At 55.8% G+C, this 88,862-nt stretch carries 77 protein-coding genes, 1 pseudogene and 1 riboswitch; of the genes and pseudogenes, 35 read left to right on the top strand and 43 right to left on the bottom strand.

What is annotated here, in order from left to right:
• Positions 1 to 244 precede the first annotated feature (244 nt).
• Both HEP82_RS15575 and HEP82_RS15570 read right to left on the bottom strand, forming a co-directional pair.
• Complete coding sequence (locus HEP82_RS15575) at positions 245 to 1,159, bottom strand: DMT family transporter (RefSeq protein ID WP_192458924.1); 915 nt, start codon at positions 1,157 to 1,159, stop codon at positions 245 to 247.
• Between the two features lies 1 nt (position 1,160).
• Positions 1,161 to 2,303, bottom strand: a complete 1,143-nt coding sequence (locus tag HEP82_RS15570; protein ID WP_192458923.1) for a cysteine desulfurase family protein — start codon at positions 2,301 to 2,303, stop codon at positions 1,161 to 1,163.
• Positions 2,304 to 2,691: 388 nt separating this feature from the next.
• On the opposite strand from HEP82_RS15570, the pseudogene HEP82_RS15565 reads away from it, so the two are divergent.
• Both HEP82_RS15565 and HEP82_RS15560 read left to right on the top strand, forming a co-directional pair.
• A pseudogene (locus HEP82_RS15565) lies at positions 2,692 to 2,802 on the top strand (IS3 family transposase); the annotation flags it as partial.
• Between the two features lie 97 nt (positions 2,803 to 2,899).
• The gene (locus tag HEP82_RS15560; RefSeq protein ID WP_192458926.1) at positions 2,900 to 3,484 is read left to right on the top strand and encodes an RpoE-regulated lipoprotein; all 585 of its coding nucleotides are present in this window, start codon (positions 2,900 to 2,902) and stop codon (positions 3,482 to 3,484) included.
• Between the two features lie 199 nt (positions 3,485 to 3,683).
• Here HEP82_RS15560 and HEP82_RS15555 read toward each other — a convergent pair whose 3' ends face one another.
• On the bottom strand, positions 3,684 to 3,971 hold the full coding sequence (locus HEP82_RS15555) for a helix-turn-helix domain-containing protein (protein ID WP_192458922.1): 288 nt from the start codon (positions 3,969 to 3,971) through the stop codon (positions 3,684 to 3,686).
• A 366-nt stretch (positions 3,972 to 4,337) separates the two neighbouring features.
• On the opposite strand from HEP82_RS15555, the gene HEP82_RS15550 reads away from it, so the two are divergent.
• From HEP82_RS15550 to cysM, 5 genes are all read left to right on the top strand, one after another.
• Entirely contained in the window at positions 4,338 to 4,751 is a 414-nt protein-coding gene (locus HEP82_RS15550) for a GNAT family N-acetyltransferase (protein WP_192458921.1), read from the top strand.
• 35 nt (positions 4,752 to 4,786) lie between these two features.
• Positions 4,787 to 5,476 (top strand): helix-turn-helix transcriptional regulator, encoded by a 690-nt coding sequence (locus HEP82_RS15545; RefSeq protein WP_192458920.1) that lies wholly within the window; start codon positions 4,787 to 4,789, stop codon positions 5,474 to 5,476.
• Between the two features lie 14 nt (positions 5,477 to 5,490).
• A complete protein-coding gene (locus tag HEP82_RS15540; protein WP_192458919.1) occupies positions 5,491 to 6,786 on the top strand; it encodes a cytosine permease in 1,296 nt (431 codons plus the stop codon).
• A gap of 222 nt (positions 6,787 to 7,008) precedes the next feature.
• Positions 7,009 to 7,908 carry a Dyp-type peroxidase gene (locus tag HEP82_RS15535; protein WP_192458918.1) on the top strand — a complete coding sequence of 300 codons (900 nt, stop codon included), beginning with the start codon at positions 7,009 to 7,011 and terminating at the stop codon, positions 7,906 to 7,908.
• 95 nt (positions 7,909 to 8,003) lie between these two features.
• Entirely contained in the window at positions 8,004 to 8,885 is an 882-nt protein-coding gene (gene cysM, locus HEP82_RS15530; protein ID WP_192458917.1) for a cysteine synthase CysM, read from the top strand.
• Between the two features lie 42 nt (positions 8,886 to 8,927).
• Here the strand turns inward: cysM and HEP82_RS15525 are convergent, their stop codons facing one another.
• Both HEP82_RS15525 and HEP82_RS15520 read right to left on the bottom strand, forming a co-directional pair.
• Entirely contained in the window at positions 8,928 to 10,871 is a 1,944-nt protein-coding gene (locus HEP82_RS15525; protein ID WP_192458916.1) for a MacB family efflux pump subunit, read from the bottom strand.
• A gap of 3 nt (positions 10,872 to 10,874) precedes the next feature.
• Complete coding sequence (locus tag HEP82_RS15520) at positions 10,875 to 12,038, bottom strand: efflux RND transporter periplasmic adaptor subunit (RefSeq protein WP_192458925.1); 1,164 nt, start codon at positions 12,036 to 12,038, stop codon at positions 10,875 to 10,877.
• Between the two features lie 233 nt (positions 12,039 to 12,271).
• Here HEP82_RS15520 and HEP82_RS15515 point away from each other — a divergent pair, with 233 nt between their 5' ends.
• Positions 12,272 to 12,952 carry a response regulator transcription factor gene (locus tag HEP82_RS15515; RefSeq protein WP_192458915.1) on the top strand — a complete coding sequence of 227 codons (681 nt, stop codon included), beginning with the start codon at positions 12,272 to 12,274 and terminating at the stop codon, positions 12,950 to 12,952.
• Positions 12,953 to 12,954: 2 nt separating this feature from the next.
• The gene (locus tag HEP82_RS15510) at positions 12,955 to 14,397 is read left to right on the top strand and encodes an ATP-binding protein (protein ID WP_192458914.1); all 1,443 of its coding nucleotides are present in this window, start codon (positions 12,955 to 12,957) and stop codon (positions 14,395 to 14,397) included.
• A gap of 345 nt (positions 14,398 to 14,742) precedes the next feature.
• On the opposite strand, the gene crr is transcribed toward HEP82_RS15510, so the two are convergent.
• The 5 genes from crr to cysZ all read right to left on the bottom strand — a co-directional run bounded on the left by crr (position 14,743) and on the right by cysZ (position 19,624).
• A complete protein-coding gene (crr, locus tag HEP82_RS15505) occupies positions 14,743 to 15,252 on the bottom strand; it encodes a PTS glucose transporter subunit IIA (RefSeq protein ID WP_015854857.1) in 510 nt (169 codons plus the stop codon).
• Between the two features lie 41 nt (positions 15,253 to 15,293).
• Positions 15,294 to 17,021, bottom strand: coding sequence for a phosphoenolpyruvate-protein phosphotransferase PtsI (ptsI, locus tag HEP82_RS15500; RefSeq protein ID WP_192458913.1), 1,728 nt, complete (start codon positions 17,019 to 17,021; stop codon positions 15,294 to 15,296).
• 48 nt (positions 17,022 to 17,069) lie between these two features.
• On the bottom strand, positions 17,070 to 17,327 hold the full coding sequence (gene ptsH, locus HEP82_RS15495) for a phosphocarrier protein Hpr (RefSeq protein WP_015854855.1): 258 nt from the start codon (positions 17,325 to 17,327) through the stop codon (positions 17,070 to 17,072).
• A gap of 414 nt (positions 17,328 to 17,741) precedes the next feature.
• The gene (gene cysK / locus HEP82_RS15490) at positions 17,742 to 18,710 is read right to left on the bottom strand and encodes a cysteine synthase A (protein WP_192458912.1); all 969 of its coding nucleotides are present in this window, start codon (positions 18,708 to 18,710) and stop codon (positions 17,742 to 17,744) included.
• Positions 18,711 to 18,853: 143 nt separating this feature from the next.
• Positions 18,854 to 19,624: a sulfate transporter CysZ gene (gene cysZ / locus HEP82_RS15485; protein ID WP_192458911.1), complete on the bottom strand. Its 771-nt coding sequence runs from the start codon at positions 19,622 to 19,624 to the stop codon at positions 18,854 to 18,856.
• Positions 19,625 to 19,844: 220 nt separating this feature from the next.
• Here cysZ and zipA point away from each other — a divergent pair, with 220 nt between their 5' ends.
• The gene (gene zipA, locus HEP82_RS15480) at positions 19,845 to 20,801 is read left to right on the top strand and encodes a cell division protein ZipA (RefSeq protein ID WP_192458910.1); all 957 of its coding nucleotides are present in this window, start codon (positions 19,845 to 19,847) and stop codon (positions 20,799 to 20,801) included.
• Positions 20,802 to 21,133: 332 nt separating this feature from the next.
• Complete coding sequence (gene yjeH, locus HEP82_RS15475) at positions 21,134 to 22,402, top strand: L-methionine/branched-chain amino acid transporter (protein ID WP_192458909.1); 1,269 nt, start codon at positions 21,134 to 21,136, stop codon at positions 22,400 to 22,402.
• Between the two features lie 40 nt (positions 22,403 to 22,442).
• Here yjeH and ubiK read toward each other — a convergent pair whose 3' ends face one another.
• Positions 22,443 to 22,727 (bottom strand): ubiquinone biosynthesis accessory factor UbiK, encoded by a 285-nt coding sequence (gene ubiK, locus HEP82_RS15470; RefSeq protein ID WP_192458908.1) that lies wholly within the window; start codon positions 22,725 to 22,727, stop codon positions 22,443 to 22,445.
• Between the two features lie 158 nt (positions 22,728 to 22,885).
• Positions 22,886 to 23,048, top strand: a riboswitch (FMN riboswitch).
• Positions 23,049 to 23,170: 122 nt separating this feature from the next.
• Between ubiK and ribB the strand changes: the two genes are divergently transcribed.
• Positions 23,171 to 23,824 (top strand): 3,4-dihydroxy-2-butanone-4-phosphate synthase, encoded by a 654-nt coding sequence (ribB, locus tag HEP82_RS15465; protein WP_192458907.1) that lies wholly within the window; start codon positions 23,171 to 23,173, stop codon positions 23,822 to 23,824.
• Between the two features lie 348 nt (positions 23,825 to 24,172).
• Here the strand turns inward: ribB and fumA are convergent, their stop codons facing one another.
• The gene (fumA, locus tag HEP82_RS15460) at positions 24,173 to 25,822 is read right to left on the bottom strand and encodes a class I fumarate hydratase FumA (RefSeq protein WP_192458906.1); all 1,650 of its coding nucleotides are present in this window, start codon (positions 25,820 to 25,822) and stop codon (positions 24,173 to 24,175) included.
• Between the two features lie 710 nt (positions 25,823 to 26,532).
• Positions 26,533 to 27,210 (bottom strand): DNA-3-methyladenine glycosylase family protein, encoded by a 678-nt coding sequence (locus tag HEP82_RS15455; RefSeq protein WP_192458905.1) that lies wholly within the window; start codon positions 27,208 to 27,210, stop codon positions 26,533 to 26,535.
• 91 nt (positions 27,211 to 27,301) lie between these two features.
• Here HEP82_RS15455 and alkB point away from each other — a divergent pair, with 91 nt between their 5' ends.
• Positions 27,302 to 27,955: a DNA oxidative demethylase AlkB gene (alkB, locus tag HEP82_RS15450; RefSeq protein ID WP_192458904.1), complete on the top strand. Its 654-nt coding sequence runs from the start codon at positions 27,302 to 27,304 to the stop codon at positions 27,953 to 27,955.
• A gap of 33 nt (positions 27,956 to 27,988) precedes the next feature.
• On the opposite strand, the gene HEP82_RS15445 is transcribed toward alkB, so the two are convergent.
• The 6 genes from HEP82_RS15445 to HEP82_RS15420 all read right to left on the bottom strand — a co-directional run bounded on the left by HEP82_RS15445 (position 27,989) and on the right by HEP82_RS15420 (position 34,618).
• On the bottom strand, positions 27,989 to 29,560 hold the full coding sequence (locus HEP82_RS15445; protein ID WP_192458903.1) for an FAD-dependent oxidoreductase: 1,572 nt from the start codon (positions 29,558 to 29,560) through the stop codon (positions 27,989 to 27,991).
• Positions 29,561 to 29,622: 62 nt separating this feature from the next.
• Positions 29,623 to 29,973 (bottom strand): FMN-binding protein, encoded by a 351-nt coding sequence (locus HEP82_RS15440; RefSeq protein WP_192458902.1) that lies wholly within the window; start codon positions 29,971 to 29,973, stop codon positions 29,623 to 29,625.
• A gap of 55 nt (positions 29,974 to 30,028) precedes the next feature.
• Positions 30,029 to 31,402, bottom strand: a complete 1,374-nt coding sequence (locus HEP82_RS15435; RefSeq protein ID WP_192458901.1) for an MFS transporter — start codon at positions 31,400 to 31,402, stop codon at positions 30,029 to 30,031.
• 2 nt (positions 31,403 to 31,404) lie between these two features.
• Positions 31,405 to 32,361 carry a cytochrome c nitrite reductase subunit NrfD gene (nrfD, locus tag HEP82_RS15430; RefSeq protein ID WP_192458900.1) on the bottom strand — a complete coding sequence of 319 codons (957 nt, stop codon included), beginning with the start codon at positions 32,359 to 32,361 and terminating at the stop codon, positions 31,405 to 31,407.
• The gene (locus tag HEP82_RS15425) at positions 32,354 to 33,064 is read right to left on the bottom strand and encodes a 4Fe-4S dicluster domain-containing protein (RefSeq protein WP_192458899.1); all 711 of its coding nucleotides are present in this window, start codon (positions 33,062 to 33,064) and stop codon (positions 32,354 to 32,356) included. The genes nrfD and HEP82_RS15425 overlap by 8 nt, the downstream gene beginning before the upstream one ends.
• A gap of 582 nt (positions 33,065 to 33,646) precedes the next feature.
• Positions 33,647 to 34,618: an alpha/beta hydrolase gene (locus tag HEP82_RS15420; RefSeq protein ID WP_192458898.1), complete on the bottom strand. Its 972-nt coding sequence runs from the start codon at positions 34,616 to 34,618 to the stop codon at positions 33,647 to 33,649.
• A gap of 247 nt (positions 34,619 to 34,865) precedes the next feature.
• On the opposite strand from HEP82_RS15420, the gene HEP82_RS15415 reads away from it, so the two are divergent.
• Positions 34,866 to 35,762 (top strand): LysR family transcriptional regulator, encoded by an 897-nt coding sequence (locus HEP82_RS15415; protein WP_192458897.1) that lies wholly within the window; start codon positions 34,866 to 34,868, stop codon positions 35,760 to 35,762.
• Positions 35,763 to 35,818: 56 nt separating this feature from the next.
• On the opposite strand, the gene ydfZ is transcribed toward HEP82_RS15415, so the two are convergent.
• The 8 genes from ydfZ to HEP82_RS15375 all read right to left on the bottom strand — a co-directional run bounded on the left by ydfZ (position 35,819) and on the right by HEP82_RS15375 (position 43,463).
• Positions 35,819 to 36,049 (bottom strand): putative selenium delivery protein YdfZ, encoded by a 231-nt coding sequence (ydfZ, locus tag HEP82_RS15410; RefSeq protein ID WP_192458896.1) that lies wholly within the window; start codon positions 36,047 to 36,049, stop codon positions 35,819 to 35,821.
• 156 nt (positions 36,050 to 36,205) lie between these two features.
• Positions 36,206 to 37,192 (bottom strand): LacI family DNA-binding transcriptional regulator, encoded by a 987-nt coding sequence (locus tag HEP82_RS15405; protein ID WP_192458895.1) that lies wholly within the window; start codon positions 37,190 to 37,192, stop codon positions 36,206 to 36,208.
• A complete protein-coding gene (locus HEP82_RS15400; protein WP_192458894.1) occupies positions 37,185 to 37,952 on the bottom strand; it encodes an MBL fold metallo-hydrolase in 768 nt (255 codons plus the stop codon). The genes HEP82_RS15405 and HEP82_RS15400 overlap by 8 nt, the downstream gene beginning before the upstream one ends.
• On the bottom strand, positions 37,953 to 39,017 hold the full coding sequence (locus HEP82_RS15395; RefSeq protein ID WP_192458893.1) for an ABC transporter ATP-binding protein: 1,065 nt from the start codon (positions 39,015 to 39,017) through the stop codon (positions 37,953 to 37,955).
• 9 nt (positions 39,018 to 39,026) lie between these two features.
• On the bottom strand, positions 39,027 to 39,854 hold the full coding sequence (locus tag HEP82_RS15390; protein ID WP_192458892.1) for a carbohydrate ABC transporter permease: 828 nt from the start codon (positions 39,852 to 39,854) through the stop codon (positions 39,027 to 39,029).
• On the bottom strand, positions 39,851 to 40,723 hold the full coding sequence (locus HEP82_RS15385) for a carbohydrate ABC transporter permease (protein ID WP_192458891.1): 873 nt from the start codon (positions 40,721 to 40,723) through the stop codon (positions 39,851 to 39,853). Before HEP82_RS15385 ends, HEP82_RS15390 begins: the two co-directional genes overlap by 4 nt.
• A 73-nt stretch (positions 40,724 to 40,796) precedes the next feature.
• Positions 40,797 to 42,056, bottom strand: a complete 1,260-nt coding sequence (locus HEP82_RS15380) for an ABC transporter substrate-binding protein (protein ID WP_192458890.1) — start codon at positions 42,054 to 42,056, stop codon at positions 40,797 to 40,799.
• Between the two features lie 204 nt (positions 42,057 to 42,260).
• Positions 42,261 to 43,463 carry a multidrug efflux MFS transporter gene (locus HEP82_RS15375; RefSeq protein WP_192458889.1) on the bottom strand — a complete coding sequence of 401 codons (1,203 nt, stop codon included), beginning with the start codon at positions 43,461 to 43,463 and terminating at the stop codon, positions 42,261 to 42,263.
• Positions 43,464 to 43,576: 113 nt separating this feature from the next.
• Here HEP82_RS15375 and azuC point away from each other — a divergent pair, with 113 nt between their 5' ends.
• Positions 43,577 to 43,828: a stress response protein AzuC gene (azuC, locus tag HEP82_RS20260; RefSeq protein ID WP_192458888.1), complete on the top strand. Its 252-nt coding sequence runs from the start codon at positions 43,577 to 43,579 to the stop codon at positions 43,826 to 43,828.
• Positions 43,829 to 43,928: 100 nt separating this feature from the next.
• Here the strand turns inward: azuC and HEP82_RS15365 are convergent, their stop codons facing one another.
• The gene (locus HEP82_RS15365) at positions 43,929 to 45,014 is read right to left on the bottom strand and encodes a tartrate dehydrogenase (RefSeq protein WP_192458887.1); all 1,086 of its coding nucleotides are present in this window, start codon (positions 45,012 to 45,014) and stop codon (positions 43,929 to 43,931) included.
• A 109-nt stretch (positions 45,015 to 45,123) separates the two neighbouring features.
• Here HEP82_RS15365 and HEP82_RS15360 point away from each other — a divergent pair, with 109 nt between their 5' ends.
• Positions 45,124 to 46,038 carry a LysR family transcriptional regulator gene (locus HEP82_RS15360; protein WP_192458886.1) on the top strand — a complete coding sequence of 305 codons (915 nt, stop codon included), beginning with the start codon at positions 45,124 to 45,126 and terminating at the stop codon, positions 46,036 to 46,038.
• A 19-nt stretch (positions 46,039 to 46,057) separates the two neighbouring features.
• Here the strand turns inward: HEP82_RS15360 and queF are convergent, their stop codons facing one another.
• From queF to HEP82_RS15345, 3 genes are read right to left on the bottom strand one after another with little or no spacing between them, the layout of a single operon-like run.
• Positions 46,058 to 46,900 carry an NADPH-dependent 7-cyano-7-deazaguanine reductase QueF gene (gene queF / locus HEP82_RS15355; protein WP_192458885.1) on the bottom strand — a complete coding sequence of 281 codons (843 nt, stop codon included), beginning with the start codon at positions 46,898 to 46,900 and terminating at the stop codon, positions 46,058 to 46,060.
• Positions 46,901 to 46,905: 5 nt separating this feature from the next.
• Positions 46,906 to 47,775 carry a queuosine precursor transporter gene (locus HEP82_RS15350; RefSeq protein ID WP_192458884.1) on the bottom strand — a complete coding sequence of 290 codons (870 nt, stop codon included), beginning with the start codon at positions 47,773 to 47,775 and terminating at the stop codon, positions 46,906 to 46,908.
• Positions 47,776 to 47,787: 12 nt separating this feature from the next.
• The gene (locus HEP82_RS15345; protein WP_192458883.1) at positions 47,788 to 48,390 is read right to left on the bottom strand and encodes a helix-turn-helix domain-containing protein; all 603 of its coding nucleotides are present in this window, start codon (positions 48,388 to 48,390) and stop codon (positions 47,788 to 47,790) included.
• A gap of 975 nt (positions 48,391 to 49,365) precedes the next feature.
• On the opposite strand from HEP82_RS15345, the gene HEP82_RS15340 reads away from it, so the two are divergent.
• Entirely contained in the window at positions 49,366 to 49,872 is a 507-nt protein-coding gene (locus tag HEP82_RS15340; protein WP_192458882.1) for a TIGR00645 family protein, read from the top strand.
• Positions 49,873 to 50,031: 159 nt separating this feature from the next.
• Here the strand turns inward: HEP82_RS15340 and HEP82_RS15335 are convergent, their stop codons facing one another.
• Entirely contained in the window at positions 50,032 to 52,290 is a 2,259-nt protein-coding gene (locus HEP82_RS15335; protein ID WP_192458881.1) for a molybdopterin-dependent oxidoreductase, read from the bottom strand.
• A gap of 831 nt (positions 52,291 to 53,121) precedes the next feature.
• Between HEP82_RS15335 and HEP82_RS15330 the strand changes: the two genes are divergently transcribed.
• The 11 genes from HEP82_RS15330 to HEP82_RS15280 all read left to right on the top strand — a co-directional run bounded on the left by HEP82_RS15330 (position 53,122) and on the right by HEP82_RS15280 (position 63,155).
• On the top strand, positions 53,122 to 53,478 hold the full coding sequence (locus HEP82_RS15330; RefSeq protein ID WP_192458880.1) for a glycine dehydrogenase: 357 nt from the start codon (positions 53,122 to 53,124) through the stop codon (positions 53,476 to 53,478).
• 40 nt (positions 53,479 to 53,518) lie between these two features.
• Positions 53,519 to 53,875, top strand: a complete 357-nt coding sequence (locus HEP82_RS15325) for an SFCGS family glycine-rich protein (protein WP_015854822.1) — start codon at positions 53,519 to 53,521, stop codon at positions 53,873 to 53,875.
• Between the two features lie 2 nt (positions 53,876 to 53,877).
• Positions 53,878 to 54,177 (top strand): DUF4312 family protein, encoded by a 300-nt coding sequence (locus HEP82_RS15320; RefSeq protein WP_015854821.1) that lies wholly within the window; start codon positions 53,878 to 53,880, stop codon positions 54,175 to 54,177.
• A gap of 64 nt (positions 54,178 to 54,241) precedes the next feature.
• Entirely contained in the window at positions 54,242 to 55,018 is a 777-nt protein-coding gene (locus HEP82_RS15315; protein WP_015854820.1) for a DUF4311 domain-containing protein, read from the top strand.
• A 13-nt stretch (positions 55,019 to 55,031) separates the two neighbouring features.
• A complete protein-coding gene (locus HEP82_RS15310) occupies positions 55,032 to 55,679 on the top strand; it encodes a DUF4310 family protein (RefSeq protein ID WP_192458879.1) in 648 nt (215 codons plus the stop codon).
• Between the two features lie 40 nt (positions 55,680 to 55,719).
• Positions 55,720 to 56,853, top strand: coding sequence for an amidohydrolase/deacetylase family metallohydrolase (locus HEP82_RS15305; protein ID WP_192458878.1), 1,134 nt, complete (start codon positions 55,720 to 55,722; stop codon positions 56,851 to 56,853).
• Positions 56,837 to 57,958: a DgaE family pyridoxal phosphate-dependent ammonia lyase gene (locus HEP82_RS15300; protein ID WP_192458877.1), complete on the top strand. Its 1,122-nt coding sequence runs from the start codon at positions 56,837 to 56,839 to the stop codon at positions 57,956 to 57,958. The genes HEP82_RS15305 and HEP82_RS15300 overlap by 17 nt, the downstream gene beginning before the upstream one ends.
• Positions 57,955 to 58,695 (top strand): 2-dehydro-3-deoxy-phosphogluconate aldolase, encoded by a 741-nt coding sequence (dagF, locus tag HEP82_RS15295; RefSeq protein WP_192458876.1) that lies wholly within the window; start codon positions 57,955 to 57,957, stop codon positions 58,693 to 58,695. The genes HEP82_RS15300 and dagF overlap by 4 nt, the downstream gene beginning before the upstream one ends.
• Before the next feature lie 109 nt (positions 58,696 to 58,804).
• Positions 58,805 to 60,730: a BglG family transcription antiterminator gene (locus tag HEP82_RS15290; RefSeq protein WP_192458875.1), complete on the top strand. Its 1,926-nt coding sequence runs from the start codon at positions 58,805 to 58,807 to the stop codon at positions 60,728 to 60,730.
• A 611-nt stretch (positions 60,731 to 61,341) separates the two neighbouring features.
• The gene (locus tag HEP82_RS15285) at positions 61,342 to 62,169 is read left to right on the top strand and encodes a hypothetical protein (RefSeq protein WP_192458874.1); all 828 of its coding nucleotides are present in this window, start codon (positions 61,342 to 61,344) and stop codon (positions 62,167 to 62,169) included.
• Between the two features lie 692 nt (positions 62,170 to 62,861).
• Complete coding sequence (locus HEP82_RS15280; protein WP_192458873.1) at positions 62,862 to 63,155, top strand: hypothetical protein; 294 nt, start codon at positions 62,862 to 62,864, stop codon at positions 63,153 to 63,155.
• A gap of 115 nt (positions 63,156 to 63,270) precedes the next feature.
• On the opposite strand, the gene efeB is transcribed toward HEP82_RS15280, so the two are convergent.
• From efeB to efeU, 3 genes are read right to left on the bottom strand one after another with little or no spacing between them, the layout of a single operon-like run.
• Positions 63,271 to 64,566 carry an iron uptake transporter deferrochelatase/peroxidase subunit gene (gene efeB / locus HEP82_RS15275; protein ID WP_192458872.1) on the bottom strand — a complete coding sequence of 432 codons (1,296 nt, stop codon included), beginning with the start codon at positions 64,564 to 64,566 and terminating at the stop codon, positions 63,271 to 63,273.
• A gap of 11 nt (positions 64,567 to 64,577) precedes the next feature.
• On the bottom strand, positions 64,578 to 65,702 hold the full coding sequence (gene efeO, locus HEP82_RS15270) for an iron uptake system protein EfeO (RefSeq protein ID WP_192458871.1): 1,125 nt from the start codon (positions 65,700 to 65,702) through the stop codon (positions 64,578 to 64,580).
• Positions 65,703 to 65,720: 18 nt separating this feature from the next.
• Positions 65,721 to 66,566 (bottom strand): iron uptake transporter permease EfeU, encoded by an 846-nt coding sequence (gene efeU, locus HEP82_RS15265; protein WP_015854807.1) that lies wholly within the window; start codon positions 66,564 to 66,566, stop codon positions 65,721 to 65,723.
• Between the two features lie 322 nt (positions 66,567 to 66,888).
• Here efeU and HEP82_RS15260 point away from each other — a divergent pair, with 322 nt between their 5' ends.
• Positions 66,889 to 68,955, top strand: coding sequence for a TonB-dependent receptor family protein (locus HEP82_RS15260; protein WP_192458870.1), 2,067 nt, complete (start codon positions 66,889 to 66,891; stop codon positions 68,953 to 68,955).
• Between the two features lie 107 nt (positions 68,956 to 69,062).
• On the opposite strand, the gene HEP82_RS15255 is transcribed toward HEP82_RS15260, so the two are convergent.
• From HEP82_RS15255 to HEP82_RS15220, 8 genes are all read right to left on the bottom strand, one after another.
• On the bottom strand, positions 69,063 to 70,181 hold the full coding sequence (locus HEP82_RS15255; protein WP_192458869.1) for an ABC transporter substrate-binding protein: 1,119 nt from the start codon (positions 70,179 to 70,181) through the stop codon (positions 69,063 to 69,065).
• A gap of 189 nt (positions 70,182 to 70,370) precedes the next feature.
• Positions 70,371 to 71,549, bottom strand: coding sequence for a type III PLP-dependent enzyme (locus HEP82_RS15250; protein ID WP_192458868.1), 1,179 nt, complete (start codon positions 71,547 to 71,549; stop codon positions 70,371 to 70,373).
• Positions 71,546 to 73,306, bottom strand: a complete 1,761-nt coding sequence (locus HEP82_RS15245) for an IucA/IucC family protein (RefSeq protein ID WP_192458867.1) — start codon at positions 73,304 to 73,306, stop codon at positions 71,546 to 71,548. Before HEP82_RS15245 ends, HEP82_RS15250 begins: the two co-directional genes overlap by 4 nt.
• Entirely contained in the window at positions 73,281 to 74,438 is a 1,158-nt protein-coding gene (locus tag HEP82_RS15240; RefSeq protein WP_192458866.1) for an MFS transporter, read from the bottom strand. Before HEP82_RS15240 ends, HEP82_RS15245 begins: the two co-directional genes overlap by 26 nt.
• Entirely contained in the window at positions 74,438 to 76,150 is a 1,713-nt protein-coding gene (locus HEP82_RS15235) for an IucA/IucC family protein (RefSeq protein WP_192458865.1), read from the bottom strand. Before HEP82_RS15235 ends, HEP82_RS15240 begins: the two co-directional genes overlap by 1 nt.
• Complete coding sequence (locus tag HEP82_RS15230; RefSeq protein WP_192458864.1) at positions 76,150 to 77,316, bottom strand: ATP-grasp domain-containing protein; 1,167 nt, start codon at positions 77,314 to 77,316, stop codon at positions 76,150 to 76,152. The genes HEP82_RS15235 and HEP82_RS15230 overlap by 1 nt, the downstream gene beginning before the upstream one ends.
• Before the next feature lie 37 nt (positions 77,317 to 77,353).
• Complete coding sequence (locus HEP82_RS15225; RefSeq protein WP_192458863.1) at positions 77,354 to 78,118, bottom strand: HpcH/HpaI aldolase family protein; 765 nt, start codon at positions 78,116 to 78,118, stop codon at positions 77,354 to 77,356.
• A gap of 346 nt (positions 78,119 to 78,464) precedes the next feature.
• Positions 78,465 to 79,244 carry a MipA/OmpV family protein gene (locus tag HEP82_RS15220; protein ID WP_192458862.1) on the bottom strand — a complete coding sequence of 260 codons (780 nt, stop codon included), beginning with the start codon at positions 79,242 to 79,244 and terminating at the stop codon, positions 78,465 to 78,467.
• A 162-nt stretch (positions 79,245 to 79,406) separates the two neighbouring features.
• Between HEP82_RS15220 and HEP82_RS15215 the strand changes: the two genes are divergently transcribed.
• From HEP82_RS15215 to HEP82_RS15190, 6 genes are all read left to right on the top strand, one after another.
• Positions 79,407 to 80,102 carry a response regulator gene (locus HEP82_RS15215; protein ID WP_192458861.1) on the top strand — a complete coding sequence of 232 codons (696 nt, stop codon included), beginning with the start codon at positions 79,407 to 79,409 and terminating at the stop codon, positions 80,100 to 80,102.
• Entirely contained in the window at positions 80,099 to 81,310 is a 1,212-nt protein-coding gene (locus HEP82_RS15210) for a sensor histidine kinase (protein WP_192458860.1), read from the top strand. The genes HEP82_RS15215 and HEP82_RS15210 overlap by 4 nt, the downstream gene beginning before the upstream one ends.
• Before the next feature lie 280 nt (positions 81,311 to 81,590).
• Positions 81,591 to 82,724 carry an efflux RND transporter periplasmic adaptor subunit gene (locus HEP82_RS15205; RefSeq protein WP_192458859.1) on the top strand — a complete coding sequence of 378 codons (1,134 nt, stop codon included), beginning with the start codon at positions 81,591 to 81,593 and terminating at the stop codon, positions 82,722 to 82,724.
• A complete protein-coding gene (locus HEP82_RS15200) occupies positions 82,724 to 85,789 on the top strand; it encodes an efflux RND transporter permease subunit (RefSeq protein ID WP_192458858.1) in 3,066 nt (1,021 codons plus the stop codon). The genes HEP82_RS15205 and HEP82_RS15200 overlap by 1 nt, the downstream gene beginning before the upstream one ends.
• 137 nt (positions 85,790 to 85,926) lie before the next feature.
• Positions 85,927 to 86,319 carry a winged helix-turn-helix transcriptional regulator gene (locus HEP82_RS15195; protein WP_192458857.1) on the top strand — a complete coding sequence of 131 codons (393 nt, stop codon included), beginning with the start codon at positions 85,927 to 85,929 and terminating at the stop codon, positions 86,317 to 86,319.
• 425 nt (positions 86,320 to 86,744) lie between these two features.
• The gene (locus tag HEP82_RS15190; protein WP_192458856.1) at positions 86,745 to 88,292 is read left to right on the top strand and encodes a methyl-accepting chemotaxis protein; all 1,548 of its coding nucleotides are present in this window, start codon (positions 86,745 to 86,747) and stop codon (positions 88,290 to 88,292) included.
• Positions 88,293 to 88,862: the final 570 nt, after the last annotated feature.

Genomic DNA, 88,862 nt, shown 5'->3' with positions numbered 1-88,862 from the left:
GACAATGCCCATCCAGAGCTGGAATTTGACATTGTCACAGTTGGCCATTTATTTTGAAGGGCGACTAAATAACGTGATGACGCTGTAGAATTTTTAACGTGACACAGAATTCTGAACGCTCTCTGATTCGCTACGAAAAGTGATTTATCTGGCGATACAGTCGGTTCAGTCGCTTGCCGTCATCACACCACTGTAATACCACACCGGCCGGTTAATGTGTCACACCCCAACGTCATGGTCTCAATCAGTCGCTTATCGCAATATTCTTCTCTTTGCTATAGCGCTGGGTGAATGTGGTTATCATACCCGGAAGACACATGCCCAGCAGAATCAGGCCCCCGCCCAGCAAAATATTCGCCGACAACGTTTCACGCAATAGCCAGACGGCAAACAGCGCCGAGAATACGGGTTCAAGGTTGTAAATCAGAATCGCACGAGTCGGTGTGGTATAACGCTGATAACGGGTCTGAACCCAGAAGGCAATCACCGTCGAGAAGATCGCCGTAACGAAGACAGCAAGCACCAGCCTACTGTCCCACATCGCCGGTAATACGGCGTCCCACCTGGAATACTGGATAACCATGATAACGAGTGCGATGGTAGCGATCTGTAAAAACGCCAGAATCATATTGTCATGGTGCGTACTTAACTTATCGAGAGCCATGATGTGTATGGCGGTGAACACCGAGCCAATCACCACTAAAGTGTCGCCCCACTGTAGTTGCCAACCGTGAATATCCGACATTAAGTACAGGCCAACCAGACCAAATAACGTTGCAAGTGCCGCTTCAAACGATGGCAATTTACCCGCCAACGGCCCGGAAAGCAGCAGTACCCATATCACACTCAGCCCGGCAAGAAACCCCGTGTTTGAGGCTGTAGTCAGCTGTAATCCAAAAATAAGAAAAACAAACGCCGCGCCAAGCAGCAGGCCCAGCACTATACCTGCTGCCAGCGTTTTCATCGGCATATTGCGCAGCTTGTTGGCACTGAACGGCAGTAGTAGAAATGCGGAGAGCACAAAGCGCAGTCCCAATACCATCAACACCGAATGCTCATTAACCGCCTGCTTCATTGCAGGAAAACCGATGCCCCAACCTGCGGCCACACAGGCCAACCACAACTCGGCAACTCGGCGTTGGCGTATGATGTCTCTCATACTATCCTCTCAATCTCTGTGCACAGGAGATCAGTTGTTCTAACGCGGAGTCCAATGCCTCGATCTCAGTGGTATAACTAAGGCTTAACCGGATAGCGCCTTGAAGTGCCGCATCGTTCAGTCCCATGGCACACAGAACATGGCTTGGCTTTTGCTCTGCTGAATGACACGCTGAAGCACTACTGAGTGCGACCTTCATTTTGAGTTTTTTCAACAACGTGCTGGCTTTGACTCCTGGTAAAGAAAAGTTCACCGTATTAGGCAAACTTTGCTGGCGACAGCCGTTAATTCTGGTGTCGGGAATATGCGTCAGTAAACGATCAATAAAATACTGCTTCATCTTTTGCTGGTTAGCCACTCGCTGCTGATGAGAGGCAATAAACAGTTCAGCAGCCTTAGCCATTCCGGCAACGCCAGGCAGATTGACTGTACCACTGCGCAGCCCCGACTCTTGACCACCACCGTGGATGAGCGGTGAGTGACGTATCATTTCCGGGCAGGCGCAATACAATGCGCCAATACCTTTTGGGCCATGAAATTTATGCGCTGAGATGCTAACGAAATCTGGCCTGAACCGTGTTACCGAAAATGGCAGTTTGCCCACCCACTGCGCCGCATCGGTATGGAACAAAATATTATGTTGATGTGCAATAGCGCTAATGTCATCCAATGGTTGTAAAACACCGGTTTCGTTATTAGCGGCCATAATTGAAATCAAACGGGTATCAGGGCGTATCGCAGCCTGCAACGATGTCAGACAGACCTTGCCCAGATGATCGATAGGAATATAGGTAATATCAATACCGTACCGGCTGAGGTACTGACAGACATTCAGTAAGCATTTATGCTCAATAGCGCTGGTAATAACATGAACGCTACCCTGGGATGAATAGTAGTCAGCAACCGCTTTGATCACCGTATTATTAGCTTCAGAAGCGCCGGAATTGAAAGAAATATGCTGTGCATCTGCATCAATTAATTGCGCCACAACAGCCCGACATTCTTCCAGATAGTAATTAGCGCGTATGCCTTCATAATGACTGATAGAAGAAGCATTCGCGAAATATTCATCAAAATAATGAATGACGGTTGCACGGACTTCTGGTGCCATGACGGTGGTGGCACTGTTGTCCAGGTAAATCATGTTCGTTGATCCTATATATGGATTTTGTCCTAATTCATTCGAGGTTAAAGGCAAAACGTGTTTATTTTGAACAATACAGCGCGTTACTCCTTTAAAGCAATTCTCAGTAATGAACATTATAACGCGCCAAGGAAGGCACAATATTATCGGCATGATTTTGTCTAACCGGCAGTAGCGCTTGGACAGCGCTTACCGTGCCACAGGATGAAATACACGGAGTACAAAATACATCACCAGAAAACAGATGAAACAAGGGGATACGTAACCAGAAAATGACGTTCATATCACATCTAAACTCAATGAAAAGGTTGAATAATTTTATTGATACAGAAGTGAGATTTAACATTAACCGGCTTTCAGTCAATGCCCACTATCTTGTCACTGACCGATAATGCGAGCGACGGTGTTTAATTATATCGAATGCGATTACAATCGCTGTCGTCGTCACCGTGGCTGTGGTGGTCTTCGCCCTGAATGGTTTGCAGACCAGAGCCTCGCTTGGGACTGTATCCACGTTACGTGGTTAGGATCAGTTTTCGCTTGTTCGGCGTATGCCGGCGCAAGCGTGGTTTTATGTTGAGGAGTTGATTGTGAGAATGATTCGCCCATTGCTGATGGTTGCGCCGTTATTGCTGGCCGGCTGTAGCACGTTTTCTGGTTTTTCCTGGTCCAGCCTGTCGCCGTTCAATTGGTTTGGCGGCCATTTATCCGTTTCCGACAGCGGCGTTGGCGGTATCACATCGACGACAGTACTGTTGGAGCCCGAATTGAGTAAGGCGTTGAATAATGATTATCGCCTGCGCGGCGGTATGGAGTCGCATGGCGGCAAGCTGGTGGCGTTTTATGAAGCGTTGAAAGATAACAGCGTTAAGCTGGTTATCAGCGGCAGCCCCAAAGGCCAAGTCAACACCGTTGAAGTAATGGATAAGGATATCGCCAGCGCCTGGGGGGTAAGAATCGGCGATGAGTTCTCTACACTTTATACGAAGGCGTTTGAATCTTGCCGTCCTGGCGAAGGAAATGATGTACACAGCGTGGAATGCGTCGCCCCTCAGGGTAAGAATGTCAGCTATCTGTTTTCCGGTAATTGGAATGGCCCTGAAGGGCTGATGCCGTCTGACGATATTCTGAAAAGCTGGCGCGTCAGCAAAATTATCTGGCACGCACAGGCGCGCGAGTAATTCATCGGTATGACAGTATAATTGAGAGCCGGGTGCTACTTGTCCCGGTTCTTGTCCGCACTGTTGTTGCTGAATCTGTATGCCGTATCAAATCTATTGCAGCGTTTGATTCAGCCGGATGTTTTTTACCTGCCATCTGCGTAGTGTTTTCCCAGCAGGATACGGTATGGCGAATTATCGCCGTTGGTATTAATAGAATTCAGGTTGGCACCTGGGATTTATCGGCTGTATTGCGTATCAGTTTTTTACGGTCAACCAAGGTATTGGTTTGCGGATCATAATAACGACTGGGCCATATTTCTTCCGGATTAATACCTAATGCAGTGGCGATCAGGAATTCTCCTTTCGGCCAAGGGCGGTATAAGGCGTTTGCCAATGTACTGGAGCTTAATCCGGCTTCTCGTGAGACCGCTGAAAGTGATGTCCCTTTTTTCCTCAATGCAGCAATAATGTCGGCGGAGTGCCAGTCGTTTTTCCTTGTGTGCATATTATTTCTCCATTTTTATCGATTAGTTTAAATCCTCATCGAATCATTAAAGATAAACTAATTTCACTGCTAATTGATTTATTTTTAATGATTTCATTGTCTTTTTTTTTATTCTTTTCATAAAATAAAAAATGGTATTAAATTAATATGTTTTGAAGTGTCAAGAAAATACAAAAAATTGTTTTTTGTAATGTTTTCCCTGGTGCGAAGATTTTTGGTGTCTATAAATATTATTGGGGTTTTCTGTAGAGTAGCGTGATAAGTTTAAATTTAAACGAGTAAAGATTACCCTTGATTTTTGCACTGTTTTTTGATTCAAATTGTTTATTCATCTGTGAAGTGAGTGTGGATTTGAAGGAGCATAGAGTGAAACTGCATGTAACCGATAAGCCTGATGAGAAAGAGCAAGAGTATGTTATCGAGAATTTGTGGAGACATAATGAAGACTATGAGCATGTAGATATTTGTCCTCTATTTTTGAATTTTATCAATGATGATGGTCTTATTGTTGCGGGATTGGTTGCCAGAACTTGGTGGGGTGGGTTGGAGGTCCAGTATCTTTGGGTTAGTAATGAATACCGTAATACTGGATTAGGTAGTCAGTTGATGCAACAAGCGGAAAAAGAAGCGCTGACTCGGGGTTGCCATATGGCGTATGTTGATACTTTTTGTTTTCAGGCTAAAGGGTTTTATGAAAAATTAGGCTATCAGGAGTATGGCGAATTACCTGATTATGCTAATAAATATACCCGGCATTATCTGGCTAAGAGTATTATCTGATATCAGACCGAACAGTAAGGAATAGGGATAAAAGGATGAATTCGCCTTTATCAGTGAAAAGTGATTATATCGGTAATCTTATCACCCTTCTTGAAGGGTTGAACGAGCCATGGGGGATAAAAGATTTGGCTTCGCGTCATATCTATATGAACCGCGCGGCCCGCCTTTACACTGTGACCCCTAAAAAATTCGGTATTGAAGGTCGATTGGATGCAGAGTTTCCAACCAGTTGGGCTGAGTTATCTGACGATTTTATCGAGCATGATAGGCGAGCAGAAAACAGCGAGCAGCGTGTGTCCGTTATCGAAACTGATTACTGGTATGGACAGAATGAGCTAACACCGTTTGTCAGTGAAAAAATCCCTATCCTTAATAGTGATAAAAAATGTATTGGTGTAATGTGGAACGCCAAACCATTTAGTACATTGTCACCATTAATTTATATTGATCAGAAAAAACCTTCAATACTGAGAACGTCGATTAATATTGATGTATTTACTAAGTCTGAGCTTGATGTTGTCTTTCTAATGTTACGCCGATTTTCAAGTAAAGAAATTGCAAGGAAGTTTAATGTTTCACATAAAACAATAGAAAATAGAATTTACAACATGTACCAAAAAATCGGCGTTCATTCTTTGAATCAATTTGAAGAATATTGTCGAAATAGAGGATTGGAAAATTTTATACCTCACTCTCTGATTGAAAAGGGCATTTTATTTATTTAAGGAAGGATAGAAATATGGAAAACCTTGATGATTATCCGGTGAGTCGGGTGCCGACATCGGTTCGGTTGCCGTTTTTCAATGTTGCGTTGGTTCATATTGGTATGCTCACCGCGCTGGATCAGTTCATGTTGGGGGCGGTGCTGGGGCATGCGATGACGCTCGGCGATGCATTTTTGGCGATTGCCATCGGCAGTGCGATTTTTGGTGTGGTGACGCTGGGACTGGGTTATGCAGGCATGAAGGAAGGGCTATCCGGTAGTTTACTGGCGCGCTGGTGTGGTTTTGGCCGGCTCGGCGCGGTATTTATCGGCGCCATTATCGCCGTCAGCCTGCTGGGCTGGTTCGGCGTACAAAACGCGGTGTTCGCCAAATCACTGAATTTTGCCCTGGGCGATCGCTTGGGGTTCGGCTGGTCAGCGGCCCTTTCCGGTTGTGCGTTGACGCTTCTGGTCACCTTTGGTTTTAGCGCCTTGCGTTATACCGCCAGGATCGCGGTGCCGTTGTTTATCATGGTAGTAGGCTATATTTCGACCATGACGCTCACTGGGCACGCTATTACCGACTTACTGCAAACCGTGGGGGCGGGCGAGGCGATTTCGGTGAGCGCCGGGGCGACCATGGTGGTGGGGGGGTGTATTGTGGCCAGCCTGATCACGCCCGATATGACGCGTTATTCCCGTCGCGGGCGGCATGTTTTTTGGGTCACGATGCTGTCGATCATTATCGGCGAGTTCGTCGTCAATGGTCTGGCGATTTTGATTGCCAGAGCGCTGAATACGGCCGATATCGTCACCATCATGTCGCAAACGGCAGGGGGAATCGGGCTGGTTACCGTGATTTTTTCCACTTTGCGCATCAATGACATTAATCTGTACTCCTCGTCATTAGGTATCGCCAATGCCGTAGAAGGCGTCACCGGCAGAAAACTCAGCTACAAAACCATCACGTTGCTGATCGGGCTTATCGGCACCTTTTTATCGGTGATCGGCATTCTGGACCGGTTTGTGGATTTTTTGACCTTACTGGGCGTGTTTTTCCCGCCGATTATCGGGGTGATGCTGGTGGATTACTATATCTTGCGTACCAGCCGGGCGCAGTTGGACGAAAGTCGCCGACGTGGCGAACTGCCGGATGCAGATAGCACGCCATATGTCGGGTGGTCTGCGATGCTGGCAAGTCTGGCGGGAAGTGCGGTCGGATTATTCACCGCGTGGGGGATCCCGGCATTGAATTCGCTGCTGGCGGCCAGTGTGCTGTACGGGTTAATCAAGGTGGTACTCCCGCCCATGAAAGCGACGCGCGGCGAGTGATGTGCAGCAGGTGCACACATGTGTAGCCAAAACAGTCGCCCTCGCTTTGCACCTTTATTGGTAAGGTTATCCTGTTATCATCAACATCGTTTGATATCATGTGAATCTAATTGGGGCGTGGTGACCACGCCTCGTGTTTTTATTGATATCGCAGCATTGAGATAACAGCCCGGCATGGCATTGCTGAGGTGGAAAACACTGCACCGAGTGAGGACGCAAGAGATGACACAAATTCAAAGCGGTATTTTGCTGGAGCATCGCCGTTTTGCCATTTTTATGGAGGCGATGGTACAGGGTGAATTTGATGCCATCCGTCAAGGGTGCCGCAAATTCTGTCAGTCGTTGACCGAATTGCAGCAGCGCTTTCCCGATGCCGGTTTGGGCGCGGTCATTGCCTTTGGCTACGACGTGTGGCGTGAGCTGGATTGCGATAACAGCGCGGTCGAACTGAAACCGTTTATGCCGCTCGGCAACGGGCTGGCCCCGTCGACTCAGCGCGATATGCTGATTCATATCCAATCCTTGCGGCATGATGTGAACTTTTCACTGGCGCAGGCATTGCTGGCCGCGTTCGGCAATACCATCAACATCGAAGAGGAAACTCACGGTTTCCGTTGGGTGGAAGATCGCGACCTGAGCGGTTTCGTCGACGGCACGGAAAACCCGCAGGGCGACGCCCGCCGCGACGTCGCGATAATCCCGGACTCCCAACCAGGCGCGGGCGGCAGCTACGTATTCGTGCAGCGTTGGGAGCATAACCTGCGTCAGCTGCAACGTATGAGTGTGGAACAGCAGGAACAGATGATTGGTCGAACCAAGCAGGATAATGAAGAGTTGTCGTCTGAGCAGCGCCCGGTGACATCGCATTTAAGCCGGGTCGATCTGAAAGAAGACGGCAAAGGGCTGAAGATTTTGCGCCAGAGCCTGCCGTATGGCACCGCCAGCGGTAAACACGGGTTGTATTTCGTCGCCTACTGCGCCCGCCTGCATAATATCGAGCAGCAACTGATGAGTATGTTCGGCGATCGCGACGGCAAGCGCGACGACATGTTGCGTTTTACCCGCGCGGTGAGCGGCAGCTATTTCTTTGCCCCTTCTCTTGACCGTTTATTGTCGCTATAACATCACCTTACTTTGATGAGTTTCGACAGGCACTGCGTTGGCGGTGCCTGTTTTTTGGCGTCAGGCGCGTTTGCCGTTGGTGCCGGGGAGGTTGAGTGACCACGCTTGAACAATGTGTTGGCAATACGCCGCTGGTGAAATTACAGCGGCTGACGGCGGCGAACGGCGGCGAAGTCTGGCTGAAGCTGGAAGGAAACAACCCGGCGGGGTCGGTGAAGGATCGCGCTGCGTTGTCCATGATTCAGCAGGCGGAACGACGCGGGGAGATTGCAACGGGCGATACCCTGATCGAAGCAACCAGCGGCAATACCGGGATTGCGCTGGCTATGGTGGCGGCCATGAAAGGGTATCGCCTGCGGTTGCTGATGCCGGAAAACATGAGCATGGAGCGCCAGGCCGCCATGCGTGCCTACGGCGCTGATCTGATACTGGTCAGTCGGCAGCTCGGTATGGAGGGGGCGCGTGACATGGCTCGGCACATGGCGGAGGCGGGCGAGGGCAAACTGCTGGATCAGTTCAATAATCCCGATAATCCTTTGGCGCATTTTACCTCTACCGGCCCGGAAATCTGGCGTCAGACCGCAGGGCGTATCACCCATTTTGTCTCCAGTATGGGGACGACGGGCACCATTACCGGTGTCAGCCGTTATCTGAAAAGCCAGCGGGAAAGTATCTGTACCGTTGGGCTACAGCCTCAGGAAGGTAGCCATATTCCGGGGATTCGTCGCTGGTCGCCGGAGTACATGCCCGGTATTTTCCAGCCGCAGTTGGTGGACTGTATTCTGGATATCTCCCAGCAGGAGGCGGAAGACACCATGCGGTCACTGGCGACGGTCGAGGGCATTTTCTGCGGCGTCAGCTCCGGCGGCGCGGTGGCGGGCGCGTTGCGCGTTGCGGCACAGGCGCCTGACAGCCTGGTGGTGACGGTGATTTGCGATCGCGGCGACCGTTATCTTTCCACCGGCGTTTTCGGCTGATATCCGGCCGCACGCCGCATCACGGCAAGCCTGTTTTTACGATTATTCCCGCTCCAGCGCGTGGATCGGTTGCAACTGCGCGGCACGTCGAGCCGGGAAAAAGCCGAATATCACGCCAATCAGGCTGGAACACACAAACGCCACCACCATCGACGTGGCCGAATAGATCATGGTGACGCTGCTCAGATGGCTGGCGACGGTGCCGGCCAGTAACGCCAGGATCACGCCGATCAACCCGCCGCACAGGCATACCAGCACTGCCTCAATCAAAAACTGTTGCATGATATCGCCGGTTCTGGCCCCGACCGCCATTCGCACGCCAATCTCTCGGGTGCGCTCTGTCACCGATACCAGCATGATGTTCATGACGCCAATCCCACCGACAATCAACGAAATCAGCGCGATGGCGGAAACCAGTAGCGTCATGGTGGCGGTCGTCTTCTGAATGGTTTGCCGGATACTGTCGGTGTTCATGACGAAGAAGTCCTGGCTACCGTGTTGACGGGTCAGCACCTGGGTAATGCCTTGTTCCGCCACGCTCAGATCCACATTGTCCTTGACCCGCACAGTAATACTACGCAGGTAAGATTGGCCGACCATCCTGCGCATTACCGTGGTGTAAGGCAGCCAGATGTTGAGATTCTCATCGCTGCCGAACCCCGATTGGAGCTTGGTGGCTACGCCGATGATGCGACAGGGCAACGTGCCGAGGAAAATCACCTGTCCCAGCGGGTTTTCGCCATGCGGGAACAGCCTGTCGCGAGTGTTTTGATCGATGACCGCTTCCTGCGCCAGACGCTCGACGCTCAGCGCAGTAAAACCGTTGCCGGCCGTCAGTGTGTAACCGCGCACGGTAAAAAACTGTTCGCCGACGCCGTTGACGCTGGCGGATACCGCTTTGTTGGCGTAGCGCAGCGTGATTGAGGTCGACACCGTTGGGGTAACGCTGTGGATATAGGGTTGCTGTTCCAGCGGCCGCAGATCGTTGATGCGCAAGGTCTGGATTGCACCGGAACGCATATCGCCGAATCCTTTGCCGGGGAAGATCTCCAGCGTACTGGTTCCCATGGCGTTGATATGTTCCAACACCTGTTGCTGGGAGCCTTTGCCCAGCGCCACGACCGATACCACCGAAGCGATGCCGATAATGATCCCCAACATGGTGAGGAAGGTACGCATCCGTTGGGCGTTCATGGCCCGCAACGCCATCTTGAAGGCGTTTTGCAGGCGATCGTACCAACCGGTGAGCGGCCTGTTGGTGGCGGCGGAGGGGGGACGTAATGTGGCGTGAGAATCGCTGTCCAGCCGGCGATCGGCGATGATTTCTCCATCGCAGATTTCGATAATGCGCTCGGCCATCTGAGCGATACGCATATCGTGGGTCACGATAATGATGGTGTGGCCTTGCTGGTGCAGTTCCCGGAGGATCGACAACACGTCCTGGCCGCTGGCGCTGTCCAGCGCGCCGGTGGGTTCGTCCGCCAGAATCACCTGCCCGCCGTTCATCAGCGCGCGGGCGATGCTGACCCGTTGCTGTTGACCGCCGGAAAGTTGGTTGGGCGAGTTGCCAAGCTTATCCGACAACCCCAGGCGAGTGAGCAGAGCGCCGGCGCGTTGTTGGCGTTCATGACGCGCGACGCCGGCATAAATGGCCGGGATCTCGACGTTGTCGCGCACGCTTAGGTCGTTAAGCAGGTGATAACGCTGAAAAATGAAGCCGAAGTGCTCGCGCCGTAATGCCGCTAGCCGATCGCTGTCCAGCGTCAGCACCGAGGTGCCCGCCACCTGATAATCGCCGGCGGTCGGTTTGTCGAGACAACCGAGGATGTTCATCAAGGTGGATTTACCCGAACCTGACGCCCCAACGATAGCCACCATCTCGCCGTTCTGGATCGTTAGGTTGATGTCTTTCAGTACATCAACCCGTTGTTCGCCATTCTGGAAGCTGCGATGCAGCTGGCGTAGTTGCAGCAGAGGTTCACTCATGGGTCAGAATCCCATTGGCGGTGCCGGTGGTTGGGAGGAGGTGGTGGCCGAGCCGCTTTGCTGGCTGATGATGACCTGTTCGCCAGCCTTCGCGCCAGAGAGAATTTGAATGTAAGCATTGTCGCTGATGCCGGTGACGACTTCCCGCTGTTCCACCCGCTGCTGCGGAGTGACGACTTGCACGAAGGTTTTGCCCTGACGGTTAATCAACGCGCTGACGGGAACCACGGCGACCTGCCTGGCGGACGATAACAGAATATAGACCTGCGCCGTCATCGAGATGCGCAGTGTTTCGTCGGGGTTCTCCACGTCGAACAGGCCGTTATAGTAAATCGCGGTGCTGGATGAACTGCTGGAGCCGGATCCAGAACTGCTGGTGCTGCTGGATGTGCTGCTGCTGCTCGAACTTTCGCTGCTGATGGATTCGGGAGCGGGTTCGATAGCACGCAGCGTCGCTTGATAACGTTTATGCGGGTTGCCCAAAATAGTAAACCAGACCGGCATACCGGGCCGAACGTTGATGACGTCGGCTTCTGAAATCTTGGCTTCGATGGTCATGGTGCTCAAATTGGCCACCTTGGCGATGGTGGGCGCGCTCTGTACCGCATTGACCGTCTGGCCTTGTTCTACCGGCAGCGCCACGATAGTGCCGTCTATCGGTGAGACAATTTTGGTGTAACCCAGATTGACCTGCGCGGTATTCACCGCGATTTTCGCCTGGATGATTTGTGCATCCAGCGCCGCAATCTCCGCCTGCGTGGTATCCAGCGTCGCTTTGGCGCTATCGTAATCCGCCTGTGCGCCTACGCCTTTTTGCATCAGCATCTGCTGGCGTTGCCAACCGAGCTGATTGTTGCGCTGGGTGGCGAGTTTGGCTATCCGCTGTGCCTGAATGTTTTGTAGCGCGGCCTCGCTGTCCTTGAGGGTATTCTGTTGGGTCAGATCATCAATTTCAGCCAGCAACTGTCCCTTTTGGACGCGATCCCCTAACGATACAGGCAATACTTTGATCTGGCCGGACACCTGCGCGCCGACACTGACCAGCTTTTTGGCGTTGACAGTACCGTCCGCCAGCACGGTTTGCTCCAGATCGCGGAGTTCAATCGGGGTGGTGATATAGTTCACGGGCGGCGCAGGGCGAAACAGGAAAAAGGCTACAGCCAGCATCAAGAGTAAAAGGCAGGCCGATAGCCACAGTTTTCGGCTGGAGTGTAAGCGGGATGTGCTCAAAACTGACGTGTCCTTACTGGTGAAATCCGGAAACAGCTTACTGTACCCGCCGTGCTGCACAGAAGAGGTAATCTTTTTTTCAGTGAAAGGTAAGGATTCCGTAAATGGGGCTGCGCGTAAAAAGCATTGCCTTGAGAATAGACTCGGTGAAAAACGCACGGGAATAGGGTATGAAAATTTTACTGGTAGATGATGATGCTGAATTGGGCAATATGCTGTGTGAATACCTGACGGCGGAAGGGTTCAGTACCTCGCAGGTGATGACTGGCAGGGAAGGGGTGGACGGCGCCATGTCCGATCAGTATACCGCCATGATTCTGGATATCATGCTGCCGGATATGAGTGGTATCGATGTCCTGCGGCAGGTTCGTCGCGACCGGCAGATACCCGTCATTATGCTGACGGCGAAAGGCGACAACATCGACCGGGTTATCGGGTTGGAGATGGGGGCGGATGATTATGTACCTAAGCCTTGCTATCCCCGCGAGCTGGTCGCCCGTTTGCGTGCCGTGCTACGTCGCTACGAAGATCGCCCGGAGTCGTCGGCGGACGTGAGTACCGTCAGTTATGGCGATCTGGTCATCAACCCATCTACCCGCAGCAGCGAATGGTGCGGCAAGGCGTTTGATCTGACGGCGTCCGAGTTTAACTTGCTGGAGCTGTTGATGCGTTCTTCCGAGCGAGTCGTGACCAAGGATGAGTTGTCCGAGAAATGTCTTGGTCGCCGCCGTGAGGCCTACGATCGCAGCGTAGATGTCCACATCAGTAATATCCGCCAGAAACTCGCGCTTTTGGATGGGTGCACTTTGACCATTGAAACCGTGCGCAGCGTCGGCTATCGGATTCGTTGATCATGCATGGCAGGTTGTTCTGGAAAATTTTACTGGGATTATGGCTGACCTTTTTCCTGATTTCCCAATTGCTGTGGGTCGGATTCTCGTTTTACGGTGAACGCGATGGCAACCAGCCGCCGGAGGTGCGGCTGGGACGCCAGGTTATTGCGTTGCAGCTTTCGCTGGCCGTTCAGGCGCTGCATAGCGGTGGGATGGCAGCGTTGTCTGAAGAGATGTCGTCCTGGCCGGAAGCATCCCGGCGTTATATCAGCATCTTTCCGATGGATGAGGATGAGGATTTTTATGCCCCAGAGGCGCCGGAACACGATTTGCTGATGGCGCCGATGCCGCCACCGGGCGGCGAGCCGGGCGCGATGGGCGATCGACCGCCGCCGGGTAATGCGCCCGCCAGGAACGATGGTCTGTCGGATACCGCAACTACGCAGGTGGTGCAGCTTGCAGATGGCCAGCGTTATCTGGTGCGCTTTAATGTCGATCGCTGGCGTCACGACTTGATGCCTGAACGGGGCGCCGCACCAGTGCCGTTTTTTCTGCATCTTCCACCGCCGATGATTTGGCTTGGCGGGCTTGGCGGCTTACTGTTCAGTTGGCTAATGGCCTGGAACCTGACCCGGCCGCTTAGCCAATTGCGTGGTGGGTTCGATCGTGTTTCTCAGGGGGACTTGTCGGTACGGTTATTTCCCGCTATGCGGCGCCGCCATGATGAAATCAGCGACGTTGCCCGGGATTTCGACGCTATGGCCGGGCGGTTGGCGGTATTGGTTGATGCCAGAGAACAATTGTTGCATGACGTATCGCACGAATTACGTTCGCCGCTGGCGCGCTTGCAATTGGCCATTGGGCTGGCGCGCCAGAATCAGGACAACGTAGAAAATTCGCTGCAACGCATCGAACGGGAAGCCGAGCGGATGGATAAGATGATCGGCGAATTGTTGACGTTGTCGCGGGCGGAAAATGCCGCAGGGAATAACGAAGAGTATTTCGATTTGCTTGGACTGGTGAATGCGGTGGTGAACGACGCACGGTATGAAGCGCAGGTTCCCGGCGTACACATCGTGCTTAGTACCGGCGAATATGACGATTATACCGTTAAAGGCGCTGCCGAGCTGATACGGCGGGCATTGGACAATATCGTCAGAAACGCGCTGCGGTTTTCCGGACAGGGGATGCAGGTATCGGTTATGTTGTCCCGCAGTGAGCATGAATGGACGATTGGCGTGGCGGATCAAGGACCCGGCGTCGAAGAAAGCAAGCTCTCCAGCATTTTCGATCCCTTCATGCGTATTGATTCGCCTCAGTCCGGCAAAGGCTACGGCTTGGGGTTAGCGATCGCCCGCAAGGCTGTGTTGGCCCACGGCGGCAGAATTGAGGCGGAGAATCGTGAATCAGGCGGTTTGCTGATTCGCATTTGCCTGCCCATTTGGCAATCCCTTGATAATTGATGGGTTATGATTGAGGGTTGGCTATACGTAGGCGAACCGAAGTCCATAGCGGCGGGCCACAGTGTTTGGGGGATAGCGGTATCTTGAACGTATCCGTGTATGACGCCAGACCATGCTGCCTGGCATTAGCCTCCGCAGGTGGTGATCACGCTCTGTTGATTATCAGCACAATGGATGAGCATCCCTACACTGAGAACTGAGAACTGAGAACTGAGAACTGAGAACTGAGAACTGAGAACTGAGAACTGAGAACTGAGAACTGAGATAGCTTTCCATTCGCCAAAAAAACGCCGCCCCGGCATAAGCAGGGGCGGCGTCTGTGAACGTATTTCGCGGCGCTAACCGTTATTTCTTGATGCGGATAACCGGTGTTTCACCTACCACAACAGTACCGCTCAGCTTGGTCAACTCCTTGATTTCATCCATATTGGAAATGACTACAGGAGTCAGAGTCGATTTAGCTTTTTCTTCCAACAACGGCAGATCAAATTCAATCACGACGTCGCCTGTTTTGACGCGCTGGCCTTCTTCCGCAATGCGTTTAAAACCTTCGCCTTTTAGTTCAACCGTATCAATACCGAAGTGAACGAAAAGTTCGATACCACTGTCTGATTCGATGGAAAAAGCATGATTGGTTTCGAAAATTTTACCGATAGTGCCATCTACCGGCGCTACCATTTTGTTGCCGGTCGGTTTGATGGCAATGCCATCCCCCACGATTTTCTCGGCAAAAACTACGTCAGGCACATCTTCAATATTGACGATTTCACCTGACAACGGTGCAATGATTTCAATGCTGCCGGTGCTTTTTTTGTCATCAGAAACCAGAGATTTCAGCTTATCGAACAAACCCATGATTCTCTCCTAAGCATTAATATTGGGCCAGCATAGCGGTATCAGCAAAGTGTCTTTTCTTTAATGAACCGGCTTACCAGACTGCTCAACTCTTCTGCTGTCGGCTGAGCTAACGCCTGTTCCGCCAGCGCTTTCGCATCTTCGTAATTAGCATTACGGATAATTTTCTTGATGCGAGGAATCGAGATCGCACTCATGCTGAATTCATCCAGCCCCATCCCCAACAGCAGTAGTGTAGCACGTTCGTCGCCAGCAAGCTCACCGCACATACCGGTCCACTTACCTTCCGCGTGAGAAGCGTCGATTACCTGCTTGATTAGGGTCAATACCGCCGGGGACATCGGGTTGTAGAGATGGGAAATCAGCTCGTTACCGCGATCCACCGCCAGAGTATACTGGGTCAGGTCGTTTGTCCCAATACTAAAGAAATCAACTTCCTTCGCCAAATGATGAGCGATAGCCGCGGCCGCCGGCGTTTCCACCATGACGCCCACTTCGATCGTTTCATCAAAAGTTTTGTTTTCCGCACGTAACTGGGCTTTGAGCATCTCCAGTTCCGCTTTCAGGGTACGCACTTCTTCCACGGAGATGATCATCGGGAACATGATGCGTAGTTTGCCAAACGCAGACGCACGCAGGATAGCGCGCAGCTGAGAATGAAGAATTTCTTTACGGTCCAAACAGATGCGGATTGCACGCCAGCCAAGGAATGGATTCTCTTCCTTCGGCAGATCCATGTACGGCAGATCTTTGTCACCACCGATATCCATGGTACGAACAATGACAGCTTGCGCGCCCATGGCTTCTGCTACGGCTTTGTAGGCATGGAACTGCTCTTCTTCCGTCGGCAATGCATCGCGATCCATAAACAGGAATTCGGTGCGGTACAGACCGACGCCCTCAGCGCCGTTACGTTCGGCGCCAGCGATATCGCGCACGGTGCCTATATTGGCGCAAACCTCAACCTGATGGCCGTCCAGCGTGATGGCTGGCAGATCTTTCAGTTTGGCGAGTTCATACTTCTCGGTGTTGTATTGTTCCTGAATCGCCTTGAGCTTTTCGATAACATCTTGTTCAGGATTTTGGTAAATCTGATTGTTTACCCCGTCAATGATCAGAAAATCGCCGTTTTTGATCTTTTGGGTAGCATCGGTGGTGCCCACAATGGCCGGTAGTTCAAGCGAGCGGGCCATGATGGAAGTATGGGAAGTACGGCCGCCGATGTCAGTGATAAAACCCAGCACTTTGTTCAGGTTTAACTGCGCGGTTTCGGAAGGGGTCAGATCCTTGGCGATCAGAATCACTTCATCCTGGATGTCGCCCAGATCGACAATGTTCATGCCGAGAATATTTTTCAGTAAACGTTTACCGATATCGCGCATGTCGGCGGCGCGTTCTTTCAGGTACTCGTCATCCAACTCTTCCAGCGCTTTGGCCTGGCTTTCGATGACGGAAAACGCTGCGGAGTCGGCAGACGCATGATCGTCTTTAATCAGGGTTATGATTTCCTGCTCGAACTCTTCATCTTCCAACAGCATGATGTGCCCTTCGAAGATGGCTTCTTTTTCCGGGCCAAGCGTTTCCGCCGCTTTCTTCTTGATGGCTTCCAGCTGAAGTGATGCTTTGGCACGACCGCTCAGGAAACGTTCGATTTCCTGTTCAACCTGATCGGCAGCAATCTTTTTACGGTTAAGGATGATTTCTTCATCCTTCAGCAGCAGTGCCTTACCAAAAGCAATACCCGGTGATACTAATATGCCTGAAATCATAACCCTACCTTACTGTATTCTGATGTTCACTAAAGAAAACAGGCTGTATTACTCAAGCTCAGCCATCAGTTTGACCAGATGCTCAACGGCATTTTTTTCATCTTCGCCTTCGGCGGAGATAGTTACTACAGTACCTTGTGTCAGCCCGAGGGTCTGCAATTTAAACAGGCTTTTAGCGCTGGCACTTTTACCGTTGGACGTAACGTTGATTTCAGAGGCGAAAGCTTTGGCTTCTTTCACGAACTGGGCAGCGGGACGGGTGTGCAGACCATTTGGAGCGGTGATAGTCACTTCTTGCTGGAACATTCTGTTTTCCCCAACTTGTTGCATAAGATTTATATAACGGCACTAAAGTTTAGTGTATGTACCGAACTTTAGCCTGACTGTTAGCCCTGAACGGAGTCAGAGCCGGCCGGGATGCGTGGTTAAGGAAACGTTGCGGCGTCGCCCTGGTCGAAATATCGGCAAGAAACACCTGAGTGATTACGGTTCGCCTTGTGGTGGGTGGATTCGACCCGGCCGTGTCGAATCATCCTGGTAAGACGAGTGCCGCATTTGAGGCATCGGCTGATATTAATTTTACGCATCAAAATAATTGACCGGTTAAATACTAAACCTGCCCCGGAAAAGCAATGGAGAAGTGATATAAAGTTTGAAGTCCGCCACAAAAAAGCACCCAGAAGGGTGCTTTTTTAACCGTGAATTAACCATTCGCAGGGGTTACTGCTGCAATTCCTGTTCGGTAAACAGATCGGCAAACAGGGCGGTACTCAGGTAGCGCTCACCGGAAGACGGCAGAATAACCACGATGGTTTTGTCGGCGAACGCTTCTTCCTTCAACAGATTTAGGGCTGCAGCTACCGCTGCGCCAGAAGAGATTCCGGCTAGAATGCCTTCTTCTTCCATCAAACGACGCGCGGTATTAATCGCGTCGTCATTGCTGATTTTTTCTACGCGATCAATCAGTGCCAGATCCAGGTTCGCCGGGATGAAACCTGCGCCGATACCCTGAATCTTATGTGGGCCAGGTTTGATTTCTTCGCCTGCCAATGCTTGGCTGATAACCGGGGAGTCGACAGGTTCCACCGCAACCGCTGTAATGGCTTTCCCCTGGGTGTTCTTGATATAGCGACTGACGCCGGTCAAGGTACCGCCGGTACCGACGCCGGCAATAAATACGTCAATCTGACCGTCGGTATCTTCCCAGATTTCCGGACCGGTGGTTTTCTCGTGAATTTCAGGGTTGGCGGGGTTGCTGAACTGCTGCAATATCAAATAACGCTGCGGGTCGCTGGCGACGATTTCCTCGGCTTTGGCGATAGCGCCTTTCATTCCCTTGGCGCCTTCGGTCAGCACCAAATTGGCACCCAAGGCTTTCAGCAGCTTACGGCGTTCCAGACTCATAGTTTCCGGCATGGTCAGCGTCAGTTTGTAACCACGCGCGGCGGCAACATAGGCCAGAGCGATGCCGGTATTTCCACTGGTGGGCTCGACGAGCTCAATGCCCGGTTTCAGTAGGCCGCGTTTTTCGGCGTCCCAAATCATGTTAGCGCCGATACGGCATTTTACGCTGAAACTCGGATTGCGAGACTCTACCTTGGCCAGGATACGTCCGTTACCGATACGATTGAGGCGAACCAGCGGCGTATGGCCGATTGTGAAAGAGTTGTCTTCATAGATCTTGCTCATAGCCCGTCCTTAATAACTGTATGAAATTTTTGCGAACGCTAGAGAGAATACTCGTTCGAGACAGCCAGTGAAGTAAAGAATCGCTATATCGTTATGTTCTGAGGAAATATGTTTTCATCATTTTCCTGCATAGTTCGCTCCGATTAGCGTTTATTCGCCGTAGCGGAAAGATGACGATAACGATCAACCCACATAGAGGTTGCAGCGCATACAGCGACCGGCATGATGAGCATATTGAGCAGCGGCACCATGGTGCATAGGCTGATCAGTGAACCCAACTGTAGATTGGCGATTTTATGCTGGCGCAGCGCTTGCCGCATGACCGGGAAACTGATCTTGTGATTATCAAAAGGGTAGTCGCAATATTGCACCGCCAGCATCCAGGCGCTGAACAGGAACCAGATCACCGGAACCAGCGTCTGACCTATGCCGGGAATAAAGTAGAGCAGAACGAGCACCAACGCCCTGGGTAAATAATAGGCCAATTTCTGCATTTCGCGTCGCATGATGCGCGGAATGTCTTTAAGGATATCCAGTAATCCGCTTGAAGGCGGCGTATGGCCGGTCAGACGTGCTTCTAGCTGTTCCGCCAATAAGCCGTTAAACGGCGCTGCGATCAGGTTGGTGATGGTGCTGAAAAAGTAGCTGAATACCAGCAGGATGGAAACCGTCACCAGAGGCCAGATCAGATAGCTGAGCCATTGCAGCCAATCAGGGATGTGGCTCATCAACAGAGGAATCCAGTTTCCCAATTGGTGGAACAGCCACCAGAACGCCGCGCCCATCAACAGGATGTTGACCAGCAAGGGAAGGATGACAAAGCGGCGAATACCGGGAAGGTTGAGCAATTCCCAGCCTTTCATGAAGTAATGGAAACCACTGCGTGAATTATCAACTTGTTGTTTGTGCGTCATTGTACCGTTCTTACCGTGAAAATGCGGGTTACGGCATCATATAGGGATGATTTTCAACAAGCCAGATAGGATTTGTGTGAAAAGTCAGCAAAAAAATGCGCCACGTCTATCTTTATTGTCATAAACTATCGGCCGCGCTTGCACTTGGGTACACAGGCAAATACAGTTAGAGATATGTGTATTTGCCGTAGTGGCAATGTTTGGAATAACCGGGATAGCAATGATGCAGGACCTGCGTCTGATCTTAATCGTTGTTGGCGCGATCGCAATTATAGCACTGTTACTGCATGGTCTGTGGACAAGCCGTAAGGAACGCTCGTCCCTCTTCCGCGATCGCCCTGTGAAACGTCTGAAGTCAAAACGTGAAGAAACGCCGGCTGATGAACCTGATGAAGGCGTCGGCGAAGTGCGAGTGCGCAGCGCACGTACCCATGGCGAACCTTCACTGGGCAGTTATCATCCTCAACCTCCAAGCTCGCAGGACGAGCCTCCATTGTCTCGTTCGCAAGGGGTATCCTCTTCTTCGTCAGGTTACGATCCGTTGCTGGATGCTCCTGAGCCAATCGTCGGCCAACGTGCGACAGCGGAACAGGATTCTCGCGTTATACCGCATTCTGAACCGTCCTATCAGCAGCCGGTTTCGGCACCGCAGGAAACTTTTGCCTCTGCTTATGAGCAGGGTGAGCATAAGCACCCAAATCCGATTGCCTGTGATGAGGCGCCAACTTCGGCGACCGATGCGCTAGAGTCAGTGCAAGAGACCGTGCTGGTGTTGCATGTGGCTGCACATCAGGGCGGCGTCATCGGCGGTGAGTTATTGCTGCAGAGTATTCTTCAGGCGGGTTTTCAGTTTGGTGAGATGAATATTTTCCATCGTCATGTGAATCCATCAGGCAGTGGGCCGGTGCTGTTCAGCTTGGCGAATATGGTTAAGCCTGGGTCGTTCAATATTGACGCGATGTCTGAATTCACCACGCCAGGGGTATCGATTTTCATGATGGTGCCGTCGTATGGCGACGCCAGTCAGAATTTCAAATTGATGCTGCAGTCAGCCCAGCGTATTGCTGACGACATTGGCGGCGTGGTGTTGGATGAAGATCGCCGGATGCTGACCCCGCAGAAAGTGGAAGTCTATAAATCTCGTATCCGGGAAGTGCTGCGGGTTCGAAATAGCTGATGCTGTCGGCGTTTTCAGTAAACCCCCGAAATCGGGGGTTTTTTTATTGCTAACAAAAAGTTACGCACCGTGATAATGCCGGTTAGTCAACCTTTGGTACCCGTAGGATGAGGTGTTGGTGGCTGAATTTCTCCAACTCAATCACTGAGCCTTATGTTCTGTGAGCCTAGTCGCCAACCGGTTTGTTTTGACCCTGGGTTTTACGGTTTCAGGGTCGGCGAGGTTTTTAGTTTGCTCCTGTGGCGTGAGTTCAATATCGCCTTTTATGTAAGTGGATTTTATTGAATCTGATTGGCGCATCGGCAGAGGTTAATTCACTATTGTCGTGGAGAATGAGAGGGGGAAATGTGGCGGGAAAGGCGACATTAAAACAAGAACTAGGATTGATTCAGGGGGTTGGGCTGTTATCCACCTCATTGTTGGGAACCGGTGTTTTTGCCGTGCCGGCGTTGATTGCCGGTCAGGCCCAGGGCGAAAGCCTGTGGGCGTGGCCATTGTTGATTACATTGGTATTCCCGGTGGCGATCGCTTTCGCTGCGCTGGGACGGCACTTTCCTAATGCGGGCGGTGCTGCTCATTTCGTGCACTTGGCGTTTGGCCCGCGGTTAGCCCGAGTTACCGGGTGGCTGTTTCTGTCAGTGATTCCCGTCGGGTTGCCTGCCGCCATGCAGATCGCATCAGGATTCTGGCAGGCGGCGTTTGGTTTTTCCTCCTCTGGGTTGCTGGCGGTACAGTTGCTGACGCTAGGCGCCATCTGGCTATTGGGATTACGCAGTGCCGGTTCCAGCGCAATGGTTCAGACGTTAATTGCATTGTTGGTGGTAATGCTGGTCGTCGCCATCTGGTGGAAGGGAGGCATCCAATTCTCGCAGATCCCCTGGATTGCCGTAGCAGATATTGATACGGGAAAGATGCTGGGCGCGTTGTCGATCATGTTCTGGTGTTTCGTTGGGCTGGAGGCGTTTGCGCATCTGGCGACCGAATTCAAATCACCGCAGCGCGATTTTCCACGCGCATTGTTGATCGGCATGCTACTGGCCGGTGCAGTTTACTGGGGCTGCACGGTGGCCGTGCTTCACTTCGATGCTTATGGCCCGCAGCAAGCGGCGACGGCGTCTTTGCCCGGCATTGTCGTCAGTCTGTTCGGTGAACAGGCGCTTTGGGTAGCCTGTATCGTTGGTTATCTGGCTTGTTTTGCCAGCGTGAACATATACACGCAAGGATTTGCTCGATTGGTATGGTCACAGGCGCCGGAGAATAGCGCGTTGGCTCGGCTTTCTCGCGGTCGGGCTCCGGTCAATGCGTTATCGGCCGTCGTCTGCTGCTGCTTGTTGTGTTGTCTGATTATTTACTGGGTTGGTCTGCCGTTGTCTGAGCTTATCGTCTATGCCAATGGCATTTTTATTCTTATCTATCTGTTGTGCATGATGGCGGGATATAAGTTGCTGAAAGGGCGATCCAGAATAATGGCTGGTGTGGGAAGCCTGCTCTGCGTGCTGTTGCTGCTAACGGTGGGAGGAAAATCGCTGTATGCAGTCGGCATGTTGGCGGCGTTATGGTGCCTGCTACCGTCAGGGAAACACGCCATGGTGGCGAAATAACCGGACTTCGGGCAGAGCCCATCGCTCTGCCCAGTTGTAATCACTGCTGTTCCGGCATGTGCTGGGGAACGGTGTCGCTGTTGGCGGCTTTGGCTTCAAGTGTGGCCATTCGTTGTTCCAGCAGCGCCAGTTTTTCGCGCGTGCGCAACAGTACCTGTGTTTGTACGTCAAACTCTTCGCGACCTACCAGATCCAGCTTGGTTAACTGCGATTGCAGTATCTGGCGGATTTTTTTCTCCACATCTTCACCAAATTCCCGAATGCCCTTTGGCATGGCCTCCTGCATCTGGCGCGCGATTTGCTCTATTTTCTTGGGGTCAATCATGACACTTTCCTGCACTGTTTGACGGAGTCGTTCGTGGCGTAAGTGTAATGCCTGCTCTGTATCCTATAAACAAAAAGTGATGGCTTTTCTTGATATTTTGCGATCTAGAGCGCTGCTTGTTGATTGCCCGGTCAAGTTATTAGCGCTATAGTGGACACGTTTATTCTCAGGGCGGGGTGTAATTCCCCACCGGCGGTAAACCAGCTCTTGATACAAGGCTGGAAGCCCGCGAGCGCTCAGATTGCTTCGGCAGTCTAGAGGTCAGCAGATCCGGTGAAATTCCGGGGCCGACGGTTATAGTCCGGATGGGAGAGAGTAGCGGTATCTGTCAGGTTTCGGCCTGCCTGCGTTATTTATTTTGTTTCTGCATTTCTGATGCAAGAGCAACTCCTCAAGTCCGCCCTGATTCTGGTAATCCATATTAACAGTGAGGTTTTTTTACCATGAATCAGACATTACTTTCCGAATTTGGTACTCCTTCCGAACGTGTTGAACGTGCGTTGGACGCATTGCGCAACGGTCAGGGTGTGCTGGTGCTGGATAATGAAGATCGTGAGAATGAAGGCGACATGATCTTCTCCGCCGAGCATATGACAGTTGAACAAATGGCGTTAACCATTCGCCACGGGAGCGGTATCGTCTGCCTATGTCTTACAGAGGAACGCCGTCAGAAACTCGAGTTGCCGATGATGGTGGAGAATAACTCCAGCCACTATCAGACCGCATTCACCGTAACGATTGAAGCGGCCGAGGGCGTTACTACCGGCGTGTCTGCGGCGGATCGTCTGACGACTATTCGAACCGCTATTGCGGATGATGCGCGTGCCAGTGACCTGAACCACCCTGGCCATGTGTTCCCGCTGCGGGCGCAGCCTGGTGGTGTACTGGTGCGCGGCGGCCATACCGAAGCGACTGTGGATCTGATGCGTCTGGCTGGTCTCAAACCGTTCGGTGTGTTGTGTGAACTGACCAATGACGACGGTTCTATGGCTCATGCACCTGAAGTCGTCACTTTTGCTAAACAGCATAATATGCATGTGCTGACTATTGAAGATCTGGTGCAGTATCGTCTGGATATCGAGCGTAAAGCCAGCTGATTGAGGCTGCTACCAAATACAAAAGGGCCGTTAAACGGCCCTTCGTCGTTTCTGGCATCGCTTTGATGAGGCTGTTTTATACCCGCAGGATGGTAAGTCACAACGTATGTTTTTATACCGAGAGGGCAAGATCCAGGCTGGTTTAGGTAGAACGTAATGTTGCGGCAGGATGGTATGGGGCAATGAGAGCGGTCAAGCAAGGGGCGGCAGCCAAATATTTTTCAGCTAAATTCCGATGTCGGCGAAGGAACTGCAATACTCTCCTTTGCGTTTCTCCGCCTGACCGGATTTAACAGTTTTACATTCGACTGCGGCCCCTTATCCGTCAATCATGATGATGCATTAATTTCAGTGCCCGGTGCAGCTGGCGCACTTCTGAGACTGAATCACCTGGAAGAAATCGTTGCCCTTATCATCGACCAGGATAAAGGCCGGGAAGTTTTCCACTTCGATTTTCCAAATCGCTTCCATACCCAGTTCCGGGTATTCCACGCAGGTCAGGCTCTTGATGCTGTTCTGTGCCAAGATCGCTGCTGGGCCGCCGATGCTGCCGAGGTAGAAACCGCCGTGCTTATGGCAGGCGTCAGTCACCTGCTGGCTGCGGTTGCCTTTCGCCAGCATGATCATGCTACCGCCATGCGACTGCAATAGATCTACATAAGAGTCCATACGGCCGGCAGTTGTCGGGCCGAGTGAGCCAGAGGCGTAACCTGTTGGTGTTTTGGCTGGGCCAGCGTAGTAGATCGGATGATCCTTCACGTATTGCGGCAGCTCGCCGCCGTTGTCCAAAATCTCCTTTAGCTTGGCATGAGCAATATCGCGAGCCACGATGATAGTACCGTTCAGCGACAGACGGGTTGATACCGGGTATTGCGACAGCTGTTTGAGGATCTCTGCCATCGGCTTGTTGAGATCGATGCGAACAGCTTCGCCTTCGCCTGCCTGACGCAGATGTTCCGGAATGAATTTGCCAGGGTTCGCTTCCAGCCGTTCCAGCCAGATACCATCACGGTTGATTTTCGCCTTGATGTTACGGTCGGCGGAGCAGGAAACGCCCATGCCCACCGGGCAGGATGCGCCATGGCGCGGCAGGCGGATCACCCGGATATCGTGAGCGAAGTATTTGCCGCCGAATTGAGCGCCCAGGCCCAGATTGCGGGCTTCTGCCAGTAGTTCCTGTTCCAGCGCCACATCGCGGAAAGCCTGACCGTGCTCATTGCCTTCAGTCGGCAACTCATCGTAATAATGGGTCGAGGCCAGTTTGACGGTTTTCAGCGTAGTTTCTGCAGAAGTACCGCCGATAACGAACGCGATATGGTACGGCGGGCAGGCCGCCGTGCCCAGCGTGCGCATCTTGTCGACCAGATAATGGGTCAGCTTACCTGGGCTCAATAGCGCCTTGGTTTCCTGATACAAATAGGTTTTGTTGGCGGAGCCGCCACCTTTAGCGACGAACAGGAATTTGTACTCGTCGCCTTCAGTGCTGTAGAGGTCGATCTGCGCCGGCAGGTTGGTGCCGGTGTTTACTTCTTTATACATATCCAGCGCGGCGTTCTGGGAATAGCGCAGGTTGTCTTCAATAAAGGTGTTGTAAACGCCGTGGGACAAGGCTTCGGCATCATTGCCGCCAGTCCAGACGCGCTGGCCTTTCTTGCCGACGATGATAGCGGTGCCGGTATCCTGACAGGTCGGCAGTACGCCCTTGGCGGCGATGTCCGAGTTGCGCAGAAACTGCAGCGCGACATACTTGTCGTTTTCACTGGCTTCGGGGTCGTTCAGAATATCAGCCACTTGCTGTTGGTGGGCTGGACGCAGTAGAAAAGAAGCATCGTGGAATGCCTGCTGAGCCAGCAAAGTCAGCGCTTCCGGCTGAATTTTCAGGATATCCTGACCTTCAAACTGAGTGACGGAGACAAAGTCGCTGCTGATAAGACGATATTCGGTTTGGTCTTTGCCTAATGGGAAAGGCTCTTGGTAATAAAAGGGTTTATTCGACATTTTTTCTCTCACTTGCCCGCATAATTGAGTGATTAATCAGGTCTTATATTTCCTGGCTATGGCTTTTGCACAGGCATTATTCCCGAGTGCTGCCACTATAGCGCCGGTAGCAAAAGCAATAGACACCAACATAGTATGGCTTTATCACTATGATCACCATGTTGGCAGGTCACATTATTTTTAATCCTGGTCATGTTTTTATGGAAAATTTTCCTGAAAATGCTTGTCGTTACAGATAGCTGCGAAGGGCTTAACCAGTAATAAACATACTAAAATATTTATTTAATTTAATTAAGTAAAAATAAGAAGCGAGCCAGAGTGAAATTAATAACCTTTAAATAATCAGGGGTTATTGCATGAGTATTCTTATTGTTATTTGAATTAAATAGTCAGGTTCGACGAGGTATATATCTCCGCCATACTTCAAGTTGCTGGTGCATGGGTTTTATTACTGGGCCATCTATGGGCCTCGCCGTTTTGGGGCTGTAGCTCGCAGCGTTCAAATTCGTTCCCGGCAGATTTGGCCTTTATCCGTATCACATACTGCAGTCAGATCATCGCGATTTACTTGCTTGCCGCGTGACAAGGCTCTGTATACGCCTGGTCCTAAAAAAGCCCACGTCTATGGTGTTCAACCGCGCAAAGCGGGTGCCCTGCAACGGGAATGATTGTGGGGTATAGGAGCCGATGCGCTTCGCTGCACTGCACACTCAGGCACCGCGCAGCGAGGCGCGGAATTCCGCATAATCCGGCATGTGGGGAATGCGCCACAGGTACCAGGCCGCCAACGTGCGGTAGGGCTGACAAGGCGCGCTCAACGCCAGCATTTCCTTGCGGCTCGGGTCGCTCGGCAATTGGTAGAGGTAGCGAAACCCCTGTCGGATACCAAGATCATCAACCGGCATGATATCCATCCGCTCCAATGTATTGATTAGCAGCATTTCCACCGTCCAACGCCCGATGCCGTGCAGCGTGCATAATTGTGTGATGAGCGTGTCATCATCCATGAGGGCGGCGCTGGCGCGATCCGGCACCAGCCCGCTGATCGCACCGCGGGCGATAGCTTGTACCGTATCGATCTTGCGGCTAGAGAAACCACACTGGCGCAAATGCTCCGACGGGCACTCCGCCAGTTGCGACGGCGAAGGGAAGCCGGTTTCCTCCATCGCGAACTGTTTTTGCAGTTTAATGATGATGGCAGCGGCCGCCCGGTTGCTTAACTGCTGGCTGGCGACAGCCCGAATCAATGCTTCGTAGGGTTGCTGACCAGGGCGGCTGGCAAAACGAATATGGCCGACGCCGGCGATCAGCCGCTCCCAACGATCGTCGATGGCGGCAAGATGAGAACGTGCAAGATTTTCGTCAAACGGAGCATAGTATGTCGTCATTGGCGGAGATCCTCGGAATTTAACGGCAATGGGCAAACAGCATCGTGCTGGAGTACACTGGATGGTACTGGTTATTTATTCAGGAGTCGCCATGAATTTGGATCTGTTTGCCGACGAACCGCCTGAATGCGGCACCGAGAGTTTGACGGAAGGTGCGGCGATCCTGCGCGGATTCGCCTGGGCTGACGCGGGAGGGCTACTGGCGGAGATCGCGCGGGTCGTGCAGTTATCGCCGTTCCGTCACATGTCGACACCCGGCGGCTATACCATGTCGGTGGCAATGAGCAGCTGCGGCCGGTTCGGTTGGGTCAGTGATGCGCAGGGATATTGCTACACGCAACAGGATCCGTTGACCGGGCGGCCGTGGCCGACGATGCCGGCGTGTTTTTCCGCGTTGGCTGGCGCAGCCGCTTCTGTGGCTGGGTTTACTGATTTTGTGCCGGATGCGTGTCTGATTAATCGTTACGTGGTGGGCTCAACGTTGTCGCTGCATCAGGACAAGGACGAGCAGGATCTGGCCCAGCCCATCGTTTCCGTTTCGCTGGGGTTGAGCGCCGTATTCCTGTTTGGCGGGCTGACGCGCAGCGAACCCTGCCAGCGTAAGATGCTGTCCCACGGCGATGCAGTGGTGTGGGGCGGCCCGGCGCGTCTTTGTTATCACGCTATTTTGCCGTTGAAAAGCGGGCCGCTGCCGACCGGTATGTCGGATGAAGTCCGCTTCAACTTAACTTTTCGCAAGGTGTGAAACGTCCCCCGGCGGGCGGGGGACGGCAGGCCGTTACTTCTTGGTGAAATGGATGTAATCGAGGGCGTTTTCCCCTGCCATGCGGCCGGAATTGAGCGCAAAGCCGAAGGTACCGCCGCCCAGCAGCAGGTCGTAGGTATCGCCGTACATACCGGCGGCATCATTGCCGGTCACATACAGGCCGGGAACCGGGTTGCCATTCGGGCTGACCGCTTCCATTTTCTCATTGATCTTCACGCCGCCGAGCGTACCAAGCGCCGCCGGCATCATCTTCACGGCATAGAATGGGCCTGTTTTAACTGGGCGCAAATAGTCCATGTTTTTATTGAAGATTTCATCGCGTTTCTGAGCCGCGTAGCGGTTATTGTCCTCAACGGTGCGTTTCAGCACGGCTGGGTCAATCCCCATCTGTTTGGCCAGATCATCAAGGGTGTTGGCTTTGAAAACAAAGCCGCGGTTTTTCTGGCTTTCTTTGGCGAACTCGTCGTCAAATTTCACCAGTTTGGTATTGGCGATAACCCATTCGCCGATCGGTACGTCGATACCGTCGTTGACCACATGTTTACGGGTTTCATCGTCAAATACCGAGTACATGACGCCGCCGGCTTTGGACAGCGCGTTACCGGCGTGCGGCCAAATAATGACGATGGATTCATCGGTGAAGCGGCGTCCGGTCTTGTCTACCCACAGATAAGGCTGACGAGCGGCGGCCAGCATCTGGGAGTTGGGCGCGTAGTCCGGCAGGCCGGGGCGATACGCCTGAACGACGCCCATACCTTCTTCCTTGGCGCCGGCTTTCCACGACATTTTGATGCCGTCGCCATCTTTACCGACGTTGCCCACCATGATGGTGTCCGGTACCGCAACGTATTTCTGCAGCATCTCTTTATTATTGGCATAGCCGCCGGTGGCGATAATCACTGCTTTGGTATCGATCTGGAACGGTTTGCCGTCACTGCCTTCCGCGATGACGCCGGTAATTTTGCCGTCCTTCATCACCAGGTCTTTACCCGCGGTTTTTACCAGCGTTGTCACCTTCATGTTTTTGAACTGTTCATGGAACGTCTTGATCAGGTGGCGGCCGTGGCCGGGGCCGTCGATAACGTGCCAGGTCAGCATCCCGCCCGGCCCGCCGGGGCCGATGTATTCAAATTTAATGCCTTTGGATTTCACCCACTCGATGGTATCGGCGGAGCGGTTCACGAAGGTGCGCACCACATAAGGGTTGGCCATCCAGTGGCTGTATTCCATGATGGTCTTGAACGCCATGTCGGGCGTAACCACGATCCCCTGGCGTTTCTGCATCGAACTGTTGGCGGCGAAGATACCTTCCGCGAAATTGCCGGTGCCCCCGACGACGGGCTGTTTTTCCAACAGCACGACGCTGGCGCCTTTCTCTGCGGCCGCCATGGTTGCAGCGGTGCCGGCGGCACCCGCGCCGATAATGACGACATCAGCGCTTTTAGGGATGTCGACCGGTTTGGCCGCCTCGGCGTTTTTCGCCGGTTCAGCCGCAGATTCGGCTTGCCCTGCAGCCTGGGCGGACGTGATTCCCAGAACGGAAAGGCACAGAGCCGCAAGGAGTTTTTTTCGGTATTGAACCATATTATTTTCCTTTTATTTTATGCGTGGAATGACGCCCCGAAAACCGGCGCGTCGCCCGGTATTTATTGCGCTTTGGCTTGCGCGTAGGCTGCCTGGGAAGCCTCATGTACCGCGCCGCTGGTCATGGTGGCGCCGGAGACGCCATCAACGTTGATGGTCTTCTTCTCCGTCATGGTTTTCGCCAGCTCTTTGGCGGCTTCGCCTCCCACTTCGGGGGTTTCGTCAGGCGCATTGATCGTGGCCTTCTGCACTACGCCTTTCGCGTCGATTTCCAGAGTAACCGTCACGTCGCCGCCAATGCCTTGTCCGGTGGCTGAGTAGGTGCCGGCTTTGAACTGACCAGCGTCTTCCGCGACTGCCGCACCGGTGATCAGCAACAGGCAACCCAATAATTTCATGGAACTTTTCTTCATAACGCGCATTCACTCTGTTTAGTGGATATCATCAACAAACGGGAAAACGCACCGGCTAGGGCGGCAACAACGTTTTCCCTTCTTCGTGGCTGAGGTGGCGAAACAACAGACAACTCAGCGGTAATCCCATGCCAGGCAGCAGCAACAGCAGGCTGAAATGGTTGATATTCAGTACGGGTTCCAGCCGGGAAAACAGGCGTAGCGCCGGAAAGGTCAGCGCCATACTGAGCATGACGGCGATCAACTGGCTGAGAATCATGATGTTGTTGCCGCTGTTGTAGGTATCGTGGTTCAGATGGCTGCAAGCCAGCGTACTTTCCGCCGAGTGCAGCAACGCGGTCAGCACACCGATGCCGACGGCACAGCCGCCAATCATCGGTAGCCAATGCCGCTGGATGGCGATACCGAGGGCCAGAACCAGTAAGGAAGCCAGTAATGTGGCGTAAATCAATAGGTTGCGGTATCCCAGCCAACGGATTAGCGGCTCGAACATCAGTTTGGCCGTCAGTGCGCCGGCAGAAAACATCAGCATGATGAGCCCGGCGGTGGCTGGCGGCAGGCCCAGCGAGGTCTGGATCACCAGCGACATCACCACCGGCAGCGAGGCCAGCAACAGCCGGGTGAGCACGCCGCCCCAGACGCCGACGTAAAACGAGCGGATGCCGAACAGAGACACCGGCAGCAGGGCTTCGCGCCCCGGCAGATCGCTGCGCAGATAGAACAGGGTGCAGAGAATGCCGGCCAACCCCAGCAGCGCGATGACCGGCATCGACAACAGGTGTCGCGGCGCCGCCACCAGCAACAGGGTCAGCGTCAGCAGGATGCCGACCAGCGGCAGCAGGCTGCGTATCCCAACCCGACGTTCGACACGGCCGATATCCGTCGGCAGCGTGCGCCACGCCAGCCATAAACACAGCAGCGACAGTGGAACGGGAACGATAAAGATCGCCCGCCATGATAGCCAGTCGGTCAGCAAGCTACCCAGCAGTGGGCCGGCCAGCGTGCCGAACATACCGAGCAGGGTCATGCGGTTGAGGAACGACAACTGAGCATCGGCGGGGGTATATCTCAACACCTGCGTGCGGATCACCGGCAGCAGCAAGGCGCCGCCGGTTCCCTGAATAACGCGCCCCAGCCCAAGATGGAAGGCTGAGTCGGCGTGAAAGCACAGCAATGCGCCGCCGGTAAAGAGCGTTAACGCAACCAGGCAGGTGCGGCGCTCCCCCAGGTGCTGGCTCAGCCAGCTGTTGATAGGCGTAAAGGCCACGACGGTGATGATGTAGGCCAACACGATCGGCTCCATGTGCAGTACCGGCTGATGCAGCGATCGCGCCATTGCCGGCACGGCGACATACAGCATGGTGGTATCCAGCGACTGCATGAAAAATGCAGTGGATGCCAGCCAGAAAAGCGCACGGGAGCCGTTCATGGTCAGGCCACCGTCATCTGCCCGGCGTACAGTACGAACAGGCGCAACAAGAACACGCCCAGCAACGTCAGGCCGGCGGCAATCCGCGGCAGGTGCGGACTACTGCGACGTAGTGCCGGCAGGCTGCCCGCCGCCAATGGCGCCAGCATGCCGATGCCGATAATCCCGATCCAGAACACGCCGCCCCAGAAGCCGCTCAGCGCCACCTGCGCCGCCACCGTCTTCTGGCCGCCGCCCAGCAGCAAACCGATGAAGAAAGCGAACAGCAGGAACAGTTCGATCAGCGCGATCGGTTTTTCCAGCGCATGCAGTAGGTGCAACGTTTGCGGGCAGGCGCGGCGGCAACGCGCCGATGTGCCGACCATCATCAGCACCGCGACCCCGGAGGTGACGCCGGAGACCAGAAACAGCACCGGCAACACCGGATTATTCAGTAACGGAAAGGATTTCAACGCCGAGAGCAGGAAACCGGTGTAACAGCCGAGCAATAACGCCAGCACCAGCAGCAGATTTTCCACCGGTCTCATGCTGCGGGTCACTCGCGTAACGATGCCGTTCAGCAAACCGTGCAGGGCGCCCGGCAGATGGCGAGCGCTCCAGGCCAGCAGCGGTTGTTGGTACAGACTGGCCAGCCACAGGAACATCACCAGCATGTACACCTGAAACAGCATCACTCCCAACGACATAATGGAACCGGGGTTATAGAAGACCATCAGGTACCAGAAGGTGACGGGGCGGGCGAGGTGAAATATCAGGATCACCAGCCCGACGATCACCGACAGCGGCGCGACGATCGCCGTGGCGGCAATCAGCGGGTTGGCGTGCTGGTTCTCCGCGGGCAGATAGCGCCGGAACAGCAGTGTCAGCACCATCATGCCGGATGAGATCCCCACCAGCAGCAGGTAGACGGCAATCGGCCAGTCCCAGACCAGGGAACTGAAATGGAAGGCGTTATGCATGTTCGGTGTCTCCGTATTTACCGGGGATGCGATACAGGTTCGGGCCAGTGCCCAGATAGACTTTGGAGCGGTAGATAGGGTTGCTCTTGATCATCTTTGAGATGTCGCTTTCCGGGTCGTTGAGATCGCCGAATACCAGCGCCTTGGTCGGGCAGATTTCTACGCAGGCCGGTCTTTTGCCGGCGGCCAGATTGGTTTCCCGGCAAAAATTGCATTTGTCGGCGGTGTTCGTGACCGGGTTGATGAAGCGCACATGATAAGGACAGGCGGCGATGCAATAGCGGCAGCCGACGCAGCGCTTATCGTTAACGTCCACAATGCCGGTTAACGCATCCTTAAATGAGGCGCCGGTCGGGCAGACCGAAACGCAAGGCGGGTTATCGCAATGCTGGCAGGATTTGCGGAAAAACTGTTTGATGGGTTTGCTGTTGTCGGTGGCGGGGATATCCACCGTTTGCAGAATTTCCAGCCGGGTGACGCCATCGGGAACCTGATTGGTTTTTTTACAGGCCGTCACGCAAGCCTTGCAACCGATACAGCGCAATTCATTATGCAACATGCCGTACTTGACGGGGCGCGGGCCGCTCGTGGCTTCGGGTGTCGCCGGTGCGGTGGCATCCGCCACGGCCAGGGGGCTGTTGCCGGAAACCATCATCGCACTGCCCATAATGGCAATAAAACGGCGGCGGGTATAATTCTCCATAAAATAACCTTCCAGATAATAATGTAGCTTGAAGCAGTATCTCTGAATATTTGTGCCGTTAATGCGCAGCGAATAAAACGCAATCGAAACGAGTTAAAAGCACGTATAACGACTCTGTAGTAGACAGCCAATTATTTTATTGGTGTAAAAATGGCTTTGTTGGAATGTCACATTCTTCCGGAATAAATAATTATTTAAATAGGGTGCGTTAATTAGGTTTATTGGAACATGTGGCTGTATCGATAATATGTGTTTTAAGTCACATTTAATTTTTTGTAATTCCAGATAAAAATAATTGCAAAAAACGATAATTGTTTTCGATCATATAATGAATGTTTCTGAATAATAAAATATGACGTCTTGGTGTAAATAATTGTGGAGGGTTAATGTTGTTATTTTGATGCGGTGGCAAAATTACATAAATATTTAAATGATGCGTTATGACTTATCTCAATTTCACTGCGGGAAAATATAAATAAAATCGGATTAAGCCGGGGAATGCTGTTTTTTTGTTATCGCAATGATAGCAATCATGACTTTCGGGTTGCGCGTAGATTGACGCAACCCGAAAAAACGTGCCGATTAGTGTTTCAAATGGCGATTCAGAAAGGCGATCGTCGTTTGCATGACTTCCGGTTGCAGCCAGTAAATACCACCGTGTTCAGCGCCTTTTACCCGATAGTAACTGCTTTCGATCCCTTTCTCGCGCAGCGCCTGATGCAGACGTTCGGTCTGGTGGGGCGACACGACGGTATCGGCGGTACCGTGCATGATCAGGTATGGCGGCGTCGCTTTACTGATGTAGTTGATGGGATTGGCGGCAGCAGCTTTTTCCGGGAAGCGGGTGATGGGGCCACCTTCATTGAAGACCGACGTCCCGTTGACCCAGATAGCTTCGGTCGAGGAGGCGGATGCGTGTTTCTGCACTACATTGTCCGGGAAGCCTTCGCCCACCCGCGTCAGGTCTGACAGGCCGTAAAAATCGATGACTGCTTGTACATCGCTGTTCTGATTAAGGTTTTCTCCTTTATCGAACTGTTTGTCGCCGTTGGTGGCGCCGGCAAATGCCGACAGATAGCCGCCGGCGGAGGCACCGAACACCGCGATGTGACTGGCATCGATACCGAATTTACCGGCGTTGGCGCGCAGAAAACGAATCGCGGATTTCACATCTTCCAGCGGCGCCGGGAACATAACCGTCGGCGCTACGCGATATTCCATGCTGGCGACCACGTAGCCTGCCTCCGCCAGTTGCACGCGCTGCTGAATATAGTTGTCTTTATTGGCATTGATAAAGCCGCCGCCGGTAATAAAGAGCACCGCGGGCTGCGGCGCTTTGGCTTCCGGCTGTAGGATATCCATTTTCAGCGCCACGTTGGCATAACCGCGCATCGGCACCTGAGAGTAGACGACGTCGGAAATCAGTTTGACCACCGGCAGACGCGGTGTAAACGATAACTCGCGGGTATTGTCCGTCGTTTGGGCATAAGCCAGCCCGGTACCGACGGTAAAAACAGAAGACAGTAGTATGGCCTTGAAGGTAGGATGATTCATGCAAGGGTCCTTCGTATCATTGTTATTTGGGTAAATGTTATTAACAGTTTTGTTATTTTATTAACCGATGAATTACATTGCCGCTAAAAATAGGTTTGTTGTTGAGGAAACTATTTTTCTATGCATTCATCGGCAATGAAGTATTATGTTTATCATGGGGGAAAAGAATACAAATGTGCTTAAACTCACAACAGAATTTTTGCTTTTCAATATAATTACTATTCGTTAATGCTATAAATAAATATCTATGATAAGTATAAAGCGTATTCTTTATTATCATGAGCTGGTGAGACATGGGAGTTTCACCCGAGCGGCTCAATCTCTCAATATCTCTCAGGCGTTTCTTTCGCAGGAAATATCCAGGCTTGAACAGGAGTTGAATAATAAACTGATTAACCGCACGACCCGACAATTTTCCCTGACGGCCTTTGGTGAGGCCTTTGATGAAAAGATCAACCCGCTCATCAGGGAGTATTATGAGGTTGAGCAATTCGCACAGTCGTATGAGGAAAGCTCCGATGGCACGCTGTTAGTGGGCGTGATCCCGGTGTTCAATCGCCTAAAATATTACGATCTGTTGACCCAGTTCCAGCGTCATTACCCCAATATCGAGCTTGCCTTTATCGATGGTGTTAGCAGTGATCTGCTGGAAAAGGTACGCACATCGGAAATTCATGTTTCGCTTTCCACCCCGTTTGAAGAATATCTCCAGGATCCGCTGTTTAATCATTCCGTATTTCTGGAAGACGATTTGGTGGTCGTGATGGCGAGCGGGCATCCATTGGCGGCGAACCCGGTGTTGTCTCTCAGTCAACTGGCGGCGGAACGGCCGATGGTACCGCAGAAGGGGACGGGGGAGTATGCGGTAGTATCGTCGGTGTTCGCTCGCGAAGGGTTTGGGAATACCTGTTACCGGGAGTGCAGTAACCTCGATATCATCATGGATCAGGTGATGCACCATGCCAGCGTGGTGTTTCTTTGCGCTTCCGTCGCATCGAGCTTGAAAGGCCACGACATTGAAATCCGGCCGGTGAGCGTGCCGATTAAGCGTACTTTTGCCGTCAGCTATCTGAAGCGCAGCGCCAGCATCCCGATGGTGCAGCGTTTTCTGGAATTTATGGAACTGCACTCTCCGGCGAAGTAGTCATCGGGCGACGGATTATCGCCCGATGGCAGGGAGAAAGATGAAATCAGGCGGGGTCACGCATGGCGGCGAGGCTCGCCCAGGTTACGCCCCAGCCGCATCAGTTCTTCCGGCGCAAAGTAACCCTCGACGCCTTTCAGTTCGACGCATTTCGCCAGACGCACCTGATCGCGCGTGAGGTTGTCGGCGTGGATGGCCGCAATAGTGCCCACCCGCCGTGAACCGTTCAGCATGACCTGACAGCCGGTGTCGAGTGGATTTCTGTACCTGTCATACGCTATGTACATCGTAAGCCTCCTTCGTTTAACCACAAAAATCGTCCCTGATCCTACTGCGGCTATTCCATCGGTACCAAGACCGATGGCTGTTTTATGCCATATTTCTCTATCCAGGCCGCTGTTGGTAACGTCGTGAAGTAAAAACCGCCCGGTGGCTACACATCGTTAACGCACGATCAGCGTCGGTGTCATCCGTACTGTTGCCCCGGTGGGCGAGTTGCCGCTCAGTACCCGCTTTAGATGGTGGATGGTTTGCGCGACCAACTGTTCCACCGGTTGACGCACCGTGGTCAGGCGATAGCCTTCCCATGCCGCCTGCGGGGTATCGTCGCATCCCACCACCTGGCACACCTGGCCGCCATTCAGACGTAGGGCATCCAGTGCGCCGAAGGCCAGCGCGTCGCAAGCGCAAAACACGCCCTCGATGTCCGGGTGTTCGCGCAGCAACCGGCGCATGGCCTGATAACCGCTGTGGTAGGCATAGTCACGGTTTTCCATCACCACCGGTGCCGACAGCCCACGCTGAGTCAGGCCGGAGCGAAAGCCCGCCAGCCGTTCCAGTGACGCCTGTCCATCTTGCCGGCCACCGATGTAGGCCAGCTGCGTCAATCCCTGCGCACCCAGATATTCCGCCGCCAGTTCGCCCGCCATACGGTTGTCGGACAACACCGCCGTGACGGTCTCCCGTTTATCTTCCCGGCCCATCAGCACCATCGGCAACGCCAGTTCCAGACAACGCTCGGTGGCTTCCTGCGACAGGCTGCCCGCCGAAATAATGGCGGCCTCCACCTGCCAGGACAGCGCTTGCTGCAGCCGGGCGCGGATATCGCATTGTTCGGTGACATGCACCAGCATCGGCACCAGCCCCTGTTGTTGCAGCGCCTGCGTCAACAGGCCGAACATCCAGGGCTGGAACGGGTTATCGAATTCACCCATCACCACCGCCACGATGCCGGAGCCTTGACGGCCGGAATTGACCAACGCCCGTGCTAGCTGATTAGGCCGGTAGCCCAAGGCATCGGCCGCTGCCAGCACCCGCGCACGGGTAGATGCGCTGACTTTACCCGGCGCGGAATAGGTACGGGAGACGGCGGATGTCGACACCCCGGCGTATTGGGCGACGTCAATCGACGTGATGCGCTTTCTATTCATGCCAGTTTCCCGGTTGGCGGTGCCACTGCCCGGCGAGGCAGTACGCGCGATCGCCCTGTTCCGCCAGGAAGACGTCGGGTGCTGTCGCGGTTGCCGGTTTAAACGCGGCGCGTTGCGACTGTTCGATGTGGTACAACCCCAGCAACGCGCCCGCTTTACGCGACAAGGTTTGCGTCAGCGGCCAATTGCCGTGATACGGGTTGGGATCCTCCGACAGCGAAAAACACTCCACCAGCGCCAAGTCTGCCTGCGCCATCAGCACCGCGGCTTCCGGCGTCAACTGTCCGTCTCCGCTATAGAACAGGCTGCCCTGGCGTCCCTGCAACCATAACGCGCGGTTGGGAACCGAATGCCGGGTTGCGGCGGTTCGGCATTGCCATGGGCCGAGCTGCGTCAGTGTTTCACTCTCCAGCCAGTCGATCGGGAACAGCGGTTTGGCCGTTGGCCAGAAGGCGAAATCTGCCAACTGCTGTAGCTGAGGCTGTTGCCGACGCGGTGCGATAATGCGTAGCGGCGCAGTACGCCCGCAGGACTCGCACCAGTTGAGCCAGGTCGTCAGGCCGAGTGCGTGGTCGGGGTGGCAGTGGGTAAAATAGACGGCGTCGATGTCATCAGCGGCTAAGCGCCGTTGCCACAGCGCCGGCGGTACCGTGGGGCCGCAGTCGATAAGTAGGCTGAAGCCCGCTTCCGTCACGCGAATAGCCGCATTGACCCGGCGGCAGTCGTAGGCTTCGCCACTGCCCAGAATATCCAGCTCCATTTAGTGCTCCTGCGTCTGACGGTGAGTGGTGGGGAGGTCGGGCAGGCGCATCCCCTCGGCATCGAACCAATGACAACGCTCAGGCGCGACCTGTAACGCCAGTTGGCTGCCGGTATGCGCGGGGTGACGGCTTTCTACCACCGCCGTCACGCCCGGCTGATGAATAAAATGACCATGCAGGTGATACAGCGCGCCGAGGTTTTCCACCAAATCGACCTGAAAAACGCCGCCGCCCGGTTTGATCTCGAACGCATCCGGCCTTACGCCGAGTGTGACGGCGCGGGGATCCCGTGCAATGTGTTGTAACCACGGCAGCGCCGGTTGTTGCGGCGAGAGCGGGAAGATGTTCATTTCCGGCGTACCGATGAACCCCGCCACAAAGGTATTGGCGGGCTGGTGGTACAGCGCTTCCGGTGTGCCGACCTGGGCTATCCGACCGTCGCGCAACACCACGATGCGATCAGCCAGCGTCATGGCTTCCACCTGATCGTGGGTGACGTAAATCATGGTCGCCTCCAGTTGTTGGTGCAGCGCCTTGATTTGCACACGGGTGTGGGTGCGCAGTTTGGCATCCAGATTAGACAGCGGTTCATCAAACAGGAACAGGCGCGGTTGACGAACGATGGCGCGGCCGATGGCTACGCGCTGACGCTGTCCGCCGGATAAGGCCGCCGGTTTGCGTTGCAGCAATGGCGTGAGTTGCAGCATATCGGCCACCTGGCGCACCTTTTCGTCGATGCTCTGACGCGGCATGCCCACCATCTTGAGGGCGAAGCCCATGTTGTCCGCCACGGTCATATGTGGATAAAGTGCGTAGGACTGGAACACCATCGCCATTTCCCGGGCGCCCGGCGGCTGGCGGGAAATATCCCGGCCGTCCAGCAGAATCTGGCCGCTGTCTTGTTGCTCCAGCCCGGCGATGGTGCGCAGCAACGTGGATTTTCCACAGCCCGACGGGCCGACGAAGACCACCAGTTCGCCGGGGCGAATATGCAGATCGATGCCATGCAGTACCGGCTGCTTGCCAAACTGTTTGGCGATCTGATTCAGGCGTAATTCACTCATTGGCGAGTCCTATTTCTGGCCGGCGGCAAAGCCGCGCAGCAAATAACGTTGAACATATCCCGCCACCAGTAGCACCGGCAGCGACGACAACAGCCCGATCCCCATCAGCTCGCCCCAGTAGGTCTGGTTTTCGGTCATAAAGTTGGCGATGAACAGCGGCAATGTGAACTGCTGTGGGGTTTGCAGATACAGCAGGGCGAACAGAAATTCGTTCCAGGCGACGATCAGCGTAAAGATCGCCGTCGCCACCAGGCCGGGAGCGCAGACCGGCAGCACGACATACCGCAGGCGTTGCCACAAGCGAGCGCTGTCCATCACCGCCGCTTCTTCCAGCGCGATCGGCATATCGCGCACAAAACTCAGCAACATCCAGATGCAGAACGGCAGGGTATAGACCTGATACGCCAGCATCAGCCCGGCCAGGCTGTTGAGCAGGTGCAGCGCTTTGAGCAACGAGTAAAGCGGGATGGCCACCACCATCGGCGGCATCATCTTGACCAGCAACACCAGCAGCAGGAAAAAAACGTCCAGCCGGGCGGGAAAGCGGTGGCGCGCCAGCGTGTAGGCGGCGAGAAAGCCCGTTAACAGCGAGAGTGCCGTGGCACCTGCGGCCACCAGCAATGTATTGAGCAGCCGGGCTAAGGCACCGTTTGCCAACAGGTTGCGCAGGGCGTCGAGCGTCCACTGCTGCGGCCAGAACGGGCTTGCCAGGCTGGAGAATTCAGCGCCGGATTTGAAAGCGGCGGCCAGCATCCACAGAATCGGCAGCGTAAAAAACAGCAAGGCCAGAGCGAGTGCGGCGGCGCGCAGCAAGGACAACCAAAGCGGTAGTTTCATGCGGCTTTCTCCTTGCTGAGCAGTTGCCAGGCGTAGATCAGGCTCATGGTGCCCGCCACCAGCAGCATGACCACCGCGCCGGCGCTGGCGAGCCCAAGATTGAAGAATTTGAATCCCTGCTGGTAGATGTAGAGCGACAGGGTTTCGGTGGCGTAGCCGGGGCCGCCGCCGGTCAGGGCATATACCTTGTCGAACAGCTTGAAGGTGTCGATGGAGCGTAAAAGCAGCGCCAACATGATCGGTTGGCGGATCAACGGTAGCGTGACGTACCACAGACGTTTCCAGCCGTTGGCGCCGTCGCTTTGCGCCGCTTCCAGCACCTCTTTGGGGATCGCCTGCAGGCCGGCAAGAATGATCAGCGTGGCCATCGGCGTCCACTGCCAGATATCCACCAGCATCAGGGATGGCAGCGCCAGTCGCGGGCTGGAGAGCCACTGTTGCGGCATCAATCCCAATGCAGTCAGGCAGTTGTTGAGCAGGCCGAAGTCGTAATGAAACCAGACGCGCCAGATGGCTGAGCACACCAGCGTGGAGATCATCATCGGGTAGATCAACAGGCTTAGCACCCATTGACGACCGGGGAAATGGCGATAGAGCAGTAGCGCCAGCAGTACGCCAAGCAGTACCTGTAATAGCGAACTGCCGACCGAGAACAACAGCGTGTTTTTTAGGCTGGTGGTGAAAAACCAGTCGGCGAACAACTGGCGGTAGTTGTCCAGACCGATCCAGACATGGCTACCGGCGGCGTAATTCACCTGGTTGAAGGAGTAAAACAGCATCTGACCGATAGGGTAGAGGGTCAGCAGCAGCAACAGCGAGGCGGCGGGCATCAGCAGCAGCCAGCGTTGCCAGCGGGCGTCGAAATGCATGGGAATTCCTTGAGCGGGCGGGAGGCAACCCGCCCGGCAGCGGTGATGTCAGTGCTGGTTATGCCAGCGTCTGTTATTTCAATACCTGAGCGATCTTCTGGTTGGCCTGCTGCAATGCCACTTGCGCGGGCATTTGATCCATCAGCGCCAGTTGCAGATAGTCGCCGAGGATGCTTTCCACTTCCTGCCAGTTGCGGATGCGCGGACGCGCCTTGCCTGCTTCCAGCGCGGCCAGTTGCGCCGGGTACCAGCGATACTTCTGCACCACCTGTGCATCCTGATAGACACTGCGGCGCGTCGGCGGCAAGCCCAATTCCAGCGCCAGCGCTTTCTGGTTTTCGGCGCTGGTGAGGTAGCTCAGGAATTGTTGCGCCAGTTCGCTATGCGGGCTGTTTTTGGCGATAGCCATCTGCCAAATGCCGAGCATCGGCGATGGGCCGACGGCCTGGCCGGGCGCGGGTTGCAACGTCATCTTGCCGACGACGTTGGATTTGGTTGCATCATCCAGCGTGGCGGCCCAGGCCGGCCAAACCTCGATAGCCATCGCCGCTTTGCCTTGTTCCATGGCCTGGCGGACATCGGCGGCGTTATAGACGTCGACACCGGTCGGCGCGAATGCCTTCAACGCTTTCAGGGTATTGAGCGCCTGTAGCGCCTGCGGGGTATCCAGGGTCGCCTTGCCGTCTTTTATCACGTCGCCGCCATAGGCCCACAACATCGGCATGAAGCCGGATACGATCGGGTTGCCCTTCATGCCGCGAAAGACCACGCCGGCCATGCCGGGTTCATGCTGTTGCAGTGTTTTGGCGTCGTTCAGCACCGCATCCCAACTGGCGGGCGCGTTAAGTTGGTACTTGTCGAACAGATCCTGACGGTAGGCAAACATCGCCACGTTGCCGACCACCGGCAGGCTGTAAGCCGGGCCGCTGTTTTCCGGCACGCGGGAGACGTTCAACACCGCCGGGATGAAGTCCTTGCTTTGCACGCTTTCCGGCAGCGGTTGCAGCCAGCCGTTGCCGGCAAATTCTGGGCTCCAACTGTCGTCCATCAGCATTAAGTCGTAGGCGGAAGCGTTCTCCCGCAGGGAAATTACTAGCTTTTCATACAGATTGGCGTAGGGCAGTTTCAACAGTTCGATCTGTTTATCGGGATGCTGTTGCTGAAAGCGAGCAAGCGTGCTGTCGAGCGCTTTGCCGTAGATGTCATCGCGTCCGGCGATAACCAGATCCGCCGCCTGGGTTGCCAGGCTGCAGACCAAACCGGTGGCGAGCAGCAAGCGGGAAAGGGTTCTCTTGGTGAAAATATGCTTTGTTAGTGAGCTTTTGCCAAACATGGTGTGCGCCTTTTATCGGGAGTGCATACGTTTGCACAGGCGACATCTTTGGCGACGGTGATGACAGCAACATGAAAAGCGGATGAATAATCCGAGACGAAACCAGTAGAAACCACCGATAAGCGCTTGGCGCGACGGCACCGCTATCGTTCCGCCAACCGATAGGCTGGCGGGCCCGGCGTTGGTTCTGCTAACCGGCTCGGACTATGTCGTCGGCGTCTTTTTCGGCAGCTTGGCGAAGCTGGTCATCAGCTGGATGGCGTTGATCAGCACCAGCAATGCTGTCACCAGGAATACCCAGCGATAGCCCAGCGTGGCGGAAATGCCGGAGCCGAGCAGCGGGCCAAACACGTTGCCAAGGTACATGCAGGACTGGTTGTAACCGAATACGCGCCCCGTTACCTGTTGGCTGCTGTATTTCACCAGCAAGGCTTGTACTGCAGGCATCAGTGCGCCATCGGCAAACCCGAGTGCGAAACGCAGCACGCCAAGCTGAACTGAACTCTGCACGGCGGACATCAGGAAGAACAACAGCGCGCAGAGGAACAGCGCCACGATCAGCACTCGCTGTGAACCGATACGATCCCCCAGCCTGCCGAGGCGTGGCGCGGAAAGTAGCGCCGAGATACCGGGCACTGCCGCAATAATGCCGCTGATAAAGGCGATGTTGTTGGTATCCGGCGTGATCTCGCGGACGAACAGCGCCAAGATCGGGTTGATGGATCCATTAGCCGCTTGGATCATCAACGTTGTCAGGCACAGGCTGATGATAATGAAAGGATAAGGCAGTGCAGCCATGACTTCTTTGCCGCTTAACTGATCTTTTTTGCTGGTGGGCAGCACGTTTTCCCTGATGGCGAACCGGGTGACAAGAAAGCAGGCGAACAACATACCGGAAGTGATAAAGAAGACCATGCGCAGACCGATGTGATCCGCCAGAAATCCTCCCAGTAACGGCCCAAGCAGCACGCCTGCCACCTGCCCGGTGGACAGCGTTCCCAGCGCCCAGCCGCTGCGGCTTCTCGGCACCTGCGAGGCGATCAACGCCATCGCGTTGGGGATATAACCGGACGTCAGCCCCATGAGCGCGCGCAGTAAAAACAGCTGCCAGACGTTAGTCGCCAGGCCTTGCAACGCCATGATCAACGACATGCCCAGTGCGGCGCGCAGCAGCATCAGCTTGCGCCCTTTGCGATCCGCCAGTTTGCCCCATATCGGCGCGACCAGTGCGGAAACCATAAAGGCAGAGCTGAAAATAAGCCCAGACCAGAGATTCAGCGCGGCGTGATCCTGTACGCCCAGATGTTCGATATACAGCGGCAGGAACGGCAAGATCTGACTCATACCCATCCCAGTGAGAAAGCATCCCAGCCAGGCAGAGTAGAGGTTGAGTTTCCAGGTTTCCATAGGGCAGGTAGTTGTTTAGTCAGCTAAGTATCAGTCACCCCTCAGTATGGCTGTTTTTGTTCAGGGCGAGAAATAATTTTATATATCAAAGCATAACTGGGTTCTGATTCTTCATGCTTTTTCGGTTGGCGACGCCAGCGGATATTCTTGTCCCTCCAAGGAACAGGTTCTGGTGCCGATGCGACTTTTTTGTGATTTGGGTCACAAAAAGGTTGTGCTGCGATTCAACAAAACGTACAATCTTTTACCAGAAGTTTTACATTTCCCACACAGTCAAGGTGAACACCGTGCGTAAGTTACTGAAAAAAATCTTCCGTGCTTATATCAATGCATACAAGGATATCCCGCCGGGAGCCATGCATTAATTGCTTCAGCGGAAGAGATTGCTGAAAAGAAGAAAAGGCCGACAGTGATACTGCGGCCTTTTTTGTTGGCTGCTCTTTTTCTGTGTTCTATCGATGAATCTTAGCGCGTCAGTGCAGCGGCGACCGCTTTACCCAGCGACTCGGTATTGCCTTTTCCCCCCAGATCCCGCGTAAGCGGCGCATGTTCCGGCCCGTTGGCCAGCACAGTTTCAATGGCTCTGAGTACGGCGGCGCTGGCGTCATCATGGCCGAGGTGCTCCAGCATCATGGCGCCGCACCAGATCTGGCCGATCGGGTTGGCGATGCCTTTCCCGGCGATATCCGGCGCGGAGCCGTGTACCGGTTCGAACAGGCTGGGGAAGGTGCGGTCGGGGTTGATATTGGCGGACGGCGCGATGCCGATGGTGCCGGTACAGGCTGGGCCGAGATCGGAAAGGATGTCGCCGAACAGGTTGCTGGCGACGACCACGTCGAACCAATCAGGGTGCAGCACAAAATTGGCGGTCAGGATATCGATGTGATACTTGTCGACTTTTACCGCCGGGTATTGTTTGCCCATTTCCGCGACGCGGCTGTCCCAATAGGGCATGGTAATGGCGATGCCGTTGGATTTAGTTGCTGACGTTAAGTGCTTCTTCGGACGTCGCATCGCCAGGTCGTAAGCAAATTTCAGAATACGATCGACGCCGACCCGGGTCATGACCGTTTCCTGAATCACAACCTCCCGGTCGGTACCCGCAAACATGGTGCCGCCGACGCTGGAGTATTCCCCCTCGGTATTTTCCCGCACGATGTAAAAATCGATATCGCCGGGTTGGCGTCCGGCCAACGGCGCTTTGACGCCGGGCATCAGGCGGCAGGGACGCAAGTTGACGTATTGATCGAACTCGCGGCGGAACAGCAGCAGCGATTGCCATAGAGAGATGTGATCCGGCAAGACGTCCGGCCAGCCCACTGCGCCGAAGTAGAGGGCGTCAAAGCCTTTCAGCAGGGAAAACCAGTTGTCCGGCATCATTTTCCCGTGCTTGAGGTAATAGTCGGCGCTGGCGAAATCGAACCACTCCCACTGGAGGTCAAAGCCAAACAGGTCGGCGGCCTGGTTCATGACGCGCACGCCTTCCGGCATCACTTCCTTACCAATTCCGTCGCCGGGAATAACCGCAATTCTGTACGTCGATTGAGACATGGTAGTTCCTTGTCGGGTTGCACTGGGTTAATCGAAAGTGTATTTACTCTATTCCATGTGAACAATTTGGCTTTTCGTTAATCCATTATTGAATAAAAGAGAATAATCGATGAGCGCAACCGACGACTTGCTGTTTTTCAGCCGTATCGCCGCATTGGGCAGCCTGACTGCTGTTGCGCGCGAACTGGGGCTTTCGCTGCCGGCAGTGAGTAAACGCCTGACCCAGTTGGAACAACGGTTGGGCGTGCAGTTGATCCGACGCACTACCCGACGGTTGGATCTGACGTCGGAAGGTCAGCTATATGCGGCGGGTGCGCTGCCCATCCTGAATGAGATTGAGGAACTGGAAGGTGTGGTGCGGCGCAACCAGTTGGCACTGCGCGGTCGGTTAACGATCAATGCATCCTTTGGATTCGGCCGACGTTATATTGCCCCGTTGATATCCTCCTTTTCATTGCAACATCCTGATCTGGATATCCAGCTACAACTGACCAGCCAGCCGCTTAATATGCCGGACAGCGCCGTGGATATCGATATCCGGTTCGGCGAGCCGCCGGATTCACGGCTGGTGGCCCACCGTTTGATGAAAAATCCGCGGGTACTCTGCGCGGCGCCGGCCTATTTGGAGCGGGCGGGCATTCCCCACAATGTGGCGGATCTGTCCAATCATAACTGCCTGATATTGAGACAATATGAGAGCGACTATGGTCTGTGGCGGTTTTATCGCGACGATCAGGAATATACCCACCGGGCGTTCGGCAATCTTTCCAGCAATGATGGCGAGGTGATTATGCGCTATGCCCGAGACGGGCACGGCATCATTCTGCGTTCCCACTGGGATGTCAGCCCCTGGCTGGCGCGAGGGGAGCTGGTAGCGTTATTGACGGAATATACGATCCCCGGTGCGGATGTGTATGCGGTTTATCAACATCGTCGTCATGTTCCGGCGCGTATTACCGCGTTTATCGGTTGGCTCAAGACGCACTTGCCCGTCATCAGCGCTGAACCTGGCGCTGATGACTGAATGGATGCGGATGACTGGATTACTGACGCACCAGCCGGCCCACGGCGGCAACGGCTTCGAAATCACTGCGGAACGGATTGATATCCAACCCGCCGCGGCGAGTATAACGGGCGAAAACGGAGAGTTTTTCCGGCCGGCAGTAACGTTTGATGTCGCTGAAGATGCGCTCGACGCACTGCTCGTGGAACTCGTTGTGTTGGCGGAACGAGATGAGATAACGCAACAGCGCTTCACGATCGATCTGACGCCCTTCGTAGCGGATCAGCACACTGCCCCAGTCTGGCTGGTGAGTCACCAGACAGTTTGATTTCAGCAGGTTTGAACACAGCGTTTCCGCGACAAACGGCGCCTTTTCGGCAATAGCATGTTGTAGGTAGTCCGGGTTGAAATCGTAGTTGTTAACGTCGATATCCAACTCGTCGATGTTGATGCCGGGCAGTGCATCGGTTCCAGCGGGGTAGCCCGCCAGGCCGGGATAGAGCGTAACGCCGACATCGCCGTTGGCGGCGGCGGACAGATCCTTGATCAGTGTGGCGTGCACTTCACCTGCATCGCGAAACCGGGTCTGGTTGAAGCTGTTCAGATACAGCTTGAAGGATTTGGATTCAATCAGGTTCTCGGAACTGGCGGGAATGGTGAACTCGGCGATGCCCACCAGCGGTTTGCCTTTGTGATTCAGCCAGGACAGTTCAAAACCGGTCCAGAGATCGTAGCCGGAAAACGGCAGCGACGCGCCGTCGACCCCGATCAGGTCGCGCCCGCGGGAACGAGGCAGCGCCTCCAATAGCTCCGGCGCGTAGTGATCCGGGTAGCTGGAGCGGACGCCTAAATGGGTAATGTGGTCGTTTTCGGTAATGTGCATATCACTCAGTTCCTTGCTGGTATGGCATTGATATAAGTTCTGAACAGTCTCCGTGTACCGTAGATGGGGCCGACGCCCAGCACCGCGTAGACCACTTTGATCAGCAGTTGCGACATAATCATCACCTTGATGACGTCAACACTCAGCACATTATAGAACGCCACGGTGCAGAAGATAACGCTGTCGACCGCCGAGGCGGTGACGGTGCTGGTGATCACACGAATGAACAGGTAGCGCGACTTGGTCAGGATCTTGATTTTATGCAGCACCCAGGCATTGATGTTTTCTGAAATCAGGTAGGCCAGCGAGGAGGCGACCAGCACGGACATGATGTTTTCGACAATACCGTTGTAGGTTTTCCCGAATTCCCATTCCGGCAGGCTGGGGGTAAGGCTGGTGCACCATAGGCTGAGCACAAAAAACAGATTGGAGAAGAACGCAATGAAAATGGTGCGGCGGGCAAGACGTAACCCATAGAATTCATTGAGAATATCGACAAGTATGAAGGTCAGCGGATAGATAAATATCGCGGTCGGAACCACCATATTCAGCCAAGGGACGAAAATAGGCTTGCTGCCGGCGATGTTGGAAAAAATATAGATGACGCTTAGCGCCACGCTGATCAGTAAATAGGCATACCAGGAGCGCTCGTTGCGATCGGCGATTTCATAGGCCGTGGTGATTTCTTTGCCGGAATAGAGCTTTTTATAAAGCGCATTGAGTTCATGCCGGCTGAGATCATCGGATATTTCGCTGTCCACCAGTTCCTTGAGGTTCATACTGATGGTTTTGCCGGTGGACAATACCATGACATTGGCGGAGAGCTCCCCACAGTGATTGAACCCTAACAGTTTGAATTTCTTGTTCGAATCCATTTAAAGCCTTTCCTAAATGATATAACCGAGCAGGATGAGTCCGGTCGTTCTTTTCCTGTCGGTCATAGAGAGCGGGTCGGGATGCTCGACGATAAAGCCTGTTTTCTCGGAATAACACAGCATCGGCGTATTCATCACCAATGCGGGTGGGCGACGGATAACCAGTACGGCACCGGGTGAAAAACCGGTTCCGATCGAGGATTCGATTTTGACCGCCACCATGTTGGACTCTTCGCCGAAGAAATAGGTGAGCGGGTACTGCACGGCCAACTGGCCTATTTTGCAGCGTAGCGTCGACAGCAGATCGGATTGAGGGATGATGGGGATCGCGGACGGATTCTTATTGCCTTCAAAAGACAGGGTATTGTTGAGTTGTTCAACTCTTTCCAGATCATAATCTTCGATTTCTTCGCAGGACACGCCGAAAAAATCGGAAATGCGATTAATCGTTGCCTGTTGGACCCGATTAACTCGCCCGTCCAGAATTTTATAGATTGTGGTGCGGGTAACGCCGGTTCGGTTGGAAAATGAAGCCTTGGTTTCACCCCGGGTACGCATCAGGTATTCAATATTTTTAATGATATTAATTTTACGCTGAGCATTTGATGTTTTCATGTTCATCCCTTTCAAGACACGTTCCCAGACGCGACCATCTTAAGCGCAAATGTTGGCGTCATGTACCTTTTTAAGTATGAATTTATGCGATGCGGCGAACGCCTTCCACGGGTAAAAAAAGCGTGAACAATCAATAAAAGGTAAGTGTTATTAATTTGTTTATGACAGCTGTTACTTGAATCTCTAAAAGGAAACACTAAATGAAATTTTATGTATATTAATGTGTTGACTTAAACATTTGCGTTGATATACCGTTTAGGCAATGTGATGGGTTTTGATACAAAACCATCACATTAATAATGAATAAACAAAGCGTTCTTTTTGCGCCTGACCGGGAAGTACCGGCATTTTCCGGGGCTTGAAAACCGACAGAAAAGCACCCCGAAACGGAATGCCCAGCCGTGCACTGAAAGGCGGATGCTTCACGGCAGGCGCGGTTTTTCTTCATTTTGATTAACGGAGCACTGTCATCCCCTAACACCAGGGAGCCCAAGAAAGGATGCTTGTATTTCCGGTTGTGTGAAAATACAGGGAACGTGAATCCTATCTGATGCCAGCGATGACAGTCTCTATGGATATGCCCCGGTAACGGGGCATATTTCTGATGAGCGTTTTTCTTTCCTGCTTTTCCCCTGCATCTGCCGTTTAGCGCGTTGAGCGTATTCGCATTGAACAGCAATTATTACCTGATCACCGCGCTCCCTTTGCCTCTTGATTCCGACCTGAAATTTGCTGATGGCTGTGGAATATTGCGCGCCGGTTCGCGCCTGAACCCCGTGTTGGGATGTAACGGTATGCGTGAGCCAGAGAGGCGGCACCGATCTCAGACAATGCACCGAAAGCCGAAGGTAAAAACGGTGATTTTCATGATTATTTTCTTTTAAATCATTGTGATGTCGAATTTTATAAATTGATAACACCCGGTTAGCATTTTTCGCTATGATGCTGCCCTTCTCCCCAGGTTTTGTGAGTGTTATGGAACGTTTTCTTGAAAATACGATGTATGCGGCTCGCTGGGTATTAGCGCCGGTTTATCTTGGTTTATCGCTGGGCTTGATAGCGCTGGCGGTCAAGTTTTTTGAAGAGATCTGGCTGGTATTGCCGAATGTGTTTGCTATCGCCGAGTCTGACTTGATTTTGATGCTGCTCTCGATGGTCGATATGACGCTGGTCGGCGGCCTGCTGGTGATGGTGATGTTCTCCGGTTATGAGAACTTTGTATCGGCGTTGGATATCGGTGAGGACAAGGAAAAACTCAACTGGCTGGGCAAAGTTGACTCCGGTTCGCTGAAAAACAAAGTCGCGGCGTCGATTGTCGCCATTTCCTCCATCCATCTGCTGCGGGTCTTTATGGATGCCAAAAACGTTCCGGATAACAAGCTGATGTGGTATGTGATTATCCATCTGACGTTTGTGCTGTCGGCGTTCGTTATGGGCTATCTCGACCGATTGTCCCGTCAAGATAAAAACGCCGCCCACTAACCGCTCGCTCTATCGGATAACCGCCGCTTGCTTAAGCGCGAAGATATCGCTGATACGCCGGGGAAAAAAGCCGCCAGAGAAAGGCGTTTCCCCGGCGTTTTATTGTACATAGCGATATTGTATCGAGCGGTATTGCACAGCGCCGCTGGTTAGGCCGCATCAGGCCGCAATAACCTCCACCAGACAACTCATGGCGTTCGGCCCCTGCGTCAGCGGCGAGCTGCCCATATCCCGCGTCAACACGTTGGCATTGCCGGATTGCTCGACCTCAAACCATTCCGTCTGACCAAACCCAGGATTGAACCAGGCGCCGGTGGCCATGATCACCACGCCCGGCGCGACGCCGTCGGTAATCTGCACGCCGGCGTAAATCCGGCCGCGGTTATTGCGCACCTCCACCCGGCTGCCGTCGGCAATACCGCGTGTCTGTGCGTCCTGCGGGTGCATGTAGAGGGTTTCGTGCCCGGCGGTTTTATTGGCCGCCACCTGCGGCGTACTGCCCAACTGGCTGTGCAGCCGGTCGGCGGGTTGGATGGAAATAAAATGCAGCGGCCATTCGCTCACGCCCGGCGCGCCCAGCCATTCCGCCGGCGGTTGCCATTGCGGATGCGGCGCGAAATCGGTGTAGCCATACCCGGCGATGGTATCGCTAAACAGCTCGATTTTGCCGCTTGGCGTTTGTAATGGGTGCGATTGCGGATCCTGTCGAAATGACGCGAAGAACACGAATGGCGCCTCGTCCATGGGGATATCCACATATCCCTGCTGCCAGAAGCCGTCGAAATCCGGCCATTTTCCCCCTGCCGTACCTTGACGCTGACGGCAATCATCATACAGCGTCTCCAGCCATTGGCGCTCACCACGCCCCAGCGTGAAATCGTGGCCATAGCCGAGGCGTTCCGCCAGCTCGCTGAAAATATCGTAGTCGTTGCGCGCCTGGTGTTGTGGCGCAATTGCCTGATGCATGGCGAAAATGAAGCGATCGCGGGAAGAACCGCCCAGATCGTTACGTTCCAGCGAGGTGGTGGCGGGCAAGACGATATCCGCCATCTGCGCCGCCGCCGTCCAGACGATATCCTGCACAACCACGGTATCTGGCCGCCGCCAGCCCTCCACCAGCCGGTTGAGCTGTTGGTGATGATGGAACGGGTTGCCGCCAGCCCAGTGGATCAGGTGGATGTCGGGATAAGTACGGGTTTCGCCGCAGAAGGTGTAGCGTTCGCCGGGGCACAGCAGCATATCGGCGATACGCGCGACCGGAATGGCCTGTCCGGGGTTCGGCGCCGATGGCGATGTGGGCGCGGGCGACGTTATGCGCTCGTTACCGACGCTGTTCATCGAGCCGTGGCCGAAAGAGAAACCGCCGCCCGGTAGCCCCACTTGCCCCAGCATGGCGGACAACGCGATCATCATCCAGTAGGGCTGTTCGCCACGATGGGCGCGTTGCACCGAATAGGCACAGGTGATGAAACTGCGCACGCCGATTAACTGGCGGGCCAGCCGCTCGATACGCGCTTGCGGAATGCCGGTAATGGCGCTGGCCCATGCCGGCGTTTTGGCGATGCCGTCGCTGCGGCCGTTGAGGTAGTCGCGCAGCTGCGGATAGCCGACACAGTGACGCGCCAGAAAATCCCGGTCTTCCGCTGCCAGCCGCTGGATTTCGTAGCCCAACGCCAGCATCAACGCCACGTCGGTGTTGGGGCGAATCGGGATCCATTCGGCATTGACGAACGCCGGGCAGTCGTCGCGCATCGGGCTGATGTTGATCACCGGAATATGGCGTGCCACCAGCCTTTCCAACGCCGGTTTTAGCGAATGGTGGCCGGCGCCGCCGGAGGCGACCTGCGCATTTTTCAGCGCCAGCCCGCCAAAAGCGATAAACAATTGACAGTGTTCGGCCACACTGCGCCACTCGGTCACTTTGCCCGTCAGCGGGTGGAAGGTGCCGATGACATAAGGCAGAAAAAACTGCGCCGCGCCCCAGCTGTAATTACCGGTCTGGTCAACGGCGCCGCCGCCGGAGAAATAGAAGCGACGCACCTGCGAGCGGGCATGATGGAAACGGCCGGCGGAAGACCAACCGTAGGAACCGGCGAACAAGCCGTCGGCACCGTACAGTTCGCGGACGCGGCGGTTTTCCTGCGCCACCAGATCCAACGCGGTATCCCAAGACACCTCCACAAAAGGTTCCTTGCCGCGCAGGCTGCGATCGCTATGCTCCCGTTTTTCCAGCCAGGAGCGGCGTACCGCCGGGCGGCGGATGCGTTTCTCGTTGTAGACCAGCGGCACAATCGACTCCAGCATCGGCGACGGATCCGGGTCGTCAGCGAAAGGCTCGCAGCGAATCAGACGGCCGTCCTCGACAACGGCAGTGAATGCCCCCCAATGGGCGAGGTGTGGATAGCGCTGGATGGTCATAACGTCCTCAGTTTTTTCGCGGTGCGCTCGGCAGATCAACCGGTGGTGTTTCTCATTATTGCTTAGGATGATAACGATATGCGCAGACTGTCGCCAGCGGGGGGATATGCCATTTTTGTATGCCTTATACCCGTCATACTTCAGGCTGCAGGTGCGTTGGCGGCGTTTGCTCACCCGAATCACTTACTGGAGTAAGCTCATCGGGATTCGCGCACTTGCCGCCTTCCTGCAACCTGAATTATTTAGGGTATCCCCGTCAAACCTCAGGCCGCAGGTGTATTGTGAAAGACGCAGATTATTTTGGGGAGATCACTGATCCCAATAAACGTTTATTCCGATAAGGCGTTTCATTGGGTAAGAACGAACGATGGGGTAAACATATTGCTGCTTCACGGGTGCGATAAAATATTCCATTCCTGTCGGCGGATTATTATTTAAACGGCATGGCCGTCGTTGTTCATCTTAGGTTTTGTGATGTTCTTCGCAGAATGAATATCTCCTATTTCCAGAGACCAGAACTGGCGCGCGAGTCCGGAAACTTACTGTTTTTCATCGTTTTTTCTTATGCTTTGTCGTTTTGCGCTATAAGAATTTCTAATTTCTTCTGCGACGAGGAAATAAATCCGATGAGCGTAACATTCTGTTATTTATTCGCTATTTCTCCCTGAGCATTTCCCTCGCTGCGTAGTTATTTCCGCGGATCGGGTGGTGAAAAAACATTTCCACTTTGAAGTGGAAAAAGTGTGTCTACACATCATGTCGGGGCGGCATTACTTTCTGAACAACACGCATGGCTGACATATATCCGTAACAGGAAACAGGAGCAACAAGGTGAGTAACGGAGCGGTAACGGTCAACGCAGCAGTAAGCCCTGAGGTGATTCAGCAATTGGCCGATCGTGTGATGGCGCAAATCGGCGGTCTGTTCGCCGCCAGAGCGATTACGCCTAACGGGGTGCAGCAACAGATGCTGCTGTCGCATGTCCGGGCAATGGCTCGACGTTCGCTGACGGGGGAGCCGCTGCCGGAGGTGGAGGAATCACTGTTCGAAGAAATTTCAGACAGTTCGATGCAACTGGCGCAGCAGGTGGTGGATTTGTTCGGCAATCTGCCGGTGGAGGAAAGCTGGCTGCTTTCGGTTCATTTTGAAGTCGCGAAAGAAAACAGCGCGTCGGAGGGCGGCGCCTGAGCCGTCAACGTGTCGACATGAATAAAACAAGGGGCGAAGCATGGTAACGGTAGTGATAGGCGATCGGTTGGGGAAAGGGCAGAAGGTTGCCGCAGGCGTGGAACGTGCCGGCGGCCGTGCCGTTGTCGTGCCGGGCGTGGCGGCGGACATGAAGCTGGGGGATGTGATGAAGGCGGAAGGTGCGGACTTCGGTATCTCCTTTTGCGGCAGCGGCGGCGCAGGCGCCATCACCGCGCAGAACAAGTACGGCTACAAGGCCAAGCACGGGATGCGTTCGATTGAAGAGGGCGTGACCGCCATCAACGAGGGTGCGCTGGTGTTGGGCTTCGGCTTTATGGACAAAGAAGAACTGGGGGAAAAGCTGGTGCAGGCCTGGAATCGGAAATACGGCGGCTAACCATGAAAGAGCAATTCACGACCACCGTACACGTCAGCGGCAGCGGCGACAGCAAGGCCAAAGCGTTTTCCGACGCGCTTAGCCGGGTGCAAAGCACGCTTCTGCGCGCTACCGATAAGGTGCTGCTGCGTATTGAGCCCCAGGACGTGAAGGTGCTTCGAGCCCAGGAACAGGTCAAAAACGAAAAATTTCTGTTCTTTTTTCTGGCACGGCAACGTCGGTACTACCGGGTTGAGCTGGAAATCACCGTCAGCGTGACCGCTATCAACACGCAGAGTGTGACGTTCACGACGACGGAATAGCGCGCGTTTCCGCACAGCGGAACGGGCATAACAATGTGGGGCGATAAAACGAAAGGAAAAACAGATGTTTTTAATAATTTTGTTGAAGTCGTTAATCATCGGGGGATTGGTTGGCGTAGGGGTCGGCGCAGGTGCTGCCCGCATGTTTCATGCGCCGGTCACGCAAGGCATGGGGGCGTTTCGCACTCTGGGGGAGCTTAACTCCTGCGAGGGCGATCCGGCTTCCCATTTCTCGTTCGGGCTAGGGTTTTTCTTCAATGCCTGGGCATCGTCGGTGGCGGCGGGTTCCTTCACGCAGGATGTGGATCACCGCATTCTGCCGAACTGGGGCGCCGCAGCACTGATGATGAAAAACCGCAACGTGGCCGAGACGCTGCACGACCCGAAAAAAATGGCCATTGCCTGCGGCATCGTCGGCATGGTGGTGGTGGCGTTTCTGAACTCCACCGCCTCCGCCGTGCCTGCTGCGTTGCAGGTGACGGCGGTGAAAGTGCTGGTACCCGCCGCTAACCTGCTGGTGAACACCGTGATGCCGGTAATTTTCTGGTTGGCCGCTATCGACGCGGGCAAAAAATCCGGGTTCTGGGCCACCATTTTCGGCGGACTGGCGCAACTGATTATGGGTAACGCCGTACCGGGGCTGGTACTGGGCATTCTGATCGGCAAGGGCGTGGAAGAGAGCGGCTGGAACAAAGTCACCAAGGTGATGATGGCGTCCATCGTACTGCTGTTCGTGCTGAGCGGTTTCTTCCGCGGCTTTGATATGAAACTGCTGCAGTCGTTCCAGTTGGGCATTCCGGACTGGATGACGCTGATCCACAACGCCCTCAGCGGCAAGTAACAGGAGCGAGACAATGGACGAGACGAAAAAAGGTTTCTGGTACGCCGACTGGTCGTTCCCGATTTTTGTCGGGTTGCTGTCGGCCGGCGTGTTCGCTGGAACGCACATGTACTACCTGTACGGCATCGGCGCGTTTAACGAAGTGGCGTTCGTATCCATGCTGCGATCCGGCATTTCCACCGGCGTGTACGGCGCGGTGGCGGCGTTCGGCGCCAGCTTCCTGTTTGCCCGCATCATCGAAGGGTCGCTGGTGGGTATTCTGGATATCGGCGGTGCGATCCAAACCGGTGTCGGGCTGGGCGTACCGGCGTTGCTATTGGGTGCCGGTATCGTATTCCCGGTGGCGAACTTCGCCGCATCGTTGCTGACCGGCCTGGTGCTGGGGCTGGCGATCGGTTACGTCATCATTCTGGCGCGCAAGTTTACCGTCAACCAGAGCGATTCCACCTACGGCGCTGATGTGATGATGGGTGCGGGCAACGCTTCCGGCCGTTTTCTGGGGCCGTTGATCATCCTGTCGGCCATGTCGGCGTCGATCCCCATCGGGCTGGGATCGTTGGCCGGCGCATTGCTGTTCTACCTCTGGAGCAAGCCGATTACCGGCGGTGCGATTCTGGGGGCGATGATTTTGGGCGCCATCTTCCCGGTCGCTATCAGTTGAATCTGTTCCGGCTGGCGCGGCCAGCCGGTCAGGAGGATCTATGTTCGATCTGATTATTCGCCGCGCCCGTTTGCCCGATGAGCGGCAGACGGATGTGGCGATCCTCGACGGCCGGATCGCCGCCGTCGGCGAGATCGTCGGGGCGGCGCGGCAGGAGCTGACGTTAGCGCAGGACGTGTACCTCAGCGCGGGCTGGATAGATTCGCACGTACATTGCTATCCGAAGTCCCCCATTTATCACGATGAACCGGATCGCGTCGGCATCGATACCGGCGTGACCACTGTCATTGATGCCGGCAGCACCGGCGCCAACGATGTGGATGATTTCTATGCGCTGGCGTCGCAGGCGTCTACCCGGGTGCAGGCGCTGCTCAATGTCTCCCGCATCGGGCTGATTACCCAGGCGGAACTGGCCAATCTCGACGATATCGACGGCGATGCCGTCTGCGATGCGGTTCAGCGGTTGCCTGATTTTATCGTCGGCCTCAAGGCACGCATGAGCAGCAGCGTAGTGGGACGCAACGGCATTGAACCGCTGCATCTTGCCAAGAGCATTCAACAGCGCTGCGGCGGGTTGCCGCTGATGGTGCACGTCGGCAATAACCCGCCGGATCTGGATGAGATCGCCGGGCTGTTGAGCGCCGGCGATATTCTGACCCACTGCTACAACGGCAAGCCGAACCGGATGTTGACGCCGGCCGGCGAGCTGCGCGCGGCGATGCAAGCGGCGCTGGCGCGCGGTGTGCGGCTGGATGTCGGGCACGGTTCCGCCAGCCTCAGCTTTGACGTCGCGCGGCAAGCCATCGCCCAGGGCATCCTGCCGGACACCATCAGTTCGGATATTTATTGCCGCAATCGGCTGGATGGCTCCGTGCGCAGTCTGGCGCATGTGATGTCCAAATTTCTCGCGCTGGGCATGACGTTGCCGCAGGTGATCGACCGGGTAACGTGCAACGCGGCGCAAGGGCTGCATTTACAGCGCCGAGGGCGACTGTCGCCGGGGTTTGACGCCGATCTGACGCTGTTCCGGCTACGCGAAGGCGACGTGCCGTTGGCGGATTCGGACAATGTCCTGTTGCAGGGGAACCGCACTTTGATACCACTGGCCGCCATGGTGGCGGGCCGGTGGTTCATGACCGATGAAGGAAAAAAGCATCATGTCTTCAATGTATGAAAAGTACGGCCTGAAGCCGGTAATTAACGCCTCCGGCCGTATGACCATTCTCGGCGTCTCGACGCCGGCGGATGACGTAGCGGAGACCGTGCGTTACGGCCTCGGCCACTATTTCGAGATGAAGGATCTGGTCGATAAAACCGGCGCCTACATCGCCCGCCTGCTGGAGGTGGAAAACGCGGTGGTGGTGTCCTGCGCGTCGGCGGGGATCGCCCAGTCGGTCGCGGCGGTGATTGTCAAAGATAACGACTGGCTGCTGGAAAACCTGCACGCTGCGCCGCTGACCATTCCACACGATATCGTGACGCCGAAAGGCCACAACGTGAATTTCGGCGCGCCGGTGGGCACCATGGTGCAACTGGGCGGCGGCCGGTTGGTGGAGGCGGGTTACGCCAATGAGTGCTCCGCCGCGCAGCTCTCCGCTGCGGTAACGCCGCAGACCGCCGCGATTCTGTATATCAAATCCCACCACTGCGTGCAGAAAAGCCACCTCAGCGTGGCGCAGGCTGCGGCGGTGGCGCGTGAACACCAGGTGCCGCTGATTGTCGATGCCGCCGCCGAAGAGGATCTGCGCTGTTATTACCGCGACGGCGCGGATCTGGTGATCTACAGCGGCGCGAAAGCGCTGGAAGGGCCCACCAGCGGGCTGGTGATTGGCCGTCGTCAATACGTCGAGTGGGTAAAACGTCAATCCGCCGGTATCGGCCGCGCCATGAAAGTGGGCAAAGAGGGAATTCTGGGGCTGACGCAGGCGATTGAAAACTATCTGAGCCAGAGCCGCCCGAGCGGCGCCGAGATGGTGGCGAAGATGACGCCCTTCATCGACGGGCTCAATCAACTGCCCGGCGTACAGGCGAGCGTGGTGTGGGATGCGGCGGGGCGCGATATCGCCCGTACCGAAATCCGGCTGGACGAAACCGTCATCGGCCAGTCGACGGCGGCACTGGTGCAGGCGCTGAAGGCCGGCGATGTCGCCATTTACTTTCGCGGCTACAAAGCCAACGAGGGCAAAGTAGAGGTGGACGTGCGCAGCGTTACGCCGAATCAGCTTGAAATGATTATCGACCGTCTGCGTGCGGTTATTGCCGGAGGAACACGCGCATGACGTTGACGCCGAAGTTTTATCAGGATCGTCTCTGCCTGAACGTACTGGCCGGTTCCAAAGCCAATGCCCGTGAGATCTGGCAGGCGGCGGAAGGCTATGTGCTGGTGGGCGTGTTGTCGAAGAACTACGCCAGCGTGCCGGACGCGGTGGCGGATATGCGCGAATACGCCGCGCTTATCGATAATGCGCTGTCGGTAGGGCTGGGCGCGGGCGACCCGAATCAGTCGGCGATGGTCAGTGAGATTTCCGCCGCACTACAACCGCAACACGTAAACCAGGTATTCACCGGCGTGGCCGCCAGCCGGGCATTGCTAGGCCAATCTCAGACGGTGGTCAACGGGTTGGTGTCGCCCACCGGCGAGGTCGGCAAGGTGAAAATTTCCACCGGGCCGCGCAGTTCGCGTCAGGCGGACGGCATCGTGCCGGTGGCGACCGCCATTGCCATGTTGCAGGATATGGGCGGCAGCTCAGTCAAATATTTCCCAATGGGTGGGCTGGCGGCGATCGACGAGTTTCGGGCAGTGGCGGAAGCCTGCGCCAAACAGGATTTCTGGCTGGAGCCGACCGGCGGTATCGATTTGCATAACTATGAAGCGATTGTCCAGGTGGCGTTGGACGCCGGGGTCAGCAAAATCATCCCGCACGTCTATAGTTCGATCATCGATAAAGCCAGCGGCGATACCCGCCCTGATGATGTGCGGGAACTGCTGGCGATGACCCGACGCTTGCTGGCGTAAGCCTGTCAGTATGTGGCGAGCGCGTTCCTGTTGCGTGGTCGGCATGATGACCCGAGCGGTATGATGAATAACGGGAGCGGTTGCCGCTCCCGAACGACGGATAACCACAGTGCGATTTTCCAACCCAAGACTGGCCCAATTGTTTGACCTGCTGAAAAACGAACCGCTGCCCCAGGATGAGCTGGCGCGGCGTCTTGCGGTATCGACGCGCACCGTGCGTACCGATATCTCGCAGATCAACGAGTTATTGGCGCAACATGGTGCGCATTTGGTGCTCAGTCGCGGGGTCGGGTATCAGTTACAGATTCAGGATGCGCAACGCTACGCCTGTTGGGAAGCGACCCAGACCGCGGCGATGCCCACCCGCGTGCCGCGTACCTCGACGGAGCGGGTGCAGTCGCTGTTGGTGCGTTTTCTCACCTCGGCGTTCGCGTTCAAGCTGGAGGATGTGGCCGAGCGCTGGTTCGTCAGCCGTCCTACCCTGCAAAGCGATATGGCGGAGGTGCGGGAAGTGCTGGGACGTTATCACTTGTCGATCGAAACCCGGCCGCGCTACGGCATGAAGCTGTTGGGCAGCGAAGTGTCGATCCGCACCTGCCTGACCGATTTGGTGTACCAGATGGTGCAGGACGACGGCGGGGAAGCGCCGACACTGCCGCCGACGGCGCTGGATCGCGAGACGCTGAGCCGTTTGCAGGTGATTCTGCACGATGTGTTCTCGCGCAGCGGCATTCGGATGACCGACGAGGCCGAATGCTATCTGGGGCTGTATTGCGCGGTGGCGATCCGTCGCATCGGCGAGGGGTACCCGTTGTCCGACTTTACCGCCGAGGATGTGGACGACGATGTGCGGGAAGCGGCGCACCAGTTGATCAGCGTAATGCGCGCTATGACCGGCAAGGCGATTTCCGCATCGGAGGAAGCTTATCTGCGGGTGAACCTGGCGGCGCGCCGGATTCAGGAGCTATCCGGCAATGCCAGCGCCATCAGCCCTGACGACGGCGAATCGCTGGTGGACTACATCCTGAGTTACATCAACACCCACTACAACTTCAACTTGCAGAACGATCCGCAACTGCGGGCAGATCTGCTGACGCACATCAAGACCATGATCACCCGCGTGCGTTACCAGATAACCATCCCTAATCCGTTGCTGACCAATATCAAACAGCACTACCCGATGGCCTACGATGTCACACTGGCGGCGGTGTCGAGCTGGAGTAAGTACACGCCCTATGTGATCAGCGAAAACGAAGTGGGTTTTCTGGTGCTGCATATCGGCGTCGGGCTGGAGCGGCACTACGACGTGGGGTATCAGCGTCACCCGCAGGTGCTGTTGGTGTGCGACACCGGCAATTCCACCATCCGTATGATTCAGGCCATGCTGTGGCGGCGCTATCCGCAGATGGTGGTGAACAACATCATTTCGCTGCGCGACTACCGTACTTTGCCGGAGGTGGAAGAGGATTTTGTCATTTCCACTACCCGGTTAACGGAGAAGGGCAAACCGGTGTTGGTGATGTCGCCGTTTCCCACTGACTACCAACTGGAGCAGCTCGGGAAGCTGGTGTTGGTGGATCGCACCCGGCCTTACATGCTGGAGAAGTTTTTCGACCGACAGCACTTTTGCATCATCGATCAGCCGATGGATCAGGCGACGCTGTTCCGCACGCTGTGCGGCCAACTGGAGCGCGAAGGGCGGGTGGACGGCGATTTCCACGCCTCGGTGGTGGAGCGCGAGGCCATCGTCAGCACCATGCTGGGAGAAGGCATCGCGCTGCCGCACTCGCTGGGGCTGATGGCGCGGGAAACCGTGGTGTTTACCGTGCTGGCGCCGCAGGGTATCCCCTGGGGCGATGAAACCGCCTACGCGATCTTTTTGCTGGCGATCAGTAAAAGCGAATATGAAGAAGCGATGGCGATCTACGACCTGTTCGTCACCTTCATGCGCGAGCGGGCGATGGCCCGGCTGCGGGAATGCCCGGACTTCGACAGCTTCAAAGCGGTGGCGATGGACTGCCTGAGCCGTTTGTAGCGACGTCGCAACGGCAGTAGAGTGGGACGGTGTCTTTTCGGCTCCGGAGATAATGTGACCTCCCGCATTCCTCCCTTACCCACCTTGAAAGCGTTTCTGGCCGCCTGCCGTGCCGGGAGTTATACCGCTGCCGCTAGGCGACGAGTATCGCCATTACCTCGATGATTTCCTGACGCTGCGTTAGCGGATGCCGTCCCACAACATCGATAGCCTGGTGATCCGCCGTATGCGTCCAATGGTCGCTGGCGTTGACGGCCGGACAGGCGCAGCACGAAGCGGTTGCCGATGAAGATGCTGATAATCATCAGGCCGTTCATGGCGATACTCTCTTATGTCGATACTCTCTGTGGAAAAGGCCCTTCGAGCATAACGGTATGAAATGGGAATATCCCTGGCGAAAAAATCACGTACATGTACGTGTTTTTCACTCATTACTCGGGGAGAACATCGTGCCGCCGGGGCGTTCGTATTATGATGAATAGCTTCTGAATGGAGTCAGGCGCGGGTTTTAGGGCCTGGCGAAAAGAGCAGGCAATGGGGATGCGTGGGTCGGCCGTTTTTCGGCGCGGCGGAAGCCTCGATATCCTCCCAACATAACAAGGTGCCGCAATATGAATCTGGTGCATTTTCTTGGCAAACAAGTGCTTGGCGTTTTGGCTGCCTATCAGCACAGCAATGTGGTGATCCACGTTTGCGGGGTTTATCCCCGTAGTGACAATAGCCTAAAGGTGTTTTTCCCCAAGGGGCATGCACTGGCGGTGGGCGATCTGGCGACACTGCATCTGGACAACCGTACCGGCGTGGATGAGTTCGATGCCAACATTTCGGTATACCGCGCCTCTTACAAAGGCCGGGTGGCCGCGGTGGAGGATGACTGGGTGTTGCTGACGCCGCGTGAGTGCCAGTTGATGTATGGCCTGAACGTAGTGCTGGATATTCGTGAGCCGGGCTATGCCTATCCCCGTGATGAACGGCCGGAACATCCGGTGCCGTATACGCCTTTGCTGACCTTGCCGGACACCGAAAACCGTGATTTTTCCAACAAGGTGGGCGTGCTGGTGACGATGGCGGAAGAGCAGCCGCATACCACGGTACTGGCGTTCCTCTCCTCGGTGGAGGACGACGTTTTCCTGATTACCTTCCCGGAAACCTTCAAGTCCAAACAACTGAAACGCAATCCCCACTGTTTCTTCGCCATGGACGAACGTGCACGTTACACCTTTGAGCGCTCAATCGAGTGGAATTACACCCTGATTGAGGGTGATGCCCATCTGATTGCCCATGACACGCCGTTGTTTGAGGAAGTTCGCCATGCTTTCATCAACAAGAACCCGTGGGAAATGGCGTTTTTCCTGCGCGCCGATCTGGAGATGTACCACATCAAGAGCCGTCAACTGGTGTGTCCGGGGTCGCGTCAGCCGATCAACGGCCACGATTGAGCATCAGAGAATCTTTCGCTTAACCTGGCAGACCGCGCCGTAATATTCGATACGGCGGGCGATGCGTTAATGGGCAAAAACGGCGGCATCGTGAGGCCTCTTTCATGGGACTCTGCCGCCGTTGTTTGGGATCGTTCCCGGTTTGAAACCTTTATATCCGCTTGATTCACGTCGATTGGCTCGCGGTAGTTGTCCGTAGCCGCGCCGGCAAAGGTTTGCACCAGCCTGCATGACGGGGCGTCGTCGGCGTTCGTTCGCTGTCATGACTCGCTGAAATCAGCGCATCGAAATGATCACCTGTCTGCCACTCGAATTATTGAGGGTATATGTGAGAGTGATATTGATGATATTTAAATGAATTATTCCTGATAATAACATTAATACTAATTAGACTAATTATTTTCTGTTGGTGGATGGGGTTTTGTTTTTGAGTAAATATATTTTTTCGATTTCATTACTATATTAAATGCTATTTCTGAGCTTGCCGGTTATTCATTCCGCAACTACGCTTATTTCATCGTTCTTTGGGGAGCAACCGAAGGACGGATTGGTATAAATATTGTGTTTTAATTGCTGGCGTATTGATGTCGCCCCTGACTCTTATTCCTTTCTGGGTTAATTTCGGAGGGCTCTTTGCGTTTGCAATTTAACTATTCAGGATGTGAATTTATCTACTTGATAAGGTGAAAATAATGGCAACTCAACTCGCTGGTGGTTGGACTCCGTTTCACGATCTGGATGCGACGGACAAATCGTTATTTGAAACCGTGGTAGGGCGCTTGCTGGGCGTGCACTACACGCCGCTGTTCGTCGCTACACAGGTTGTGAACGGCACCAATTATTCCTTTTTGACCAAAGCGGTAGCCGTTTATCCAGAGGCGCCGACTAAAATCGTCAAAGTCTATGTTTATCAACCGCTGAAGGGCGATGCCCATATAACCGCGTTTGAGGATGTGCCTCCGCAGCATACTACCCATATTTCTTGATATTAGGGCCGATAATATGGCGGAGTGTTACATCAATCCGGTGCTAATATGCACCGGATTGATGGTTTTTAATATCGATGGCGTCAATGTTATCGTTATTGTCCGAATATTTACCTCATGAAAATGATGTTGATAATAATCCGCTGGCCAGAAAATCGTCGCTATTTTTGACGCCGGGTAAAACAAAGAAATAACCGCCGCCGATAGGTTTAATATATTCCTCCAGCGGTTCGCCGTTCAATTTCTTCTGTACCGTAATAAACCCTTTTTCCAGATCGGACTGATAGCAAACAAACAGTAACCCCATGTCGAGCTGACCGGAACGGGATACGCCGAGTGAATAGCTATAACCGCGACGTAGCATCAGATTCGCCTGTGTTTCCGGCGTGCGCGGGTTGGCCAGGCGAATGTGTGAGTCCAATGGGATCACGTTACCTTCTGGGTCCTGGCGGTAGTCCGGTGTGTCGTGCTCGTTTTTCATACCAAGTGGCGCGCCGCTGTGTTTCTCACGGCCGAAAATGGTCTGCTGTTCCTTGAGCGGCGTGCGATCCCAAAATTCCACATGGAAACGGATGATACGTGCCGCCTGATAGCTGCCGCCGACAGCCCATGCCGGTTCGCCGGATTGCGGGGCGACCCAAACGATGCGTTCCATCAGCGCGGCGTCACCGATGTCCGGGTTGCCGGTGCCGTCCTTGAAACCCAGCAGGTTGATCGGCGTTTCCCGGCCTTTGCTGCGTGCAGCATGTGCGGAGATGAACCCTTCCCGTTTCCAGCGCACGCTGAGCAGATCCGGCGTCTGTTTGATGATGTCGCGCAGGGCGTGCAGGACGGTTTCGTTGGTATTGGCGCAAATTTGCAGCAACAGATCGCCGTGACACAGTTCGGCATCCAAAGAATCGTTTGGAAAACGGGTCATACGCTGCAATTTCAGTGGCTTGAGTGTCTGCAACCCAAAACGATCGTCAAACAGCGATGCGCCGACGGAAACGGTGACGGTGAGATTGTCCGGGTAGATCTCCGGGCCCATGATGCCGGAATCGAGGGGCGGCAGGCGCGGATCGATATCTTCTGCTTTGCCGCCTTGCGTCAGGAAGGCGATACGCTGCGTCAGCAGTTTGAACAAGCGGGTTAAATCCTGGCGATGGGTCGCCAGGATGTCGAAGGAAACCAGCATCATCGCCGCCTGTTGCGGTGTGAGCACGCCGGCCTGATGGATGCCGTGGAACGGTTGCGTTTCCCAACGTTCATCCTGTGCCGTCTGCGGCTGAGTTTCCGCGTGCGCCGGACGGTTGCCGCCCAGCATCAGCGCGCCACCCATCATGCCCAGCCCTTGCAACAGCCGACGACGTGCGGGGGACGCCGCCTGTTCACAGTGAGGCCCGCGGTACGGGCCGGTTTTGTCGCTCATAATGCTTCGCCTTAATCCAGACCCAGTACGCCGCGCAGTTGGGACAGGTCTTCCGCCAGCGTGGTGATCGGCCCTTTCAGTGCGTTGCGGTCGGCGTCGGTCAGTTTCTCGTAAGATTGATAACCGTCTTTGGTTTTGTACTTCGCCAAAATGCCGTCTACGGTTTTGAAGTTGGCGTCGACCTTGCTCAACAAGGGCTGGTTGGCCTTCTCCAGCAGTGGTCGCAGCAGGTTGACTATCTTCTGTGCGCCGTCGACATTGGCCTGGAAATCCCACAGATCGGTACGGCTATAGCGATCTTCCTCGCCGCTGATCTTGGTGGCGGCCACTTCTTCAATCAGCCCGGCGGCGCCACCCACTACCTTGGCGGGGGGGAAGGTCAGACCGGCGATGCGTTGTTGCAGTTCCTGAACGTCGCCGTACAACTGATCGGCGTATTGTTCCGAGCCCTTGACCGAGTGGTCGGCAAACAGCGCTTTTTCCAGACGATGGAAGCCGGTGAAATTCGGATCGGCGGCTTTTTTCTCATAGTCATCTTCACGGGCGTCGATTTTTTCATCGAGATCGGAGAACAGTTCGGCAATGGGCTCAATACGTTCATAGTGCTGACGGGCCACCGCGTACAGCTTACGCGCGTCGTCCAGTTTGCCTGCCTTGATGGCATCGGTGAACTGCTTGGTCTGTTTGACCAGCTCGTCGACTTCGCGGATGACGTAGACCTTGTAATCGGCAATCGGCCCGACCAGATCGAGCACGCTGGTTTTCGCCGTCGGCGTACTTCCTGCCGCCGCTGTGACGATCAGTTTGCCTTTCGGATTACTGAGCAGGCCGCAGGTCATGTCGTATTCGCCGGTCTCCAGATTGGCGGTCATTTTCTGGGTGAAGCCCGGCGCGATATTTTCACGCTCCTCCACCACCATGACGCCTTTGAGAATTTCCCACTCCAGGTTTTTCTGGCTGGCGTTATACACCACGAACTGCGTTTTGCCCGCCGCCACCGTGACCTGCATCGGTTCGCACTGTTTATCATTGACGGTGATTTTGATCTGGGGGACATCCGCCGCCAACGCATCAACGGCCGGGAGGGTCAGCAGCGCGGCGCACAGCGCGGAACGGCGAAAAAACGGTGTAGACATAGACAGATCCCTTTTCGATTAATGATGGGTATTACGTTGCGCCGGGGGCGATATTGTCACCGGGCGTCGCGGAAGGAAAAAGAACATCAGTGCCGGCAGCAGGTACAGGAAGTAGACCACCACTTCGCTGACGCTGGGGGTTTCCTGATAGCCGAAAATACCCTCCAGCAAGGTGCCGAACAGGGTGTGAGTGGACAGCGTGGCGCTGAAATCAAACGCCACTTCCTGTAAGTGATTCCACCATCCGGCTTCGTGGAAGGCGCGGATCGCGCCCGCGGCCAGCCCGGCGGCGACGAACAGGATGAACAGCCCGCTCCATTTGAAGAATTTGGCCAGGTGCAGTTTTACGCCGCCCCAGTAGATCATCGCGCCTACGATGATGGCGCACAGTAGCCCAAGCACGGCGCCGAACGGCGCGGCGGCGCCGACATCCTGCTGAAAGGCCGCCAGCAGGAAAAATACCGACTCCAGCCCTTCACGCGCTACGGCGAAAAATACCATCGCCACTAATGCCCAGCCCTGACGCTTACTGGCGCCGAGCGCCTGATCGATAGCACCTTCGAGATGCAGTTTTACCGAGCGGGAAACCCGGCGCATCCAGAACACCATGTAGGTGAGGATAGCGACGGCCAGCACCGCCACGATGCCTTCGAACAGCTCCTGTTGTTTCTGTGGAAATTCGCCGGTGGTGGCGTTGATGAACAGGCCGAGCGCCAGACACAGCGTCACGGCCAGGGCGACGCCGACCCAGACCGCTCCCAACCACTGCTCGCGTTGGGTACGTTTCAAATAGCTGGCGATCAGGCTGACGATCAGCGCCGCCTCCAGCCCTTCGCGAAACATGATTAATAAGGGAACGAACATGGATGACCCCTCAACAAGCCCCGCCGGTAGCGCCAGGGTTCAGGCGTTGCGAGGCTGTGTAAATATAGGTAAATGAATAATGATAGTGATTATCATTCCAGTGGTGGGAAATGCAAGGGCTTCATCTACGATTTTTTTGAGCAAAAGTTTCAGCCTTGTGCGGCGCTGTAACGATGATTTTTAAAATAATCATTAGTTATCAGATGGATGACATTCGATGCGGTTTGGTTGTTTTCTGTTAAGAAACGTCTATATAATGATAATTATTCGTGAAACAATAGTCATTCTCATTGGTGCAAGTCATTTAGGGATAATCATTACGATGCAACGTAGCCGTATAGCCAGCGCACTGGCGCTGATTTTTGCCAGTAGTTCCGTCTGGGCACAGGAAGACAAGATAACTGTCAACGGTGATTTATTAGGGGATTCACGCGCTGAACAAGTGAAAACCTATCCGGGGAACCGAACCGTCATCAGCAATGAGCAGCTTGAAAAAGGTGCCAACCGTACTCTGGATGACGCCTTGCAACGTGTGCCGGGGGTCAAGATTCAGGACGAGACCGGTACAGGCGTCTTGCCGCAGATCGCCGTGCGCGGGTTGTATGACAGCCGCAGCGGGCGTGCGCAGATCCTACAGGACGGTATTCCACTGGCGCTGGCGCCTTACGGGCAGGAAGGGATGTCGCTGTTCCCGGTGACATTCGCCTCTATTGACCGTATCGATGTGGTGCGCGGCGGCGCGGCGGTACAGTATGGCCCCAACAACGTGGGCGGGGTGATCAATCTGGTCAGCAAGCCGATCCCGGTGAAATGGGAAAACGAGATCGCCGAGCGGGCAACCTTTTACGGCAAAGGACGCAATCTGTGGGACACCTATCTGCGCACCGGCGGCATGGTGAATGACAGCTTTGGCCTGCAGGTAGAAGCCAATCAGGTCAAAGGCAATTCCTTCCGCGAACACAGTGCCAGCGATGTGCAGAACTACCGTATCCGCGGGCTGTGGAATATCAACGAAGACACATCGCTCGATTTTTCCTACCAGTATTATGATGCACATGCCGATCTGGCGGGGGCGCTGACCGCGGCGGATTATGAAGCCAGTCGCCGCAAGAGTACCCGGCCTTACGATGATTATGACGGGCATACCAAGCGCTACAGCGCAGTGTACAACCAGCAATTGGGCTCGCTGGGGTTCATCGATTCCGCCGAATTTAACTGGACGTTCTTCGGCCATGAATCCAGCCGTGATTTCCATGTCGGAATGAGAAGCGCCTCGACCGAAACTTGGAACCCGTCGCTGCCCGCGCAGATTGTGCAGAACTCACCGCGCGACTTTAAGGTCTGGGGCACCGAACCGCGTTTAAGCATGAACGTGTATGGCGACAAGGTGAACCAGCAATGGACGGTCGGCGGCCGTTTTGTGAAAGAAGACATCGATTACCAGGTCAAACAGTACCGCTTCGCCACCAACGCCTATACCACCACCCGCGACTGGAAATTTAACGATGATGCCTGGGCCGGCTATCTGAACAACGCCGTCAAACTGTTGGACGACACGCTGACCATCACGCCGGGCGTTCGGTTTGAACATGTCAGTGAAAAATACCAGGATCGCATCAGCGGGCTGAGTACCAGCGCGCCGGACGACCAGTGGCTGCCGGGGCTGTCGGTCGGCTACCAACTGACGCCGAGCTGGTTCCTGTACGCCAACGCACAGAAGAGTCTGCGCCCGGCACAGGTGACTCAGATCGTCAAAGGCGGCGATGTGAGTTCGGAGCTGGCCTGGAACTACGAGAGCGGCGTGCGTTATACCCCGACGAAAGACGTCAGTCTGAACGCAGGGCTGTATCGTATCGACTACAAAGATCAGATCTCCTACGACAGTGCGACGGATTCCTACCTGAATATCGGGAAGACCCGCCATCAGGGGATCGAGCTGGAAGGCTTTTGGAAACCGGCAGCGGTAGAGGGGCTAAGCCTGCATGCCGGTTACGCTTGGCTGGATGCCGAGCAGGAAAACGGCGTCAACAAAGGCCGTCGCGTGCCTTACTCTTCCCGTTCCCAGGTGACGCTGGACGGCAGCTACGATTGGCGGGGGACGACCTTTACGCTGGCGGGCTACTACTTCAGCAAATCCTTCTCCGATACCGCCAACTCGACGGTGGAAAACAGCTCCGGTTCGGTCGGCCCGCAGCCGTCCTATTGGGTGTGGAACGCGCAGGTCAGCCGCGAGTTGTACAAATCTGAACGGACGTCGCTTACCGGTTATGTGGGCGTGAACAACCTGCTCGACAAGGATTACTGGTTCCGGGGCGTCGATACCAGCCCGTGGGGGCGTCAGCCTGCGCCGGGCCGCTCGTTTACGGCCGGGATGAGTTACAAGTTCTGATGCCTATAACCGCCGTCATTATCGTCTGAACGAATATGACGGCAGCGATCGACAGGGGGAGGCGCTCATCAGGCGCCTCCCCCTATTTTGTGAGCCGAATAGCGACATTACAGCGTCAGGAAGAACAGGCCGCCGTATTCCACGCCGGTAAATTCCCGGAACAGAGCTTCCAGATCGGCCTGCGGGTTCACATCGGCGAAGGCGTCGGGATGGAACAATTTCGCCATCGCTTCCAGCGCGATGACGTTGAATGGGCTGTCGTAAAACTGATGATAAATCGCCATTACCCGCTTCTCCTTCACTGCCTTGAGTACCGACAGGCTGTTGCGGGTCATCAGCATTTGTAACCGAGGCAGCGAGGCCTCACGGGTGGTGCCGTAACCGAGCGGTACCGCTTGCGACACGCCGCCGCGTTGGCTCCAGTCGGCGCCGCTGAGCAGATAGATATCAGGGTTGCTGGTAATCACCTGTTCCGGATTGACGTCCGCACCCTGCGGCGGAACCAGCCCGGCACCGAGATTCTTCCCGCCGGCCACCTCGATAAACTGGCCGAAACTGTTGCTGCCGAAGATCGCGCAGCATGGGTCGCCGGTCATACCCGCATGGTTTTCAAACAGCACTGTCGGCCGCTGTTCGGCGGGGATCGGCGCCACACGGCGCTGAATGCGCTCGAACAGTTGTTGGTAGCGGGCGATAAACCGTTCCGCGTTCGGTTGTTCGCCGAAAACCTGCCCCAGCAGACGGATGCTGCTGAGCGTGTTGGTCATCGGCTGTTGGCGAAAGTCGATGAAGATCACCGGGATCCGGCTTTTTTCCAGCAGCGCCAGGGTGCCATTCCCCTGTAGCTTGGGTTGAATGCCGATATCAAACACGATCAGATCCGGGCGCAGCGTCAGGGCACGTTCAACGCTGAAATCGGTACGGTAGGGATTGGCAAACACAGGTATCTGGTTCAGATCCGGGTAGCGGCGGGCGAAATGGGCGGCCATATCCGGCGCTCGGGTGGTCAGCGAATCGTCCCAGGCGATAATGCCTTTCAGCGGCGTGGCCGGGTGAATAATGTTTAATGCCAGCAGCATTCGGCTGTCCGCCAGCATGACCCGTGATACCGGCGCATCGACGCTGACGCTGCGGCCGGCGATATCGACCACGGTAACGGGGGCGGCGGCGGCAACGCCGGAGACCAGACTGCACAGCAGCAGGCAGCGATAGAGGAAGGAAACCATAGTATTGTCTTGACTCCTTGTTTTATTGGTAAAATTTTCCGGATTGTTTCCCAAAAGGCAGAAAGCGTCGGCGTTGCATGAGCCGTCGGCAAACCGGCTGGCGGTTGCCTTGCACGTCGACGGGAGAACAGCCTGAAACAATAACATCAACGGAGCAGGGTGTATCGCCCTGCTCCGTGAGTGCGTGGGTTATGGCAGATAAATCATTTCCGGCGGCGCATGCATCAGGAAATTCTGGTGGGATATATTCCAGGCATAAGCGCCGGCGAGGTGGAATACCAGCCAGTCGCCCGGCGCCAGCGCTGCAACAGGCTGCTGGCGTGCCAGCACATCTTTGGGAGTGCAGAGCTGGCCGACCAGCGTGATCGGTTGCTGTTCTACCGTCGGTGGCAGGTGTTCACGGCGCAGTACGCTAAACGGGTGGTTATGGCCCTGCGCCGCCGGCGTGCGGAAGTGGTGGGTGCCGCCGTGTGCGATGGCGAACCATTCCCCAAGATTTTTTTTCACATCCAGCACCTCCATCACGTAATAACCGCAGGCGGCGCTCACGTAGCGGCCGCATTCAAAGCGCAACCTCAACCCGTGGCTGCCGGTTTGTGCAATGACTTGCGGCAGCTGGCGGCAGAAATCCTGCCAGTCGAAATGGCGCTGCGGATCGAGATAGTTAATGCCGATGCCGCCGCCGACGTTCACCACCGGTACCTGAATATCGAATTGCCGCTGCCACTGGTGCACGGTGTCGAGGTAGCGGCGCATCAGCGACAGGTGCGTTGCCACCTCCAACTGATGCGACATCAGGTGAAAGTGGAATCCCTGTAATTTCAGCCAGCGGCTGGCTTTGATGCGGGTGATGGCTGCGGGCAGTTCGGCGACATCAAGGCCGAATGGCGTGGGTTTCCCGCCCATCATCAGCCGGGTGCCGGTCACGCCCTCCAGCGGAATATTCATGCGCAGCATGATGTTGACTGGCGTCGCCAGCCGTTCGGCGCAATGTTCCAGCCGTTGCAGTTCGTTCAGGCTTTCCACATGCAACGCATCAATCCGCTGCGCAACCGCCTGCTCCAGTTCTGCGGGCAGTTTGCCGGGGCCGCCGAAAATCAACCGGCGGCCGGGCACCTGTTCCGTCAGCCAGGACAACTCGCCGCCGGACGCGGCTTCAAAACCGTCTACGATGTCCGCCAGTGTGGTGAGGATGGCGGCATCCGGGTTGGCCTTGGCGGCATAGAACAGTTCGCAGCTGGGCGGCAGCGCCGCCTTCATGGCGGACGCATGTGCATGCAGCGCTGATAAATCATAAACATAGGCACAGAAAGGGGCGGTGCGCGATGACTGCAACCGGCTCAGGGTCTGGTAAACGGCGGGAGTCATGCCGGGCTCCTCATCGGGTGATGGATCAGGGTGTAATCCGCCTGTTTGTCGGCGCGTTGCAGCAGCCGGGTACGCAGGTTGTTCTTACTGGGGATCGGCGCGCCGGCCAGCAGCGCGGCGATCTCCGGCTGATCCCGCCAGGATTCGAGCCGCACGGACAGGGTTTGCCACAGCTGTCGCTCCAGCGTGCGGTCGCCGGCCGCCAGATGAAACACGGCTTCGGACAGGTTGTTGATCAGCAGGCAGTAGGCGATGCGCTGCCAGCCTTTTTCCCGCGGATAGTAGACCGACTGACGCGCGCGTTCGGACATCGCCGCCAGCGACGCCGCCGGCCAGCGTGCCGGATCGAGCTTGGTGCCTTCCAGATCGCGCACCCAGATGCGGTGCGGCAGCGCGTCCTGTAGGCCGATAAGGGTGTTTTGCAGGTGCGGTTCAAACACGATGCCTTCATCAAAGAATGCGCCCAGCACCCCCGGCAGCAGCACCGTCAGATAGGCGTCGAACCAGCGTAGCGTCGCCTGCTGGCGGGTCAACTGCTGTGTTTCCGCCACATGTTGGATCAGCGGTGCGATCTGGCTATCGCCGTGGCGATCCCAGGCGAACAGCGCGCCCGCCAGTGCGACATCGGCGCTGTCCGGCAGGTTTTCGCGGTAAAGCAGGCCGAAGCACTCTTGCAGATGAAGGGCGTCCGGCCGCTGTTCCGGCGTGGCGATGGCGCTGAAATCCAGGCTGGTGGCGGCCGGTTCGCGCATGATGCGGAACCCCGGCACGCGGGTTTCGATACGGTTGAACACGTCGTTAAGCTGTTCACTCAGGCGTACTGCGCTTTCCAGTTCATACCAGGCGTTTTTGCGCACGCAGTTGGTCAGCCTGACGTGGATGGAGCACTTAAGAAAATAGGGCAGCCCGGCGCGATACAGGGTACGCACCGACGACGTCGGATACATCGCCAGCCCGCGCGGGCCGACCGGGGTAATCAGCCCCAGACGTTCAGCCTGTTGATACAACGGCGCACGGCGAATGTGTTCGACCTCCCAAGGGTGGCACGGATAGAGGTGGGGCTCGCCGGCGAGCGTTTCCAGCATGATCGGCGCCTGCGCGTCGCCCTGGTGCTGCAACAGTTGTGGGTCGATGCGGAACCAGTACAGCGGAAAGTGCGCTCCCACTTCCGGCGAGCAGGCCAGCAGTGCGTCCCGCGTTACGCCGCTGCGGCTTTTCGGGCTGGGATGCAGCGGATGCCCCCACAGCAGCCCCTGTTCGCTGCGGATAAAACCGTCCTGTTCGTTGGATGGCGGCGCTGCGAGGAAATCCTGCGTGACGTCGATGCTGTTTTCAATTTGCTGCGCCAGCTCGTGGTTGAATGGCTGTTCGAGCTGGGCCGCCATCTCTTCCTGAATCAGCCGTAAGGTCTGGGCCGCGCTGATGGCGCGCCAGGGTTTGCCGAACTGTTTGACGAACGGCGCGCTGCTGTAGCGCCCTCGCGCCAGCAAGCTCCAGCGATCTGCCTTGATCGCCAGCGTTTTCTCGCTGGCCGTCAGTTCGATAACGATAATCTCACCCGGAATCATCTTGCTGTTCAGCGCCTGCGGGATATTCCCGCAGGCGGCGCGATGAACCCGGCGCGCCGGCAGGGCGAATTCACGGATGTAGCAGTTGAGCAGTGCCGTCAGCGTCTCGTATTCCGCTGCCTCCCGCAATGGCGAAGGGGGCGTCGAGGCCGGTTGATGTTCCTTATGGGCGGCGAACGATGTGAACATAGGTGGGTTCCTTTACATGTCGTGACAGAAGAATAAACAGCCCCAGTACGGCGGCGATCGCGGAGGCGACAAACGGCGCTTGCACGCCGGCCTGGGGGATGAGCCAACCGGCGACCAACCCCGCCACAACACCGGCGCTCTTACCGACGGCATCCAGCCGTCCGAACCAGTGCCCGGCGTTGTGTTGCCGCGTTGCCCGGCTGATGTGCTGATTCAGGCCGATATAGCCGAGAAACATGCCGATGCCGAACAGGCTGCGGGCGCTCAGCAACGCGGCGGCGCCGTCCAGCAGGCTGTGCCACAGCGCGGCGATCGCCATCAGTGACAGTCCGACGACCAGATAGCGTGGTGAAGGCGATCGGTGGGCGGTCAGCGGCAACAGCAGCAGATAGAGCAGATGGGGCCAGCTGTAAAACAAGCCGATAACCCAGGGTTGCGTCAGCCAGCGTTGGGCATACGGCAGGAAATAGGGGAATGTGGCCACCATGGCGAAGTTGAACAAAAATTGCAGCGACAACAGCGCCAGCAGCGGGGGAGCGGTTGGGGTGCCGTCGGGCTTCGTCGGCTGACTGACGGCGGTGGTATCGGCGGGCAGGGTGAACGCCAGCAGCAGACCGCCCAGCGGCAAGAGCGCCAGCCACAGATAGAGGCTGAGCGTTAATGCTGGGAACTGGCTGAACACATACCCCAGCCCCACCGGCGCGGTCAGCAGCGCCAGCCGGGCGGAGAATTGCGTCCAGTTCAGCGCCCGGCCGAGAGCGTCGCCCTGCAGGCTGACTGCCAGATAACCGTTGGCCGCCGCCAGCGTACCGCCCGCTACGCCTTGCAGCAGCAGCGCGGCGATCAGCCACGGCAGTGAGGGGGCCAGCCCCGCCATCACGAATGCGACGGTCAGCCCGGCCAGCGCCCGCAGCAGCGACAACCGCCGACCAAAACGATCGGCGAATCGGCCCCATGCGCCGGCGCACAGCGCGGTCATCAGCGTGGGCAGGCTGTAGAGCGCGCCAACCCACGGGCTGGCGGCATCAACCCCCAGCGCCCCCAACAGTCGCGGCAAGAACAGGGGGACGCCCAGTATGGTAAACGCGGCCAGAAAATGGCACGCCAGCACCACCGCCAGCACCCGGCGCATCAGATAGCGTCCCGCCGTAAAAAGTTGGGGCCACTGTACCCGTAGTATTTATTGATGTCCGCCGCGCCGGAGGCCTGCTTGCTGAGCAGGCTGCCGCTTTGCAACAGGTATTTGACCGGCTGTCGCGGGTCATCGAACAGAACCTGTCTGGCATAGGCGGTGTCCGTACCCTGTTGTTCCAGCTGTGCGAGCGTCGTCGCCAGCGCGTCGCGCAGCGTTTGGTAGGCGCTGGCGCGCTCAATGAGCCCCCGCCCGGCGAGGTTTTCCAGTACCGCCGCCAGATCCAACTGTACGGTAATGGTCATGAACATCTGCGCGAGCGCCTGTTCGTCGTCCACACGGATACGGTCGTCGCGCAAAGCCGCTAGCCGGGCGTAGAGATCCGGCCGGGCGGCGGAGAAACGTGATGGCCACAACCGGGCGGCGTCGTTGTCTTTCATCATCAGCGACAACGGCTGATGCGGCGTGAAGCTCAGGATGGCGTTCTGCTGATTGGACTCCAGCGCGATGCCGTAACGCAGCCACAGCGTCAGGTGTACGTCCGCCATGAGCTGGCAATATTCGCGCCACCAGGACGCCAGCGACGGCATACCGGGCTGATCCAGCACCGCGCAGACATAAGGGCGGCCATCCGGCATATCGGCGCCGAGCGCCGCCACCGGCGCCAGCGTCTCACCCGCTACCGGGGAGGGATAGCGACGCAGCAGAAACGCGAACAGTTTTTCCTCACCCAGATGGCCGCAGAAGGCTTCGTCTACGTGGCGGTAGCGCCCCTGCAGCAGCGGATCCTGTTGCGCCAACAGCGGCAGTACCTCGGCGAACCATTGGCCGTCGTACAGGGTGGAGGGCTTGATCAGGCGGATATTCTTCTGCCCGAGCGTGCGCATCGCCAGCGGCATCTTGAGGTGATCGCCGGGGTGCTCGGCAAGCTGAACGGTGCGCACCGACAACGTGGGATATACCGATACGCAAGGTTCCGGGGCGGCCACCGCCTGCGCCGGCAGCGTATCCAATTGTGTCCAGGTCAGCGGATGTACCGGCAGCAGTTCGTGGGTTTGCGCCAGCGTCTCGGGCAGCCCGACCTGATGAAAGCTGGGCCACCAGCCGGGGCGCGCGTCGGGGTTCAGCAGCGTCAGCGCCGTGCGGGGCAGCGCCAGCCAACGCAATGAGAACGGCTGGCAGAATTCCGGCGCATACTGCGTCAGCTGTGTCGCGCTGAAACCGAATTTGGCCCGCGCCGTCGGGTAATATGGGTGATCGAGATAGCTGGCGATTTGGTCTGCGTGGCGCAGACGTTCGCCCCAGTCGCGATCCGCCGGTGGCGTCGCCAACAGGTCGGCGAGCCGTGCAAACGCCTGCCGACACAGTTCCCCCTGCTCGCAGGCGGCGTCGGCCTCTTCCCGGTAGTTCCGGTAGAGCGCGCGGGCGTCATCGTCGTCGGTCGGCATCAGCAGATCCAGCCAGTCGGCGTAGCCTTGCCGATCCAGCCAAGCGTCCTGATGTCGTTCCTGCCAGGCCGGCGTTTCGGCGACCCAGGGTTGCATGTAGTCGCTGTCGCGCAGGCGCAGGCGCAGCGGCGCCCGCAGGTGTGAGGCGTACAGCCAGCATCCGTCCTCTTCCCGACGAATATTTCCCTGGGCGATCAGGTCGGCGACGTTTTCCCGCAGGCAGGCGTTGATGATGCGCAGAGTGATGTAGTCATGTTGATTCATCAGGCGATTTCCCACGTAAGCTGTTGCAGCGTTTGCTGATAGAGCCGTTCCAGTTGCTGGCGATCGTCGGCCTGCAGATAGAGCACGCCGAGATAGTCTTTATTGGAATGGGTCAGGCTGATGTCATCGCCGGCCTGCTTCAGCGGACGGTAGCGCAACCCGTCATGGGCGGCGGGCTGCGGCGCCTGTTTCAGCCGGCCTTCCTGCTGCGCCACCAGATAGTGAATCAATGCTTCGGTATGGGAGGGCTGTTGCGGTGGGAGCGGTTGCCCTAAATGCAGTTGCAGGATCGGGGTGAACCAACCGCCGGGCAGGATACGATCCAGCAAGAATTCGCGGCCATCACCGATGCTGCGATAGTTGATTTCCACCAGTACCGGGCCGGACGGCGTGGCGATGAATTCGCTGTGGCACACACCGAAGCCGACGCCGAACCGACGCAGCTGTTCCAGAGCCTGCTGACGCCAGCGTCGGCTGTATTCTCCCTGCCAGCGCGCCTGGGTTTCGATGAAATGCGGCGGCGGCGACAGCTCAACGTCAAAGCCGCCGACCGCCAGCAGATCCCGGCCATCACCCAGCGTTTCCAGCGTAAACAGCGGCCCGTCGATGAACTGTTCCAGCAGCAGCGTGGTGCGGGATGTCTGCTGCGCCAGAAACCGATCCAGCGCCTGTGGGGTTGGCATTAATGTGACGTCCATAGACGCGACGCCCTGGCTGGGTTTGAGTACCAGTGGCCAGGGCCAGCCTTCTTCTACTCGGCTGTCCGGCAGCAGTTGGGTCGACCAGGTGCTGGGCAGGCCCAACGCGGATAGCCGTTGCCGCATGCGCCATTTCTCTTTGGCGGCATAGCAGATCCGCCAGTCTTTGCCCGGCAGATCCAGTGCGGCAGCGGCGATGGCGGTGGATGTCTGTAGGTGATCGCTGTTGGAGAACAGCGCGGCAGGTGTGATGCCGTGGTCGGTCAGCGTGTCGAGGATGGATAGCGGGTTGAAAACATCGCATTCCAGAATAGCGGCGGCGCCGTGCAGTACCTGATTGTGGGCTTTGCCCTGATCGGTCAGCAGCAGAACCGGATAGCCCAACTGCCGTGCTGCGGGGATGAATCCCTCAGTGACTGCGGCGTTAACGACGTGGGTGACAATCACCAGGGGGGCGTGTTGCGACATGATATTTCCTTGTGTCATGACGAAAGAAAATGAGGCGTCAGGACGGCTTCAGGTCATGAAGCCGCTGGCGAAGCGTGCGAAACAGAAAGCCGCGATCTTCGCCGCACAGCCATAACCGGATGCCAGCCTGTCGCCAGTATTCCTGCTGTTCCGGCGTGCGTGGGTTGGCGCAAAACGGGATGCCTGCCCGCTGACAGCGTGCTGCCAGATGACGCAGCCGGGCTTCGACATCGGGGTGATGCGGCGTGGGGCCGAGGCCGAGATCCAGCGCCAGATCGAGCGCGCCTTCCATCACCAGGCTGACGCCTTCCACCGCCAGAATATTGTCTATCTCCCGAATACCGGCGGCGGACTCGATCATCGGGATCAGCAGCAGTTCGCTGTTGGCTCGGGCGATGTATTCCGGCAACGGCAGCGTGCCGAAGCCCGTCACCGGGCCGCCGGTTATGCCGCGTTGGCCGGCAGGGGGAAAGCGCATGGCGTCGCGTACCGCCAGCACCTGTTCAGCGCTTTCCGTCTGTGGGATGACGATACCGTTGGCGCCCAGATCCAATACCCGTCCGATCAGTTTTCGGTCGGGGCCGGGGATACGAACCAGTGGGCTACATCCCTGTGCTTGCGCTACCGCGATACAGTGTTGCAGTAGCGTTTCATCGTGCGGTTGGTGTTCCATGTCGAGGAGTACAAAGTCGTACCCGGCGCAGGCGATCATCTCGACCAGCATCGGGTGGGGCACCGAGTTCAGGATGCCGAACGCGGATTGGGGGCCGAGTAACGGCCGGTTCAGATGAGTGGATAGCATTGCAGTCCCGTGCTTGCTTTAAGTGATAATGCTTATCACTTAAATTATCATTAACATCTGGGCTGAGAGGTATAAATTTTTGTTATTAATTATAAGTAAATCTTAACGAAACCCTTACGCTTTGGCGGGGATTGCCTGAATGCATCTACGTAAACGTGCGTGGTTGCTGGGTGTGATCGGGAAGATGCCGACGGCAGGCTGGCGTATAAAACGCCGGTGTATTCCCGTCATATGCCGTTTGCCTGTCGCTCGAATGAGTGAGGGGATGGGATGCTGGCGACGACAAATGCCGCCAGCCTGTGGAGAGCCTGGCAAGACGGGGGATGATGCGTCGCGCCGGCTCGGCTCAGAAGCGATACGTCACGGCGAGCGTCCCCTCGCCCTGATGGGTTCGGTACACGATGGGGCTGTCCGCCGCTTTGTCATTCAGATGGGTATAACCGGCGAGGAGGTTGACAGCCCAGTGGCGGTCGACTTGATGCGTCCAGAACAGATAAAGCGACTGTCCGTAGAGTCCGCCGCCGGCATGGTAGGTTCGATAACCGGAACGCTGACTTTGCGCGGAACTAACACCGTAGAACAGGGTGTTATAACGGGCGTCGCCGAAGAGTAAACTGGCCTGAAAACCCAATGAATCATCTTGGTTTTTAAAGAAAATATCGGTTATCGACCCTTGGTATTGCGCCCCCTGACTGTCGGTCAACGGTAATATGGCTTTGGCGGCCACCGACAACCGATCGGAGAACTGCCAGCCGATTTCGATGCCGGTATTCAGCGCGCCGTCGATCGTGCCCATGCCTTGTAGCCGATGCGAGCCGTCGCGCCAGCTCGAGTTGTGATCGGTTCGCCCGAATGAATAACCCAGCGTCTGTTCAAGATAAAAACCGCCGGCTTGAAGATCATAACCGATACCTTTGTCGGTATCGGCGAAGAACGCGCCCTGGCGCGCCTGGAACACCGGTAGCGGGTTCCAGTAATAATCGCTGGCGCCGCTGTAACGTGGGGCGTAGCGGGAAGCGAGGCCGACGGTAACGCCATCCTGCTCGGCGGGATTATTGTCATCCGCCTGTACGATAGCGGTGTTAAGACAAAAAATAGCCGTTATAAAAACGGGAAAATATTGCATGATCGGTCTGACTCCTGATGGGGAGAGTATTTCCCCGTAAGCGGGGATGTTGTGATAAATGTTCCCTGGTGTTGTATGTACGCGGTTACGCTGTGGGTACTATGAACCGGCCGCGTCAATCTCTGGTCAGTGAATAATCAAGAAGTTATCAAGAGAGCCCTCATGAGCGCGAAACGCATTCTGATAATCGAAGACGACATGGATGCCGCCAGTGTGCTGGAAGCCTATTTGAAGCGTGACAATTTTCTGGTTGAGCTGGCGGGCGACGGGCTGCGCGGACTGGAAGTCGCCCGGTGCTGGAACCCGGATTTGATCCTGCTGGATGTTATGTTGCCGGGCATGAACGGCATTGATGTGCTCAGTACGCTGCGCCGGAAGAGCAACGTACCGGTCATCATGGTGACGGCCATCGGCGATGACGCCGACAAAATCGGCGCGCTGCGTTACGGGGCGGATGATTATGTGGTGAAGCCCTACCACCCCGGCGAAGTGGTAGCGCGGGTGCATGCCGTGTTGCGTCGCGCCAGCGGCGCGCTGAAGAGTGACAATGTGCTGGTGTATGACGCGCTGACGGTGGATCAGGATGCGATGGTGGCGATCGTCGCCGCGTCGCAGGGCGCACGGCAAATGCTTGATCTCACGCCGACCGAATTCACGTTGCTGACGACCCTGCTGCGGGCGCAAACCCGCGCCTTCTCCCGTCAGGAATTGCTGGAAGCGTGTCTGCCGGAGAGTGAGGCGCTGGAGCGGGTGGTGGACACGCATATCTACAATCTGCGCAAAAAGCTGGAGGCCGTCGGCATCAGCGGCGTGTTATTGACGGTGCGCGCAGTAGGCTACAGGTTCAGACAACCATGAAACGACCGGATAACGCTTATTCGCTCTGGCGCTGGCTCTGCAAGCGCATTTTATCACTGGCTATCGGCGCGGTAGTGTTGATAGCCGTCTCCATGTGGTTGCGTTACGCGGTCTGGAATCTGTGGGTGATGCACAAGATGCCGGAGCCGGTGCGCCAGGAATTTCAGACCTTGCTGAAGAACCCGAATCTCGATCGGGCGCGTTTTCACGACATCGTCGATACCTGGTTCGGCATCGACTGTTCCATCCCCGCTATCGCCGACAGTGACTGGATGCTGCTGTGTGGGTTGGTGATGGTGGCGATCCCGCTGATTGCGCTGCTTGGTTTATGGGCGGCGCGGCCATTGTCGTTGCAGTTCAGCCAGATAGCGCTCTCTGCCCGTGAGGTGGCGCAGGGGCGTTTTGCCGCCCGCGCCCAGTTTGTCGCGGGCGCACCGGCGGAATTGCAGATGCTGACGCGCAATTTCAACCTGATGACGGCCCAACTGGAGCGTTATGAGCGCGAGCTGCGCGCTTCTCACGTCGCGATGGCGCACGAATTGCGCTCGCCGCTGACGGCGGCGATGGGACGCCTGCAAGGGATGATCGACGGTGTGTTTGAGCCGGAGCCACGGCAACTACAGATGGTGATGAACCAGCTCGGCTATCTCAACCGGTTGGTGGATGATTTGCATCTTTTGTCGATGGCGAGCGCGGGTCAACTGGCGATCGACCGTTCCCCGCTCAGGCTGGCGGATTTGCTGCGGGATCGCATCGCCTGGCTGAAACCGCACGCGGAGGCGGCCGGTGTCTCGCTGGTGCTGCACGACTGTGCGGCGGGCGGTGCCCATACCGATGAGTGCTACGCCGACCCGGTGCGGCTGGGGCAGGTATTTACCATCCTGATGGAAAACGCGCTGCGCTATGCGGCGGAGGGAAAACGGTTGGATATCGCGCTTGAACGCACCGGCAGCAACTGGACGGTGGCGTTTCGCGACTATGGCGCCGGCGTCAGCGAGACGTTTCTGCCCAAAATTTTCGAGCGTTTCTCCCGGGCGGATACCTCGCGGGCGCGCCATTCCGGCGGCAGTGGATTGGGGCTTTCTATTGCGCTGGCGATTTGCGAAGCGCACGGCGGCACGCTAAATGCGCAGAACCATCCGCAAGGCGGCATGCTGTTTATGGTGACGTTGCCTGACTCAGGATCATCCAGCTTTCCATTAAGTTGAAATTCAGCGTGGATGTTAACCGTCGCTTTCGTCGGTTTCGATGGCTCGAAAGTGCTGGCGTATGACTCGCTGGCGGCCTGTGCTGCGGCAACAACGGCGGCACCTGGACGTCTGGGAACGTCCCGGAATAACAAGGTGGAGCCCGGTGTGGGAACACTGAGCGGACGCTTTTCACCCGTGGTGAGATTTTTTTTCTTCTTGATAGTTCCTTGATGAAGCATGGAATGAATCTGGAAACGGAGCCGGTTTAATGGTCGCGATTCATTGACAGGAACCGATCATGCCGCATTCAGCTTCTCTCTCTTTGGTAATGTCCTTCGTTATTCGATACATGTGTCGCCGCAGGCGGCCGACAGGCGCCATTCTGCTGGCGGCGTTTCTGCTGTCTGGGTGCGACGGTTCGCCGGGCGAATCCTCCGCGCCGGCGCCGCGCCCGGTTCGAACCGTGATCGCCACGCCATCGACCGAAGGCGAAACCCTGTCCCAGACCGGCGAGATTCGGCCTCGTGAGGAAACGGCGCTGGGGTTCAGGCTGGATGGGCGCATGATGACCCGCACGGTGGACATCGGGCGTCGGGTGAACGCCGGGGATCTTATTGCGACGCTGGATAGCCGCGAGAGCGAAAACCAGTTGCAGAGCGCCAACGCCGATCTGACCAAAGCCGCAGCAGCAGAGCGGCTGGCGGAGCAAACCCTCAACCGGATGAAGCAACTGGCGCCGAATGGCGCCATTTCGCGGGCGCAACTGGATGAGGCGCGCTCCAACTGGGCTGCGGCGGTGTCGGCGCGTGAAAGCGCCCAGGTTGGCGTGAAAAGTGCGCAAGATAAGCTGGGATATACCCGGCTGACCGCGCCGACGGCAGGGGTAATCACCGCGGTTAGCGCCAACCCCGGTCAGGTGGTCAGCGCCGGTCAGGAAGTGGTGCGTCTGGCGACGTTCGCCGGGCTTGATGCGGTGTTCAACGTGCCGGAGCGGCTGATGACGGCCGGTCTACAGGATCCGCCGGTCGCGGTGTCCCTGATTTCCAACCCGGCGATACGGGTGATGGGACGGGTACGGGATGTTAGCCCGCTGGCAGACAACGAAACCCGAACCTGGCGGGTGCGTGTGGCGCTGGATAACCCGCCGCCGGCGATGGCATTGGGGGCGACGGTATTGGGCGAGGTCACGCTGCCGGCCGAGAGCCGTATTACGCTGCCAGCGTCGGCGTTGACCCGGCAGGGCGATCACCCCGCCGTGTTCGTGGTGGATCCGAAAACGCTGGCGCTGCGTTTACAGCCGGTGACGATCAGCCGTTATCGCGCGTCGCAAATCGATGTCGCCGCCGGGGTATCGGCGGGGGATAACGTCGCGGTCGCCGGCGTCAGTACGCTGCGGGCCGGAGAGAAAGTGACATTGATGGAGGCGCGCTGATGGCATCGTTTGAATGCCGGACAGGCAATCTTTCCGCATGGGCATTGGCTCACCAGCAGTTGGTGGCGTTTCTGATGCTGGTGATTATGGCGGCTGGGGTGATGAGTTACGAGCGCCTGCCGCGCAACGAAGACCCGGCGTTTACCATCAAAACCGCCGTGGTGTCCGCCACCTGGCCGGGCGCTACTGTGAACGATACCGTCAGTTTCGTTACCGATACGCTGGAGAAAAAACTGCAGGAAACGCCCTATCTGGACTACATCGAAAGCTACACCCAGGCCGGTCAGTCGGTGATTTTCGTCAACCTGCGGGACGATACGCCGCCGTCTGCCGTCCAGAATATCTGGTATCAGATACGCAAGAAGATGACCGATACCTTGCCGAGTCTGCCGGATGGCGTGAGCACGCCGGCGGTGAACGACGAGTTCGACGACACTTTCGGTACGATTTACGGCTTTACCGCCGAGGGCTTTTCTCCCCGGGAGTTGCGCGACCAGGTCGATGATGTACGGAGTGCGTTGTTGACGCTGCCGAATGTCGGGAAAATCCAGGTACTGGGGGCGCAGGAAGAACAGATCATCGTTGCGTTTTCGCCGCGCCAACTGGCGGGGATGGGACTGGATATGCAACAGGTCATCGCCGCTCTCAAAGCGCAAAATGCGGTCAGCCCGGCGGGCACCGTTCGTACTGCGGACGATCGAGTGGCGCTGCGGGTCAGCGGCGCATTCGCTTCGGAGCAGAGTCTGCGGCAGGTCACGTTACATATCGGCAATCGTTTTGTGCCGCTCACCGATATCGCCACACTGACCCGCCAGAGCGCCGAACCGCCGACGCCGGCATTTCGCGTCAACGGGCAGCCCGCTATCGGATTGGCGGTATCCATGGCGGCAACCGGCAATATGCTGGAGTTCGGCCAGGCGCTGCGCGACAAAATGACCGCCATCGGCGCCACTCTGCCTCATGGGATTGACGTCACCCGCGTGGCCGATCAATCGGCGGTGGTGGATGAGGCGGTGAACGGTTTCGTCAAGGTGCTGCTGGAGGCCGTCGTTATCGTATTGGCGGTGTCGTTTGTTTCGCTGGGCAGCCGGGCCGGGTTGGTGGTGGCGGCGTCGATTCCCATCGTGCTGGCGATGACCTTTATCGGGATGGAGATCGCCGGCATCGGTTTGCAGCGTATTTCTCTTGGTGCGTTGATTATCGCGCTGGGGCTGCTGGTGGATGACGCCATGATTACGGTGGAATCGATGGTATCGAGCCTGGAAAAAGGCGACGCGCGGGAACGGGCGGCTACCCGCGCTTATGAGACCACCGCGTTTCCGATGCTGACCGGTACGCTGGTGATGGTGGCCGGTTTTATCCCGGTGGGGTTCGCGGCATCCAGCGCCGGGGAATACTGTTATTCGCTGTTTATGGTAGTGCTGATCGCGCTGATCGGTTCCTGGGTTGTCGCCATCCTGTTTTCCCCCTTGCTCGGTGTCTGGTTGTTGCCGAAATCGGTGCGTGGACATCAGGCCGAATCCGGCTGGTTGGGACGCGGCTATGCGCGCTTGCTGGCGCTTGCGCTGCGCTATCGTGGTCGCGCTGTGGTGATTGCCGTACTGCTGTTGGGGTTGTCGGTGGAGGGAGCGTCGCGCTTGGAGGGGGAGTTTTTCCCGGCCTCTGATCGCCCGGAGTTGTTGATCAGCCTGACGCTGCCGCAAAACAGTACGCAGTCGGCGACGGAACGAGATGTTGCCCTGCTGGAAAAAATGGTACAGGACGATCCTGACGTGCTGCGTTTTTCCAGCTATGTCGGATCAGGGGCGGTGCGTTTTTATCTGCCGATGGATGTGTTGCTGGATCGGGAAAACATCGCGCAGCTGGTGGTGGTGGCGAAAGGGCTCAAGGCGCGGGATACGCTGCGCGCCCGTCTTGAACAGCGGTTGCAGCGCGATTTCAGTCATCGGGTGACGCGCGTCTCTCCGCTGGAGTTGGGGCCGCCGGTGGGGTGGCCGCTCAAGTACCGAGTCAGCGGGCCGGATATCGGCAAGGTCAGAGACATTGCCAATGCGTTGGGGGCGCTGGTCAGCGGCAATCCTTCGACGCGGGCGGTCAACCTGACGGCGGGGGAACCGGAGCGCGTCATCCGTGTGGATGTGAACCAGACGCAGGCGCGCGCCGTCGGCATCAGTTCGCAGGAGGTGGCCAGTGCGCTGGCCACCTTGTTCTCGGGTGCTACCGTCACCACGGTGCGCGACCGCAACCGGTTGGTGGATGTCGTGATGCGCGCGAACGATGCCGAACGGCAGACGATAGAGACGTTGTCCAACCTGCAGTTGCGGACGGCGGATGGCGGGCAGGTGCCGTTGCGCCAGATCGCGACGATAGGGTATGGCGTGGATGACCCTATCGTCTGGCGGCGTCAGCGTATGCCGTTCATTACGGTACAGACGGATATTGCGCCCGGCATGCACGCGCTAACGGTGTCGCAGGCACTGGCGCCCAGCGTGGAGCAATACCGCAGCACCTTGCCTGCCGGCTACCGTATTGACGAAGGGGGAACCGTAGCGGAGTCGGACAAGGGCAACAGTTCGGTGTATGCCGTGCTGCCGGTGACGTTGCTGGTGATGCTGGTGTTGCTGATGGTACAGCTGCAACGCTTCTCCCGGATGTTGCTGGCGTTGCTGACGGCGCCGTTCGGGTTGATCGGTGTGGTGGCCGCCATGTTGCCGACCGGTACGCCGATGGGGTTTGTCGCACTGCTGGGGGTGATTGCGCTGGCGGGAATGATCATCCGTAATGCCGTGATCCTGATCGGCGAAGTCGACATTAACGTCGCCGCCGGCATGGCGGCGGATCAGGCGATTTTTGCAGCGGCGCGTCATCGCTCACGGCCGATTATGTTGACCGCCAGTGCAGCGATTCTGGGGATGATCCCTATCTCCCACCAGGTGTTCTGGGGGCCGATGGCGTTCGCAATCATCGGTGGTCTGGTTGCCGCTACGCTGTTGACGCTGACGGTGCTGCCCGCCGCCATCAGCCTGGTCATGCAATGGGAAGGCGCGAAAATGCGCAACGCTTGATGCGTGAGATGTGTTTCTTTTGAGACATCAGGCTGTAAATGGCGCAAAAACAAAGTGAATGGCTAAACTTATTGCTTAGGCGAGGGGAAATACCTACCCTCGTGCAATCAAGGGATTCAGCCAGGACATCAGCCATTATGATTACGTCGGAAACAGTGATCGCGGAGGTATTGCGTAAAGGGGATTTATTGGCGGCAGCGTGCCCGTCCCGGCAGATCCTTCAGCACATTACCAGCCGATGGGGAATACTGATCCTGATCGTCTTACAATCGAAAACTATGCGTTTCAGCGAGTTACGGCGTGTCATCAACGGTGTGAGCGAGCGGATGCTGGCGCAAACGCTGCAATGTCTGGAAGGCGATGGGTTGATTAACCGTGTGGCGTTTGACGTGGTGCCGCCGCATGTGGAATACAGTCTGACCCCGTTAGGTCTTGAAGCTGCGGAGAAAGTGCAGGTGTTGGTTAACTGGATCGAGTCCAATCTCCCGCGCATTTTGGCTCACCAACATCAGAGCGGCTCAGCCGGGTAATGCTGCGTTTGTCTTATTCCATTTCCCTCATGCCTGTCAGTTAAACACGAATGCCCGACGATCGTCGGGCCTTACCTTCTGAATTATCTGCGTGAATGTCCCGTGTTGGGCGCTATTCGATGGAATTTCTTGCTGGTGGGTATTTGTTAAGCATGCTTATTATTTTCGGTAGGGCGAAATTAAAAAATGCTATTAATTCTCTTTCCTGTTTTTTAATTAATGCATTGATTTAAAAAAATAAAACATTATCTGGTGGGAACGTTGCCTGTATTTAAAATAAACAATAAAATCAATTAGTTGTTTTATAAATGTAAAAATAATGTGACCAAAATCAAACAATCACTGTAGACGAATGAACAAAGAAAGCTAAACACCCACATACTTTAAAAAAACCATATTAATAAGATGTTTTTTAAGGGGGTGTTATGCGCAACAACCAGCCTGTTACACAGCATGAGTACCAGTTCGACAAAGACTCAACGTTGATGTCAGTCACTGATGTCGATAGCCATATTATTTACGCCAACGACGTTTTTATTACCGTCAGCGGTTTTGATCCTGATGAAATCGATGGCCAGCCTCATAATATGGTGCGCCATCCGGATATGCCGGTCGAAGCGTTTGGCGATATGTGGAATACGCTTAAACAGCAGGAACCCTGGTCGGCGCTGGTAAAAAACCGACGTAAAAACGGTGATCATTACTGGGTGCGAGCGAATGCCGTGCCGATTGTGCGCAACGGACGTACCACCGGGTATATGTCGGTGCGTACCCAGCCGGAACGTCAGGATATTGAGCAGGCGGAAACGCTTTATCAGAACCTTCGTTCAGGTCAGGCCAAAAACGTGCGTTTTCACAAAGGGATTGTGGTGAAAACCGGTTTGTTAGGGATGTTTTCCCGTATTCGTATTATGCCGATGCGCTGGCGTCTGCGCGGTGTGATGTTGTTGACCCTGCTGGCGAGTTTTATCGCCTATTTCGCGATTCACCGCGATATCGATTCAGATTTTATCTTTTCCAGCCTCTTTAGTGCCGTGCTGTTGTTGGTGCTTGACCTGCTGTTGGAGTGGCAGCTGATCAAACCGATTGAAAAACTGAAACGGCAGGCGTTGGATATCGCCACCGGTAATGCAACCACCCTCCATTATGATGAGCGCGCCGATGAAATCGGTACGATTCAACGCTCTGTGGGGCAGTTGGGGTTAATGTTTCGCTGGCTGGTGGATGATATCAGTCTGCAAGTCAGTAATATTCGTCATGCCAGTGATGATCTGGCCAGCGGCAGCGAGGAGATGAGCCGCCATGTGGAACAGACGGCGGCTAACGTGCAACAAACGGCGGCGGCCATGAACGAAATCAACACCACGGTACAGACCAACAATGCGACGACGAGCGAAGCCAGCAAGTTGGCATCCACGGCCAGTCAGGCGGCGCAGGTCGGCGGTAAGGTGATTGGGCAGATGGAACATACTATGGATAGCATTGTGGCCAGTTCGGAGAAAATCGCCGGTATCACGTCCATCATCGATAACATTGCGTTCCAGACGAATATCCTGGCGTTGAATGCGGCGGTAGAAGCTGCCCGGGCCGGTGAGCAAGGCAAAGGGTTCGCCGTGGTTGCCGGCGAGGTGCGTAATTTGGCGCAACGCAGCGCCAGCGCCGCGCATGAAATCAAAGAGCTGATTGACGTCAGCGTCGACAAGGTGCGGATCGGTTCGCAGCAGGCGAAGGAGGCTGGAGAAAGTACGCACGGGATTGTGATGCAAGTGAATAATGTCAGCGAACTGATCGCGCATATTACGGAGTCGACACGCGAACAAGGGATTGGGTTGAGTGAAATTGATCGGGCGGTGGAGGATTTGGAGCGGATCATGCAGCAAAACGCCACGCAGGTGACGAACAGCGCTCATGCTTCCGAACAACTGAGTATGCAGGCCCATCGTCTGGAACAGGCGCTGCACGTCTTTCGGTGACAAGCGTCAATCTCCGCTCCCCATGGTTAAACCCGTGCGGGAGCGGGAATGTGTCGCATGGACAAGCATTAGCGTTGTGTTATCCGTCAATTTTATCCGTTAACGTCAGAAGGGCCGTCGTTGGAACAGGTGTGGCGCTTTTTATTTATTATTAAAACAGTTCTATTATTAAAACAGGGTTTCAATATTCTATGGTTTTTTTATTGTGCCTGAGATGCCGAGAAATAACATCTTCATGCCAGTAAACGTCTTCCGGGATTTTATTCTCACTTCTCGCTAACCCCTCCTCATCTTTATTTCCCCATGTTTATTAAATAACCCCACTGTTGAATCAGGTATTTCCTGTTTTCGTCTTGGTCTCATAAATATGATGTATTGGTTTTATTTTAACTAATTGATTTTATTTATTTTTAACTATCTTTTTTATCGGTGTTTTTCATCAGGGGTTTATTGATGCGGAGAGAAGTTATTTATTCAGGTAAACAAAAAGTTATTTTATTTGAAAATAATGTGATCTTTTTATTTTTGAAAGAATCACGTTATAAACAGCGCTATAACATAATACTGAAT

Source organism: Musicola keenii (assembly GCF_014855505.1).
Taxonomy (GTDB): domain Bacteria; phylum Pseudomonadota; class Gammaproteobacteria; order Enterobacterales; family Enterobacteriaceae; genus Musicola; species Musicola paradisiaca.
Note: the sequence above shows the minus strand (reverse complement) of the source record. Positions and strands in the feature narration are given on the sequence as shown.

Coding starts and splice junctions, on each gene's coding strand:
- HEP82_RS15380 (WP_192458890.1), bottom strand. CDS start 42,056: ATGTTTGGCAAAAGCTCACTAACAAAGCATATTTTCACCAAGAGAACC.
- HEP82_RS15245 (WP_192458867.1), bottom strand. CDS start 73,306: ATGTTCACATCGTTCGCCGCCCATAAGGAACATCAACCGGCCTCGACG.
- HEP82_RS15240 (WP_192458866.1), bottom strand. CDS start 74,438: ATGCGCCGGGTGCTGGCGGTGGTGCTGGCGTGCCATTTTCTGGCCGCG.
- HEP82_RS15400 (WP_192458894.1), bottom strand. CDS start 37,952: ATGGAGCTGGATATTCTGGGCAGTGGCGAAGCCTACGACTGCCGCCGG.
- HEP82_RS15280 (WP_192458873.1), top strand. CDS start 62,862: ATGGCAACTCAACTCGCTGGTGGTTGGACTCCGTTTCACGATCTGGAT.
- dagF (WP_192458876.1), top strand. CDS start 57,955: ATGACGTTGACGCCGAAGTTTTATCAGGATCGTCTCTGCCTGAACGTA.
- HEP82_RS15340 (WP_192458882.1), top strand. CDS start 49,366: ATGGAACGTTTTCTTGAAAATACGATGTATGCGGCTCGCTGGGTATTA.
- HEP82_RS15225 (WP_192458863.1), bottom strand. CDS start 78,118: ATGCTATCCACTCATCTGAACCGGCCGTTACTCGGCCCCCAATCCGCG.
- HEP82_RS15555 (WP_192458922.1), bottom strand. CDS start 3,971: ATGCACACAAGGAAAAACGACTGGCACTCCGCCGACATTATTGCTGCA.
- ribB (WP_192458907.1), top strand. CDS start 23,171: ATGAATCAGACATTACTTTCCGAATTTGGTACTCCTTCCGAACGTGTT.
- HEP82_RS15205 (WP_192458859.1), top strand. CDS start 81,591: ATGCCGCATTCAGCTTCTCTCTCTTTGGTAATGTCCTTCGTTATTCGA.
- HEP82_RS15220 (WP_192458862.1), bottom strand. CDS start 79,244: ATGCAATATTTTCCCGTTTTTATAACGGCTATTTTTTGTCTTAACACC.
- ubiK (WP_192458908.1), bottom strand. CDS start 22,727: ATGATTGACCCCAAGAAAATAGAGCAAATCGCGCGCCAGATGCAGGAG.
- HEP82_RS15405 (WP_192458895.1), bottom strand. CDS start 37,192: ATGAATAGAAAGCGCATCACGTCGATTGACGTCGCCCAATACGCCGGG.
- HEP82_RS15200 (WP_192458858.1), top strand. CDS start 82,724: ATGGCATCGTTTGAATGCCGGACAGGCAATCTTTCCGCATGGGCATTG.
- ptsI (WP_192458913.1), bottom strand. CDS start 17,021: ATGATTTCAGGCATATTAGTATCACCGGGTATTGCTTTTGGTAAGGCA.
- HEP82_RS15515 (WP_192458915.1), top strand. CDS start 12,272: ATGAAAATTTTACTGGTAGATGATGATGCTGAATTGGGCAATATGCTG.
- HEP82_RS15365 (WP_192458887.1), bottom strand. CDS start 45,014: ATGTCTCAATCGACGTACAGAATTGCGGTTATTCCCGGCGACGGAATT.
- HEP82_RS15520 (WP_192458925.1), bottom strand. CDS start 12,038: ATGCTGGCTGTAGCCTTTTTCCTGTTTCGCCCTGCGCCGCCCGTGAAC.
- HEP82_RS15255 (WP_192458869.1), bottom strand. CDS start 70,181: ATGGTTTCCTTCCTCTATCGCTGCCTGCTGCTGTGCAGTCTGGTCTCC.
- HEP82_RS15305 (WP_192458878.1), top strand. CDS start 55,720: ATGTTCGATCTGATTATTCGCCGCGCCCGTTTGCCCGATGAGCGGCAG.
- HEP82_RS15375 (WP_192458889.1), bottom strand. CDS start 43,463: ATGGAAACCTGGAAACTCAACCTCTACTCTGCCTGGCTGGGATGCTTT.
- HEP82_RS15285 (WP_192458874.1), top strand. CDS start 61,342: ATGAATCTGGTGCATTTTCTTGGCAAACAAGTGCTTGGCGTTTTGGCT.
- HEP82_RS15195 (WP_192458857.1), top strand. CDS start 85,927: ATGATTACGTCGGAAACAGTGATCGCGGAGGTATTGCGTAAAGGGGAT.
- HEP82_RS15540 (WP_192458919.1), top strand. CDS start 5,491: ATGGAAAACCTTGATGATTATCCGGTGAGTCGGGTGCCGACATCGGTT.
- HEP82_RS15575 (WP_192458924.1), bottom strand. CDS start 1,159: ATGAGAGACATCATACGCCAACGCCGAGTTGCCGAGTTGTGGTTGGCC.
- HEP82_RS15545 (WP_192458920.1), top strand. CDS start 4,787: ATGAATTCGCCTTTATCAGTGAAAAGTGATTATATCGGTAATCTTATC.
- HEP82_RS15510 (WP_192458914.1), top strand. CDS start 12,955: ATGCATGGCAGGTTGTTCTGGAAAATTTTACTGGGATTATGGCTGACC.
- HEP82_RS15190 (WP_192458856.1), top strand. CDS start 86,745: ATGCGCAACAACCAGCCTGTTACACAGCATGAGTACCAGTTCGACAAA.
- HEP82_RS15385 (WP_192458891.1), bottom strand. CDS start 40,723: ATGCATTTCGACGCCCGCTGGCAACGCTGGCTGCTGCTGATGCCCGCC.
- HEP82_RS15325 (WP_015854822.1), top strand. CDS start 53,519: ATGGTAACGGTAGTGATAGGCGATCGGTTGGGGAAAGGGCAGAAGGTT.
- HEP82_RS15310 (WP_192458879.1), top strand. CDS start 55,032: ATGGACGAGACGAAAAAAGGTTTCTGGTACGCCGACTGGTCGTTCCCG.
- HEP82_RS15335 (WP_192458881.1), bottom strand. CDS start 52,290: ATGACCATCCAGCGCTATCCACACCTCGCCCATTGGGGGGCATTCACT.
- zipA (WP_192458910.1), top strand. CDS start 19,845: ATGATGCAGGACCTGCGTCTGATCTTAATCGTTGTTGGCGCGATCGCA.
- HEP82_RS15440 (WP_192458902.1), bottom strand. CDS start 29,973: ATGAAGAAAAGTTCCATGAAATTATTGGGTTGCCTGTTGCTGATCACC.
- cysK (WP_192458912.1), bottom strand. CDS start 18,710: ATGAGCAAGATCTATGAAGACAACTCTTTCACAATCGGCCATACGCCG.
- HEP82_RS15345 (WP_192458883.1), bottom strand. CDS start 48,390: ATGAAAACATCAAATGCTCAGCGTAAAATTAATATCATTAAAAATATT.
- efeU (WP_015854807.1), bottom strand. CDS start 66,566: ATGTTCGTTCCCTTATTAATCATGTTTCGCGAAGGGCTGGAGGCGGCG.
- HEP82_RS15560 (WP_192458926.1), top strand. CDS start 2,900: ATGATTCGCCCATTGCTGATGGTTGCGCCGTTATTGCTGGCCGGCTGT.
- HEP82_RS15260 (WP_192458870.1), top strand. CDS start 66,889: ATGCAACGTAGCCGTATAGCCAGCGCACTGGCGCTGATTTTTGCCAGT.
- HEP82_RS15525 (WP_192458916.1), bottom strand. CDS start 10,871: ATGAGTGAACCTCTGCTGCAACTACGCCAGCTGCATCGCAGCTTCCAG.
- HEP82_RS15390 (WP_192458892.1), bottom strand. CDS start 39,854: ATGAAACTACCGCTTTGGTTGTCCTTGCTGCGCGCCGCCGCACTCGCT.
- yjeH (WP_192458909.1), top strand. CDS start 21,134: ATGAGAGGGGGAAATGTGGCGGGAAAGGCGACATTAAAACAAGAACTA.
- crr (WP_015854857.1), bottom strand. CDS start 15,252: ATGGGTTTGTTCGATAAGCTGAAATCTCTGGTTTCTGATGACAAAAAA.
- HEP82_RS15455 (WP_192458905.1), bottom strand. CDS start 27,210: ATGACGACATACTATGCTCCGTTTGACGAAAATCTTGCACGTTCTCAT.
- HEP82_RS15425 (WP_192458899.1), bottom strand. CDS start 33,064: ATGGAGAATTATACCCGCCGCCGTTTTATTGCCATTATGGGCAGTGCG.
- alkB (WP_192458904.1), top strand. CDS start 27,302: ATGAATTTGGATCTGTTTGCCGACGAACCGCCTGAATGCGGCACCGAG.
- HEP82_RS15315 (WP_015854820.1), top strand. CDS start 54,242: ATGTTTTTAATAATTTTGTTGAAGTCGTTAATCATCGGGGGATTGGTT.
- HEP82_RS15570 (WP_192458923.1), bottom strand. CDS start 2,303: ATGATTTACCTGGACAACAGTGCCACCACCGTCATGGCACCAGAAGTC.
- HEP82_RS15415 (WP_192458897.1), top strand. CDS start 34,866: ATGATAAGTATAAAGCGTATTCTTTATTATCATGAGCTGGTGAGACAT.
- HEP82_RS15300 (WP_192458877.1), top strand. CDS start 56,837: ATGTCTTCAATGTATGAAAAGTACGGCCTGAAGCCGGTAATTAACGCC.
- fumA (WP_192458906.1), bottom strand. CDS start 25,822: ATGTCGAATAAACCCTTTTATTACCAAGAGCCTTTCCCATTAGGCAAA.
- cysZ (WP_192458911.1), bottom strand. CDS start 19,624: ATGACGCACAAACAACAAGTTGATAATTCACGCAGTGGTTTCCATTAC.
- HEP82_RS15210 (WP_192458860.1), top strand. CDS start 80,099: ATGAAACGACCGGATAACGCTTATTCGCTCTGGCGCTGGCTCTGCAAG.
- HEP82_RS15395 (WP_192458893.1), bottom strand. CDS start 39,017: ATGAGTGAATTACGCCTGAATCAGATCGCCAAACAGTTTGGCAAGCAG.
- ydfZ (WP_192458896.1), bottom strand. CDS start 36,049: ATGTACATAGCGTATGACAGGTACAGAAATCCACTCGACACCGGCTGT.
- HEP82_RS15320 (WP_015854821.1), top strand. CDS start 53,878: ATGAAAGAGCAATTCACGACCACCGTACACGTCAGCGGCAGCGGCGAC.
- queF (WP_192458885.1), bottom strand. CDS start 46,900: ATGCACATTACCGAAAACGACCACATTACCCATTTAGGCGTCCGCTCC.
- HEP82_RS15235 (WP_192458865.1), bottom strand. CDS start 76,150: ATGAATCAACATGACTACATCACTCTGCGCATCATCAACGCCTGCCTG.
- HEP82_RS15350 (WP_192458884.1), bottom strand. CDS start 47,775: ATGGATTCGAACAAGAAATTCAAACTGTTAGGGTTCAATCACTGTGGG.
- HEP82_RS15215 (WP_192458861.1), top strand. CDS start 79,407: ATGAGCGCGAAACGCATTCTGATAATCGAAGACGACATGGATGCCGCC.
- HEP82_RS15535 (WP_192458918.1), top strand. CDS start 7,009: ATGACACAAATTCAAAGCGGTATTTTGCTGGAGCATCGCCGTTTTGCC.
- HEP82_RS15360 (WP_192458886.1), top strand. CDS start 45,124: ATGAGCGCAACCGACGACTTGCTGTTTTTCAGCCGTATCGCCGCATTG.
- efeB (WP_192458872.1), bottom strand. CDS start 64,566: ATGAGCGACAAAACCGGCCCGTACCGCGGGCCTCACTGTGAACAGGCG.
- ptsH (WP_015854855.1), bottom strand. CDS start 17,327: ATGTTCCAGCAAGAAGTGACTATCACCGCTCCAAATGGTCTGCACACC.
- nrfD (WP_192458900.1), bottom strand. CDS start 32,361: ATGCATAACGCCTTCCATTTCAGTTCCCTGGTCTGGGACTGGCCGATT.
- efeO (WP_192458871.1), bottom strand. CDS start 65,702: ATGTCTACACCGTTTTTTCGCCGTTCCGCGCTGTGCGCCGCGCTGCTG.
- HEP82_RS15445 (WP_192458903.1), bottom strand. CDS start 29,560: ATGGTTCAATACCGAAAAAAACTCCTTGCGGCTCTGTGCCTTTCCGTT.
- HEP82_RS15420 (WP_192458898.1), bottom strand. CDS start 34,618: ATGAATCATCCTACCTTCAAGGCCATACTACTGTCTTCTGTTTTTACC.
- HEP82_RS15250 (WP_192458868.1), bottom strand. CDS start 71,549: ATGACTCCCGCCGTTTACCAGACCCTGAGCCGGTTGCAGTCATCGCGC.
- HEP82_RS15230 (WP_192458864.1), bottom strand. CDS start 77,316: ATGTCGCAACACGCCCCCCTGGTGATTGTCACCCACGTCGTTAACGCC.
- azuC (WP_192458888.1), top strand. CDS start 43,577: ATGCTTTTTCGGTTGGCGACGCCAGCGGATATTCTTGTCCCTCCAAGG.
- HEP82_RS15435 (WP_192458901.1), bottom strand. CDS start 31,402: ATGAACGGCTCCCGTGCGCTTTTCTGGCTGGCATCCACTGCATTTTTC.